Consider the following 115,343-nt stretch of genomic DNA (forward strand, 5'->3'; position numbering starts at 1 on the left):
AAACTCAAAGGAATTGACGGGGACCCGCACAAGCAGTGGAGTATGTGGTTTAATTCGAAGCAACGCGAAGAACCTTACCAGGTCTTGACATCTGGATGCAAGCGTTAGAGATAGCGCCCTCCTTCGGGACATCCAAGACAGGTGGTGCATGGTTGTCGTCAGCTCGTGTCGTGAGATGTTGGGTTAAGTCCCGCAACGAGCGCAACCCTTGATCTTAGTTGCCAGCATTAAGTTGGGCACTCTAGGATGACTGCCGGTGACAAACCGGAGGAAGGTGGGGATGACGTCAAATCATCATGCCCCTTATGACCTGGGCTACACACGTACTACAATGGCCGGTACAACGGGCTGCGAAACCGCGAGGTGGAGCGAATCCTAAAAAGCCGGTCTCAGTTCGGATTGCAGGCTGCAACTCGCCTGCATGAAGTCGGAATTGCTAGTAATCGCGGATCAGCATGCCGCGGTGAATACGTTCCCGGGTCTTGTACACACCGCCCGTCACACCACGAGAGTTTACAACACCCGAAGTCGGTGAGGTAACCGCAAGGAGCCAGCCGCCGAAGGTGGGGTAGATGATTGGGGTGAAGTCGTAACAAGGTAGCCGTATCGGAAGGTGCGGCTGGATCACCTCCTTTCTATGGAGATCATGATGGCTGTAGGCCGTCGGATCAATAAGCTGGTTTTACTCGCTCATGTTCAGTTTTGATGGAATTTTTAGTTCCATCCCTTTGGGGCCATAGCTCAGCTGGGAGAGCGCCTGCCTTGCAAGCAGGAGGTCAGCGGTTCGATCCCGCTTGGCTCCACCAAATAGACTCCAGAAAATGGTTGAAAAAAACCACTTGCAAAGAGTCGAAGAGATGTGTTACATTAGATCTCGCCGCTTTTGAGGCGGTAAGAAATAATGAAACGTTTGTTCCTTGAAAACTAGATAGCGAAGCAATGCAAAACATCCTTAGTTTTTTTGTAGCGATCTCGAGAGAGATCATTGGTTAAGCTACTAAGAGCACACGGAGGATGCCTAGGCGCTAGGAGCCGATGAAGGACGTGGCGAACAACGAAATGCCTCGGGGAGCCGTAAGCAGGCGTCGATCCGGGGATGTCCGAATGGGGGAACCCGCACGTGGTAATGCGCGTGTACCATACAGTGAATACATAGCTGTATCGGAGGCATACCCAGGGAACTGAAACATCTAAGTACCTGGAGGAAAAGAAAACAATAGTGATTCCGTCAGTAGCGGCGAGCGAACGCGGATTAGCCCAAACCAAGGAGCTTGCTCCTTGGGGTTGTGGGACGTCAATGTGGGAAAAGTTCGTTAGGTGAAGCGGTCTGGAAAGGCTCGCCATAGCAGGTAACAGCCCTGTAGCTCAAAACGAACGTATCCCTAGACGGATCCCGAGTAGTGCGGGGCACGTGAAACCCCGTATGAATCCGGCAGGACCATCTGCCAAGGCTAAATACTCCCTAGCGACCGATAGCGAAGCAGTACCGTGAGGGAAAGGTGAAAAGAACCGCGGGAGCGGAGTGAAATAGAACCTGAAACCGTGTGCTTACAAGAAGTCAGAGCCCGTTAATGGGTGATGGCGTGCCTTTTGTAGAATGAACCGGCGAGTTACGTTCACGTGCAAGGTTAAGCTGAAGAGGCGGAGCCGCAGCGAAAGCGAGTCTGAATAGGGCGAATGAGTACGTGGTCGTAGACCCGAAACCGTGTGATCTACCCCTGTCCAGGGTGAAGGTGCGGTAACACGCACTGGAGGCCCGAACCCACGAATGTTGAAAAATTCGGGGATGAGGTGGGGGTAGCGGAGAAATTCCAATCGAACTCGGAGATAGCTGGTTCTCCCCGAAATAGCTTTAGGGCTAGCCTCGGAATGAGAGTAGTGGAGGTAAAGCACTGATTGGGTGCGGGGCCCGCCAAGGGTTACCAAGTCCAGTCAAACTCTGAATGCCACATACTTCTGTCCGGGAGTCAGACAGTGAGTGCTAAGATCCATTGTCAAGAGGGAAACAGCCCAGACCATCAGCTAAGGTCCCCAAGTGTGTGTTAAGTGGGAAAGGATGTGGAGTTGCAAAGACAACCAGGATGTTGGCTTAGAAGCAGCCACCATTTAAAGAGTGCGTAATAGCTCACTGGTCGAGTGACTCTGCGCCGAAAATGTAACGGGGCTAAACACGCCACCGAAGCTATGGCTACAGCAGCAATGTTGTTGGGTAGGGGAGCGTTGTGTATAGGTTGAAGGTCGATCGTAAGGACGGCTGGACAGTACACAAGTGAGAATGCCGGTATGAGTAACGAAAAGACAAGTGAGAATCTTGTCCGCCGAAAGCCTAAGGGTTCCTGAGGAAGGCTCGTCCGCTCAGGGTAAGTCGGGACCTAAGGCGAGGCCGAAAGGCGTAGTCGAAGGACAACAGGTTGATATTCCTGTACCACCGTAGCCGTTTGAACGACGGGGTGACGCAGAAGGGCAAGGACGCAGACGGATGGAAGTGTCTGTCCAAGCAGTGAGGCTGATGTGTAGGCAAATCCGCACATCGTGAAGGCTGGGCTGTGATGGGGAGGGAAATTTCGAAAGTACCGAAGGTCTTGTACTCATGCTGCCAAGAAAAGCCTCTAGTGAGGCGAAGGTGCCCGTACCGCAAACCGACACAGGTAGGCGAGCAGAGCATGCTAAGGCGCGCGGAAGAACTCTCGTTAAGGAACTCGGCAAAATGACCCCGTAACTTCGGGAGAAGGGGTGCCTCGGTAGGGTGAATAGCCCGAGGGGGCCGCAGTGAAAAGGCCCAAGCGACTGTTTAGCAAAAACACAGGTCTGTGCGAAGCCGCAAGGCGAAGTATACGGGCTGACGCCTGCCCGGTGCTGGAAGGTTAAGGGGAGCGGTTAGGGGCAACCCGAAGCTGTGAACCGAAGCCCCAGTAAACGGCGGCCGTAACTATAACGGTCCTAAGGTAGCGAAATTCCTTGTCAGGTAAATTCTGACCCGCACGAATGGCGTAACGACTTGGGCGCTGTCTCAACGAGAGATCCGGTGAAATTTTAATACCTGTGAAGATGCAGGTTACCCGCGACAAGACGGAAAGACCCCATGGAGCTTTACTGCAGCTTGATATTGGACTTGGGTACGATCTGTACAGGATAGGTGGGAGCCTTAGAAGCATGAGCGCCAGCTTGTGTGGAGGCGACGTTGGGATACCACCCTGATCGTATCTAGGTTCTAACCTACTCCCGTGATCCGGGAGAGGGACCGTGTCAGGCGGGCAGTTTGACTGGGGCGGTCGCCTCCTAAAGCGTAACGGAGGCGCCCCAAGGTTCCCTCAGAATGGTTGGAAATCATTCGAAGAGTGCAAAGGCATAAGGGAGCTTGACTGCGAGACAGACAAGTCGAGCAGGGACGAAAGTCGGGCTTAGTGATCCGGTGGTACCGAATGGAAGGGCCATCGCTCAACGGATAAAAGCTACCCTGGGGATAACAGGCTTATCTCCCCCAAGAGTCCACATCGACGGGGAGGTTTGGCACCTCGATGTCGGCTCATCGCATCCTGGGGCTGAAGTAGGTCCCAAGGGTTGGGCTGTTCGCCCATTAAAGCGGTACGCGAGCTGGGTTCAGAACGTCGTGAGACAGTTCGGTCCCTATCTGTCGCGGGCGCAGGAAATTTGAGAGGAGCTGTCCTTAGTACGAGAGGACCGGGATGGACGTACCGCTGGTGTACCAGTTGTTCCGCCAGGAGCATCGCTGGGTAGCCAAGTACGGACGGGATAAGCGCTGAAAGCATCTAAGCGTGAAGCCCCCCTCAAGATGAGATTTCCCAGTATGTAAGACCCCTTGAAGACGACGAGGTAGATAGGTTCGAGGTGGAAGTGCAGCAATGCATGCAGCTGACGAATACTAATCGGTCGAGGGCTTATCCAACATCTTTGCATCGACAGGTGTAAGGACTACGAAGGAACAAGGATGAATGCAGAACTTCGCATCTAGTTTTCAGGGAGTAAACCCCCTGTATATGGGCAACATGTTTGGTGACGATGGCGGAGGGGAACCACGCGTACCCATCCCGAACACGACCGTTAAGCCCTCCAGCGCCGATTGTACTTGATCCGCAGGGATCTGGGAGAGTAGGACGTTGCCAAGCAGCTCGCAGCACCATCACTGGATAACCAGTGATGGTGCTGCTTTTTTGTTGTGAAGAACGATAGAAAATGGCTGGCACACTCGCAAACTGCTCTATATTCTGCTGTATGAACGGGCATTATTAAAGAAACCCCGAGCCGGAACGTGCTCGAGGTACGGACGTAACGATATTATGCGATGTAGAACGACGAATCGAGCGGATTGCATTTGATTAGACCGGTTTTGTTGAGCTTGCGGAATCTCCAAAGGTGGAGGAAACGGGGGAATAGCACCCAAGTATGCATGATCAGCAAACTGTAGAAATAGACGGGTTCCACCCAAAGGTATGTCATAGCGATAACCGCCGTACCGACGACGAATAGATGAAGATGCAGGCGCTTGAACAGAGAAGCGGCAATAAAGCCATCGGGCAAATAGCCGACGGACGGGAAGTCGAGCTTTATTTTCCATACGTTGCGGTTGTTCGCATGCGCGAGGGATAACAGCTGACGCAGCAGCAAAACGTGCAGAAGCTGGACGATCACATAGGCGATCAGAATAGAAACGACTGCGCGTATGCCGAATGTCGTAAACAGAAGGGTCGTTCCAAGCAGAAGCGCGCCGGCATACATGGTTTTGTAGTATTTGCTGTAAGGAATTTTCTTGAGCAGCGTGTAGTTGTAGATGGTGGATTGTTCGGATAAATGACGATCTTTCATGGTGCCTCCCGACGCAAAATGGACATGATTCCTATATTCATTATCGGCTAGAACAAGGCAGATTGGAAGAGCAGTACGGATTTCATTCTTTCGGAATGATTGGTACATACACGCGGCGCCCTTTTTTCTCATATGAATATACAAAGCAATGAAAGACGTTGCGGAAAATTAGTTTAAGAGGTTTGGTTATCGGTTATACTAATAGAAAAAGAATCGGGGTGACGCTTATGGAAGAGCCGAAGCAAAGCGTCTGTATCATATGCAACGAACCGAAGGCGGAGGGAATCGTTGTCGTATCGGAATTTATTTGTGAAGAATGTGAAGCGGAAATGGTCCGTACGGACGTGCAAGACGCGAAATATCCGTTTTTCATCAATCAGATGAAGCAGATTTGGTACAGTAAAAATGCATAAGCGAACGGATGACATCGCTACAGATTTATTTTATTATAGAGGTAAGGGGGATAAGCAGATTATCCTCCTTTTTGCTATGCGGAAAGCCGGTTGATGGGGGAATAGACATGGACAAGCATCGGGCGCCTATATATGAAAAAATGATTGCGCACCATTTTCAAAGTACGGCGAGTTTTCACGTACCGGGCCATAAGAACGGACGGGGCGTGTATCCGGAAGCCAACGCTTTTTTTGCCGGCGTAATGGGTATTGATTTCACGGAGATAAGCGGACTGGATGATCTGCATAGACCTTCGGGAGCCATAAAAGACGCGCAGGAGCTGGCGGCGGCATGCTTTGGCGCGGAGGAAACCCTGTTTCTCGTTGGCGGGAGCACGGTAGGCAATTTGGCGCTGATCACGGCGCTTTGCGGATCGGACGATATCCTGATCGTGCAGCGGAATGTACATAAGTCGGTGCTGCACGGGCTGATGCTGGCGGGAGCGAAAGCGGTATTCGTATCTCCGCGATGGGACGAGGATTCGCATCTGGCTACCGGCGCTTGTCCGGAAGATATTCGGAGAGCGATAGAAGCCTATCCCGAGGCGAAAGGCGTATTGCTGACGAATCCGAATTATTACGGCATGGGCATTGATCTGGCGCCAATAGCCGGGCTACTCCGCAGCCATGGAATACCGCTGATCGTCGACGAGGCGCATGGCGCGCATTTCGGGCTCCATCCCGGCGTGCCGGTTTCGGCATTATCATGCGGTGCGGATGCGGTCGTGCAATCCACGCATAAAATGCTCACGGCCATGACGATGGGCGCGATGCTTCATTTGCAGGGCGAGCTCGTAAACCGTGCCGAAGTGAAGCAGCGGCTTGCGATGCTGCAAAGTTCGAGCCCTTCTTACCCGATTATGGCTTCTCTTGATTTGGCTCGTCTGGACGCGGCCGTAAACGGACGGAGCAAAATCGGAACGGGGCTGGAACGTATCGCCCGGCTTCGCGAACGCATTTTGGCTTTAGGGTGCTACAAGCTGGTCGATCGCAAGGCGAGCACGACGGCCTTTGAAACGCTGGATCCTTTCAAGCTCACCGTTTCGGAACGCACGGGCACGTTGGACGGTTTTATGCTGCAGGAGGAGCTGGAGAAACGGGGCTGCTTTGCGGAATTGGCCGATGCCGAGCATGTGCTGCTTGTAGGTAGTCTGGCTTCGGCTTCCGAGGATTATGAACGTTTGTACGAAGCTTTGGCGGACATTGCGGAAAGCCGAGGCTTACTCTTCGCTTCCGAATCCGAAATCAAGGGCGGTAAACGGACTAGGCGGGATGGCAACGTGTGGGGAAGCGAATTCACGGGTAACCTATCGGAGCCCGTATCTTTTCGTATGTCCAAGCAGCGTGGAGAAGCCGTTGCGGTTCCGATCGAACGGGCTTTAGGCCTCATATCGGCTGAAATGATCATCCCTTATCCTCCGGGGATTCCCTTGCTGTATCCGGGAGAACGGCTTACGCAAGCATGCATCGAAGAGCTGGAGCGTCTAGCCGAATGCGGCGCGCGTTTTCAAGGAGCGACGGACGAAAAGCTCAAGTATGTCTATATTTTGGCGGAATGACTTCTTATCAAGGAAGCGGCTTAAACGGGAGCGTCAGGGCTGACAAGTAGAGACAAGGGACCGAAAGCAGACATATTGGCGTTAAATCCTCAGAAAACATGATTTTTCGCGATTTATCGCAGGTTTTCGGGCTGAAAAAGAGGAATTCCTACGAAAATAATAGAATATACCTATATACCGAATAAACGACGAATGGAGCATCTCCGATGAACAAAGGGCTATTTATCACAATAGAAGGCGGAGAAGGCGCCGGCAAGACGTCGATGATCGGGCGGATCCAAGCATTATTGTCGCAAAAGGGACGTACGGTAGTGGTCACGCGGGAGCCTGGCGGTATCGAAATCGCCGAGCAAATCCGCGAGGTGCTGCTTAATCCGAAGCATACCGCAATGGATGAACGTACGGAAGCGCTGCTATATGCGGCTGCCCGCAGGCAGCATCTGGTTGAAAAGGTCGCTCCTGCGCTGGAACGAGGAGACATCGTGCTGTGCGATCGATTTATCGACAGCAGTCTCGCATACCAAGGGTATGCGCGCAGGCTCGGTATCGATGAAGTGCTCTCGATCAATACATTTGCGATCGGGACGCTGATGCCCGACTTGACGTTTTATTTCGATCTGGATCCGGAAGTGGGGCTTGCCCGCATTCGTTCGAACGAAGGCCGCGAGGTGAACCGTCTGGATCTGGAGAAGCTTGATTTTCATCACCGGGTTCGCCAAGGCTATTTGGAGGTAGCGCTTCGCTTTCCGGAGCGTATCGTTAAGGTAAATGCCGACAGGCCGCAGGACGATGTGTTTGCCGACGTAAAAGCGGTATTGGACCGTCATCTGGAGTAGCCGAAGCGATTCGCGAACGCATGCGAACGTATTGGCGTATAGTGTATAATAGAACCTATACGCAAATGTTGTCTTTTGTCTGCTTTTACTAGCAGAACGGTTTGCTTTTTTGCTGTATAATTTTATAAGGAGGGATTGCCATGAAGCTGGTCATTGCCGTAGTGCAGGACAAAGATAGCAATCGTCTTTCCAATGCATTAATTAAAGCGGGGTTCCGTGCGACCAAGCTAGCGAGTACCGGCGGATTTTTGCGGGCGGGGAACACGACATTTATGATCGGTGTCGAGGATGACCGCGTACCCGAAGTGATGCAAGTCATCAAGTCCAACTGTAAAGTCAGGGAGCAGCTGGTTACGCCGGTATCGCCGATGGGCGGCACGACCGATTCATACATCCCGTTCCCTGTTGAGGTTCAAGTTGGCGGTGCGGCTGTATTCGTACTTCCGGTCGAGCGTTTCGAACACTACTGATCGATAGCGGATTCATCCGATTGCAATGCGATAGAAGGAAGGTAGGGCATTCCGATGAAAATCAATCCGGGTTGGCGCCCCTTCGGCAACGAAATAAAGCCGGCCGACAATCAGACCAGCCGGGACGTCCAGGCTAAAACGTTCTCCGACATGATGCGGCAAAACGGGGAGCAGGCGTCGACCCATGAGCTGAATCGGATGATCCAGCAAATTCAGCTGCAAAGCGAACGGCTGGCGAAGTCGATGACGGTACGCGAACTTCGCCAGTATAAGTCGTTGATCAAGCGGTTTCTTGAAGAAACCGCGAGAAGAGGCGTCCATCTCCGCGAGACGCGGGGCTGGGACCGGCGCGGCCGTACCAAGAGATATAAGCTGCTGGAGGAAATCGACGAGAAGCTGCTTTCCATGGCCGATGAGCTTCTTGAAGACGAACAGGGCAGAATCGAGCTGCTCCAGAAGATCGGCGAAATTCGCGGCATGCTGATCAACTTTTTATTTTAACGGGGACCTACTCATGTCATTTCAAACGATACCCGGCCAGGAGCGTGCCAAACGCATGCTGCAGAACGGGCTGCAGCAGGACACGTTATCGCATGCCTATATTTTTAGCGGTCCGGTCGGCTCCGGTCGAGAGCGGATGGCGCTCGCTCTGGCGAAAGCGGTTTTTTGTACGGAAAATCGCGAAGAAGCATGCGGGCAATGTCTGGCATGCCGCAAGGCAGAGCACGGCAACCATCCGGATTTATATGTGATCGAGCCGGACGGAGCTTCTATTAAAATAGACCAAATTCGCGACCTGCAGAAGCAGTTTGCCTACCGAACAGGCGCAGGACAACGGAAGATCGTCATCCTGAAGCAGGCGGAAAAAATGACGCTGCAGGCAGCGAACAGCCTGCTCAAATTTTTGGAGGAGCCGCAATCGGCTATGATCGCCATCATGATTGCGGAGAACGGACAAGCGCTGCTGCCGACGATTCGTTCGCGGGCGCAATGGATTCCGTTCACGCCGATGGCCAAAAGGGCTATGGAACAGCTGCTAGTCGGCGAAGGGAATTCCCATTCCATCGTTCGCGCAGCGGCGCAGTTGACCGCCGGTCTCGACGCAGCCCGCTCGCTAGTACAGGAGCCGTGGTTTGCAGAAGCTAGAAACGTAGTGATACAATTGGCTAAAGACACGCTTACCCGCTTGCCGGGAGCGGCTGTCGCGGCACAGCAGAAGGTGGTTAAGACGGAGCTTGCGGAACGTTTGCCTGTTCTGCTCGATCTGTGGCTGCTATGGCTGAAAGATATGATTCAACTGCAATCGGGAAACAAAGAGGATATCGTTTATATAGATCAAGCGGAGGCTATGATGCCGCTAGCGCTCTCTAAGGGACCGCAGTACTGGGTCGCTTGCATGGAGCACGTACTGGAAGCGCAAAAACGGCTTCGAACGAACGCCAATCCGCAGCTTGTGCTGGAACAGCTTATGATTGCCATGAATGACGCATAATCGTTAGGCGTTAACCGTCAGCTTGAACGCCGGCAACAGCGCGAAGGAGTTGCGGCGGCAGCAGCGCTATCCGCTTGATGAATGGACAAGTTACACACCTGGGGGTGATATTCGTGTATTCCGTAGTAGGCGTTCGCTTTAAGAAAGCGGGCAAAATATTTTACTTCGATCCGATCGATCTGCAAATACAGAAGGAAAGTCACGTCATTGTCGATACGGCCCGCGGCCTCGAATATGGGAAAGTGGTTATAGGCAAAAGGGATGTGCCGGAGAATGATGTCGTTCTGCCGCTCAAGAAAGTAATCCGTCAGGCCAATACTAATGACGAACAAATCGTCTCTTCTAATAAAATCGCTGCGCAGGAGGCTTTCGGGACTTGCCTCAATGCGTTTAAAGATTATAAAATGAAGCTGATCGACGTCGAATATACGTTCGACCGCAGCAAGCTGTTCTTCTACTACACGGCGGAAGGCCGCGTCGATTTCCGGGAATTGTTGAAACACCTGGTCAAGCTTTACCGTACGCGTGTCGAGCTGCGGCAAATCGGAGTCCGGGATGAGGCCAAACTGCTTGGCGGAATCGGTCCGTGCGGGCGGACGCTATGCTGCTCGACGTTCCTCGGCGATTTTGAGCCGGTCTCGATCAAGATGGCTAAGGATCAGAATTTGTCGCTCAATCCGACGAAAATATCGGGCCTTTGCGGCCGTCTCATGTGTTGCCTCAAATATGAGCATGATAACTATGAGAGTGCGAAGGACGAGTTGCCGCGTGTAGGCAGATTGGTGGTTACATCCCTCGGCAACGGCAAGGTTGTCGGGCTGAATACGGAAGAGCGCACGATAAAGGTTCAAATTTTTGACCTTGGCAAAGTGGTGGAGCTTCCGTCGGAGGATGTAGCCGAGCAGGAATAAATAGGGAACGATTATTCAAGGCGGCGGATTTCGTAGCACTGGGGTGAAACGGTGGATAATCAGGATCTTTTTGGACAAATGGAGCGGATGGAGGAGCAGTTCGCCCTTGCTTGCGCCGATATGACAGCATTGAAGGCGAAGTTTGTTCAACTGCTTGAGGAAAACAAGCGGCTAACGATCGAAAATCAGCAGCTGCGCAAACTGTTGAAGAAAGACCCTTCCCAAGAAGTTTCCGGCCGTTCCGGGAAGGAAGTCCCGGCTGTCGGGGAAGGGTATGACAATTTGGCGCGTCTCTATCATGAAGGCTTTCATATATGCAATGTGTATTATGGACATTTGCGGATGGAAGGCGACTGTCTCTTCTGTTTGTCCTTCCTAAATAAATAATGCCCGCCGTAGAGAGTGGATCTCTGCGGCTTTTTTTGAAATGCAGGAAAAGCGAGGCTACCGATGACAACCGTTACTTTACAGCCGAATGAACGGCTTGACGATTTATTGACGGAGCAATTGAAAATCATACAAAGCGATGAAGTATTCAGCTTCTCGATGGACGCCGTGCTGCTGGCACGATTCGCAACCGTTCCGCCCCGGGGGAAGGTCATTGACCTATGTACGGGCAACGGCGTCGTGCCTTTGCTGCTCTCGACCCGCACGAAGGCGTCGATTGTCGGCGTAGAGATTCAAGACCGGCTGGCGGACATGGCCCGGCGAAATGTCGTGCTAAACAAGCTGGAGGGACAAATCGAGATGCTGCACGGGGATCTTCGAACGATCCATGAGGAGCTTGGCCATGGCGTATATGATGCGGTGACGGTAAATCCGCCCTATTTGCCGGTACAAGCAGGCGAACAGAACGTAAACAATCACATTGCCGCCGCACGGCACGAAATTTATTGTACGCTTGAGGATGTCGTGTCCGCATCCAGCAGACTTGTCCGCACAGGAGGGCGTGTAACGATGGTGCACCGGCCTTCCCGGCTGATCGATATTGTCCTCTTGATGAGGCAGGCCAGATTGGAGCCGAAACGGATTCGCTTCGTCCACCCGAGAGAGGGAGCCGAGGCGAATATGGTACTTGTTGAAGCCCTTCGCGACGGGAAGCCGGATCTTCGGATGCTGCCGCCCCTCGTTGTCTATAATGAAGAAGGCCGCTATTGCGAAGAGTTGATGCGTATCTATTACGGAGAATCGCGGGAGCTGGGCGGTCAGCCTGCGGAAGGCGGCAAGGAGTAGGAAAAAGCGGCTCAAAATCGTAGACTGCGATGTATGACAGCGGCCGCAAACGGTGCAAACTGAAAGATAGATACCAAAAGAGACAGGAGAGTTTGGTGTGGACGTACAGCAAAGCTACCGCCAGGAGGGTGCGCAGGGAACGCTTTATCTGGTAGGAACCCCGATCGGCAATCTTGAGGATATGACGTTTCGCGCCATCCGCATTCTGAAGGAAGTCGCATGGATTGCAGCGGAGGATACGCGGCAGACGCGCAAGCTGCTTACGCATTATGACATTCAAACGAGAATGGTCAGCTATCATGAGCATAACAAGGAAGCCAGCGGCAAAGAGCTTGTCCGGCTGATGCAGGACGGACAGTCGGTGGCGCTGGTGAGCGATGCCGGCTTGCCGGCTATTTCCGATCCGGGGTATGAGCTGGTCAAGGCGGCTGTGGAGCAGGGAATTGCCGTCGTGCCGATACCGGGGGCCAATGCGGCTTTATCGGCGCTGATCGTATCGGGTCTGCCGACGGAACGATTTCTGTTTGCCGGCTTCCTGCCCCGGGACCGCAAAAGCATGCATGAGGAGCTGAAACGGCTGCAGCCGGCTGAAGCGACTCTCTTATTCTACGAATCGCCTCACCGGATCGCCAAGACCATCGATCATATGCTCGAGGTATGGGGAAATCGGGAAGCAGCTCTCGTTCGCGAGCTGACGAAGCGATACGAGGAGGTTGCTCGCGGGACGCTAGAGGAAGCGCAGGCTTTTTTACGAGAGAACGAGCCACTTGGAGAATACTGTCTGGTGGTGGCGGGAGTAAGCAAAGAAGAACGGACGCTGGCGGAAGCCGGATGGTGGAGCGGCTTTACGCCGGAGCAGCACGTGGAGCACTATACCCGGCAAGGGCTGGACAAAAAGGAAGCAATCAAAAAAACGGCAGCCGATAGAGGCGTGCCGAAGCGCGAGATTTATAATCTGTTTGTATAAGTTCCTACATAAAAAAAGGATCCTGAGCCAGCGGTGACAAGCACTCGCGACGCTCAGGAACTAGAGGAGATATGAAAAAGGTTAGAATTAACAAATGGGATAATTCTATTATAACCGATATTTCTTATTTTGTCACAGGTGTTGGCATTTCGGACAAACAAACATGACAAACTATTTTTCCTTTGAAATATGTAACGTTCTCGGCATTACCGCAGAAGATACATGCAGGCTCGTATTTTTTGAGCATGATGCGCTCGCCGTCTACATAAATCTCCAGCGCGTCTTTCTCCCCGATGCCCAGTGTGCGGCGCAATTCGATTGGAATAACAACCCGTCCCAGTTCGTCTACTTTTCTAACAATGCCCGTGGACTTCATCATAATATATTTTTCCCCTCTCTATCATAAATCGTCATTATTCGACAAAACTTTCGTCTTTTATGATACCAACCATTCCCAAAATAGTCAACCTATTTCGACGTGGTAGAATCATCCAAATGATGGAATGTAAGAATAGCTGTGAATAAGTGCGGAAAACGTTATGAAATCACGAAAAGTGTGATAAAAGCCACAAAATATCGGTGCCGATAAGGGATGCCGAAATGGAAATTGAATCAGACACGATTCGACAAATGTGAAAAATATATGTCGTCGGAATGTCGAAAAAGATTGTTTAAGGAGGGAATGTCATGAGAATGATGCTGTCGGAGGAAAAGGTATTTAAAGACCCTGTCCACAAATATATTTACGTGCAGGACGAGACCATCTGGAATTTGATCAATGCCAAGGAATTTCAGCGTTTGCGGCGCATCCGTCAGCTGGGTACCTCGTATTTGACGTTTCATGGCGCGGAGCATAGCCGGTTCTCCCATTCCTTAGGCGTTTACGAGATTACGCGCAAAATCATTTCGCAGTTCGAGCGAAACGAATATACGGACTGGCCGCACGAGGAAAGGCTGCTCTGTTTATGCGCCGCGCTCTTGCATGACGTCGGGCACGGGCCGTTCTCCCATTCGGTCGAAAAGACGTTCGGAACGCATCACGAAGAATGGTCGTGCCGAATCGTGCTGGAGGATACGGAAGTGAACCGGATTTTGCGGCGTGTCGATCCGACCTTCCCGGAAAGGGTGGCGGGCGTCATTTCCAAAACGTATCCGAATGACATCGTGATCGGTCTCGTTTCGAGCCAGCTGGACGCGGACCGGATGGATTATTTGCTACGCGACGCGTATTTTACCGGAGTGAATTACGGGACGTTCGATTTGGAACGCATTTTGCGCGTAGTCCGTCCGTATAAAGGGCATATTGTCGTCAAGGAAAGCGGCATGCATGCGGTGGAAGATTATTTAATGTCTCGGTATCAGATGTATTGGCAGGTATATTTTCATCCGGTGACGCGGAGCGCGGAGATTTTACTCGGGAAAATATTAGGCCGGGCGAAGGTGCTGGCGGAAGAAGGCTACGCCTTCTCGTTCATGCCGTATCCGCTGCAAAAGCTGATGGAGAAGAAGCTGACGGTGCAGGATTATTTTTGGCTCGACGAGGCGCTGATGCAAAGCGTGTTTATGCAGTGGACTGCCGAAAAGGACGACATTCTCGCGGATCTGTGCCGTCGGTTCCTGCACCGCAAGCTGTTCAAATATGTGGCGCTTGAGCATCTCGACGTCCCGTTCCTCGAGCGGATACGCGATCATATGACCAAGGCGGGTAAAGACAGCGCATATTACATGGAAATTGATTTTCCGTCCGACCTGCCGTACGATGTATATCGACCGGGGGATGCCGACGAAAAGCTGCCGATCATGCTGCTTGACCGTAAGGAAGAGCTCACGGAAATTTCGAGGCGCTCGGAAATCGTTCGTTCGATCAGCGGCATTCATATGGGACAGTACCATTTGTATTATCCGGAGGATTTTGTTTTGCATCCGTCGGTGCCGGAAGATATCAGACGGTTTTTGGGATAGACGAAGCGCTCACGTAAAAAGGAGAAGGACATGTTAACCGATACGCATACGCATCTGAACGCAGAGCAATTCGAAGAAGATCAAGAGGAAACGATAAAGCGGGCGCTGGAAGCCGGCGTTACGCGCATCGTCAATATCGGTATTAACCGCGAGTACATCCCCAGCTCGATTGCGCTTGCGGAGCGATACGATTTCATTTATTCGACGGTCGGCTGGCATCCTGTCGACGCCATCGATATGCAGCCTGGGGATCTCGAATGGATGGAGGAGCTGAGCAAGCACGAAAAGGTGGTGGCCATCGGGGAGATTGGGCTCGACTACCACTGGGACAAGTCGCCGAAGGATGTTCAGCAGCGCGTATTCCGCGAACAGATCAGATTGGCTCGCAGGGTCGGCCTGCCGATCGTCATCCATAACCGCGACGCGCATCACGACGTGCTGCAAATCTTGAAGGAAGAGCAGGCAGCCGAGGTCGGCGGCATCATGCACTGCTTCTCGGGAAGCTGGGAAACGGCCAAGGCGTGTCTCGATATGAACTTCCATATATCGTTCGGAGGCCCCGTCACGTTCAAAAACGCGAAGCAGCCGAAAGAAGTGCTTGCCCAGGTTCCGCTTGACCGGCTGCTGCTGGAGACCGATTCGCCTTATTTGACTCCGCACCCTTACAGAGGCAAACGGAACGAGACGGCGTACGTTCGGCTCGTTGCGGAGACGGCCGCGGAAATTCGCGGCATGAGCCTGGAGGAAATCGCCGCGATCACGACGGCGAATGCGGTTCGTTTATTTGGCTTGAAATAGCGAACAACTGCTTCAATGAAAGAATGCGATAAAAAAGCTGCTCCATCCGGTCAACAGGACCTGAAGGAGCAGCTTTTTTGCATAAAGATGAATTCAGCTTGCGCGCTGCTGCTTGCGCCGCAACCGCCGCGCGAGCAAAGCGCGGAATGCGGCTGCCCAGGCGACGCCGCCGGCAACCGCAAGTGCCGCAGGCCATGCCGGGCCGCCGGGCGAGCAAGCCCAAACGGCAGCAAGCACGGCGGCTTGGACGAGCAGCGCCGCGCCCGCGATGCCGGCGGCTGCCGGGATGCGCTGCGCTTCGCTGGCGGGGTACAGCTTCAGCCAGAACACATGGCGGTGGTATTCCGCAAGTGCGGTAAGCTGAACCCCGGTAATCGCGAGCGCGATCCCGAAGGCAACCGCCTTCGCGCCCGTTCCGGGCATCGCCGCCACGATGAGCGCCGCTACGGCGCTCAGCCGGCCGACGATGCCGAACAACTCCCCGCGGACGAAGGTGGCGGTGAACAGAAACAGATACGTATGTTGCTGTTTCATTGGCACGATCCGCGTGAGCGGCTTCATGAGCCAAGTGCGGTTTTTGGCTTGCGCGGGCAGATGCGGCACATCCGTGAACCAGCTGTAAAACCGGTAATGACGGGCCAGCTGGCGCTTTTCCAGCTCGATCAGATATGACCAAGCAATCCGGTGCTTGGGAGCGGCGGCTATAATCCCGCCCGTTACGATAACGGCGAGCAAAGCTGCAATCGCACCCGGCAGCATGCCGTAATGGAACAGGGCGGCCATGACGATGCCGTTAAGCCCCCAGCGAACGGAAGTATACACAATACGCGCCGGTTTGGCGGTCATTCTGCTTTCATGCCACGATGCCAGAAGGTTGCTCCATTTTAATAGAAGAATCATGATTGCAAGCCACCCGAAAGGTACGGCTTCAGAGCCTTTCACATGAGCGTAAAGCGGCCAAACGACGATCGTCGCAGCCATTGCCAGCCCCGCATTGATGAACAGGCTATAGCGGAAGCCCGCTTGAAAATAACCGCTTGTCCGGTACTCTGCAGGAAGCAGAAACATCGTATCCGCATCTTTCAGGAATGTTCTCGGACGACCGGACGCTAATGCAACCGTCAAAACCGGCACCGTGATCCAAGCCTGGGGGAAATCCGACGTAATTCCCTTCAAGATTTGTCCATACCCGATCGAAGCGACAATGGCAAACAGAAGAACGAAGCCGGGAAAACCGCTTCTTACAACATCGCGCAAATAAATATTCATTTCCCGCCAAAAGTCTGCACACCGCTTGCGCCAAAGTGCACGAATTTGCGGGTCGTTCCCGCCTGCTTTGACCCGTGCGTCAGTGGTTATTTTCCCGCTTTTTCTCTCGTTCGGCATCATGGTTGTTCCCCTTGCACAAGGGCGTAAAATAAATCGTCCAGCGACGCCTGTTCCAGTCCCGCCTTCCGGTTCATGTCCAAGAGTGTTCCGGATGCGACAATATCTCCGTGATGAAGCACGACAAAGCCGTCACAATACGATTCGATCGTCGACAAAATATGAGAGCTGATCAAAAAGCTCGCGCCTTTCCGTTTTTCCTCCACCATCAGCTCCAGCAGCGATCGGATCCCCAGCGGATCCAGCCCGAGGAACGGTTCGTCAATTACGTACAAGGCCGGCTCGACAAGAAACGCGCACATGATCATCGCTTTTTGGCGCATTCCTTTAGACAAAAAACGAGGTAAAGTGTCAGCCTTCGCTTCCATCCGAAATAGCTTCAACAGCTCTTCGCTTCGCCGGTCAAATACGTCGCTCGCGATGCCGTAAGCCATCGCTGTCATCCTCATATGATCGCGGACGGTCAGCTCCTCATACAGCTCTGGACTTTCCGGCACATAAGCGAACGACGAGCGGTACGCCTCCGGATTTTCGTCCAGCGTTCTGCCCGCTATGGTGATGCTGCCTTGCTGAGGCTTTAGCAAACCGAGTATATGCTTGATTGTCGTGCTTTTGCCCGCCCCGTTCAGTCCGATAAGCCCGATCATCTCGCCCTTGCCGACGGTAAACGTAATATTGCGCAGCACCGGCTTGCGTGCGAAATACCCCCCGAACACGTCATTCAGCCGTAAAATGGTTTCCATTTTGCCACCCCGTTTTCTTCCAGTCCGGATGCTCGTACACCCGCCCGATGTGGAAATTACTAGTATGTTTTTGCCCGTATTTATTATACCTCTTTGGTGCTTTTGTCACAATTTGTATCGAATGTATGCGAAATAGTGATTGTCAGTGAGATACAGCGAGTGTGGAGTGTATTATATTCAAAAAACGATAAAAACCAGCGAAATTTAGTTGAAATCTTCTCTTTTAGATAGTCTTTTCCCTCTTTACAGGATGATCCTGAGAGCGTAATATACATTTCATAATAACTTAATAACGATGCCAATTTTCCAATTCGCTGAGTTTCCGTAATGGGGAACGGGGGAACCAAAAGTAACTTTGCCGAAGTTTTTATGACGGCGGGTTATGGTTAAAGGGGTGAATCGCAGATTGCTTTATATCTGTGTAGGGCGACTCTCACGTCCGAATCCGTCAGCTAACCTCGTAAGCGTTGACGAGAGAGGTAACGATTGTCGTGCTGCAGCATAAGTCTATGCTTATAGAGCCACGAGAAGAGTTCCTCTTCTTGCGGCTTTTTTCGTTCCCTAAAAGTCCCATTCGACCAACACGGACAACTCAATAATCCTTATTTTGGAGGTGAAGCGGGAAGAAATCCGTCCGTTTCGATGTAAGGCAAGAACGGAAATTGGCTACGCACGACCCAAAAAAAACCTTAGTCACGTCACGATCATAATCATGCATAACAGTTGACGGCGGGGCTTTGAAGGAGGACCGAATGAAGTGGGCGATACCCAGCTGCTTGAGGACACCCATGTAAGACGATCATCCAGCATGACCTTCGCATTGCGTTGGAAGCATGAAAATGTGCGCACGGTAAGCATAATTGCATTAATCTCGATAGCACTGACTTTCATGTTTTTCATGTTGTTGTACGGTACGGCTACCAAAAGCGTATCTGTGGTGGTTGACGGGAAAGAGACCGTTGTGAAAACAAAGCAATGGACCCTGCAACGCCTACTGGATGAACAAGCCATTTCGATTGGCGAGCACGATCGGGTGTCTGCGACTCTTGATACGCGTATCAAGAGCGGAGATAAATTTACGATTGATTTTACCTCACCAATTGTTGTGACGGCCGATGGAGAGACGAAGACTTTGTACACAACCGGGAAAACGGTTGGAAGTGCATTGCAGGAGTTCAATATATCGCTCGGGGCGGAAGATAAAATATCCCCGGAATTGGATACGGGCGTTGCGGCAAGCATGCCGATCAAAATCGTCCGCGTCAAGAAGGAGATCGAGGAGCACGCGGTTCCGATCGCTTTCGAAACGGAGACGAAGAAGGATGCCAATCTGCTGAAGGGTAAGGAAGAAACCGTTCAGGAGGGCAAGGAAGGCACCAAGCTTGTACAGAAGCAAAAGGTTTACGAGGACGGCTCGCTTGTCGAGGAGAACGTCGTTGCGGAAACCGTGCAGGCGGCAAGCGTAAATAAAGTCGTCGCTATCGGTACGAAGGTTCCGGTCGTTCTGCCTCTTTCGGCATCTTCGCCGACGGTGGACGATGTCACAAAGAACGGCGTACAGTTCGGCTATAAGCAAATCATTAAGAACGTCACGTTAACGGCCTACTCGGCGGATAACGGCAATAAGACGTCCAAAGACCCGTATTACGGTATGACCTATACCGGCACGACAGCTACCGAAGGGCGCACGATTGCGGTCGATAAAAGCATCATCCCGCTCGGATGGTGGGTCTATATCGAAGGACTCGGTTTCCGCCGCGCGGAGGATATCGGTTCCGCCGTCAAAGGGAACAAGATCGACGTCTTCTTCGACAGCGAGGATTACGCGAACAAGTTCGGCATGAAACGGGGCTATACCATTTATGTTATAGGGCCGAAAAAACCTTCCACAGACTAGTTCGGATGGAAAAATCGCAAGCCTGTTTGCTGGCTATCTAATACGTTTATTGAAAGAAGAGGCGTGCATGCGTCTCTTCTTTTTGACGATTCGGGGGCTTTCAGGGCTACGGATTTCTTCGGTTTGCCGGTGAATCGGCGATTACTTATTAAACGCTGCTCGGCTTGTCTTTGTTGCAGGTTGGCCGATATGTCCGGGACATTATTTTACATATAGATGCTTTCGTGGTACGTTGATTGAAAAGCGAAACGCGGCTAGCGTCATACAGGAAAGGACAGGCTTTGTCATGATCAAAGAGGTTATTGTAGTAGAAGGCAAGGACGACACGACGGCCATCCGAAGAGCGGTCGATGCGGAGACGATCGAGACGGGCGGATCGGCCATCAATGAGGATGTGTACCGCCGCATCGAGCTTGCTCAGCAAAAGAGGGGCGTTATCATATTCACCGATCCGGATCATGCGGGGGAACGGCTGAGGCGGCTCATTACGGCACGGGTGCCGGGGTGCAAACATGCGTTCCTGTCCCAGGAGGAAGCAACGAAGAAAGGGGACATCGGCATCGAGAACGCTTCGCCGGATACGATCCGCAAGGCGCTTGCCGCGGTGAAGACGGACTTCACCCGGGAGCAATCCGAGATCGCTTGGGAGGACTTAATGGAAGCCGGGCTCATCGTTCATCCCCAAGCTTCCCAAAACCGGCTCGAAATGGGCAAACTGCTTGGGATCGGGTATGCTAACGGCAAACAGTTCTATAAACGGTGCCAAATGTTCCAAATCACCAAACGGCAGTTCGCCGAAGCGCTGGAACGGTTACGGGGAAGCAACGGCTAGGCAAGGGATAAGGTAGTGCTTTCTAGGTTTAGATATCGAAAAGGGAGCTTCGCGACGGGAGTCGCGATGCGGTTTATGGCACGTTGGGGATAATGAGAATAAACGTTACGGGATTTCGTCATTGGGCAAAAAGTGGGGGGAGAACGCGGAATGGGAGCGTGTTCTCATGGGTATCACCATGTGGGTGATGCGGATGAGGACGAAAGTGATGTTTGCATACAAGTGTCATCGAAGAAGGCCCCGTGGGTGCGAGTGTGAATTTCGGGGTCCAGGGGTGAAGCGACCTGGGGTCCTCTCCTTGGGAAGGGGAGGATTTAGGAGGGGTCGAAGCGCTTTTGAAGGGGTTTGGGGTTGAATCTCTTAGTGTTTAAGGGTTGGTTAAGCATAGAAATGAAAAGCCTCTTGGAGGCCGCAGGGAGGGCACTATGAACGTCGATATCGCGACACCGAGTCGCACGAAGGAAGTTATTCAAAAATACGGGTTTTCCCTCAAGAAGAGCCTCGGGCAAAATTTCTTGATCGATATGAATGTGCTTCGAAAAATCGTCGAGGCGGCCGGACTGGACGCGACGAAAGGCGCGCTGGAGATCGGTCCGGGCATCGGCGCCTTAACGCAGCAGCTGGCCAAAACGGCCGGGAAGGTTGTCGCCGTTGAAATCGATCAGCGGCTGCTGCCGATTCTGGCCGATACGCTCGGCGGCTACGAGCATGTCAGCGTCGTCCATGGCGACGTGCTGAAACTGTCGCTGGCGGAGTTGTTCCAGGAACAGTTCGGACAGGTCACGGGCGTCAGCGTCGTGGCAAATCTGCCTTATTACGTGACGACGCCGATCGTCATGAAGCTGCTGGAGGAACGGCTGCCGCTCGAGAATATCGTCGTCATGATCCAAAAGGAGGTCGCAGAAAGGATGGCGGCCGCGCCGGGCGGCAAGGAGTACGGCAGTCTGAGTATCGCCGTCCAATACTACTGCGAGCCGGAGCTGGTCGCCATCGTACCGCATACGGTGTTCATTCCGCAGCCGAATGTCGATTCCGCGGTCATTAAACTGAAGGTACGGCAATCGCCTCCCGTTCAGCTTGAGGACGAGTCGTTTTTCTTCGAGGTTGTGCAGGCGAGCTTTGCCCAGCGGCGCAAGACGATCGCGAACAACTTGTCCGCCAGGTTCTTCACCAAAGAAACGAAAGGGGCGCTTGAAGGCATTCTCCGCGGCTGCGGGATCGAACCGTCTCGCCGCGGCGAGACGCTGTCGATCGCGGAATATGCCGCCCTTAGCAACGCGCTTCGCGCAGCACTGAGCTGAGAGGGCGTACAAGCTGTTTGCGGTGGAATTTCCGAAGTGCATACACCAAACGCCTAAGGAGGCCATAGGATAAAGACTAGGAGGCGATTTTGCGATGCGGCAAGGTGACCTTGTAGTCAGAAAATCCTATAATGGGGATATCGTATTTCGGATCCAGCAGCTTATGCAGCAAAAGGCGCTGCTTAAAGGGACCGACTTCCGTTTGCTTGCGGATTCGCCCCTAACTGATCTATCCGCGCTCAGCGAATCGAGCCGTAATCGATATGAAGAAGCGATGAAAGCCAAGGTAGCGGAGTCGATGCGCCGCATGGAGCAGTTTCGCCGGGGACAGGCGGACAGGAATAGGGCGCTGCTAAAACAGGAGATGCGGGATGCGCACCCTTATTTTGAAGTGCCGGGAAAAGTGCTGCATTTGGATGGAGACCAATCCTACATGCGCAAGAGCATGGATTTATACAACGAGCTCGGCGTGCCCGCACAGGGCTTCTATGTGCCCGAATCCCAGATGGCGGATGCGCTTCAGCGGCTGCTGCCGCAGTTAAAGCCGGATATCGTTGTGCTGACCGGCCATGACGGCCTGATCCGGACGAGAAGTGCGGACGGCGCTCGCAATTTGGCCAGTTATAAGAACTCCCATCATTTCGTAAACGCCGTAAATGTTGCCCGGCAATACGAACGCAACCGCGATGCGCTCGTCATATTCGCCGGCGCCTGCCAGTCTTATTTCGAAGCGCTGCTGATGGCCGGCGCCAATTTTGCAAGCTCGCCTCGCCGTGTGTTGATCCATGCGCTTGACCCGTTGTACATCGCTTCCAAGGTATCGCTGACTCCCATTAAAGAAACGGTTCACATCGTCGATGTTATCCACCATACGATGAGCGGTCTTGACGGTCTGGGCGGCATCGAGACGAGAGGGAGCTACCGGATCGGGCTGCCGAGCCTGCAAACAGGCGTGGGAGCGCATCCGCAATCTACCAGCGCGACGTGAAGAGACGGCAAGGCGAGGTTATGTACACGGGCGAAAGTCCACGGTCGTTCTCAACTCCGTTCGCTTATCCGGCATGCGCCGACCCTTCAAACCGATCCGCGGAGAGGGTCAGGCGCATGTTTGACGTACATTCGGAGCGATACGAGACGGAATGGCGGTGGCCTCCGTATACCCGGCATGCAGCTTTGCGGTGCCGTAACCTCGTGTTGACAAAGTGAAAACGCTTTAAGTATGAACATTTTGTGAACGTAGCGATTCCTTTTTTTTAAAAAAAATAGGCAAATGTAGAAAAAATGCCGTTGACAATAGCTTTTGGTGGCTGATATAATATTTGTCTCAATTTGACATACTACCTCTAAATGGGTTATACTCAATTAGGAAAGAGGTGGTAGCTACATGGCGAAGAATGCCCTGTTGGAGATTAAACGCAGTATGGAGCCACACGTCGGACAGAAGATTGTACTACGAGCTAACGGGGGCCGCCGCAAGACGGTCGAACGCTCCGGTGTTTTGGAGGAAACCTACCCTTCCGTGTTCATCGTCAAGCTTGATCAGGAGCAAAGCGCATTTAAGCGCGTTTCCTACAGCTATGCCGATATATTGACGGAGTCCGTTGAAGTAACGGTATGCAACGATGACGGACAAGTCAGAATTACATGTATTCAGCATTAGAATGCCGATCATACACAGCAAAATCCGCTAAGGATTTTGCTGTTTTTATTTAAGTCTCAGAGTACATCCTCCGCTGATTGTTCGACTTCTCGGTAAACGTGCCATCAAAAAAGACGAAGACGTTTATCCTTGTATTTGGCTAGCGTAGACTTTTATTTTACGAATTTGGGAATTCATTCTTTTTGTTGCGGCGATATGTAATTCCTGCGGGGTTTTCGCATACTAAGCCTAATCTGCAGCAAAGGAGGGTGAATGCGAATGGCTCGAAGAAGACGCAGTGTCATGTCCGAGCAGTTCAAGTATGAGCTTGCCCAGGATCTCGGTTTCGCCGATACCGTTAAACGCGAAGGCTGGGGCGGCATAACGACGAAAGAAGCGGGCAATATGGTAAAAAGGGCGATCCAGCTGGCCGAACAATCGATTTCCAACCGAACGCCCCGTTAACGTGAAGTCAGCGAGGATCGAACCGGGCGGAAACAGCGCCACATGACCGTAGAAATGTGGGGTTAAGTTCGAGCGTACTATGGTTTTGCTGCGGTTTGTGTAAGAATTCGGCATCCCCGCTGAGCGGTAGCTTCCCGAAAAGACAGGCAGCCGAAGGCAAGAGGACTCGGCTGCCTTTTTGTAAATGGCCGTGGCGACCGCCCGTTTCCATGAAAAAAAACCCCCGAAGAGGAAGGGAACTGTCAAACCTGGCGTATAACACCCGGCAAAAAGACGCATGGCTGTGGGGGCCATTACGCGCCAAAGATGTTTTTCTCACGGGGGTCTGCTATAATGTGTTAAGTTATACATGGGTTCGCAGAGGCTTATTGTGCATGTTAATGTGCTGACAAAGGGTGTTTGCAATGAAAGTGTTGGAAAAAGCGGCGGCTAAAATTAATTTATCGCTAGATGTGCTCTATAAACGGGAAGACGGCTATCATGAAGTGGAAATGATGATGACAATGGTGGATCTTGCGGATCGGCTCGAAATGCAGGAGCTGCCCAGAGATACGATTATTATTTCCAGCCAAGCCGGCTATATCCCGCTGGACGAGAAAAACCTTGCTTTTCAAGCGGCCCGGCTTATCAAAGAACGGTACGGCGTGAAGCAAGGCGTTTATATTCATTTGGACAAAAAAATACCCGTAGCGGCCGGACTAGCAGGAGGCAGCAGCGATGCTGCAGCGACGCTGCGCGGCTTGAACCGTCTGTGGCGGCTGAACATCCCCACGGAGGAGCTGATGCGGCTAGGAGCCGAGCTCGGTTCGGATGTTCCCTTTTGCGTAACCGGAGGGACGGCGATTGCCCGGGGCCGCGGCGAGCTGCTCGAGCATATCGAAGCGCCCCCGCAGTGCTGGGTCATTTTGGCCAAGCCTCCGATTAACGTTTCGACAGCCGACGTGTACGGCAAGCTGAACGCGAAGGCGATCAAGCATCATCCCTCCACGGCGGAAGTGCGCGCCGCGATCGAGGACAAGCATTTCGAAAGACTCTGCGCTTCTCTTGGCAATGTGCTGGAGGAAGTGACGCTTGACCTGTATCCGGAGGTTAGACAGTTGAAGGAGTGCATGGTTAAGCTCGGAGCCGACGGTGTACTCATGTCGGGCAGCGGTCCTACCGTATTCGGCCTTGTGGCCAAAGAAAACAAAGCGGCGCGTATCTATAACGGCCTGCGCGGCTTTTGTAAAGAAGTGTATGCCGTTCGGCTGCTGACGTAACTGAAAACAGCCGAATCGCCGTCGTATCGGCATCTATTCTCCGGCCGGTCTTTGAAGTGCGTCACTTGCATCACATTCTCGTTATTTTCTTCGTCTTGCGTGGCATTTTCGCTTCTTTTTCATGGGAAACTTGAAAAAAGCCGTATAAAAATGCTATATTCTCAATATAATATTCGGATTTTGCTGAGAACGGTTAGGCTTACGAAGTGCGTTTCCTCGGAAACGCTTTAGGGAGGCGCCCATGAAAAAATTGAAACGAAGCGCAAGACTGGTCGAAATGACGCAATACTTATTGAGCCGCCCCCATACGCTAATTCCGCTAACGACCTTCGCGGAACGGTATGGCTCGGCGAAATCGTCGATCAGCGAAGATTTGGCGATTATTAAAGAAGTGAGCGAAGAAGAAGGACTCGGCGATTTGCTAACGCTCGCAGGGGCCGCCGGCGGCGTAAAGTTCGTCCCCAAGGTGCCTATGGAGCAGTCGCTTTCCTTCGTTCAGCACATTTGCAAGCTGCTTGAGCAGCCGGAACGCATCCTTCCGGGAGAGTTTATGTATATGTCCGACATTTTGGGTCAGCCCGGCATTTTGAACGAAATCGGGAAGACGTTTGCTTCCGCCTTCTATCGCCGCGACTTTGACGTTGTCATGACGGTGGAGACGAAGGGGATTCCTCTGGCTTACGCAACCGCATCGTATTTGAATTTACCGGTCGTGATCGTGCGCAGGGACAACCGGGTAACGGAAGGCTCCGCGGTAAGCATCAATTACGTATCCGGCTCGAATAAACGGATTCAGACCATGTCGCTTGCCCGCAGAGCGCTCAAAGAGGAGTCGAGGGTGCTCATCATCGACGACTTTATGCGAGCCGGCGGAACGATACGCGGCATGATGGATTTATTGCAGGAATTCCGCGCGAAGGTGGCTGGAGTCGGCGTGTTTATCGAATCCGGCGAAGTATCCGAGCATTTGGTGGACGACTACATATCGCTGGCCCGCTTGAAGGTCGTCGATTCGCGAAGCCGGCAGGCGACGGTCGTGCCTGGCAATTATTTTGACAAGAAGGATGGAGACAAATGATGAAACCGACACCGATTGCTACGAATCAAGCGCCCGCCGCTATCGGCCCATACTCGCAAGCTATCGCTCTGGGCAATCTCGTTTTCACGTCAGGCCAAATTCCGCTTGGACCGGACGGTCAGCTTGTCGAGGGCGGAATTGCGGAACAGACGCACCAAGTTTTCCGGAATCTGCAGGCGGTGCTTTCGGAGGCGGGAGCATCCTTCCAGGACGTCGTGAAAGCGACGGTTTTTTTGAAGGATATGAACCAGTTCGGAACGGTCAATGAGATCTATGCAACCTACTTCGGAGACCATAAGCCAGCACGCTCAACCGTTGAAGTGGCGCGGCTTCCGAGGGATGTTTTTGTCGAAATCGAGCTGATTGCATCGAGAAATGTCGAAACATTTTAAAAACAAAAAATAATTCGAAAATATTTCCGTTTTGCTCCAAAAAAAAGAAGGAATTAACGTAAATTTGTGGAATATTACCACCAAGTCCTTGATGGAAAAAGGTGGTGAACACAAGTGCAAATTACAGATGTACGACTCCGCCGCGTTAACTCCGAGGGGAGAATGAAGGCGATTGCATCGATTACGATTGATAACGAATTTGTCGTTCACGACATTCGCGTAATCGACGGCAACAACGGGATGTTCGTAGCGATGCCGAGCAAACGTACGCCGGACGGCGAGTTTAGAGACATCGCCCATCCTATTTCTTCTACCACCCGCGAGAAAATTCAAGCCGCCGTGCTGGCTGAATACGAGCGTGCTGCGACTGAGGAAGACGTGATTGAAGAAGGGGCATGATTGCAGCAACGCTGAGAGAGCCTACAGAGGCTCTCTTTTCTTTTGCCGCGGAGTGCGATATATTCATAGTGGCTATTTATATAGCAACGGACGTTGAATTTATTCATATGATGATTCTATATGCTCGAAAGAAACGGAGTGAGATTCGTTGAAATTATTTAGTATCGTTCTTGCCGCCGGGCAAGGGAAACGGATGAAAACCAAGAAGCATAAGGTGCTGCACGAGATTTGCGGAAAGCCGATGATTGAGCGTGTGGTCGGCATTATCGAACGGCTGCGGGCGAACCGCCAGATCGTCGTCGTCGGATACGGCGCGGAATCCGTTCAAGCCTATTTGGGGGACCGCGTTGAATTCGCCATGCAGAGCGAGCAGCTGGGGACCGGCCATGCGGTGTTGCAGGCGAAGGAGCAGCTGGAGAACGAGGAAGGCGTTACGATCGTCGCTTACGGCGATACGCCTTTGCTGCGGGAGGAGACGCTGTGCAGAATGCTTGAGATGCACCGCGAGCAAGGGGCTGCGGCAACGATCATGACAGCCGTCGTGAAGGACCCGACAGGTCTAGGGCGCATAATCCGTACAGAGGACGGCTATGTGACGGGGATTGTGGAGCAGAAGGACTGCACGCCGGAGCAGGCGCTCATCCCGGAAATCAATGCGGGAACCTATTGCTTCGACAATCGGAAGCTTTTTGCTGCGCTCGCGCAGGTAACCAATCATAACTCGCAAAAGGAATACTATCTAACTGACGTCATCGGTATCCTCAAAAATCAAGGCGATAAAATTATCGGCTGCATTTCCGACGACCCGACGGAAGCGATGGGGGTCAACGACCGGGTTCAATTGGCCGAAGCGGAACGCCTCTTGCGGGAGCGGATTGTGCGCGGGCATATGCTGAACGGCGTCACAATCGTCGATCCGGCGCAAACGTATATCGAGGACGGCGTAGAGATCGGCATCGATACGACGCTGCTGCCGGGCTGCGTGCTGAAGGGAGCTACGAAGATCGGAGAAGATTGCGTAATCGGTCCGTATACGGAGCTGGCCGATACGAAGGTTGCCGATCTGGTCGAGATTAAGCAATCGATTCTGCATCAAGCGACCGTAGGCAGCCACTCGTCCGTAGGGCCGTTTGCTTATTTGCGCCCGGGGGCGAAAATCGGCGAGCACGTCAAGATCGGCGATTTCGTGGAAATCAAAAATGCGACGATCGGCGAAGGCACGAAGGTGTCCCATCTGACTTATGTGGGCGATGCGGTCGTAGGCAAAAACGTCAATTTCGGCTGCGGATCGATTACGGTCAATTATGACGGCTTCAACAAACAGCTGACCGAAGTGGGTGACGATGCGTTCATCGGCAGCAACGTCAACTTGATCGCACCCGTGAAGATCGGGAATGCGGCTTATGTAGTGGCCGGATCGACGATCACCAATGACGTATCCGAGAACGATGTGGCAATCGCACGGGAGCGGCAGGTGAATAAAGCGGGCTACGCGGAGAAGCTGCGTGAGCGGTTTCGGGCGAAAAAAGCGCAAGATTGATAGAGGCGGCATTGCTGATGCGGTATATCGGTGTTTGGAAATTCCTCCATTTGGGTAAAGTATAGGGTAGCAATGTGCCTTAAACCGGTTTCGAGCGGGCTTGATGAGCCGCCGGAAGCCGGCGCGAGGAATTACGCCAAAGGAGGATCCAAACATGGGTATGACGTTGAAGGCGGAAGCCCGTTCGCTATCCACCAAATCGGAGATCAAGAAGCTGCGGGAAAGCGGTAAAATTCCCGGTTCGGTATACGGCAAGAAGATCGGCAGTTCCTCGATTGCGGTAGACGCAAAGGAACTGCTGACGCTGCTGCGGAGCAATCCGCATGCGATTGTGAGCTTGGATATTCCGAATGAGGGCGTTCAGCCTGTCATGATTCAGGACGTCCAGCGCGATAAGCTGAGCCGTTCGCTGCTGCACATCGATTTCCACCAGATCAACATGAATGAGCCGGTGCGCACGATGGTTGCCGTCGAGCTGACGGGCGAGCCGCAGGGCGTTAAAACCGGCGGTATTTTGCAGGTGCAAATGCATGAGGTGGAAATTAGAGGGCTGCCCGATCTGATCCCGGGAGCCATTACATTCGATGTGAGCGGTTTGGAGATGGGCGATCTGCTGCATGCCGGCGATTTGCCGATGCCGGAAGGCATTGAGCTCAAATCGGCCCCGGACGATGTGGTCGCCACGATCTTGGTGCCGCAGAAGGAAGAATCGGACCAAACGGAGCCGGTAGCACCGGAGAACAGAGGGAAGGCGGATCTGGAACCGGCGTCGCCGGTATAAGCGAAAGCTTCGCGTGTCTAGCAGTCCCGGAAGCTGAAGTAGACAAGGGGTATTTGCAAAAAAAGGATTGAGCAGCGTACGATTCCTGCTCAATCCTTTTCTTTTTGACCGTGAGGTTCGCCATTTGTGAAAGGTTCCGGGATTCCGCTACGATTTGGCATGAAGGCAAAAGTCTGAGCCCGAGATAGTGAACTCAGGTTCAGTAATAGTGAACTTGCGTTCACTATTACTACTCTGTTGACCCTCTTTCGAGCGAATAGTGAAGCAGACGGGACTATTTGGCCGTGAGGTTCACTATTTGTGAAGTTTGCTTCACTATTTTGCATGGAGTCGTGTTTTAGAGCTGGGATAGTGAAGATAGGTTCAGTAATAGTGAACTTGTGTTCACTATTTTGCTCGCTCGTACGTTCACTGCTTTGTGAGGGGACGTATCCAGTAGGTGGGGACTGCAGTCAGTGGGTGTGGTTAGTGGTGCAGTCAGTGGGAGTGGTTAGCGATGCAGTCAGTGGTGCAGTCAGTGGTACAGTCAGTAAATGCAGTCAGTAAGTGAGGCAGCAAGTGTAGCCAACAAATAAAGGTAGTAGTGTGTTCCGTAAGTACCAGTATATGCGGTCGGTTAGTGAAACCTGTTCGTGTCTGTTAGCGTGGTTTGTTGATAAATTTGTGAGCGATCGCATAAAACGGAGAGGCTGTCCCGTCGCCATTTTCATGGCTTTCGGGACAGCCTCTTGCTTTGCGTGTATGGAAAACGGAAGTGTGACCCTCCGCTCTACTTTATGCTTCCGATGCCAGCTTGACGGCTTCGCGCACAAACCCGTTGGAGCGGGTAAGAAGCTTGTCGGCGTTATGACGGTCGACATTTGCGAGCAGCATGACGATAGCCGTCTTCACATGCCCGTCCGCCTGCTGGTACGCCTCTTCGATTGCGGTATCCGTCGCATCCGTAGCCAGCCCAATGATCCTTTTGGCGCGGTGAACGAGTTTGGCATTCGACGGGTTCAAATCGACCATCAGGTTGTCGTAAACTTTGCCCATCCGAATCATGGCCGTTGTCGTCAGCATGTTTAGGATCAGCTTCTGCGCCGTACCCGCCTTCATCCGCGTCGAGCCGAGCACGACCTCCGGACCGACGACCGCTTCGATCATATGATCGGCGCAGTCGCGCATAGGCGTCCCGCTGTTGTTGCACAAGCCGATTACGGTAGCGCCCAGCTCCCGAGCGCGTTTCATCGCACCGATCACGTAGGGGGTTCTGCCGCTTGCCGCAATCCCTACCACGGTGTCGTCCGGCCCTACGCCAAGAGCGTCGATGTCGCCGGCGCCTTCTTTCGGATTGTCCTCCGCGCCTTCGACGGGATCTTTAATGGCGCGATCGCCGCCGGCGATGACGCCTTGGACCATAGACGGATCCGTACCGTAGGTAGGCGGGCATTCGCTTGCATCCAGGATGCCGAGACGGCCGCTTGTGCCAGCTCCGATATATAACAAGCGCCCGCCCTTTTGAAAGGACTGCAGAATAAAGTCCGCGGCTTTGGCGATTTCCGGCGCAAGCTCTTGAATTTTGACCGCAATTTGCCGGTCTTCCTCGTTGATGAGCCGGATGATTTCTTCGGTAGATAAACGGTCGATATTCCGGCTTCGAGGATTGACCTGCTCGGTCGTCAGTTCGTCTAACAAGTTGTACATTTCAGTCGACTCCTTTGAAGGGTGTTTCATAGGCTGTTATGCTCCCGGTATCGTTTTAGCGCGAGTAATGCGGCGCCGTATGCAGGCGGCTGGGTGGAAGCGTGAAGGGTTACCCCTGGATAAGTCCCCGCAACCTTTTCCCTGAACAATCCGGAGAACCGCGAAGAGTGAGTGAAAATGGATCCGGTCGTAACGAGATCGCATGCTTGGAACCATTCGTTTTTCCCGATCAGCGCAATGGCCGCATCCGCGAGCTCGCCGGCTGCATACAGGAGAATGTTTACCGCCGCCTTGTCGTCATCTTCGCTAGCACGGATGCAAATTTCGGCAAATTTGGCGATGTCGCTCTTCTGGATGGAATCGTTATAAATATAAGGCTTGAGTTCTGCAAGGGATGAGAAGCCGTAGGCTTCGAGGAGCAGATCCGTCATCCGGGTCGGCGGGATAATGCCGTCGAAGCTTCTCATGATCGTTCGTAAAGTGCGCAAGCCGATTTCGTAACCGCTGCCTTCATCCCCGAGGAGATGCCCCCAGCCTCCAACGCGATACCGCTCTCCCTCCGGCGATAGTCCGAAGACGATCGATCCCGTACCCGATATGGCGATAATGCCTTCCTCCCGGCCGAGAGTAGCCATCAGCGCAATTTGCGCATCATGCAGTAAGGAAACGTCGAACGTCATTTGGCGTTCCTTCTGATAGTCTTGCAAATAACGTTGGACCGCCCGCTGCTCCTCCTCCGTGCTCACCCCGGACAGCCCCAATGCGGCGGCCGTCAAGTCGAAGCCTTGTATGGCAGGAGAGGCTAACGCAGCATCGAGCAATTCACCGAGATTCCGCATGGCCTTGGGAAAGGTCACGGCGTGAGGATTCGTCGATTCGCCGGTAAGCCGCAGCAGCAAGTCTCCATTCTGATCGAGAGCGAGCGCTTCCGTCTTCGTGCCACCGCCATCGATTCCAAGGACAAGCTTCATCATGATCACCTGCTTCGTGGACGTAGTATCTTGAATTTAGTATAAGGGAATCCATTTTTGTTGTAAAATAAAAAATTGTCTTTTTAAAAATTTCTTGAAATAATATTTCAACGAGATTATAATAAGATAGTGAAAGCGGTCCCATCCGATTTTCAAAAATGCGGCTCTGCTTTCCGATCTTCAGTCCGTATGTGTTCGTACAAGGAGGGGGTAACCCGTAGTATTCCCAATAATGCGAATAACTTATCTCACTTCCATGCAAACTGAAGTCATACGTACTAACCATCACTTACTTAGGGGGAACGAAACAAGATGAAGATGAGTAAATGGTTTGCCCTGCCTATGAGCCTTGTACTTGTCGCGGGCATTGCAGCATGCGGCAAGAAAGAAGAAACGACCGAACCGGGTAAAGCCGATACGACGCCGGATACGGTTAAAGTTTGGACTTATCCCGTACATGGCACCTATGAGAATGATATGAAGGATTTGGTTGCCGAATTCAACAAGCAATACCCGCACATCAAAGTGGAATACGAAGTGCTTTCTTGGGCTGAAGGTCCGAAGAAATTCGACGTTGCCCTCAACGCAGGCGACCCGCCGGACTTGTATTTCAGCGCTGTGAACGGGCAATATGTGGATACGGGCCTCTTGCTTCCGCTGGATTCGCACATGACGAAAGAAATCAAGGCCGACTTCGTCCCGGGCGCACTGGAAACGATGCAGCTCGGCGGCAAGCAGTACGGCATTCCGTTGTACCAAGCGCTGTGGGGATGGGGAGCGAACAAGCGCATCCTGACCGAGGCTGGAGTGGACTACAAAAAGATCCAAGAGCAAGGCTGGACTTGGAGCGAGTTTACGGAAATCGCCAAAAAGCTGAACAAGAAGCTTCCTGACGGATCGCAGCAATATGCGCTTGTTACGGACGGCACTTCCCTTGACTTCCTCGACATGCTGAGCCGCTCTAATGGTTTGGTGGATTCCGTCGACGAGAAGGGCGCCTTCATCTGGAACGACGCCAAAATTCTCGATACGCTCAAATTTATCGATTCGTTGCGCAAAGACGGCTTGATGCCGAAGGAAACGGCGGCAATCGCGCCTGCTAAACGTTCCGAAATGTTCTACGCCGGACAAGCCGCGATTATCAGCAAAGCTATTCCTTACTACGACATCATGATCGCAAACCGCAATAAAGATATCGATGCAGGCAAAGTAAAAGGCGAGAAAATCGAGTACGTCCAATTGCCGGTGCCGCATGGCAACTCGATTCAAGGCTACGGTAAAACGCTCGGTAACGGAGAAGGCTACGTCATGTTCCGCCAGAAAAACGATAAAGGCGCGCAACATGCCAAGAACACGTTCCTAGTCATGCAAGCTCTTACGGGGGCAAAAGCGGGCAACTCCGCGAACGAGTTGGCTCTGCCGTTCCTCAGCCAATCCCAAGCCAAAATGTACGAAGGCAAGAGCATGGCGAAGGCGGAAAATCAGGCAACGGCGCAAAAAATGCGCTCCAACGCGTCGCCTAACGTTTCCCTGAGCATTACGACTGAAAAAGCGGCAAGCTTGAAGCAATACCGCGAGCAAGTCGTTAAGCCTCAATTGCAAGCTTTGTTTGCCGGAGAGAAAACGCCGGAGCAAGTAGCGGACGAATTCAAATCCAAAGGCCAACAAATGTTGAAATAGTCTTTCTGCAGTATAATGATTTGGTAAGGCGACTAAACAAACGTTACATGCAAGGCAAAGAGCCCTATATGGTTTCATATGGGGCCTCTTTTTTCCGAGAATGGAGGAACATGGGTGGATAATCGTATCGTTCAACCTAAACCGGCCGCATTTTCTTTCACCCGCTTTTGGAAAGAGTACGGCTGGGCCTATTTGTTTATTTTGATTCCCATATTGTTGTTTTTGGTGTTCACGCTGTACCCTGTCATTTCGGCGTTTATTATGAGCTTTCAAAAATATAACGTATTGAAATCGAGATGGATCGGTCTGGACAACTACTCCTATATGCTTAAGGACGACGTTTTCTGGAAATCCGTTAAAAATACAGTTATCTTCACCATCGGAACCGTTCCGATCAATATCGCCATTACGTTTATTCTTTCGTTCTTCATCTTCCAAATGAAAAATACTTGGCAGACGTTCTTCAAGGCGACGCTTTATTTGCCTGCGGTCGCTTCAGGCGTCACCATTTCGGTTGTATGGCTCGCTATTTTCGATCCGACCTCCTCAGGGTTGATGAACAAAATATTAGGCACCTTCGGCATCGATCCGGTCGTTTGGCTGGGGCAATCCAGTACGGCGCTATTCTCGCTCATGCTGATGAACTATTTGGGCGCGCACGGTGCCGGGATCATCTTGTACTTGGCGGCGATGGGCGGCATTCCGAAATCGCTCTACGAAGCGGCCGATATCGACCATGCCAGCGGCTGGGCGAAATTCAGCAAAATCACTTGGCCTCTTCTGAAGCCTACGACTCTATACCTTACCGTTACAGGCGTGATTACTTCGTTCCAGGTGTTTATCAGCGTTTATATGATGACCTCCGGCGGACCGAACTTCGCTACGACGACCATTGCTTATTTGATTTACCAAACGGCGTTCAACTTTTCCAATTTCGGACTGGCTTCCGCTCAGTCATTCGTTTTGGCGGCCATGATCATTCTCGTTTCCGTCGTCCAATTCAAATATTTCTCCTCCGATATCGAATATTAGGGTGGTGTGCTCGTTGCATTCAAAATCCAAAACCATTTTCATAACGATTGCCGCAGCGGTGCTGCTCCTGTGGGTGTTAATCTCGATCGTGCCGCTCTATTGGATGATTATCGGCTCGTTTCAGGACTCGAAAGCCTCGGCGTCGTTTCAGCCGCAATGGCTTCCTGACGTATGGTCGATCGCGCCTTACGAACGGTTTTTCGGCAAAACGCTGGCGCTTCGGTGGCTCGGCAACTCCTTGTTCATTTCGGCCGTGCTGACGGTAACGAACGTATTTTTCGCTTCGCTGGCGGGCTACGCCTTCGCGAAATTGAATTTCCCGGGCCGCAACTCGATCTTTTGGGTGCTGCTCAGTACGATGATGATTCCCGCACAGGTTACGCTGATCCCGCTGTACGTACTTATGATCAACGTGTTCGACCTCGGCAATACGTACACAGCTATTTTGCTGCCGTCGATCGCTAGCGTAGGGAACATCTTCTTGATGAAGCAATATATGTCCAGCTTGCCTACGTCGCTTATCCATGCGGCGCGAATCGACGCGTGCAGCGAGTTCGGCATCTTCTGGAAGGTTATATTGCCGATTGCCAAGCCGGGTCTCGCCGTGCTTGCGATTTTCACCTTCGTCGCCAGCTGGAACGACTTCTTCTGGCCTTTGCTCGTCACGAGCACGAATGACATGCGTACCATTCAGGTCGGCTTGTCCACGTTCCGCTTCGCGGAAGAGACGGACTTCGGGGCGATCATGGCCGGCGCTACAATAGGCGCGCTGCCGATGTTCATTCTATTCTTCTCGCTGCAAAAGTATTTCCTGCAAGGCATTACGATCGGCGCCGTTAAAGGCTAGACGATTACGGCGATGCGTATAGATTACGCGCATTCTGTTCTTTGGGCCCCCTCCGGAAAGCGATAGGATGACCGTCGCAGGTACGCTTAGCTTTTTGGGGGATGAGTTTGGGACTATTCAAGGAGGAATCCAAGTGGCAAAAGTCGAGTTTAGAAACGTTGTCAAAGAATACGTGGACGAAAAGAGGGGCAATTTTACTGCGGTAACCGGCTCCGACTTCGTCATTAACGATAAAGAGTTTGTCGTATTTGTCGGCCCTTCGGGCTGCGGAAAATCTACATCCTTGCGGATGATGGCGGGTCTTGAGCGCCAAACGAGCGGGGATATCGTCATCGGCGACCGCATCGTCAACGACATGCATCCGAAGGATCGCGATATTGCTATGGTGTTTCAGGACTATGCGCTGTATCCCCACATGACGATCCGGGAGAACCTGTCGTTCGGACTGAAAAACCTGAAGCGTCCGAAGGACGAAATCGAGCGTAAGGTGGCGGATGCCGCTACTATTTTGGGATTGACGGACATGCTGGAGCGCAAGCCCCGCGAACTGTCGGGCGGTCAAAGACAGCGCGTTGCGGTAGGCCGCGCAATCGTGCGCGATCCGCAGGTGTTCTTGTTCGACGAGCCGCTCTCCAACCTGGACGCTAAGCTTCGCGTTCAAGTTCGCGTGGAGCTGGCTGAGCTGCACAAGCGTCTCGGCGCGACCATCGTATACGTAACGCATGACCAGGTAGAGGCGATGACGCTGGGCGAGCGGATCGTCGTCATGAACAAGGGGGCCATCCAACAAATCGCATCCCCGACCGAGCTGTACAACAAGCCGAACAACATGTTCGTCGCAGGCTTTATCGGTTCGCCGGCGATGAATTTTATCGATGCGAAAATCGAAGGCGGGAAAGCCGTGTTCGAGGGGGGCTCTATCGTATTGGAAGATGCGATGGTGGCCGGTCTGAAAGCTTACGAAGGCAAAGCTGTCGTCATGGGCATTCGTCCCGAGCATATTTACGGCGAAGATTTCGTTCATATCGCATCGAAAGAGCATACGATAACGGCGCAAATCCAGGTTATCGAGAATTTGGGCGCGGAGAACCTGCTCTATTTCCGCATCGGCAGCAGAATGGTGACGGCACGCGTCAATCCGGAAACGGAAGGGCGCAACGGCCAAACGAAGGTGTTCGTCCTTGACCGCAGCAAGCTAACGTTCTTCGACCCGGCTACAGAGGCGCGTATTGCTCTATAATCCGGTTCACGGCAGTCCGATTCAGGAGGGGATATTGGCATGAAGAAGCTTAATCAGATCGTCGCTCAATCCGGGGCGCAAGTTTTCCGGGAGATCGTCCCGGTAGCTTTATTCAGCATCGTCAGTTCGTTGGTGCTGCTGCCCTTTATCTTTTTCCTGCCAATCGGGATGGCGGTATTCTTGGCGGTGCTGCTGTATGTGCCGATTTGCACGGGCGTGCTTTATGCAACCCACCGCATGCTGGAGGGCGGCAAAGGCAAGCTCCGCTTGATGTGGGCGGGAGCGCTCAAGTTTTACGGGGCTTCTCTTGTTTACGGGATCATGCTTGCCGTGATGGGGCTCATTTTGGGTTCGTCCTGGTGGTATTACGGGGGCAAAAGCGGAGCGTTTTATTTCGTTATCGCGGTGTTTCAAACGTATTTCGTCGCCATGGTGCTAGTCTCGCAGGTTTATACGCTTCCCTTGGTCGTGCAGGAACGAATGGGCATCTTTGCGGCGATCGGCCGCAGCTTTAAGTTATTTATAACGAATCCGTTATACACGATCGGCGCTTTTATTCAAATTGTTTGCCTTACCGTTATTTTAAGCATCACGATTGTCGGATTCGGCTTCCTGTATGTGGGGATGATGGGCGTTTATTTGAATATGCTGACCGCTAACCTCATACGCAAGGAAGGAGCCGATAATGGCTCGGGCATCGTAAACCCGATTGACGAAGCGGCCTATGCCAAGGAGCTTGGCGGCGAACCGCAGGTAGCTGCTTTTCGGTAACCGCCGGCGGTTCGGCAATGGTTCCGGCGCATATTCGGCCGAATAAAGCGAGGAGTGTTTCCAAGATGAATACAGCGGAAAAGAAACCGGCGGTTCTAACGGGAGCCGACCGGCTGGTGAATTGGGCTGAGCGCAACCTGCAGGGGGCCCGCATCGGACTTCTGACCAATCCCACGGGCGTGAACCGGCAATTCCGTTCGACTGTGGACGTATGCGCCGACTTGACTTCGGTCAAGCTGACGGCGTTGTATGCTTGCGAGCACGGCATTCGCGGAGAACGGCAGGCGGGTGTATTATTTGAGGACGAAACGGATGACCGCCTGGGCATTCCGGTATACAGCTTGTACGGCAAGAGCAAGAAGCCGACTGCTGAGATGCTGGAGCATGTCGACGCGGTCTTATTTGACATTCAGGATCTGGGCGTACGCTTTTATACGTACATGACGACGATGCTGTATATGATGGAGGCTTGCGCGCAAGCAGGCAAAACCTTCGTACTGCTCGACCGTCCTAATCCGCTGGGCGGGAACGTCAGCGAGGGAGGCATGCTGGTTCCCGGATTCGAATCGATGGTCGGCGGCTTTGCCGTTCCGTTCCGTACGGGGCTTACGCTCGGCGAGTTCGCCGGGTATGTGAACAGCCGGATCGAGCCGGCGTGCGATCTGCGGGTCGTGCCGCTGGAAGGCTGGAGCCGGGACATGGAGTTTCCGGATACGGGGCTTCCTTGGATCATGCCTTCCCCGAACATGCCGACGATGGATACCGTCCGAGTCTATACGGGCAACTGCTTGTTCGAAGGGGCGAATTTGTCGGAGGGACGCGGTACGACGAAGCCGTTCGAACAGGTCGGAGCGCCATGGATCGACGGCGCCGAGCTGAGCCGCGTCATGAACGGATACGGACTTCCGGGCGTTCATTTTCACCCGGTTACGTTTACGCCGATGTTCTCAAAGCATCAGGGAGCCTTATGCGGGGGCGTACAAACGTTCGTTACGGATAAGACGACGTACAGATCCCTGGAAAGCGGACTTACGCTGCTGCATACGATAGCCCGAATGTACGGCGAAAACTTTGAATGGATCGCACCTTTTAAGGAGGGGCGAAAGCATTTCATCGATTATTTGACGGGAAGCGACCTCGTTCGAACGTCCATCGGGGAAGAGGCCGGCTTGCAAAACATCGTGAAGCGGTGGTCCGTTGAAGCGGAAGCTTGGATGCAAGAGCGGAAGCCGTTCTTATTATATGAAGAGGGCGAGCGTCAAGCTTAGCCCACACAGCCGGATCGGTCCGGAAGCGGGAGGGGAGAGTCCCATGTTAGCAGCACTTATCAATAAAGATAGCCGGCTTATAGCCGGACTTATGTCGGGAACTTCGCTCGACGGCGTCGATGTGGCGATCGTCCGTATAACGGGCAGCGGGCAAGACTCGAAGGTGGATCTGGTCCACTACGGAGCGACTACGTATGACGATACTCTGCGAGAGCGGCTCAAAGAGTTGTGCAGCATCGAGCATTCCGACGTGGCGCAGGTGTGCGGCATGAATTTCTATATGGGCCGAGTGCTGGCGGATGCGACGAAGAAGGTTGTCGCGGAAGCCGGCTTGACGATGGAGGATATCGACCTGATCAGCTCTCACGGGCAAACGGTATGGCACATTCCCGAAAACGATCCGAAGGATGAAATCCTTGTCCGGTCGACGCTGCAGATCGGCGATCTGTCCGTGATCGCCAAGGAAACTGGCAAGCCCGTTATCGGAGACTACCGGACCGCGGATATGGCGGTCGGCGGTCAAGGGGCGCCGCTCGTGCCTTACAGTGATTATATTTTGCTTCGTCATGAGACCAAAGGGCGTATCGCGCAAAATATCGGGGGGATCGGCAACTGTACGGCGATTCCCGCCTCCGGACGGCCGGAGCAAGTCATTGCCTTCGATACCGGCCCCGGCAATATGCTGATCGACCAGGCCGTATATACGCTTTCGGGCGGTGCGCAGAGCTATGATGCGGGCGGCGAATGGGCGGCTCGCGGAAGCGCGGACGTCGGCTTTGTCGAGCAAATGATGAGCCATCCCTACTTCGCACGGCCGCCGGTAAAGACTACCGGACGCGAGCTGTTCGGCAAAGCATACGCGCTTGACTGGATCGGCCGCATGCAACGCGAAGGCCTTTCGGACGCTGATATCGTCGCCACGTTTACCGCATTTACGGCCCGCTCGATCGCCCAGAGCTACCGCGATTTCGTCCTGCCGGTCATGGCGGTCGAAGAGGTTTTCGTTTCCGGCGGCGGCGCGCACAACAAGACGCTGCTCCGGATGCTAGGCGATCTGCTTCGTCAGCAGCGGATTACGACATCCGACGAGCTTGGCATCTCCGGCGACGCCAAGGAGGCGGTGGCGTTCGCGATTTTCGCCAACAACGTGCTGTTCGGCATCCCGAACAATCTTCCTTCCGCTACGGGGGCTGCTAAGTCTACCGTGATGGGTAAGCTCGCTTTTCCGTTCTAAAAAATAGATTCCCTTGCAACAAATCAAAACGATGCGCTGCGGGCAACAGAACCGCAACCCGACAACCGACAAAGGAGTTGTACGCCGCATGGTCACTTACCGCACTTATCAATCGGGCGATGAAATTCAGCTCGTTCCATTATGGAACCGCTGCTTGACGAAGGACCCCGTTACGCCGATTCGCTTTCGCAACCTGGTTCTGCTTGATGCGAACTTCGATCCGCAGGGGCTGCGGATAGCCGTAGACGGTGAGAATCGCGTGATCGGCTGCGTCTACGCGGTTCGCCGCCTGCTTCCGATGCACGGGACGGAGCTGGAGCCGGAGAACGGCTGGATTCCTTTCTTCTTCGTCTCGCCTGCGTATCGCCGCCAAGGCGTCGCTTCCCGGCTCATGCAGGAAGCAGTCGCTTTTCTGCGGGAGCAGGGGCGGACGAACATTTTCTTCTCGTCGTATGCCCCGAATTATATTACGCCGGGCATCGACGAAACGAGCTATCCGGAAGGCTACGCCTTTCTGCAAAGCCAAGGCTTCGCCCGGTTGTACTCCCCGATCGCGATGGACTACTCGCTGGTCGATTACGAAGCGCCGGCGGAAATCGAGGAGCTGAAGCGGCAGCGCGCTGCCGAAGGCTACGAGTTCCGGCAAGCGGCGGACGGCGACTTGTACGAGGTCATTCAGTTCGCGAACGACGTGTTTAACCCGGATTGGGGCCGCGCGATCCGCGAAGGCGTTCTGCAAGGCTTGCCGCTGGAGAGCATCCTGATCGTCAGAGACAACGGGAAGCTCGTCGGCTTCTGCTTGCATGGGGGCTATGAGGGCGTCAAGGAGCGTTTCGGGCCGTTCGGCGTCGACCCGGGGCAGCAGGGCAAGGGGCTGGGCAAAATTTTGCTGTACGACTGCCTCACCAACATGCGTGCCCAAGGGCTGCACGGCGCATGGTTTCTTTGGACGGGCGAAACGACGTCCGCCGGTTATTTGTACAAGAAGGTCGGGTTCTCGATTACCCGCCATTTCCACGTCATGAAGCTCAGCAACCCGTCGTAACTCAAGCAAACCAACGGATAGAGGAGACGAACGCCATGACTACAGAGAAAAAATCTCATATTTTGGCAATTGGCGCCCATGCGGGCGATATGGAGCTTTGTGCGGGCTGCGTAATCGCGAAATACGTGCAAGAAGGGCATAAAGCGACGATGCTTCACTTGACCCCGGGCGAGAAGGGACATCCCCGTCTGACACCGGAGGAATACGCGAAGCAAAAAATCGAAGAGGCGCACAAGTTCGGCGAAATCGTCGGCTGCGACGTGAAGTTCCTGAATTACAAAGACGCTGAGATTCCCGTAAACGACGAGATCAAGTATCAAGTCGCGGACGTGATCCGCGAGGTGAAGCCTGACATCATCATCACCCACTGGAAGAACAGTATGCACAAGGACCATATGAACACCCACTACATCGTACAGGATGCGCATTTCTACGCGGCGCTCAAAAATATCGAACGGCCTCTGCCGAGCCATTTTGCCCGTAAAATGTATTTCACCGACAACTGGGAGGACGCCGACGACTTCGTGCCGGAAGTATTTATCGACATTCCGGACGCAGCCTTCGACACCTGGGTGAAAGGCTTGACCCAATACGCTCTCGGACGCGGCGAGACGGGCTTCCCGTATCTCGATTACTATAGCGCCCTGAAAGTCGTCCGCGGCGCTCCGGTATACATGAAGCGTGCGGAAGCGTTCGGCGTTCCACGCGGCGCCCATAACAAACGGCTTCAAATGTTCGAATAGGCGCAACCCTATTCTTTTATACAGGTTTGCATTAAAATGGGAGAAAGGGGGGATGGCGTGATGAACGGCGGTTTAGTGAGACTTCGGGAGATTATTGATCATATCACCGCTTCCGAGCGTAAAGTAGCCGAATTCATATTGAACGATCCTGCCAAAATGATCGGGCTGTCCGTCGCCCAGCTCTCCCAGCTTAGCGGAGGCAGTCAGGCGGCGATCATCCGGCTGTGCAAGTCGATGGGGCTCAAAGGCTATCAGGAGCTTATGCTGAAGGTCGCAGGCGATTTGCAGCAGGGGATCAACGAAGAGGCGCAAGGCTATCAGGAGATTCGGCCGCACGATTCGATCGAAACGATCGTGCAGAGCGTCTCAAACAACAACATTCAGTCCATCAGGGATACGCTCAAAATTTTGGATGTGGCGATGGTGGGCAAGGCGATCGATGCGATGTGTCAGGCGGAACGGGTGTTTTTTTACGGCCTCGGCGCTTCCAATCTGATCGCGCAGGATGCGCAGCACAAATTTTTGCGGATCAACAAGACAAGCTTCTCCTTCACGGATCCGCATCTTCAGCTGACTTCGGCCGTCATGCTGAAGAAAGGAGACGTGGCGGTGGCGATTTCGTATTCCGGAGAAACCGACCATGTGATCGGGGCGCTGCAAACGGCGAAGGAAGCGGGTGCTACCGCGATCAGCATTACCAAGTACGGCAATTCGACCTTGAGTACGATTGCGGACATCCCGCTGTTTACGTGCTCGACAGAAAATGAAATACGAAGCGGCGCGACGTCGTCGAGGATCACCCAGCTGAATGTCATCGACATTCTGTACCTTGGGGTGGCAAGCCGGAGCTATGAACATTCGGTCACGTATCTTGAGAAAAGCAGAGCGGTCATTAAACAGCTGGGCTGACCTGCGTGAGGTAAAGCTCTCCCTATCCAGAGCGAGGAAACGCGTTTCATTTCCGGAGCTGCTGTATGGGCGGGGGCTTTTTTGCCTATTCGTTCGGCTGAGAAGGGCGGCGGGTTTGCGGGCGCTGTATGGGCGGCGTGCAGGAAAACGTGCAGGGGAAAGCGAAGATATGGCGGAAGGTTGGGATGTTCCCAACCTTCCTGCTGTACCGTCATCCTCAGTCGTCAGTAACCGGGACGGGATATATACGTGTACATATTCCGATTGTAAGCGGTATTATTAATTTTGATGAAGTGCTCCGAGTAGCTCTCGACCATGCCGATATCAATATGCTGACGGCCGTCGTAAACCTGCACCGGAATTTCATGCTGGACATGATCTCGGAAATGGGTATCCTGAGTAAGCTTTTGTCCGAACACATATCGGCATGTTAGACGCAAGTAAAGGAATTCGACGATTTTCCACATGGTCATCTCCTGTGACTGTGATGAATTTTAGGTTACAATTATTAAGACATGACTACACGTTTGACAGTTGCAGGAAGCGCAAAAAATGTGTCATGGACCACATTTTCGGCAGCGAATGCTCTTAAACGGTTCAGCAGGCTAAACAATATTTGCCGGTAAGGCGGAGGTAACGCGATGAAATGGTTTGTCGGCTTGGGAAATCCCGGCCCGCAGTATGAAACGACGAGACATAATATCGGCTTTATGGCAATCGACACGTTCGCGGCCAAGTGGGGGATTGCGATGAAGCCGCAAGGCAAATGCAAGGCGTTGATCGGCGAAGGCAATGTGCTTGGCGCGAAGGTGTCGCTGATCAAGCCGATGACGTACATGAATTTATCCGGAGAATCCGTACGGGCGTTTCTCGATTATTACAAGGCGGAGCTGCCGAATATGACGGTGCTCTATGACGATCTGGATACGGCGTTCGGGCAAGTCCGGCTGCGCTACCAAGGCAGTGCGGGAGGGCATAACGGGATCAAATCGATTATCCAGCATACGGGTACGCAGACGTTTGACCGGATCCGCATGGGCATCTCGAGACCTGCACCGGGGGCGGATATCGCCGATTATGTGCTGGCCCGGTTCGCGAAAGCGGAGATGCAGCAGCTGCCGCCCGTGCTGGAGCGGGTATGCGACGCGATGGAATACAGGCTTGCGCATACGTTCGAGCAAACGATGGCGAAGTTTAACGGGTAAATTTCCGTGTAAAGCCGACATACTTTCCGGACCGCCTCCGCGTGCTGCGGGAATTATACCTGCCTGAAATGGGCATACTGGCAGGTATACGACCCGTGAAGGAGGCATATAGATGTCTGTGAATTATATTTGCCGTCACTGCCAGACGCAGATCGGCACGATCGACAGTCAAACGGTCAGCGAGTTTCAGCTCGGCTTCCATTCCTTGACCCCCGCAGAGCGCAGAGATATAATATCATATAGTCAGAATGGGGATGTTACGGTAAAGGTCGTGTGCGATTATTGCAAAGAGGCGCTCGAAACGAATCCAGAGCTGACGCTCGTCGGCAGCCCGCTGCAGTAGCCTGCGCATGTCGTTTTTGCCCCTAGGTGAAACGTTCCCGCCGTTTCGGAAGAAACGCGCGTTTCCGGGATGGAACAATCCGCTGAGATTATACATTCCGGTGAGGGGCGGAAGCCGAACGGAGCAGGCATTCCCGCAGATAGATTGCGATATATGGCCTTGGCAAGCACGCCCAGGCTTCTTTTGGTTATGGGAGAAAAACGTTCTGTCAGTTGAATGAGGTGGTAGGTTTGCAGACATTAATTCGCGCCTTTGCTGAGGATAGCGAGTTTCAATCGATTGTTTCGGGCATTCGCGGCGGCATGAAGGAGCAGCTCATTTCCGGATTGGCCGGATCGTCCAAGCAGGTGCTGATGGCTGCGCTTGCGGAGGATCTGCAGCAGCCGGTGCTTGTTATTACCCACAATATGTTTTCCGCGCAAAAAATTGCCGAGGATCTGGTCGAATGCTTGTCGCCCGAGCAAGTGCTGCTCTATCCGGCACAAGAGCTCATGGTGACGGAGACGATGGCCTCAAGCACGGAGGTGCTTGCCCAGAGGATCGACGTGCTGACGAAGATGGCTACCGGTTTCCGAGGCGTCGTCATTGCGCCGTTCGCGGGGCTGCGCAAGCTGCTGCCGAAGAAAGAAGTGTTTGCGGAGTCGCAAATTACGGTTCGCGTCGGCCAAGAGCTGGAGCTGGAAGCTTTCCTCGCGAGCATGACGGCGATCGGCTATGAACGTGTGGAACGGGTCGAGAAGAAAGGCGAGATGAGCGTACGCGGTGGCATTATCGATTTTTACCCGCTTACGTCCGAATTGCCTTACCGGATCGAACTGTTCGACGTCGAAGTCGATTCGATCCGTACGTTCGATGTTTCGGACCAGCGTTCGGTAAATAAAGCAGACGGAGTGATCATACCTCCGTGCAAAGAGATTATTGCCGACAGTAAGCGTTTGCAAAGTGCGGCGCAAACCGCCTTCGAGCTGCTGGAGGAACAGCTCTCGAAGATGACCGACCGTCAAACGAAGCAGAAGCTCAAGGAAGAAATCGGACATGAGCTGGAGATGCTTCGCGAACAGCAGTTTTTCCCGGGCATTTATAAATACATTTCGCTGCTCTATCCGGAGCGGCAGACGTTGTTCGACTACGTGGAGAAGGATACGCTGCTCGTCATCGACGAACCGGCGCGGCTGCTGGAAACGGCCCGTCAGCTGGAACGGGACGAGGCGGAGTGGATTACCTCTACGCTTGCGGACGGTAAAACGCTGCCGGCTTTTGTGCTGGCCAAATCGTATGATTCGCTTCTGCACCGGAAGCCGTTCCCTACGTTGTATTTGTCGTTGTTCCTGCGCCAAGTGCCGCAGACGGCGCCGCAGAACATTATCAATTTCATGTGCCGCGCCATGCAAAATTTCCATGGTCAAATGAACGTGCTGAAGGCGGAGATGGACCGCTGGAAGAAGACCGGAGCCAACGTGATGCTGCTGACGGGCGGAGCCGAGCGCAAAGAGCGGGTAAAGCGCGTACTGAGCGATTACCATATCGACGAACCGAAGCTGCTGGAGTGCAACCTGCAGTCCGGCTTCGAGTTGCCTTCCATCCGCCTTGTCGTCATCACGGAAGGCGAGATGTTCTCGCAGAAGCAGCGCAAGGCGCGCAAGGTCGACAAGAAGCTGGAGAACGCCGAACGCATCAAAAGCTACCAGGAGCTCAAGGTCGGCGATTACGTTGTCCATGTCAATCACGGCATCGGCAAGTACGTCGGCATCGGCACCCTGGAAGTCGGCGGCATCCATAAGGATTACATGCATGTTTTGTACGCGGGCGGCGACAAGCTGTCCGTGCCGATCGATCAAATCGATCTGATCCAGAAATACGTAGGCGCCGAAGAGAAGGAGCCGAAGGTGTATAAGCTGGGCGGGGCGGACTGGAACCGGGTCAAAAGCAAGGTTCGTTCCTCCGTCAAGGATATCGCCGACGACCTGGTGAAGCTGTATGCCGAGCGCCAGGCGACGCAAGGGTTTCCGTTCAGCCAGGACTCTCCGTATCAGAATGAGTTCGAGAGCATGTTCCCTTACGACGAAACCCGCGACCAGCTTCGGGCTATCGAGGAAATCAAGCAGGATATGGAGAAATCCCGGCCGATGGACCGGCTTCTTTGCGGCGACGTCGGCTACGGCAAAACCGAGGTGGCCATCCGCGCGGCGTTCAAGGCCGCCATCGACGGCAAGCAGGTTGCGGTGCTCGTGCCGACGACGATTTTGGCGCAGCAGCATTACGAGACGTTCCGCGAGCGCTTTGCCGGCTATCCTTTCAATATTCAGGTCATGAGCCGGTTCCGCTCGAAGAAGGAGCAGACGGAAACGACGAAGGGCGTCAAGAACGGAACGGTCGATGTCGTCATCGGGACGCACCGGCTTCTTTCGTCCGACCTCGTATTCAAAGACTTGGGACTTCTGATTGTGGACGAGGAGCAGCGTTTCGGCGTTACGCATAAAGAGAAGCTGAAGCGGCTCAAAACGAACGTGGACGTGCTAACGCTCACGGCGACGCCGATTCCGCGGACGCTGCACATGTCGATGCTCGGGGTACGCGACTTGTCGGTTATCGAGACGCCGCCGGAAAACCGTTTCCCGGTGCAGACGTACGTTGTCGAGCATAGCAACGCTCTGATCCGCGAAGCGGTGGAACGCGAACTGGCGCGCGAAGGACAGGTGTATTATTTGTACAACCGCGTTCAGGGGATTCAGCAAATGGCCGATCAGATCTCGATGCTTGTTCCCGACGCTAGAGTCGTCGTCGCTCACGGGCAAATGTCCGAGCAGGAGCTGGAGAAAACGATTCTCGATTTCCTTGACGGGGAATACGATGTGCTCGTGAGCACGAGCATTATCGAGACGGGCGTGGATATTCCGAATGTGAATACGCTCCTCGTCCACGATGCCGATAAAATGGGTTTGTCCCAGCTTTATCAGCTGCGCGGCCGCGTCGGGCGTTCGAATCGGATCGCTTATGCTTACTTCACCTACCAGCGCGACAAAGTGCTGACGGAGGTTGCGGAGAAAAGGCTGCAGGCGATCAAAGAGTTCACGGAGCTCGGCTCCGGCTTCAAAATCGCGATGCGCGATCTTGCGATCCGCGGCGCAGGCAATTTGCTGGGCGCGGAGCAGCATGGCTTTATTGCGTCCGTGGGCTTCGATCTCTACTCCCAAATGCTGTCAGAGGAAATAGCGAAGAAGAAGGTGGAGCTTGGGGAAACCGAGGCGGTTCCAGCCAAAACGTGGAGCACGCAGCTTGACCTTCATCTCGATGCCTATTTACCATCCGACTATATTTATGATAGTATGCAGAAGATTGAGATCTATAAAAAAGTGGCTAATTTGTCTACGCTAGAGGAAGTAGACGATCTGCACGAAGAGCTTGTCGACAGGTTCGGCGATCTGCCGAAGGCGGTGCTCAATCTGCTCACGGTTGCCCGGCTTAAGGTATACGGGGCCATGTATGCGATCGAACAGCTGTCGCACAAAGGGGATGATTTCCACATCCGTATCCACGACGACCAGAATGCCAATCTGGACGGCCGCAAGCTGATCGCGATCGCATCGAAGTTCGAAAATCGGATAAAATTGCAGCCCGGACCGCATATTCTCATCGAAATCAAGTGCAAAGGCTTGAATCCGGAGCAATCGCTCGAAATGGTAGAAGCATTTCTGGTACAATATAAAGAAGCGCTTAAAACGAAAGGGGAATTGCACAATGTTGCTAAATAAATCGACGCGCAAGCGGCTTCTTACGGCCGGCCTTGCGTTAACGTTGGTAGCTGGCCTGCTTGCAGGCTGCGGCAGCAAGAAGAAGGACGAGGAAACGCCGGCCGCAAACGGCTCCACAGGCGATCCGAAAGAGGTTGTGGCGACTTACAAGGACGGGAAAATTACGCGGGGCGAAATGGACAAATTCATTAGCACGACGTATTTCTTCTATCCGCAATACTCGATGTTCGGACAAGACCCGAGCTTCCAGGAGTATATGCTGAAGCAAATGACGACGATGCGTCTGCTCAGCGGACAAGCTACCGACGCCAGCAAGAAGGAAGCGGCGGACAAGACGAAGACGCAAATCGACGAAATGAAGAAAATGGCCGAAACCCAGGAAAAAGGCGCGTGGGACAAGGCTCTGAAGGAAGTCAATGTCGCGGAGAAAGACATTGAAGCTTATATGAAGGAAACGCTGACCGTCATTACCGATATGAACGGTAAGGTAACCGACGAGCAGGCTAAGGGAGTCTACGATCAAAAGCTGAAAGATGACGCTCACGCGTTCGATATCGCTACGGTCAGCCATATTCTTGTTATGACCAAAGACCCTGCCGACCAAACCGGTCAGAAGGAACTGCGCAGCAAGGAAGACGCGCTGAAGCGCGCGAAGGAAGTCAAAGCGAAGCTTGACGCCGGCGGCGATTTCGCAGCGCTTGCGAAGGAGTATTCCGATGACGGCGGTTCCAAGGACACCGGCGGCAAGTACGAGAACGAGCGCTTGGCGACGACGCAATGGGTTGCGGAGTTCAAGCAAGCCGCGATCGATCAGCCGGTCGGCAAAATCGGCGAGCCTGTCGAAACTAGCTTCGGCTACCATGTCATCAAGGTCGATGCGCGCTCGACGGAAACGTTCGACAAAGTGAAAGAAGAAATGCGTTCGGAAGTGGCCGGCAATATGGTGAACGATTATGTGGAGAAAGAGCTGCCGAAGCTGGACTTCAAAATCACCCTGCCGCAGCCTTCGCCATCTCCGTCGGAATCGCCAGCGGCGTCTCCGGCAGCGAGCGTATCGCCATCCCCGTCGGCTTCGCCGGCGAGCAAATAAGGAATCTGCAGAACGCCCCCCTAGGGCGTTCTTTTTATTTCTCCTGCGCCGTGTTTCCAATATTTTTTTGAATGGAGTACGGACGGAATACCCGAATGCGGTGCGAATCTTGTGGTATGGGCGCCGCTGCTTTGGAAGGCACCCCTATCGCGAGTTCGCCTTTCCTTGAGAATGGGGAAATGCATAACAAACTGGCAATCGATGAATACTATGCCTAGAATTAAACAAACCTCAATATTCGAATACATGACATTAGCATCCCAGTGAAGCAGCCAGTTATGAAACCAACATCGAAAGTGAGGCATCAAGAGCAATGAAAGCAACAGGAATTGTTCGTCGGATCGATGATTTGGGCCGGGTCGTCATCCCTAAAGAAATTCGTCGTACACTGCGCATACGTGAAGGCGATCCTTTGGAGATTTTCGTGGATCGCGACGGTGAAGTCATTTTGAAGAAATATTCCCCGATCGGAGAGCTCGGCGACTTTGCGAAGGAATACGCGGAATCGCTGTTCGAAAGCACCAACCACATTACGATGATCTCCGATCGAGATAATATTATTGCCGTAGCGGGAGCCTCTAAGAAGGAGTATTTGGAGAAGCAGATCGGCGCGCTCGTCGAGCAGTGCATGGAGAACCGGAAAGCGGCGATGGAAAGCAGTACGGGTCAATACGATATCGTGAAGGATATGAGCGAAACGTACAGCTCCTATGCGATCGCTCCGATCGTGGCGGGCGGCGATCCGATCGGTTCGGTTATTTTGGTCAACAAGGACGAGAATGTGAAGATGGGGCAAATGGAAGTGAAGATGGCGGAAACGGCTGCCGGATTTCTGGCCAAGCAGATGGAGCAGTAGTCCGCGGCAGGATAGGATACGATGGAAAGCAAGCTGACTTCCCGGTTCAGGGCGAACGCCTCGGATACGGGAAGTTTTTGCATGCGGCCGTTTTGCGATATAATAAGGGCAGCGTGCGGATAAGAAAGCCTGCGCGAAAGTCGTTGAAGCGGGAAGTAGGTTTGGTTGCAAAGCATGGATGTGCAGGTGCGTGAAAATAAAGCGGCGACGGCCCTATGGAAAGGGGCGGCGGTGCTCGGACTGGCGACGATCGTCTCGAAGCTGCTCGGAACGCTGCAAAAAATACCGCTGCAAAACATTGCGGGCGATGGCGTTTTCGGAATCTATAACGCCGTTCAGCCGATATATTTGCTGATTTTGACCCTCGCGACCGCCGGTTTCCCGGTAGCCGTATCCAAGTTCGTTTCGGAGCATATGGCCCTCGGCCAGCGGGCGGAGGCGAAGCGGATAACGGCTATAGCGGCTGGGGCGCTCGCTGTGTCGGGATTCGCCGGCTTCTGCTTGCTGTTCTTCGGAGCGGGCGGCATTGCTGCGCTTATGCGCGTCCAGCAAAGCGAACGGGCGATTCAGAGCGTGGCGTTCGCGCTCTTGCTCGTTCCGCTGATGTCCGTGATCAGAGGCTATTATCAGGGGCTTCACAATATGGTGCCGACGGCCGTTTCCCAAGTGGCCGAGCAATTGATTCGCGTGGCGGTCATGCTCGGTTTGCTGTTCTATATGCTCGGCGGGGCTTACGGAGACGATTGGGTTGCCGCAGGAGCCACCTTCGGCGCTGCCGCGGGGGCTGCGGCGGGACTTGCCGTCATGCTGCTGTATTTGCGCAGCAGCCGCAGGAGCGCTCTGCGGGCGGCCGGGAAGACGAGGGTGCCCGGACGGGACGAGCCGCAGCGGGCGCCGGACGGGGACGGGATGCTTTCGCAGAGCGGAAAAGCGGCGTACGAGCCGGCGGCCGTCCTGCTGCGCCGGTTTCTTGCCTATGCGCTGCCTGTGGGCTTCGGCTCTCTAGTCGTCCCGCTGCTGGCGCTTGTCGATTCGTTCACGATTCCCCGGCTGCTTATCGAAGCGGGGAGCGGCGAGGAGGCGGCGATCGCGTCGTTCGGCCTCTACAATCACGGCCAGCCGCTCGTGCAGCTGGTCGTTATGATCGCGGGCTCGATGTCGGCCGCGCTCATCCCTGCCGTCGCCGAAGCGAAGCTCAAGCGGCGCAAGGATTTGATCGAGAGCCGCGCCGCGCTGACGATGAGGCTGACCTGGCTGCTGGGGCTGGCTTCGGCATTCGGTCTTGCCGTTGCCGCACCGCAGCTTAACGTCATGTTCTTCGCCTCCGCGGACGGATCGCTGACGATGGCGATCATCGCCTTCACGGCGCTGTTCGGTACCGTCAGCGTCGTATCGGGCAGCCTTCTCCAGGGGCTTGGCCTGGCCGGCGTGCCCGCGCGCAATCTGCTGCTCGCCGCGATTGCCAAAATCGCGCTAAACGCGCTGCTGGTGCCGGCCTACGGCATCGCCGGCGCGGCGTACGCAGCCGTTCTCGCATACGCGCTGGCGGCTGCGCTCAACGTCGCGCGGCTGCGCCGCTGCGCTGGCACCACGGCCACGGGCGGCGCCGGCTTCGCCCGCCCGCTGGCGGCCGTCGCGGCCATGTGCGCCGCCGTGTGGGCGACGGCCGCGGGCGCCGAGGCGCTGCTCGCCGCGCTGCCGCACGCGCCATCGCACCGCATCGCGCAGACGGCCGCGGCTCTGGCCGCGATCGGCGCGGGTGCGCTCGTGTACGCCGCTGCGCTGCTGCGGGCGGGCGCGCTCACCCGGCGGGAGCTGGCGCAGGTGCCGGGCTTCGCCAAGGCGGAGCCGCTGCTTGAGCGGCTCCGGCTGCTGCGGTAACGGAACGATGAAAGTTCCGGCAGGTTTGTGGAAATGATGGATACGGAGCGAATGAAGGAGGACGACCGCATGCCCGGACATATTTCGGTAGTAGGACTGGGTACGGGAGACGAATCGCAGCTGACGCTCGGCATATGGCGCAAGCTGCAGCAGGCGTCTCCGCATATTTATGCAAGAACTGAGCGGCATCCCGTGCTCGGGTGGCTGAAGGAGAACGGAATCGAATACACGCCGTTCGACCGCTTATACGAAAGCCATGACGCTTTCGAGGACGTTTACGACGCCATCGCAGACGAATTGCTTGCGCTCGCAAAGGCCAATCCGGAGCGTGAGATCGTATATGCCGTTCCGGGGCATCCGATGGTGGCCGAGCAGACGACGCAGCTTTTGCGGAGCCGGTGTCCGGAGGCGGGTGTCGAGCTTACCGTGCTGGGCGGCGAAAGCTTCCTCGACCAGTCGTTCCTGCGCCTGGGGTTCGATCCGATCGAAGGTTTTCAGCTGCTCGACGCTTCACAGCTCAGCGCGAAGCTGCTTAACCCGCAGCTGCATACCGTTATCGGCCAAGTGTATGATGCTTACACGGCCTCTGACGCGAAGCTGGCGCTGATGGACGTGTATCCGGACGATTACCCCGTCGTAGTCGGCCATGCCCTTGGCGTCGCCGGCGAGGAGCGCATACTGCGCGTGCCGTTGTACGAGCTCGACCGGGTCGACGGTTACGGCAACCTTTCGCTCGTCTGGGTGCCGAGGAGCGGCGAGGAGTCGCTGCAGAACCGGTCCTTCCACCGGCTGCATGAGATCGTGGAAATTCTCCGCAGTCCGGAAGGGTGTCCGTGGGATCGCGAGCAAACGCATGCGAGCATCCGCAAAAACTTTATCGAGGAAACGTACGAGGTGCTGGAGACGATCGACGACGACGACCCGGATGCCATGTGCGAGGAGCTTGGCGACGTGCTGCTGCAAATTATGCTGCATGCCCAGATGGAGCAGGAAACCGGCGCGTTCACCGTGTATGACGTCATTCAGGGATTGAACGAGAAGCTGATTCGGCGTCATCCCCATGTATTCGGCACCCTCGGCGCCGATAACGCCGACGAGGCGCTTGCCAACTGGCAGGCGATCAAGCAGGAGGAAAAAGCGAGCAAGGGCGTGGATACGGCCCGCATCTCTCAACTTTCCGGCGTTCCGCGCGATCTGCCCGGCCTAATGAAGGCTTGGAAGCTGCAAAAAAAAGCGGCCGAGGTAGGCTTCGATTGGGATCGCATCGAGGACGTGTACGCGAAGATCGAGGAAGAGCTTCAGGAGCTGAAGGACGCGGCGCACGGACCGGGCGCTGATCCGGAGGAGGCCAAGGCGGAGCTTGGCGACTTGCTGTTCGCCGTCGTCAACGCGGCGCGGTTCTTAAAGGCGGATCCGGAGGAAGCTTTGGCGCAAACAAACAAGAAATTTGTCGCCAGATTTTCGTATATCGAACAAAAGCTCCGTGAAAACGGCAAAACCTTCGAGCAAACGAACCTAACAGAAATGGAATATTTTTGGCAAGAAGCAAAAAAAGTTTTGAAAAATTCCTTGCAGTAGAAGGATTTTCCTAGTAGACAAAGAATACATATGAGCGTATCCTATTTTCCGAATGAAACCTGTAGGAGGTAATGAAGCAAATGAACAAGACAGATCTGATCAACAACATTGCAGAAAAAAGCGGTTTGACGAAGAAAGATGTCGAAACCGTTCTTAACGGTTTCCTTGGTGAAATTACTGATGCGTTGTCGACTGGCGACAAAGTGCAATTGATCGGCTTTGGCACATTCGAAACTCGCAAACGTTCCGGACGTACGGGCCGCAACCCGCAAACGGGCAAAGCGATCTCCATTCCGGAATCGAAAGTGCCTGCGTTCAAAGCCGGCAACAAGCTTAAAGAAGCTGTAAAATAATGCGGCTCGATAAGTTTTTGAAGGTTTCCCGTCTGATCAAGCGCAGGACCGTTGCGAAGGATGTTTCCGAGCAAGGACGCGTCTGGATAAACGGAAAGGAAGCCAAACCGAGCAGCACGGTGAAGGTGGGCGACGAGCTTGCCGTGCAGTTCGGCCAGAAGCGCGTTACGGTGCGGGTGGAGCGCATTGCGGAAACAAGCCGCAAGGACGAAGCCGCCGAGATGTATACGCTGCTGAAGGAAGAATCGAACACGACGTCATAGCGCAAGGAGGCCGGGCGATTGCCCGGTCTCTTTTATTGTTCAGGAACCATTCGTCTGCAGCCGGCAGGGGCGCGTCCTTTTTTTTCGTCGCAGGCGGATGCGGCCCTTGTTCTAATTCGGGACATCCCTCCATATGGTAGAAGTAAGGGAGGGGTACATGCCATGATCGATCAAGGAAAAGTGAAGCGCCAGGAAGTGCGCATGCTGAACCGCAAGCTGCTGGAGATATCCGGCGTTATGAACGTGGAAAGCTTCGATAACGAGGAGTTTTTGCTGGAAACGGAATGCGGCTTTCTGACCATTAAAGGACAAAATTTACATATCAAAAACCTCAATCTGGAGCAAGGCCTAGTCGCTATCGAGGGACTGGTGCATGCGCTCGCGTATTTGGATGCGAACACCCAGGGCAAATCCAAAGGCCTGCTCGGCAAGCTGTTCAAGTGACGCTGAACGAACAGTTTTTAACGCTGGGGTTGATGTTTGGCTGCGGATGGGCGCTCGGCATTTTGTTCGATACATACCGCGTGCTGACTGGGCAGCTGCGTCTGCCGCGTTTGCTCATCCACCTGCTGGATCTCATCTTTTGGCTGACGGCGACGCTGTTGGTGTTTCGGGTGCTCTTCTACAGCAACTACGGACAAGTCCGGCTGTTCGTATTTATCGGTCTGGTGGCCGGGGGCTCGTTCCACTATTGCTTCACGACGGGGATCACCGTCAAGCTCGTCATGGGAATCATCCGGGTTGTCAAATGGCTGTACAAGCTGCTGCTGCGTACGATCGACTTGTTTATCGTAACGCCGATCATTTGGATTTATAAATTGGTCATCGCGATACTCGGGTTTTTGGCGGCTGCCGCTATGTTCCTCGGAAAAATTGTGTTACAATTACTGTACCCGTTCAAGGCAGCGGGAGCCGCCATCTTACGGTTCATCGTAAAACGTCTCGGATTGTCCGGAATGGCTGCGCGTTGGGCGAATGGAGCGAAGCGGGGCTGGAGCCGCTTGAAGGGCTGGCTTTTTGACAAAAAGGAATGACACCCGATTCGGTCTTGCGCGGAACGGACGGGCTTATATGGTCTTTGCCGCCGCAGACAGCAGTACAAGCATAATTCGCACACATTTCGCATACATGCGCTTCGGGCGTTCGCTCGAGGCGATTGTTATATGTCCGATAAGGCTCCTGGTTTGCTTGCGTCAGGGGGAAGTAAGGTTCCGGAAGCGGCTAGCTTCATTTTGCAGGGATCAATTAGGAGGTTTTTCAGCTTGATGACGCCGCAAGAATTATCGCATACGACGCAACCAAGCAAATCGCCCAACCGGTTGATGAAGCTCATTTCGTTCATTATGGTAAGCTTGCTGATTTGGGCTTGCGTTACCTTATGGGAGCAAATGGGCCAGTTTTCTGCAAAAGGGGAGCAACTGGAGCAGTTGGAGGCGAAGCTTGCCGAAACGAATAAGGTGCACGACGATCTCAAACGGGAAATTACCCGGCTGAACGATCCGGAATACAAGGAAGAAAAAGCGCGCAAGGAACTGCGGGTCGCAAAGCCCGGGGAAACGATCTTCGAGTTGCCCAAATAGCTTTGACGTCAGAGCGGAATAAGCGCTTTACGGAACATCGCAGCGACTGGCACGACGGGGCCTGATCGGATACGGCAGCCGCAGCCTTATAGGCGAAGTCGGCTAAGCCCTTATCCTGCTAGGTGTTTGGTCGGTTGACCAGTTAGTATGCATCAGTTATAATCTTCGTAGCCAGGTTTTTTCAAAATTTTAAGGGAGGCACATTTACCTTTATGGCAATTGAAGTAGGCAGCAAGCTGGAAGGGAAAGTTACCGGCATCACCCATTTTGGAGCGTTCGTTGAACTTCCGGAGGGCGGTACCGGCCTTGTCCACATCTCGGAAATCGCCGATAATTATGTGAAAGACGTCAACGATCATTTGAAGCTGGAGGACAAAGTCCTCGTAAAAGTGATTAACGTTGACAAGGACGGCAAAATTGGTTTGTCCATCAAGCAAGCGGTCGACAAGCCTGAAGGAACTCCTGAACGTGGAGGCAGAGAAGGCGGATTTAACCGGGGTGGCGGTGACCGTGGCGGATTCAATCGTGGTGGCGGCGGTGGCGGCGACCGTGGTGGATTCAATCGTGGTGACCGTGGCGGACGTCCTTTCAAATCAGCTGCCAACAAGCCATCGTTTGAGGATAAAATGTCCCGCTTCCTGAAAGACAGCGAAGAACGCATGTCCTCCCTCAAGAAGAACACGGAAGGCAAACGCGGAGGCAGAGGCGCTCGTCGCGACTAATTCCTTGATCATCAACCGCACGGCATTGCGCCGCTGCGGTTTTTTTGGCCTTGCTGCGGAAGGGCGTCTGCCGGATACAAGCTAAATCGGCGAGTAAAGAGGGGGGGAAGGCGGCGGACCCTGCCCCGGCTTGACAGGTGAGGGAGGGCTGGTATATACTTTGATTTGTCGTGGCGGCGTAGCTCAGCTGGCTAGAGCGTACGGTTCATACCCGTAAGGTCGGGGGTTCGATCCCCTCTGCCGCTACCATACTTATAAACCTAACGAACTTTCGCGAATGCGGAGGTTCTTTTTTTATTTTTCAGAAAGTATATCGTGGAAGTCGCTCTAAATTTCGGTAAACGCGTTTGTCCCTAATAGGACGGCGAAGCCGTTTATCCTTGAAATGTCAGAAAGTATATCCTCCGCTGATTGTTCCATTTCTCGGCAAACGTCTGGCTTCAAAGACGCCGAATGGCATTTATCCTTGTATTCTGCGATAGCAATATTGTTGTAGGGATGTGAAATATAATGTTATTTCTAGACGCATCGCCCCCCGATATAATGACAGTATCACGGCAGAGGGCAGGCGATCTTTCTGGAGAAGCATTTAAGACTGTGGTATGAACGGCCGGCGAGCGTATGGACGGAAGCGCTTCCGCTTGGCAACGGACGGCTCGGAGCGATGGTATTCGGCTGCATGGAGCAGGAACGCATCTCGCTGAACGAGGATACGCTTTGGGCGGGTTACCCTGCTCAGGAGCATAACCCGGACGCTTATGCGTATTTGCAGGAGGCCCGCAAGCTGCTTGCCGAGGGGCGCTATGCGGAGGCTCAGAAGCTGGTGCAGGAAAGAATGTTGGGGGCGGAGGGAAACGGCGTACAGCCCTATCAGCCGCTGGGCGATCTTTACTTGCGATTCGGCGGAGAGCAGTCCGAGCGCGGTTACAGGCGCGAGCTTGATTTGGAAACGGCCGTAACGGAAGTCGCCTATGAAGGACACCGGCGGACGGTCTTCATCTCGGCGGTCGATCAGGTCATGGTCGTTCGTTTGGAAAGCGACGGCCCGAATGACGTACAGGTCGAAGTGACGCTGGATTCCCAACTTCGGCATACGGCATCCATAACGGAAGAGGGGGCGCTTCTCCTGGCCGGCCGCTGCCCGAAGCGCGTGAGGAACCATAATAACGGACTCGAACCGGCCGTCGTGTACGACGAGGAAGAGCCTGGGCTGGCCATGAGCTTTGCGGCCGCCGTCCGCGTGTCGGAATGCCAGGGAGGCCGGATATCGGCCGAGGGAGATCGGATCATCGTTTCAGGCGCTTCGGCCGTCACGTTGATCTATGCCGCTGCTACGAGCTTCGACGGATTCGATAAAGCGCCGGGCTTGTCGGATGTGCAGCCCGCGGAGGTTTGCGCCGCCGTGCTGGACAAGGCGATCCGCAAAACGTACGGCGAGCTGCTGGAGGCGCATGTGCGGGATTACCGGTCGCTGTTCGGACGTGTCCGCCTTGAGCTGGGCGGTCCTGCGGAAACGGCCTTGCTGCCTACCGACGAACGGCTGCGGCGTATTGCCGCAGGCTCGCAGGATCCGGCGATGACGGCACTGGTGTTTCAATTCGGCCGGTACCTGCTCGTCTCGAGCTCGCGCCCGGGAACGCAGGCCGCCAATTTGCAGGGGATATGGAACGATAGGGTGCAGCCGCCGTGGAATTGCGACTACCATCTCAACATTAATTTGCAGATGAATTACTGGCTGGCGGAAACGTGCAACTTGGCGGAGTGCCACGAACCGCTTTTGGCGCTAATCGAGGAGCAGGCGCAGACCGGAGCGGCTACCGCCCGTATTCAATATGGCTGCGGGGGCTGGACCGCGCATACGATGTCGGATATTTGGCGGACGAACAACGTCGGCAGCAGGGGGGACGCCGTTTGGGCGTACTGGCCGATGGCAGGTGCGTGGCTGTGCCAGCATCTATGGGAGAGGTATTCGTTCGGAGGCGACCGCGGCTTTCTGGAGAACCGGGCTTGGCCGATTATCAAAGGGGCGGCTCGATTCGTGCTCGATTGGCTGGTGGAGGACGAGGACGGCAGGAGGATAACGAGTCCATCCGTGTCGCCGGAGAATTGGTTCCGGAGCGGCGATGGTACGGCATGCGGCGTGACGCAAGCGAGCGCGATGGATATGCAGCTTGCTTGGGAGCTGCTGCAGATTGCGGCGAACGTCCATGCGGAGCTGGGCATCGATGAAGCCTTTGCGCTCGAATGCGAGGAGGCTAGCGCGAAGCTGAAGCGGCCGCAAATCGGATCGCAAGGCCAGCTGCTGGAGTGGAATCGCGAGTTCGCCGAGGAAGATCCGCAGCACCGCCATCTTTCGCATCTGTTCGGCTTGTTCCCCGGCCGGCAATTTACGTTCGAAGATACGCCGGACATCATCCGGGCGATCGAGCGGACGATGGAGCTGCGCGGCGATGAGGCGACGGGCTGGAGCATGGGCTGGAAGCTTGCGGTCTGGGCCCGGCTCCGCGACGGCGATCATGCGCTGCGTATTGTTCGCAACTTCCTGAACGTGCTGGAGCCGGGCGATACGAACTATCGGAAGGGCGGTATTTACGCCAATCTGTTCTGTGCGCATCCGCCCTTCCAGATCGACGGCAATTTCGGCGTAGCTGCCGGCATTGCCGAGCTGCTGCTGCAGAGCCACCGGCATTGCGTTCATTTGCTGCCGGCGCTGCCCGGCGAGTGGGCGGACGGCCGCGTGAGCGGACTGCGCGCGCGGGGCGGCTGCACGGTGTCGATCGTCTGGGCCGGCGGCGAGCTGGCGCAAGCGACGCTTGTGGCGGACCGCGACGGGGTGTATCCGGTCCGGTACGGCGATGCGCTTCTTCACGCCGACTGCCGGGCGGGCGTCCCTGTCGGCATCCGCTTCACAAACGGCAAGCTCGCCATCGCCTAATATAAACAAGACGGTCCCATTGAGCGGGGACCGTCTTTTTATTGATGATTAGGCACTGGCGGGCAGAGGCTTCTTCGTCCCGGCATTCGACAGCATCGCCTGGCCCGCCGACACGGAAGCTTCTCTTCCTTAAATGCCGAGCTGCCGGCCGGTGTTTTTATGTGAATCGTGTATGGTCCTGCTCGTGCGGACCGGAAAGGCTCGCACGATCATTCTTCGCGTCGGCTATATCGCCAAGCAGGAATCGGCCGGCCCAGAATGACGCTGCGCCGCCGCGGCCAAAGTTTGCGTATCAGCATAAACCAAGTGCCCCTTCCCCGTGAGAGCGCTCGCGATTCTTCATCGTATCCTTCGGATTCCGTTATAGTCCATGAAATGCGGGGCGTTCGCGTATGACGGACGTACATGGGACTTCGGTACTTGACGGGGAGGCTTCCCGGATAAAACGGTTTTTTGTCGGAAAGTTTTATGAATCTACCACCGGATTGTGACAAACTTCATGATAGATTGTTCATATAATAGGGGGACACGAAAACGGTAAGGTGGTGTCCTGAGGTATGCAGAAGACGAATGAAGCGGTGAAGATCAATCGGCAGCAGAGGTGGCTTTCCGTGTTCCAGGGACCGGGCGGATGGTGGCGTTCGCTGCTGGAGAACCGCTTGGTGCAGGCGTGGATGGTCAAAAAGTGGACGATTCTCATGGTTGTAATGGCTTTCCTGCTCGGACGGGCAACGATACTGGACGAGCTGGCCCCGTTCGGCATCGCCTATTTTGCCGTCATCTATTATGTGCGCAAGGATTTGCTGGCATGGACGGGCGCCGCTTTATTGGCAGGGACGTTTTTCTCAATGGATCCTCATGTCCTCTTCACGGCTATGGAAATGATCGTCTTTCTGCTGATCCAGAAGGCGCTGGAGAAATTCGAGCGGGCCGAAACCTCGTATGTGCCCGTATTGGTCTTCGTCTCGACCGCGTTCGTTCAACTGCTTGCCATCGCCGTGTCCGGCGAGATTACGTGGTATTCGCTTATGATGACGGCTGTGCAGGCCGTGCTCAGTTTTATTTTGACGCTCATCTTCCTGCAGGCGCTTCCCGTTTTTACCGTCGCCCGCAAATACAGTCTGAAGCACGAGGAAATCATCTGTCTGATCATTTTGCTCGCATCGGTCATGACGGGGACGGTCGGATGGCTGGTCGGGCCGGTTACGGTGGAGCATGTGCTTTCCCGTTATTTGATTCTGTTGTTCGCGCTTGTAGGCGGAGCTCCGCTAGGGGCGTCGGTCGGCGTAATCACGGGGCTGATTCTGAGTCTGGCGGACGTGAACGCGGTGTACCAAATGAGCCTGCTGGCGTTTGCCGGCATGCTGGCGGGGCTGCTGCGTGAGGGCAAGCGATTGGCGGTAGCGCTCGGCATGCTGCTCGGTTCCTCTATCCTATCCATTTATGTAGGCGATCAGGCGGCGGTCGTTACCTCGACATACGAGTCGCTAGCAGCGGCTCTGTTGTTCCTGCTTACGCCACGAAGCATGATCAAGACGCTGGCGAAGTTCGTCCCCGGCACGCAGGAAAATATGAAAACGCATTACGAGTATGCCAAAAGAGTGCGGGATATTACGGCAAGCCGGGTGGAGCAGTTCTCGGAGGTGTTCCGCCAGCTGTCGAAGAGCTTCAAGCAGCTTACGGGCGAAGTCGAACCGCAGAAGAAGAGGGACGAGGAAATCGGCCACTTCATGACGAACGTCGAGCAGAAAGTATGCAATACCTGTTCGAGGCGAAATCAATGCTGGGACGATCAATTTTACCGGACCTACAAGATGATGACCGGCATGATGACGGGCATCGAAGGAAACGAGCGGTTTGCGCGCAAGGATTTCCCGTTCGAATGGGGCCGCGCGTGCGTGCGCACGGATCAGGTGCTCGACGTGATGAAGCGGCAGTACGAGCTGCATAAGAACGACTTGCGCTGGAAGAAACAAATCGCCGAGAGCCGCCAGCTCGTCGCGGACCAGCTGACCGGCGTATCGCAGATCATGGAGGACTTGGCGAAGGAAATCAAGCGCGAAGGACAGGCCCTTCATTTGCAGGAGGAACAGGTGCGGCATGCGCTCGAGGAGCTTGGCTTGTCGATTCACAGCATCGATATCGTATCGCTGGAGGAGGGCAATGTCGAAATTGAAATCGTCCATCAGTTTTCCCGGGGCTTCGACGAATGCCGCAAAATTATCGCGCCGCTGCTGTCCGACATTCTCGGCGAGAACATCGCGGTCAAGCGCGAGGAGTACGAGAAGAAGGAAGGCTTCTGCACCGTGGCGTTCGGCTCGGCCAAGGAGTACGAGATCGAGACGGGCGTGGCGGGGGCCGCCAAGGGCGGGGCGCTGCTGTCGGGCGACAGCTTCAGTACGATGGAGCTCGGCAACGGCAAATTCGCCGTAGCGCTAAGCGACGGCATGGGCAACGGCGAGCGGGCGCGCGCGGAGAGCAGCACGGCGCTGGCGATCTTGCAGCAGCTGCTGCAGTCGGGGATGGACGAGCGGCTCGCAATCAAGTCGGTCAATTCGGTGCTGATGCTGCGCTCGCCCGATGAAATGTTCGCCACTGTCGACATGGCGCTGATCGATCTGTACAACGCGCACACGACATTTATGAAAATCGGCTCGACGCCGAGCTTCATAAAGCGGGGCTCGGAGGTCATTCAGATTACGGCGAACAATTTGCCGGTCGGCATTCTGCACGATATCGAGGTCGATCTCGTATCGGTGCAGCTGCAGCCTGGCGATGTGCTGATCATGATGACGGACGGCATTTTCGATGCGCCGGGCTATGCGGTCAACAAGGAGATGTGGGTGCGAAGGGTCATTCAGGAAATCGACGCGGAGACGCCGCAGGATTTCGCGGATTGCTTGCTGGAACGGGTGTTCCGCCAACTGAAGGGGGATATCGGCGACGACATGACGGTCATCGTCGCGCGCATCGAGCGGTACCAGCCGGAATGGGCTACGTTCCGCTGGCCGGGGCTGTCGCGCTTCGAGCGTCCGAAGACGGTGAGCTAGAGAGGCTTGTTGGTTGATCGAGCAAACAGGTAAGGCTGCCATAGGGCAGCCTTTTTGGCATATTGGCTTCGGGAATGCGAAGCGGATTCCTGATTGGCGGCTGCCATGGGACGGGGGGATGTTGACTCTGTTGGCCGAGGCACGCGAGAAGGACAGTTAAGTAGACGAATCGAACAAGTCTATGAACGGATGCTGCACAATTTGCAGCATTTTCCCCTATATTCCGGCTTTCAGCGGATGGAAGTTGTATCAAATACAATGTTTTTACCGAATGGCCGGTCAAAAGCTGCTTTCCACACTGAACATGTTGTAAAACGTGCAGCATCGTATAGCCGAGCATCGTTTTGGAGCCTGACATGCTGCAAAACATACAACATGAGGGGGCGTATGAAATCGTAATGCCGGTTGAAAGCCTCAATGTGCTGGGCGATAATGCCGACGGATAACCGGTCAGGTGTCAAAGAAAGTTCCCGTTTGATAAGAAACGGGCCTTGTTTTACACTGAAACTTGTAGAAATTCCCTATACCATAAGGACGGTCAGTTTATGAAAAATAAATTTTCAATCGGCGAAATGTCCAAGCTTCATAATACGCCGGTTAAAACGCTCCGGTACTACGACGAGATCGATTTGTTCAGACCGATCGAAACCGATCCCAACAGCGGGTACCGCTATTATTCGACCGAGCAGTTCGAACACCTGAATACGATCAATTATTTAAAGGCGCTCGGCGTGCCCCTTAAGGATATTCGGCTGCAGTTGGAATCGAGGGATATGCAGGCTTTTATCGACCTGCTGAAGCGGGAGAAGGAGAATACCGAGCGGAAAATCAAAGATCTAGAAGGGATCCGCAGCCGTTTCGACAATCGGATAGCCGAGCTGGAGCGGGCGAAGCGGATCGACGACTTGGAGGTTGTCCATGTCCGGCATATCGAGGAGCGGAAAATCGTCAGCCTGCGCACCAGCATCGGTTCGGAGCCGGAGCTGGAATTATCGCTGCGCCGGCTGGAAAATTTGACGCGCCGCACATCCTCGATTTTTATCGGGGGCGTCGGTCTGACGATCTGCAAGGAAGATGTGCTGCGGTATAAGGTCGACCGGTACAACTCGATTTTCATTCTGACGGAGCAGGAGGTCCATGACGAGACGTTTGTGTCGGCACTACCCAAAGGCGACTATGCATGCATTTACTTTAGGGGCAACCACACGGACGCGCTCCGCTACTACCGGCTTCTTCTCCGGTTTATGGGCGATAACCGCCTGTCCATAGCAGGCGACGCGATCGAGCGAACGATCATCGATCCGTTTATTTCGCGCAATAAAGAGGACCATCTGACGGAAATTCAAATTCCCGTAACGAGTTGACTCTCCAGCTGCTGGAGGGTTTATGCTGAGGCAGGATGATGCATCCTGCTTTTTTGTATGACTGGCAGGGTTTCAATGAAGGAAACCGATTTTTGGGTGTGCGTCAGGATACGTTTTGTCGTAAAGGGGTTTATAAGAATGATGGATGAACAAAAACAGGCGGGGGTTCGTACCCGTCTTTTGTGGATGGTTATGATATTGGGCGGGCTTTCCGCATTCGGGCCGTTATCGCTGGATATGTACTTGCCGGCTCTGCCGCTGCTGGCGGACGATCTGCATACTAGCGCATCGCTTGCCCAGCTTAGCCTGACCTCCTGCATGCTCGGGCTTTCCTTGGGGCAACTGCTGGCGGGCCCGCTCAGCGACGTGCGCGGTCGCCGGATGCCGCTGCTCGCGGGACTGTTCGCCTATGCCGCGGCTTCGTTCGTATGCGTCGTTTCTCCTTCGATCGGCTCCTTCGTCGCGCTGCGCTTCGTTCAAGGGCTGGCGGGGGCGGCCGGCATCGTCATTTCGCGCGCTATCGTTCGCGATCTGTACGCAGGCTCGGAGCTGACGAAGTTCTATTCGCTGCTGATGCTGGTTAACGGCGCCGCACCGATCCTTTCGCCGATTGTCGGCGGACAGCTGCTGAAGGTGACTTCTTGGCGAGGCGTGTTTGTGGTGCTCGGCGTCATAGGCGTGATCATGCTGTTCGCCGTATTTGCGGGGCTCCGCGAAACGCTGCCCGAGCAGCGCCGCTCGAAAGGAGGCTTCCGCAATACGCTGTCGACCTTCCGCAGTCTCATCGGCGACCGTGTTTTCATGGGATTCGCCTTGTCGCAGGGGCTCGTCTCAGCCGCGATGTTTGCCTATATCGCCGGTTCTCCGTTCGTGCTCCAGGACATTTTCGGCGTTTCTCCGCAAATATTCAGCGTCATATTCGCCGTCAACGGTCTCGGCATCATTATCGCGGGGCAAATTACGGGGCGGCTGGCCGGCAAGGTCGGTGAAACGAAGCTGCTCGTTGCGGGGCTCGTCATTGCAGCCGCAGGCGGGGCATCGCTGCTTGCCGTCATAACGGCGGACGCAGGGCTTTACGCGATATTGCCTCCGCTGTTCCTGGTCGTGTCCAGCGTGGGCATCGTTTCGACGGCAGGCTTCTCGCTGGCCATGCAAAACAACGGCAGCGCCGCCGGCAGCGCTTCAGCGCTGTTGGGCTTGCTGTCGTTCGTCATGGGCGGCCTGGTCGCGCCGCTCGTCGGCCTCGGCGGGGGAGATTCGCCCCTGCCGATGGGCATCGTCATCGCGGCGGCCGACATCGGAGCGGTCGTGTGCTACTTCGGGCTTGCGCGGCGCGGCGAGAAGAGGCGCAGCGCGAATATCGCGGCGTAGCTATAAGCATGGACATTTCCTTGCAGGCCCGGTTTAACCGCTCTATGAAATGGCAAAACTAGAGACATAGAGTGATCAAGAGAAACGCCGGGAGGGAATGGACATGAAACAAATCATACTGGTGACGGACGGCTGCTCGAACGTAGGCGTCAGTCCTATCGTGGCCGCGGCTCAAGCGCTTGCGGAAGGCATTGTCGTAAATGTGGTCGGCATAGTGGATGCGGGCGACATCGGAGAGCTCGGGGCGGCAGAGATCGGTGAAATCGCCAAAGCGGGCGGCGGCCTCAGCCGGCTGGCGGATACGCATACGCTATCGCAAACGGTACAAATGATGACCCGCCGTACGGTTACCCATACGATTCAGCAGGCGGTGGGCAAGGAGCTGCGGCATCTGCTCGGGGACAGCCGGATCGAAGCGCTGCCTCCTGACAAGCGAGCGCAGGTCGTTCAGGTCATGGAAGACATGACGGAGAACTCCGACCTCCGCATCGTGCTGCTGATTGACGCGAGCGCCAGTATGAAACCCAAAATTCCGGCGGTCCGGGAAGCGATTCAAGATCTGATGCTGAGCCTGCAAGCCCGCCAGGGGACGAGCGAGCTGGCCGTCTTTCATTTTCCCGGAAAGAACAACGAGGATGCGGAACAGGACCTGGAATGGACCCGCGACCTTGCCAAAACCAAAAACTTATTTTATAAATTAAACATGAAGGGAACAACCCCGACAGGTCCTGCCATTCTCCATGTCGTCCGATTCATGATGGACAATCGGTTCAGGGAGGGCGAGGATGCCCCGCTGCATCGTCAGGACCGGTATGAGAGCAAGGACGGGATGCTGAGTGACTATATCGTATAAGACCGCCTTCCCGGCAGGGATGACGGTAACCGGTAAATGGAACAAAGCCCAGTACCGGATTGAACGGCTCATCGGCGAAGGCGCCAACGGCAAAGTATATCTGGTCAGCCGGGGTAGCACGCAGTATGCCATGAAGATGGGGTTCGACGCGGTCGACCATCAATCGGAAATCAATGTGCTCACGCATCTGTCGACGAAGCCGGGCTCGTTTCAGCGCTATTTGGTGGATGCCGACGATTTTCACTGGCAGGGCGGAGACACGTCGTTCTATGTAATGAAATACTTCAAGGGACAGCGGTTGTCGGCTTTTTTGAAGCAGCATGGACGAGAATGGCTCGGGCTGGTGGGGCTGAATTTGCTGCGCAAGCTGAAGGAACTGCATACGCACGGCTGGATTTTCGGCGATCTGAAAATGGAAAACATCTTGGTGTCGGGCTACGGCGAAGTGGAGCTGGTCGATTTCGGAGGCGTAACGGCAAAGGGCCGTTCGGTCAAGCAATTTACGGAGATGTATGACCGCGGCTACTGGGGAGCCGGGACGCGGACCGCCGACGAGGCTTACGATTTGTTTTCGTTTGCGGTGCTTTTTATGCAGGCGGGCGGTGCAAAAGACAGTTTGCCGAAGCCTCACGCCCATGAGGCCCGCACGCCGGAGCTGCTCCTTGCTGAGCTCAGCAACGATCCCGAGCTCAGCTGGCTGTCGGCATTTTTGCGCAAAGCGCTTAGCCAGCAATTCCGTTCTTCCCAGGAGGCATACGCGGAATGGAAACGGCTGGTGTACGATCCCGAGGCCGGCAAAAGCCGCAGCCGCTCCGTTAAGAAAACGCGCGGCGGTTGGCTGAAGGTTGGCTTTTTCGGGTCGGTGCTGCTTTTTCTGGGAGCGGTTTACGTATATTGGCAGCAGTCTCCGTGACTTTCGGCTTTTACGGATGCGTGATAAAATGGGACTCTAACGAATAAGCCGGATGTTTGCGCCGGCATTCGGTACCGCGATATGCACGGGCTGAAAGGATGAACGGCAGTGGAGCTAGTTCGCAAAATCGAGCAGGAAATTGTCTTTCAGCGTTTATTGGAGCCGGAGGATAGCGTAGTGGTGGCCGTTTCGGGTGGACCCGATTCGGTGGCGCTGCTGCATATCCTCTTTTTGCTGTCCGGGGAGTGGCGGTTCAGGCTGGTCGTTGCGCACGTCAATCATCAATTCCGCGGCGAGGAATCCGACCGGGAGGCCGAGCAAGTGCGCGAGCTTTCGCAGCAGCTTGGTTTGCCTTGCGAGATCGGGGTCGTCGATGTCCCGGCCTACATTCGCGAAACCGGAGACAACCCTCAGAATGCCGCCCGGGAAAAGCGATACGAGTTTTTACGTCAAGTCGCCGAGCGGTATAACGCGAGCAGGATCGCGCTTGCCCATCACGCGGACGACCAGGCGGAAACCGTCCTCATGCGCATCCTAAGAGGAAGCGGGCTTTCCGGACTTTCCGGTATTCACCAGCGAAGAATCGTGAAAAATGTGGAACTGATTCGCCCTTTACTTCGTATATACAAGTCAGAGGTATTAAAGCATTGCGAGCTTTACGGGCTCGCCTATAGCGAAGACAGCAGCAATGCCGAGCGCAAATACATGCGCAACCGGGTGCGGCTGGACCTGATGCCTCAGCTCATGCAGTACAATCCTCAACTGCCCCAAGCGCTCAATCGGATGGCCGATTTGGCCGGCACCGAGGACGATTATATGGAAGGCGAGGCGAAGCGGGCGTTCGACCGTTTGGCGACGGCTGAAGCAGGCGGTTTTCACTTTCTCCGTGAGGCTTTTGCCGAGCTTCATGTCGCTTTACAAAGGCGATTGATTAAACTAATATTAAGTTATCTCGCGAAAGATCAGGGTTTGTCCGATTTTATCACGATGGAGTGGATCCGTTCGGCGATCATGCAGGCGGAACCGACGACGATGACGCATCAAATCGGCGAGCGTATTTTTTTTGTCCGGGAATATGAGGTTATCCGTTTCACCGTGAACGAGGCGCCTGCGGAAGGCTTCCATTATATAGTGCGTCCCGAAGGGGGCGAATGGGTGCTGCCTGGCACGGGGTGGCGGGTGTCCGCCATTTCGGACGAATATGCTTGCGAAGCGGCGCCGTTGCGCGATGAACGCAGGCTCGGTCCTGAAAAAGATGAAATCCGGTTCGATCTTGACGAGCTTCAATTTCCGCTTACGGTGCGCAACCGGAACGCCGGAGACCGAATGGAGCTTTCGGGTTTAAACGGCACCAAAAAAGTAAAAGATATCTTCATTGACGATAAAGTGCCTCCCCGGCTGCGGGACCGACTTCCGCTTGTTGTGGACGTTCTTGGCCGCGTGCTTTGGATGCCCGGGCGTCGCTCGGCGCATGCGAAGCCTTCGGCAGGAACCTCCCGCATTTTTCGGATTAGGCTCGACCGGGGCGACCGTTCGTAACCGCATGCCGCATGCGGCGGGGGTACTCCAATGTGAGGATAGACGCAACAAATTTTGCCGGAAGGACGGTGAACGGCAGCTATGCCGTTTGAAGCCGCTCAGCCTGCGTAAGCAACTCGTTGGACGCCGCCAGCGTTTCCGTGTGGCCGGGACAATCGCAATCCGATCATACAGGGTAGTATCGAAGCGGCTTTTGGTTCATAGAATATGGTAGGAGGGTGTCTCGTTGCACAACGACATACAAGAGGTACTTTACAGCGAAGAACAGATTATGCAGAAGGTAAAAGAGCTTGGGCAACAAATCAGCCGGGATTTCGAGGGACGCAACCTGCTCGTCATCTGCGTGCTGAAAGGCGCGTTTATTTTTATGTCCGATTTAGTCAAGTCGATCTCGGTTCCGCTTGAAGTCGATTTTATGGCGGTGTCCAGTTACGGCCAGTCTACGAAGTCGTCCGGCGTCGTGAAGATCATCAAGGATCTGGACGTTCCGGTCGAAGGACGAAACGTTATTATTGTAGAAGACATTATCGACAGCGGTCTGACGCTCAGCTATTTGATCGATGTGCTCGAGAGACGCAATGCCCTTTCGGTTTCGGTTGTAGCGCTCTTTGACAAGCCTGCCCGCAGAACGGTTGATCTTGAGCCGGATTACAAAGGCTATACGCTGCCGGACGCTTTTGTCGTCGGCTACGGCCTCGATTATGCGGAAAAATACCGTAACCTCCCGTATATAGGCGTCCTGAAGGAAGCCGTATACGCCGGGAAGTAATGCTGCCGGAATCACCGCGGCGCACGCGAAACGCTCTCATTGATTCATCGTACCTTCATATTGTGAAGCCGAGACTTGCTGTGGTAAAATAAAACAAGTGTGCCCTTGAGAGGAGGTTGGGGATGAATCGAATCCTCCGAAATACCGGATTTTATTTGCTAATCATTTTGGTTGTCATTGGGATTGTACGATTTATCAGCGCCCAGAACGATCTGGAAGATCAGATTACCTACAACCAGTTTCGTGACTATTTGAAAGCACAAACAGGGGACAACAAAATCCAGGAAGTATCGGTTAAACCTGAGGGCTATACCTATATTATTAAAGGGAAATACGCCTCGGGCAAGAGCTTCAAGACTCGCGCGCCGATCGACGATCGGGTCCTTGAGCTAATCGAGAACAGCAAAGTACAGAAGGAAGTCTATGAGAAGATGGACGGGGATAGTATTTGGATCTCCTTTCTAACCTCCATCATTCCTTTTGTGATTATATTCGTCCTGTTTTTCTTCCTGTTGAACCAAGCCCAAGGCGGCGGCGGCAAGGTGATGAATTTCGGCAAGAGCCGAGCCCGCTTGTACAACGAAGAGAAGAAGCGCGTCACGTTCGAAGACGTGGCCGGTGCGGACGAAGAGAAGCAAGAACTTGTCGAAGTCGTCGAGTTTCTGAAAGACCCGCGTAAATTCGCGGCTGTCGGCGCACGCATTCCGAAGGGCGTATTGCTTGTGGGTCCTCCGGGTACCGGTAAAACGTTGCTAGCGCGCGCAGTTGCCGGCGAAGCCGGCGTACCGTTCTTCAGTATTTCCGGTTCCGATTTCGTGGAAATGTTCGTCGGCGTCGGCGCATCCCGCGTTCGCGACCTGTTCGAAAATGCGAAGAAAAACGCGCCTTGTATCATCTTTATCGACGAGATCGACGCAGTCGGCCGTCAGCGCGGCGCCGGTCTCGGCGGCGGGCATGACGAGCGCGAGCAAACGCTCAACCAGTTGCTCGTCGAAATGGACGGCTTCGGCGCCAACGAAGGCATCATCATCGTTGCCGCTACCAACCGTCCGGATATTCTCGACCCTGCGCTTCTGCGTCCAGGCCGTTTTGACCGTCAAATTACGGTTGACCGTCCGGACGTCAAAGGCCGTGAAGCGGTGCTCAAAGTCCATGCGCGCAACAAGCCGCTGGGCAAAGACGTCAAGCTGGATTCCCTTGCACGCTATACGACCGGCTTTACCGGCGCGGACTTGGAGAATTTGCTTAACGAAGCGGCGCTGATTGCCGCAAGACGGAACCGCAAAGACATCTCGATGAGCGAGATCGAAGAAGCTTTCGACCGCGTCATCGTGGGTACGCAGAAGAAAAGCCGCATTATCCGCGATCGCGACAAGAAGACGATCGCTTACCACGAAGCGGGTCATGCGATCATCGGTTACCATGCGCGCGATGCCCATATGATTCACCGCGTTACGATCGTACCGCGCGGACGCGCCGGAGGCTATGTCATTACGCTGCCGAAGGAAGCGGAGGATCCGCTTGTAACCACCAAGAACGAGCTCCTCGATCAAGTTACCGGTTTGCTTGGCGGACGGGTATCGGAGGAAGTGTTTATCGGTGAAATCGGGACGGGTGCCTATGACGACTTCCGTAAGGCAACTGCAATCGTGCGTAGCATGATTGTCGATTACGGCATGAGCGATAAGCTTGGACCGCTTCAGTTCGGTACTGCGCAAGGCGGTCAAGTTTTCCTGGGACGCGATTTCGGTCACGAGCAAAATTACAGCGATGCTATCGCGTATGAGATCGATCAAGAGATGCAAAGCCTGATTCGTACTTGCTACGAGCGGGCGCGCAAAATTCTCGAGACGCACAGCGATCAGGTACATTTGATTGCGAAGACGTTGATCGAACGCGAAACGTTGGACAAAGACCAAATCGTCGATCTGATCGAAAAAGGCGGCATTGCCGGCTCCGACAGCGACGATGTGAAAGTAAATATCCTTGGCCAAGACTTCCAAAGCGACTCGAATAAGCTTGATTTCGAGCGCGATAAGAAGGATGACAAGGAAGAATAAAGGGATCGAGAGAAATCCGGAGCAGCCTGATCGGCGGCGCCGGATTTTTCCCTTTTTGGCGGGAAAACAAGATTGACACCCGCATTAAGAATGTGTAAATTAGGTTTAAACTAAACATAAGGTACGAGAAGCGGCTTAGCTTGTGCGTTTTATCACAAGCGACGGTATCGGTGCGGTACGAAGCCTTTTCTGTTCTTACTAAATTGCATGGAAGGGGAGAGCCTGCATGGAGGCTTTAGCTCTAGAGAGAAAGGCAGAGCAAAACCGGGAACTGAAAGAGCGGATTCTACAGCTAAAGAAGGAACGAAACGCGATCATTTTGGCTCATTATTACCAGCGGGATGAGATTCAGGAGGTCGCGGATTTCCGCGGCGATTCGTTCTTGCTTGCCCAGAAGGCCGCATCGACCGATGCAGACGTCATCGTTTTCTGCGGCGTTCATTTCATGGGGGAAAGCGCCAAAATTTTGGCTCCGAACAAAACGGTTATTATCCCCGACGAGCGGGCCGGTTGTCCGATGGCGGACATGGTAAACGTCGACGGTTTGCGGGCGCTAAAGAAACAGCATCCTAACGCCAAAGTCGTCGCTTACATTAATACGTCGGCAGATGTGAAGTCCGAAACGGACATTTGCTGTACGTCCGCCAATGCCATCAAGGTAATCGAATCCGTGGATGCGGAGGAAATTATTTGGGTGCCGGATAAAAACCTGGGCGACTATGTGTCTAAATTCACGAACAAGAAAATGATCATCTGGGAAGGCTACTGCAACACCCACGACATGCTAACTGTCAAGGACGTTGAAGAAATGAAGGCCCAGTATCCGAACGCGCAATTCGTCGTTCATCCCGAGTGCCGGCCCGAGGTTGTTAAGCTGGGGGATTTCGTAGGCAGCACGACCGCAATCATCAAATATTGCCGCGAATCGGATTGCCAGGAGTTTATCGTCGGAACGGAAGACGGAACGGGCTATCAGCTGCGGATGGACAGCCCGAATAAGACGTTCCATTTTGCTACGAAATATTTGGTCTGTCCTAACATGAAAGTGAACAACCTGAAGAAGGTCGTCAAATGCCTGGAGACGATGTCTCCGCAAATTTATGTACCGCCGCAAGTCGCCGATAAGGCGAGGGCTTCCTTAGAGCGCATGCTGCAGGTGAAGTAGCATGCGCTGCTTCCTTTTGAGGAGCGGCGGTTATTCGAAACCGGCGTAACCGCTTCCTCTTCCCCTCAGCATCGTTTCTATTCCTTGGATGTTTATAAAGGGCGAGCTCTTGACAGTCTCGCGCTTCCGAAAGGTGAAATGACACAATGATACCGCGATACCTGGTCGATATCGATCATCGTCAACTGCCGAAGGTGCAGACCGACGTCATGGTAATTGGCGCCGGCATTGCCGGCCTGTTTACGGCGATTAAAGCGGCGGAAACCCGCAAAGTGCTCATGATAACGAAGAAATCGCTGATGGAGAGCAATACGAGGTATGCGCAGGGAGGTATTGCGGCGGTCATTTCCGACGAGGATTCGCCGGATTATCACTTGAAGGACACGCTGTTTGCCGGTGCCGGCTTATGTTCGATGAATGCGGTAGAAGTCCTTGTTTACGAAGGGCCGGAAGGCGTTAAGGACTTAATTCAGATGGGCACGCAGTTTGATGTCGAGAACGGCGAGCTGGCGCTGACCAAGGAAGGCGCGCATAGCCAGCGCCGCATTTTGCATGCGAACGGCGACGCGACAGGCTTTGAAATCGTTCGGGCTCTCTCCGAGAAGGCCATGCAGCATCCGAATATTGAAGTATGGGACGAGCACTTCGTTATCGACCTGGTGACCGATAAAGGCGAGTGCTTCGGCGCGATCGTCCAAAAGCCGGACGGGCAGCGCGTCTACGTCCAGGGCAACGCAACGGTTCTTTGTACGGGAGGAGCCGGTCAGTTGTTCCGTTATACGACCAATCCGGAGATCGCTACCGCGGACGGCATAGCGATCGCGTACCGCGCGGGAGCCGAAATTCGCGATGTCGAGTTCGTGCAATTTCATCCGACCGTGCTGTGCTATCCGGGCGCGCCGCGCTTTCTTATCTCGGAGGCGGTGCGGGGCGAAGGCGCGTATTTGCGCAACATTAACGGGGAACGCTTTATGGAGCGTTATCACGAGCAGCTGGAGCTCGCGCCGCGCGACGTTGTCGCCCGCGCTATCGTAAGCGAAATGGAACTGACGAAGTCGACCTTCGTATATATCGATGTAACCCACGAACCTTCCGACATGGTAAAACACCGGTTTCCGACCATCTACGAAACATGCATGAAATACGGCTTGGACTTGACGACGGATTGGATCCCGGTCGCTCCTGCTGCGCACTATATGATGGGAGGCGTCAAGACGGACCTTTACGGGGAAACGAACGTAAAGCGGCTTTTCGCTTGCGGCGAAGCTTCCTCTACGGGCGTTCACGGCGCAAATCGGCTGGCAAGCAATTCGCTTTCCGAAGCGATCGTCTTCGGGCGGCGCATCATTGAACGGATCGGCCAGCTGGAGCCGGTTGCGGGCGCTTGTCCGGAGCTCCGGCCTTCGCTTTCGCGCACGGAACCGCTTAGTCAACCGTTCGTAGAGAAGCGGCTCAAGCTGCAGAAAATTATGCTGCGCTATGTAGGACTCTTCCGTTCCGGCAAGATGCTGGAAAAGGGATACGAAGAGCTGCAGCGTCAGCTAAACGTTTTTACGTCCCTGCTCAGCAAACGCGAGGAATACGAATTCGCCAACCTATTAACGTGCGCACTGCTCACGACGCGTGCGGCGTTAATGCGCGAAGAAAGCCGAGGAGGCCACTGCAGGGAGGATTTCCCGCAGCGCGATGATGAGCGTTGGCATAAGCATTTGGTGTTCAGCCGTGATAACGGCGTCATCGAGGAGCAAGTGTAGAGCTTGCGCCCTGCGTAACAATTGGGGTTTCGGGTGAAACGGTTAAGAAGCAGCTCCTCAGGACTGCTTCTTACGGCGCTTTTTTACTGATGAAACGCTATTCTTACCGAACTGCCGCTTACGATGCTGCGTTTCTTGCGAAACGCTTGAGGAGTGAATTTCAATGCTGGAACTACATAACGAAACGCTGCGGAGACAAATACGGGTTTGGCTGGATGAAGATATCGGTTCAGGCGACATGACGACGATGACGACAATACCTTTAGACCATCAATCTAAAGGTATTCTTCATGTCAAGGAGGACGGCGTCATATGCGGCATCCCGGTCGCTGAGGCCGTCTTCCGCGAGGTCGATCCGAGCCTCCGCTTTAAGGCGGTGGCCGCAGAAGGCAGTCCGGCGGTCAAAGGGACGGTGCTGATCGAGGTGGAAGGGAGCACGCGAAGCATTTTGCTTGGAGAACGGCTTGCTCTGAACTTGATGCAGAGGCTTTCCGGAATCGCTACAAGAACAAGGCAGTTCGTAGAAGCGCTCGAAGGCCTGCCGGTTAGGCTGGTCGACACGCGCAAAACAACGCCTGGCCACCGCATGCTGGAAAAGTACGCCGTACGCGTCGGCGGCGGGCATAACCACCGGTTCGGACTGTACGATGCCGTGATGATCAAGGACAATCACATCAAGGGAGCGGGAGGCGTCGCCAAAGCGATACGTTCCGCGCGCTCGCTGATTCCGCACACGATGAAAATCGAGGTCGAAGTGGAGAACTTCGAGCAGCTTGAGGAAGCGCTGATCGCACAGCCGGATATCATCATGCTCGACAACATGAAGCCGGCCAAGATGGCCGAAGCGGTGAAGCTCATAAAGGATCGGGCACCGCATATCATGGTAGAAGCCTCCGGCTCGGTAACTCTGCAAACCGTTAAGGATATCGCGCTTAGCGGCGTGGACGTCATTTCCGTCGGCCGGCTCACCTATTCGGTACAGGCGCTCGACATCAGCTTGGATTTGGGGGAGCGGAAGGAGATAAACGAATGATTTTGGTTGTGGACGTCGGGAATACGAATATCGTTCTCGGCCTTTACGAGAAAGAGCAGCTGCTTCACAACTGGCGGCTCAGCACGAATCGTTCCGCTACGGCTGACGAGTACGGCGTTATGTTCTACAATCTGTTTCAGCTTGCCGGAATACGGATGGAAGATATTGATGGCGTCATTATTTCTTCTGTCGTTCCCCCGCTTATGTTTGTTTTGGAGCAGCTTTGCTCAAAATATATTAAGAAAACGGCGTATATCGTCGGCCCGGGCATTAAGACCGGACTGAACATACGGATTGAGAATCCGCGCGAAGTCGGCGCAGACCGAATCGTCAACGCGGTGGCGGGCTTGGAGCTCTACGGCTCTCCGCTCATCATCGTCGATTTCGGCACGGCGACTACATACGATTACTTGGATCAGCACGGACAACTGCTCGGATGCGCCATCGCGCCGGGCATCGGGATTTCCACGGAAGCGTTGTATCAACGAGCCGCCAAGCTGCCGCGCATCGAGCTGGTCAGGCCCAAGAGCACGGTCGGCCGCAATACGATCGCCGCGATGCAAGCGGGCATCATATTCGGCTTCGCCGGGCAAGTGGACGGCATCGTGGAGCGGATTCGCGAGGAGTTCGGCACCGACCCGAAGGTCGTGGCCACCGGCGGCTTAGCGCAGCTGATTGCGAGCGAATCTAAGACCATACAACTGGTAGACCCACTTTTAACGCTTCAAGGTTTGCGAATTATTTATGAGCGAAATGCGCAATAACCGTTCACAAAAGGCTTTGAGCAACCGATATTTATTCTGTGATTTCAAGAGGTGACTTCATGACAACAGACTACATGATACGCGCTACCGCGTTTAACGGAAAGGTTCGCGCTTTTGCAGCGCACACGACCGCACTTGTCGGGGAGCTGCAGCGCAGACACCGGACAACGCCGACGGCGACTGCCGCACTAGGACGTACGGCTTCGGCGGGAGCAATGTTAGGAGCCATGCTGAAGGGCAATGAAAAACTGACCGTTCAAGTGAAAGGCGGGGGCCCGATCGGACAGATCGTCGTCGACGCCAATGCGGTGGGGGAAGTCAGGGGCTATGTGGACAATCCCGATATCGATTTGCCGCTGAATGCGGTTGGGAAATTGGACGTGGCGGGAGCGGTCGGCACCGACGGTTTTCTATTTATCATTAAGGATCTCGGCTTAAAGGAGCCTTACCGCGGCAGCACGCCGATCGTCTCGGGAGAGCTGGGCGAAGACTTCACGTATTACTTCACGAAATCGGAGCAGACGCCTTCCGCCGTGGCACTAGGCGTATTGGTCGATGTGGACTATTCCGTCAAAGCGTCGGGCGGCTTTATCATTCAATTGCTGCCGGGACTATCGGACGAAGAAATCGCTCTGATGGAGAAACGGCTGAACGAGCTGCCTCCGATCACCCGTCTTCTGGATGAAGGAGCTACGCTTGAACATATTTTGGAAACCGTGCTCGAGGATGTGCGCATTCTGGACCGGATGGACGTCGTGTTCAAATGCAAGTGCTCCCGCGAACGTGTGGAGCAGACACTGATCAGCTTAGGTGCGGAAGAGCTTACTTCTATTCTGGAGGAAGACGGCAAGGCGGAAGTGGTCTGTCATTTCTGTAATGAAGCTTATTCGTTTGAAAAGGATGCTTTAGAGGCAGTTATGGAAAAAATAAAAGCATAACGCCTTAGAGTTGTTCGGGCCGATCGTCCCGAATAAAGCTCGGACGCTCATTTGCGGTAAGAGGAGAGTAGGATGAGAAACGTTAAACTGCTGTGGGGGGCCGTCGTGTTTTTGCTGGTGGTAACGGTCGGGTTGACCGGAATCGTGGCGCGGCTGCTGGGAACCCCCCGTGCCGAAGGAGAGGCTGTCCAACAGGAAGAGCAGAAAGAGCCGGAGAACAAAGTCGTCATCGCACGTATCGGCGACCGTGAAATCAAGGAAGAAGATTTGACGCATTACTTGAAGAGCCGCCATGGGGCGGAGCTGCTTAACCAGATGATCGACCGCGAAGCGATTCAGCAGAAAGCCGATGCGACGGGATTAAAGCTGGAGCGGGAAGAGCTGGACCGCGAACTGAAAAGGATGCAGCAAGGGTATGATAGCGAAGAGCAGTTCTACCGGGCGATGAAGGATCAGATCGGCTTGAGCAAGGATGATCTTCGCGAAGACGTATATTTTAAGCTGCTGCTTGAAAAAATTGCGACGAACGGCATTGAAGTGAGCGATAAGGAAGTAGACGCCTACATGCAGGCGCATCCGGAAGAGTTTCGCAGTATGGTACAGGTCCGCTTTCAACAAATCATATCGGCTACGCTGGAGCAGGCGAACAAGACGATCGAGCTTGCCAAAGGCGGCCGCGATTTTGCGGACTTGGCCAAGGAACGGTCGCTGGATACGGCGACGGCAAGCGACGGCGGGGATATGGGCTGGGTGGACGAGAACGATCCCTTTGTGGCGGCGTCCATATTGAAGGCCATCCATTCGCTCAAAGTCGGGGAAATCAGCAAGCCCGTTCAAATGGCGGACGGTTATGCCGTCGTGAAGCTGACCGACCGGAAAGAACTGAATAAAGGAAGTCAGGCCGAGATCCGCGAAACGCTTCGCAAACAGCTCGCCTTGCAGAAGGCGAAGCCGCTCAAGGAAGTGACTCAGGAGCTGCGGAACGAACGCAATGTCATCATTTTTGACGCCGAGCTGCGAAAATGAGTATTGACACAATTGGTTTGAGTTGGTAATATGAAAACATAAAACCAACTAATTTACTCGGAAATATAGTAGAGGAGGACTTCACATGGCAAAGCTTGTGCAATCCATTACCGATCTTATTGGCGATACTCCGCTTGTCCGTTTGAATCGCGTCGTACCGGAGGACAGCGCTGAAATCTACCTGAAGCTGGAATTCCAGAACCCGGGCGCGAGCGTGAAAGACCGTATCGCGATCAGCATGATTGAAGTAGCCGAGCAAGAAGGGAAATTGAAGCCGGGCGATACGATTGTCGAGCCGACAAGCGGCAACACGGGCATCGGACTTGCGATGGTTGCTGCAGCGAAAGGCTACAAAGCTATTCTCGTCATGCCGGAAACGATGAGTATGGAACGCCGCAACCTGCTTCGCGCATATGGAGCCCAGCTTGTTCTGACGCCCGGAGCGGAAGGCATGAAAGGCGCTATTCGCCGCGCGGAAGAGCTTCAAGCCGAAAACCCTAGCTATTTCATTCCGCAGCAGTTCAAAAACACGGCAAATCCGAAAGTTCACCGCGAAACGACCGGACCGGAAATCGTTGAAGCGATCAACTCGCATGACGGCAAGCTTGATGCCTTCATTTCGGGTATCGGTACGGGCGGTACGATCACCGGAGCGGGTCAAATCCTGAAAGAAAACTTCCCTAACATTAAAATATACGCCGTTGAACCTGCCGCTTCCCCGGTTCTGTCCGGAGGAAAGCCGGGTCCGCATAAAATTCAAGGGATCGGCGCAGGCTTCGTGCCGGATATCTTGAACACGGGTATTTACGACGGCATCATTCCTGTCGAGAATGAAGATGCTTTCGAAATCGCCCGCCGCGTTGCCAAAGAAGAAGGAATCCTCGGCGGTATTTCTTCCGGCGCAGCCATTTTCGCTGCTCTGAAAGTGGCGAAGGAGCTTGGCAAAGGCAAGCGTGTCGTGGCCATCATCCCGAGCAACGGGGAACGTTACCTCAGCACCCCGCTGTATCAATTCGAAGATTAATCTTACGCATAGCGCCAATAGCGAGCCCCTCTATCCGGAGGGGTTTTCGCGTTTTGCTTGCTTTGAGGGCGAGAGGACGGTTTGCTGCAATGGCGCGGCTTTTTATTTTCACCGCTTTCCATTATACTAAATGAAATTATAAGCCTCGTGTGGAAGCTCATGCTTCCGGAGCCGTTTTCGCCGAAAACGTTAGGGAGGAACTGTTGTGATTGTCACGTCGCTCGAACAATGGAAGGAATGGTCCGGCGAGTACTCCGTACTTCCGTTGATTATGCAAACTCCGCTGCCGGATAGCCGGCTGCTGTCATGGGGGCGGGCTTGGCAGCTCGCCTCCGAGTCGTCCGTCCTGCTGGAAAGCGGGAAAGGCGGCCGTTACTCCTTTCTCGGCTTGTCGCCGGTATCGGTCATTAGCGGTAAAGGCCGCGAAGCGGTCGTTACTTATGCGGACGGCAAGCTCCCGGAACGTCTGGAGGGCGATCCGCTGCCGCTTATTAAGAAATGGATGGCGCCGTTTCGCTCGCCGCGTATCCCCCAAATGCCGAAATTTGTCGGCGGCTGCGTAGGATTTTTGGGCTACGATATCGTCCGTTCGATCGAAAAGCTGCCGCAGTCGGCCGCGGACGATTTGCCGCTGCCGGACTATTTGATGATGCGGTTTGACGAGCTATACGTAATCGATCACGAGGAGAGCGTCCTTTATTGTGCCGTAAACCACCATGTGCGCGGAGGGATAGAGGCTGCCGCGCTGCACGCAGGCTATGAAGAGGCGTGTGCCCGTGCGGAACGCATGGCTCGGGTATGGCTTGATATAGCCGCAGTCAACGGCGATCCGGCAGCGAAGGACGAACGGCGGCTGCGAGAACGGACGATGGCGGGCGATCTTCTGCATATCGACGTGGAGGCCCTTGCCGGCGTGGAACGCGCATTCGGCAAAGCGGAGTATATGGATGCGGTGCGGCGTATTCAGCGGTATATCGAAGCGGGCGACGTCTTTCAAGTCAACCTGTCCGTGCGGCAAAGCATAGAGCTTTCAAGCGAGCCGGAAGCGATTTACGAATGGCTGAGGCTCTTAAACCCGTCTCCTTACATGGGGCTTATGCGGACACCGGGCTTCCAGCTCGTCTCGGGTTCCCCCGAGCTCCTCGTGCAGGTGGAGGGCGAAACGGTGCGTACGCGTCCCATTGCCGGAACGAGACCGCGCGGCGCGAACGAAGCGGAAGACCGCCGACTGGCGGATGAGCTGATCTGGAATGAAAAAGAACGGGCCGAGCACATTATGCTTGTCGATCTGGAGCGGAACGATGTCGGGAAAATCGCCCGATACGGGTCGGTGCGAGTCGACGATCTTATGGTGATCGAGTATTACTCCCACGTTATGCATATCGTTTCCGAGGTTCGGGGCGAACGGATGTCGGACAAGGACGCATACGATATTATCGCGGCCACGTTCCCTGGAGGTACGATTACCGGAGCGCCTAAAGTGCGTACCATGCAAATTATCGAAGAGCTCGAGCCGGTGCGCCGCGGGCCGTACACGGGATCGATGGGCTGGATTGACTATAACGGCAATATGGAATTAAATATACTTATACGAACGCTCGTGACCGCCGAAGGCAAAGGCTACGTACAGGCCGGAGCGGGCATCGTGATCGACTCCGTGCCGGAGAAGGAATATATCGAGTCGCTGAACAAAGCGAAAGCGCTATGGAAGGCGATCCAGTACAGCGCAAACGGCAGTGCGGCAACGGAAGAGGCAGTTGCTTCGGCTATCACAAAGGGGGATAACCTATGATTCTGGTCATCGACAATTATGACTCGTTTACGTATAACCTGGTTCAATATTTAGGGGAAATTGGAGAAACGGTCGTCGTTCGCCGCAATGACGAAATCGATTTGGACGGTATTGAAGCGTTGAACCCGGATCATATTCTGATTTCTCCTGGTCCTTGCACGCCTAACGAAGCGGGGATCAGCCTGGCGCTTATCGACCGCTTTAAAGGTAAAGTGCCGATTCTCGGCGTGTGCCTCGGACATCAATCGATCGGACAAGCGTTCGGGGGCGACGTCATCCGCGCGGAACGGCTCATGCACGGCAAAACGTCGGAAATTCACCATGACGGCAAAACGATTTTCAGCGGCATTCCAAGTCCTTATACAGCGACCCGTTACCATTCGCTTATCGTCAAGAGCGAAACGCTGCCGGATTGCCTTGAGGTTAGCGCCCGTACGGAGGAAGGCGAAATTATGGCCCTTCGCCATAAGGAATATCCGATCGAAGGCGTCCAATTCCACCCGGAATCGGTTATTTCTGAGCATGGGCTTACGCTGCTTCGCAACTTCATCGCGCTGAAAGCGGGAAGCGGAACGAAAGCATGATCATTTCCGTTAACGGACAATTCATAGAAGAAGGAAAAGCCGTGATCTCCGCGTACGATCACGGTTTTCTTTACGGTCTCGGACTTTTTGAAACGTTTCGCACCTATGCCGGAAGCCCGTTCATGCTGAACGAGCATTTGTCCCGAATGGAGGAGTCCTTAAGCGAGCTGTGGATCGACTATCGGCCGGATGCCGATCATATTCGGCGGTTGGTCAAGCGGCTATTGGCGGAAAACGGACTGGCGGACGGCTATTTCCGGCTGTCGGTATCGGCTGGCGAGGAAGCGCTGGGCCTGCCGGCAGGCAGGTATTCGAAGCCGGCCGAGATCTTGTACGTGAAGGCGCTGCCGCCTGCGGATGAAACCCTCTACGATCGTGGGAAGCCACTCCAGCTTCTGGAGACGACGCGAAACACACCGGAAGGAGCCATACGAGGCAAGTCGTTTCACTATATGAACAATGTGCTGGCTAAGCGGGAAATGTCGCGTTATCCTTGGGCGGCCGGCTGCGAAGGCCTTTTTTTGACGGCGGGCGGCCATGTTGCGGAAGGGATTGTGAGCAACGTGTTTTTTATTCGCGGCAGCGTTTGTTTCACGCCCTCGATTGAAACGGGCATTTTGCCGGGGATTGCGCGCGGCTGCGTAATAAAGCTTGCGAAACAGTGCGGGCTGCGCGTGGAGGAAGGTCTTTACACACAGGAGCGGCTGCTTGACGCCGAGGAGTGCTTTATCACGAACTCGATTCAAGAAATCGTGCCGATTACGTCGGTATTCGATCGCGAAGGCGGGAAGCGGATCATAGGGAGCGGAAGCGCCGGACCTGCGACGCGCCTGCTCTTGCGGGAGTATCGCTCTCTGTGCGGCAAGTAACCCCATTCCATCCAGACGGAGGAGAAGATCATGACAACCAGAACGATGGCTTGCAGGGAGCTGTCCCTTACATTAGGTGAAAAAACGCTGATCATGGGCATTTTAAACGTAACGCCGGATTCCTTCTCGGATGGCGGTAATTACTCGTCCGTCGAAACGGCGATCGAACGGGCTCGGCAGATGGTTGCGGAAGGCGCCGACATCATCGATATCGGCGGCGAGTCGACCCGGCCCGGTGCGGATAAAGTATCGCTTGAGGAAGAGCTGGAAAGGGTTGTGCCGATTATAGGGGCGCTTAAGGAAGCCGTATCGGTACCGATCTCCGTCGATACGTACAAACCGGAGGTGGCGAGGCAGGCGCTTGCGGCCGGGGCCCATATCATTAACGATATTTGGGGCTTTAAAGCCGATCCGGCCATGGCTCAAGTTGCGGCTGATTACGATTGCCCCGTCATTTTGATGCATAACCGTACGGATACGGATTACAGGGACTTTTTGCCTGACGTACTTGCGGATTTGCGCGAAAGCGTGGAGCTTGCTCTGGAGGCGGGGGTTCTTGCGGAACGGATCATCCTTGATCCCGGCATCGGATTTGTCAAAAACTACGATCAAAATCTGTACCTCATGAATCATTTGAGAGAAATCGCCGGTCTGGGATACCCGGTTCTGCTGGGCACGTCGCGTAAAAGCTTCATTCAGAGAACCTTACAGCTGCCTGCAGACGATGTCGTGGAGGGAACGGGCGCAACGGTAGCCATGGGGATTGCGCAGGGCTGTCAGATCGTCCGGGTCCATGACGTGAAACAAATGAAACGGGTAGCCGCGATGACGGAAGCGATCGTGTACGCGAGAAATCCGATATCTTAGAACGCAAAGGAAGAGCGAAGATGGACAAAATGATCTTGTCGCGCATGGAGTTTTTTGGCTACCATGGCGTTTTTGCGGAAGAAAACAAGCTGGGCCAGCGGTATTACGTCGATGTCGAAATGTTTATGCCGCTTGCTGCGGCCGGAATTCATGACGATTTGGAGCAAACCGTCAATTATGCGGACGTTTTTGAAATTGTCAAATCGATCGTGGAAGGAAAGCCGTTCAAACTGATCGAGGCGGTAGCCGAGCGGGTTGCATCGGTGCTTTTGCAAACTTATACTAGTATCAACGAAATTACGGTGCGGGTGATTAAGCCTCATCCGCCGTTTGCCGTTCTATTTGAGGGCGTCACCGTAGAAATCCACAGAAAGCGGGCATGATGAATGAGCGTAGACGGAAACAGCGGGGTTCTCGCTTTCATCGGACTCGGGTCTAATCTTGGCGATCGCGAGCGGTATTTGCTGGATGCGGTCCGGATGCTTGACGAGCATCCTCATATTCGCGTTGTCCGGCAGTCGTTTTTATATGAAACCGATCCGGTCGGCTACGTAGACCAGCCTGCCTTTCTCAATGCGGTAGCCGCCGTTCAAACGGAATTGCCTGCCGGCGAGCTGCTGGGCGTTATGCAGAACATCGAGCGGGAGCTTGGGCGTACCAGAGACATCCGCTTTGGCCCTCGCACGGTCGACCTCGATCTGCTGCTGTTCGGAAACGAAACTAGGACGGAACCGGAATTGATTTTGCCGCATCCGCGTATGCTGGAGCGTGCTTTTGTGCTTGTGCCTCTGCTCGACGTGCTGGAAGGAGCGGACGTGCCGGGTATGGAGGGGCCGCTTTCCGCTTATCTGAACCGGTTGGAAGGAAAGGAAGGCGTGACCAGATGGAAATGCAGTTGAACGAACAACTAGCCCAGCGCATAAGGGCCTTCCGTAAGCTTAAGGGCTATACCCAGACGGAGCTGGCCGAGAAGATCGGCGTCTCGGTTGCCATAGTCGGCTCTATCGAACGGGGAACCCGCAAGGCGGACGTAAGAACGGTCAAGCTGATCGCGGAAACGCTGGGCATTGCAATCGAAGAGCTGTCTGCCGGAGATGAGCGTCGTTAAGTTGATATACATTCAAACCATAGCAAGGAGCGTAAGTCATGCTTAAAATCGGAAACATCGTTGCCAAAAATAAAGTCGTTCTTGCCCCGATGGCAGGCGTTTGCAACCCGGCGTTCCGGCTCATTGCCAAGGAGTTCGGCACAGGGCTGGTTTGTGCGGAGATGGTAAGCGATAAAGCGATCGTGCACGGCAATGCCCGTACGAAGGAAATGCTGTTCGTCGACGAGCGCGAAAAACCGCTCAGCCTGCAAATTTTCGGCGGCGATACGGAAACGCTGGTGGAAGCGGCCAAAGTCGTGGATCAGCAAACGAATGCGGACATTATCGACATCAACATGGGTTGTCCCGTTCCCAAAATCACCAAGTGCGACGCCGGCGCCCGCTGGCTGCTCGACCCCGGCAAAATCGAAAGCATGATTTCGACGGTCGTCAAAGCCGTCAGCAAACCCGTAACCGTCAAAATGCGGATCGGCTGGGATGACGAGCACGTTTACGCGGTTCAGAATGCCAAGGCTGTCGAAAACGGCGGAGGCTCTGCCGTATCGGTTCACGGGCGGACGCGTGTACAAATGTATACCGGGACCGCGAATTGGGATATTATTAAAGAAGTTAAAGAGTCCGTTTCCATTCCGGTTATCGGGAACGGGGACGTCTTTACGCCCGAGGATGCCAAAAGGCTGCTCGATCATACCGGCTGCGACGGCGTGATGATCGGCCGCGGCGCGCTCGGCAACCCTTGGATGCTGTACCGAACGGTACAGTATTTGACGGGCGGAGAGCTGCCGTCGGATCCTACGCCGGAGGAAAAAATCCGTATCGCCGTGCTGCATATGGACCGGTTGATCGCACTTAAAGGCGAGCACGTCGCCGTCAAGGAAATGCGCAAGCATATGGCGTGGTACCTCAAGGGGTTGCCTGGTGCGGCTCGGGTCAAAGACGCCATTATGGAGCTGACGAAGCGGGACATTATGGTCGAGCTGCTCGAGCAATACGTTAACCAGCTGGCGTCGTCCCCCGTTGACGCATCGACGGAAGGAGCCTCCGAGGAAACGGCGGTTCATTGAAGTGGTGCGGGATTTGGGCATTTTGCAGGCAAAATCCCGAGCAATTCCCTGCGATTGACATTTAGAAGTCGTTGCAATATAATCAGTCAATAAACCGAGCAGGCAAACCATGAAGTCATCTTGCTTCGTGTGAGTAATATATTGAAATATGGCGAAGTGAATCGCGGTTCGTTTTAGCCTATTGTGAGTTTGCGATCCGAGCCGTCCCGGCGGTATTCACCGCGAACAATCTATCACATGACAGGGGATATGAAGCAATGTCAGAAAAAGAAGTGATCCTGACGCAGGAAGGCCTGAAGAGGCTGGAGGAAGAGCTCGAAAATCTTAAATCGGTGAAGCGCCGCGAGGTGGCCGAGCGGATCAAAGTGGCTATCGGATACGGAGATATCAGCGAAAACTCGGAATATGAAGACGCGAAGAATGAACAGGCGTTTATTGAAGGCCGTATTATTACGCTTGAGAAAATGCTGCGCAACGCGCGGATTATCAATAACGACGAAGTGGATACGAATACGGTGAGCGTGGGATCGATCGTAACGCTTAAAGATATGGAGTTCGGGGATACCGTGGAATACAACATCGTCGGAACGGCCGAATCGGATCCGCTGCATAATAAAATATCGAACGAAAGCCCGGTCGGAAAAGCCATTCTCGGCAAGCAAAAAGGCTCGACGGTAGATGTTAACGTTCCAGCGGGTATTATCCAATATCAGATTATCGATATTAAGAAATAAACTTGCCGGAGCGGAATCGCTCCTCGAAACCATGAAAAGCTTCCGACGGAAGCTTTTTCTTGTTCACAGCCGCCATTTTACGGTATGCTTGCCTATTTCAGAATCGAGTTAAAGCCGCAGCAGCGCGTATTGATCCCAACCGGTGGCGGTATTTGGTTAGCCCGAGCTTGTTCGGATATGGTATGCTTATATAGCCGTATATAAGATCGTGTATAGTGGTTATGCAACACTTTAGGAGATGAGAACATGAGTCAAGAATTGGAACTAAACGAACTGTTGGTCATTCGCCGCAACAAGCTGGACGAGCTTCGGGCTCTCGGCATCGATCCGTTCGGCCAGAAGTTCGAGCGTACGCACACCGCGCAGCAAGTGCTTGAAGCCTATGACGAGAAATCCAAAGAAGAACTGGAATCGATCGGAGCGGAAGTCCGTCTTGCCGGCCGCATTATGCAAAAACGGGGAATGGGCAAAGCGTCATTCGCGCACATTCAGGATATTTCCGGCAAAATCCAGCTATACGTTCGTAAAGATGCCCTGGAGGAAACCGAATATCAAGCATTCGACCTTCTCGATATAGGCGATATCGTCGGCGTTGCGGGATCCGTGTTCAAAACCCAAACCGGCGAAACTTCCGTGAAAGTGAAATCGATCGCGGTATTGTCGAAGTCGCTCTATCCGCTTCCGGACAAATTTCACGGCTTGAAGGACGTCGAGATGCGCTACCGCCAGCGCTATGTCGATTTGATCATGAGCCAGGACGTGAAAGAGTCGTTTATTTTGCGTTCCAAAATCATTCAGTCGATGCGCCGCTATTTGGATTCCCAAGGCTATCTGGAAGTGGAAACGCCGACGCTGCACGCGATTGCGGGCGGTGCTGCCGCGCGTCCATTTATTACGCATCACAATGCGCTTGATATGCAGCTGTACATGAGGATCGCGATCGAGCTGCACTTGAAGCGTCTGATTGTCGGCGGCCTGGAGAAAGTATACGAGATCGGCCGCGTTTACCGGAACGAGGGGATTTCGACTCGCCATAATCCGGAGTTTACGATGATCGAGCTGTACGAGGCGTACGCCGACTACAAAGATATTATGTCCTTGACGGAACAGCTGATTGCGCATATCGCTCGGGAAGTGCTGGGGACGACGGTGATTACGTACGGAGAGCATCAGGTCGATCTGACTCCGGAATGGCGCCGCGTTTCGATGGTCGACGCAGTCCAAGAAGTGACGGGCGTCGATTTCAGCAAGCAAATGACCGACGAAGAAGCCCATCAACTGGCCAAAGAGCATAAAGTACAGGTTGAGCCGCACTGGACGTTCGGGCATATTTTGAATGCGTTCTTCGAGGAGTTCGTTGAGAGCACGCTTATTCAGCCTACTTTCATTACGGGCCACCCGGTTGCGATTTCGCCGCTTGCCAAAAAGAACGACCAAGATCCGCGCTTCACGGATCGCTTCGAGCTGTTTATCGTGGCTCGCGAGCATGCGAACGCCTTTACCGAACTTAACGATCCCATCGATCAACGCGAGCGTTTCGAAGCTCAGCTTCTGGAGAAGGAACAGGGCAATGATGAAGCGCATGAGATGGACGACGATTTTATTCGTGCGCTTGAATACGGCATGCCGCCGACAGGCGGTCTCGGAATCGGGATCGACCGCTTGGTCATGCTGCTTACGAATGCGCCGTCGATTCGCGACGTTCTGCTGTTCCCGCTTATGCGCGACAAGCAGATCGATTAAGAGATGGACATTAAGGAGCGTCGCACCTGCTGCGGCGCTCTTTTTCGATTTATCAGACAGCATGTCGCGGAAGTCGCTCTAAATTTCGGTAAACGCGCTTGTCCCTAAAAGGACGGCGAAGCCGTTTATCCTTGTATGTTTTTAACAGTCCGTCGCTTTGTGTATAATGATGCGTATTAATTATTTTTCAAAAAAGCTTGCAATCGGCAGGCGGTATGTGATACATTACTTCTTGCCGCTTCTGAGGCGGACAAGTAACAGAGCAAACGCAAGAAGCCGTGAGGCCGCTGCCGCAAGGCGACGAACGAAACGGTCGAAAAAAAGTGCTTGCAATGTGAAAGTCGAATGTGTTATAGTATAAAAGTCGCTTTTGAGGCGATAGACAAGCTAGCTTACTTAGAAAGCTTGACTGTAACCATCGAAATTGTCCTTTGAAAACTGAACAATGAGCGAATAAAGCCAGCAAAACAAAGCAACAAATCGCATGAGCATGTCAATATCGAAATAAAACGAAGCCTCGGCTTCAACTTTTATGGAGAGTTTGATCCTGGCTCAGGACGAACGCTGGCGGCGTGCCTAATACATGCAAGTCGAGCGGATCTTTCCTTCGGGAAAGGTTAGCGGCGGACGGGTGAGTAACACGTAGGCAACCTGCCTGTAAGACCGGGATAACTCACGGAAACGTGTGCTAAGACCGGATAGTTGGTTTCTCCACCTGGAGAGATCAGGAAAGACGGTGCAAGCTGTCACTTACAGATGGGCCTGCGGCGCATTAGCTAGTTGGTGAGGTAACGGCTCACCAAGGCGACGATGCGTAGCCGACCTGAGAGGGTGAACGGCCACACTGGGACTGAGACACGGCCCAGACTCCTACGGGAGGCAGCAGTAGGGAATCTTCGGCAATGGACGAAAGTCTGACCGAGCAACGCCGCGTGAGTGATGAAGGTTTTCGGATCGTAAAACTCTGTTGCCAGGGAAGAAGGGTGAGGAGAGTAACTGCTCTTCATTTGACGGTACCTGAGAAGAAAGCCCCGGCTAACTACGTGCCAGCAGCCGCGGTAATACGTAGGGGGCAAGCGTTGTCCGGAATTATTGGGCGTAAAGCGCGCGCAGGCGGTTGTTTAAGTCTGATGTTTAAACCCAGGGCTCAACCTTGGGTCGCATTGGAAACTGGGCAACTGGAGTGTAGGAGAGGAAAGTGGAATTCCACGTGTAGCGGTGAAATGCGTAGAGATGTGGAGGAACACCAGTGGCGAAGGCGACTTTCTGGCCTATAACTGACGCTGAGGCGCGAAAGCGTGGGGAGCAAACAGGATTAGATACCCTGGTAGTCCACGCCGTAAACGATGCATGCTAGGTGTTAGGGGTTTCGATACCCTTGGTGCCGAAGTAAACACATTAAGCATGCCGCCTGGGGAGTACGCTCGCAAGAGTGAAACTCAAAGGAATTGACGGGGACCCGCACAAGCAGTGGAGTATGTGGTTTAATTCGAAGCAACGCGAAGAACCTTACCAGGTCTTGACATCTGGATGCAAGCGTTAGAGATAGCGCCCTCCTTCGGGACATCCAAGACAGGTGGTGCATGGTTGTCGTCAGCTCGTGTCGTGAGATGTTGGGTTAAGTCCCGCAACGAGCGCAACCCTTGATCTTAGTTGCCAGCATTAAGTTGGGCACTCTAGGATGACTGCCGGTGACAAACCGGAGGAAGGTGGGGATGACGTCAAATCATCATGCCCCTTATGACCTGGGCTACACACGTACTACAATGGCCGGTACAACGGGCTGCGAAACCGCGAGGTGGAGCGAATCCTAAAAAGCCGGTCTCAGTTCGGATTGCAGGCTGCAACTCGCCTGCATGAAGTCGGAATTGCTAGTAATCGCGGATCAGCATGCCGCGGTGAATACGTTCCCGGGTCTTGTACACACCGCCCGTCACACCACGAGAGTTTACAACACCCGAAGTCGGTGAGGTAACCGCAAGGAGCCAGCCGCCGAAGGTGGGGTAGATGATTGGGGTGAAGTCGTAACAAGGTAGCCGTATCGGAAGGTGCGGCTGGATCACCTCCTTTCTATGGAGATCATGATGGCTGTAGGCTGTCGGATCAATAAGCTGGTTTTACTCGCTCATGTTCAGTTTTGAAAGGGCAATGCTCTTTCTTTGGTAAACGCAAATCGTTTGGTGACGATGGCGGAGGGGAACCACGCGTACCCATCCCGAACACGACCGTTAAGCCCTCCAGCGCCAAGGGTACTTGATCCGCAGGGATCTGGGAGAGTAGGACGTTGCCAAGCGAGCCCACTATTGTGGGCTTTTTTCGGGCCCTTAGCTCAGCTGGTTAGAGCGCACCCCTGATAAGGGTGAGGTCGGTGGTTCGAGTCCACTAGGGCCCACCAATTACCTTTTATAAAGTGATCGTTTGGGGCTCCCCGGAAAGTACTCGGAATAAGCTTCGAAGGATAACGTCACTTTGTGGGGAATTTGGGGCCATAGCTCAGCTGGGAGAGCGCCTGCCTTGCAAGCAGGAGGTCAGCGGTTCGATCCCGCTTGGCTCCACCAAACAGACTCCAGAAAATGGTTAAAAAAAACCACTTGCAAAGAGTCGAAGAGATGTGTTACATTAGATCTCGCCGCTTTTGAGGCGGTGACGTTTGTTCCTTGAAAACTAGATAGCGAAGCAATGCAAAACATCCTTAGTTTTTTTGTAGCGATCTCGAGAGAGATCATTGGTTAAGCTACTAAGAGCACACGGAGGATGCCTAGGCGCTAGGAGCCGATGAAGGACGTGGCGAACAACGAAATGCCTCGGGGAGCCGTAAGCAGGCGTCGATCCGGGGATGTCCGAATGGGGGAACCCGCACGTGGTAATGCGCGTGTACCATACAGTGAATACATAGCTGTATCGGAGGCATACCCAGGGAACTGAAACATCTAAGTACCTGGAGGAAAAGAAAACAATAGTGATTCCGTCAGTAGCGGCGAGCGAACGCGGATTAGCCCAAACCAAGGAGCTTGCTCCTTGGGGTTGTGGGACGTCAATGTGGGAAAAGTTCGTTAGGTGAAGCGGTCTGGAAAGGCTCGCCATAGCAGGTAACAGCCCTGTAGCTCAAAACGAACGTATCCCTAGACGGATCCCGAGTAGTGCGGGGCACGTGAAACCCCGTATGAATCCGGCAGGACCATCTGCCAAGGCTAAATACTCCCTAGCGACCGATAGCGAAGCAGTACCGTGAGGGAAAGGTGAAAAGAACCGCGGGAGCGGAGTGAAATAGAACCTGAAACCGTGTGCTTACAAGAAGTCAGAGCCCGTTAATGGGTGATGGCGTGCCTTTTGTAGAATGAACCGGCGAGTTACGTTCACGTGCAAGGTTAAGCTGAAGAGGCGGAGCCGCAGCGAAAGCGAGTCTGAATAGGGCGAATGAGTACGTGGTCGTAGACCCGAAACCGTGTGATCTACCCCTGTCCAGGGTGAAGGTGCGGTAACACGCACTGGAGGCCCGAACCCACGAATGTTGAAAAATTCGGGGATGAGGTGGGGGTAGCGGAGAAATTCCAATCGAACTCGGAGATAGCTGGTTCTCCCCGAAATAGCTTTAGGGCTAGCCTCGGAATGAGAGTAGTGGAGGTAAAGCACTGATTGGGTGCGGGGCCCGCCAAGGGTTACCAAGTCCAGTCAAACTCTGAATGCCACATACTTCTGTCCGGGAGTCAGACAGTGAGTGCTAAGATCCATTGTCAAGAGGGAAACAGCCCAGACCATCAGCTAAGGTCCCCAAGTGTGTGTTAAGTGGGAAAGGATGTGGAGTTGCAAAGACAACCAGGATGTTGGCTTAGAAGCAGCCACCATTTAAAGAGTGCGTAATAGCTCACTGGTCGAGTGACTCTGCGCCGAAAATGTAACGGGGCTAAACACGCCACCGAAGCTATGGCTACAGCAGCAATGTTGTTGGGTAGGGGAGCGTTGTGTATAGGTTGAAGGTCGATCGTAAGGACGGCTGGACAGTACACAAGTGAGAATGCCGGTATGAGTAACGAAAAGACAAGTGAGAATCTTGTCCGCCGAAAGCCTAAGGGTTCCTGAGGAAGGCTCGTCCGCTCAGGGTAAGTCGGGACCTAAGGCGAGGCCGAAAGGCGTAGTCGAAGGACAACAGGTTGATATTCCTGTACCACCGTAGCCGTTTGAACGACGGGGTGACGCAGAAGGGCAAGGACGCAGACGGATGGAAGTGTCTGTCCAAGCAGTGAGGCTGATGTGTAGGCAAATCCGCACATCGTGAAGGCTGGGCTGTGATGGGGAGGGAAATTTCGAAAGTACCGAAGGTCTTGTACTCATGCTGCCAAGAAAAGCCTCTAGTGAGGCGAAGGTGCCCGTACCGCAAACCGACACAGGTAGGCGAGCAGAGCATGCTAAGGCGCGCGGAAGAACTCTCGTTAAGGAACTCGGCAAAATGACCCCGTAACTTCGGGAGAAGGGGTGCCTCGGTAGGGTGAATAGCCCGAGGGGGCCGCAGTGAAAAGGCCCAAGCGACTGTTTAGCAAAAACACAGGTCTGTGCGAAGCCGCAAGGCGAAGTATACGGGCTGACGCCTGCCCGGTGCTGGAAGGTTAAGGGGAGCGGTTAGGGGTAACCCGAAGCTGTGAACCGAAGCCCCAGTAAACGGCGGCCGTAACTATAACGGTCCTAAGGTAGCGAAATTCCTTGTCAGGTAAATTCTGACCCGCACGAATGGCGTAACGACTTGGGCGCTGTCTCAACGAGAGATCCGGTGAAATTTTAATACCTGTGAAGATGCAGGTTACCCGCGACAAGACGGAAAGACCCCATGGAGCTTTACTGCAGCTTGATATTGGACTTGGGTACGATCTGTACAGGATAGGTGGGAGCCTTTGAAGCATGAGCGCCAGCTTGTGTGGAGGCGACGTTGGGATACCACCCTGATCGTATCTAGGTTCTAACCTACTCCCGTGATCCGGGAGAGGGACCGTGTCAGGCGGGCAGTTTGACTGGGGCGGTCGCCTCCTAAAGCGTAACGGAGGCGCCCCAAGGTTCCCTCAGAATGGTTGGAAATCATTCGAAGAGTGCAAAGGCATAAGGGAGCTTGACTGCGAGACAGACAAGTCGAGCAGGGACGAAAGTCGGGCTTAGTGATCCGGTGGTACCGAATGGAAGGGCCATCGCTCAACGGATAAAAGCTACCCTGGGGATAACAGGCTTATCTCCCCCAAGAGTCCACATCGACGGGGAGGTTTGGCACCTCGATGTCGGCTCATCGCATCCTGGGGCTGAAGTAGGTCCCAAGGGTTGGGCTGTTCGCCCATTAAAGCGGTACGCGAGCTGGGTTCAGAACGTCGTGAGACAGTTCGGTCCCTATCTGTCGCGGGCGCAGGAAATTTGAGAGGAGCTGTCCTTAGTACGAGAGGACCGGGATGGACGTACCGCTGGTGTACCAGTTGTTCCGCCAGGAGCATCGCTGGGTAGCCAAGTACGGACGGGATAAGCGCTGAAAGCATCTAAGCGTGAAGCCCCCCTCAAGATGAGATTTCCCAGTATGTAAGACCCCTTGAAGACGACGAGGTAGATAGGTTCGAGGTGGAAGTGCAGCAATGCATGCAGCTGACGAATACTAATCGGTCGAGGGCTTATCCAACATCTTTACATCGACAGGTGTAAGGACTACGAAAGGAACAAGGATGAATGCAGAACTTCGCATCTAGTTTTCAGGGAGTAAACCTATGCTTGAATGTGACTAGTGCACGGTAGAGCGTAGCAAGACCGCATTTGGCGATGCGGACAACCCTGTTGATAAACACGTTAACAATGAGCTTGGAGAGATACCCAAGAGGCTCAAGGGGACCCTCTGCTAAGGGGTTAGACTGCGTAAGTGGTGCGAGGGTTCGAATCCCTCTCTCTCCGCCATCTTTACTGAATGTGGCGGCGTAGCTCAGCTGGCTAGAGCGTACGGTTCATACCCGTAAGGTCGGGGGTTCGATCCCCTCTGCCGCTACCATTTTTCTTTTCAACATCCGGATTTATTCTCGTTAACACGGGCGCTTAGCTCAGCTGGGAGAGCATCTGCCTTACAAGCAGAGGGTCGGCGGTTCGATCCCGTCAGCGCCCACCATCTTTACTTGATATACAATATGCCGTTGTAGCTCAACTGGTAGAGCAACTGACTTGTAATCAGTAGGTTGGGGGTTCAAGTCCTCTCGACGGCACCAGTAACAACCTCATATGGAGCTGTGGTGTAGAGGCCTAACATGCCTGCCTGTCACGCAGGAGACCGCGGGTTCGAATCCCGTCAGCTCCGCCATTTTCTTTTTTTTGCTTGTTAATGTATTTACGGCTCGGTAGCTCAGTCGGTAGAGCAGAGGACTGAAAATCCTCGTGTCGGCGGTTCGATTCCGTCCCGAGCCACCATTTACCTTTTGATTTTCCTCATAAGGACTAGGTTCTTAGAGAAACTAAGGTAAGTTATCTTGGAGGATTAGTGAAGTGGCTAAACACGGCAGACTGTAAATCTGCTCTCTTCGAGTTCGGTGGTTCGAATCCATCATCCTCCACCATTTCCATGAGGCATTAGCTCAGTTGGTAGAGCACCTGACTTTTAATCAGGGTGTCGTAGGTTCGAGTCCTACATGCCTCACCAGTTTTTAGACATAACCGAGCCCTTGAGGGCTCTTTTTTTATTATATCTAGCGAAGCGGTGTTACAAGTGTAATGTAAAAGAGCCCTCCTTGAAATCCAAGGAGGGCTTTTTGTCGTTATTTGGCGGCTGTGGTCAGCTCCATTCGTTTGGCTTTGCTTTTGATGAAGTCGGCCGTTCGGGCTGCCAGCGCCATAACGGTATTCGTCGGATTGGCTCCGCCTGAAGTGACGAAAACGCTGGCGTCGCATATATACAGATTCGGAATGTCATGCGACTGGCAGTATGCGTTCACGACGGATTCTTGAGGATCGGAGCCCATCCGGCATCCTCCCATCAGATGGCCGGTATCTTCGGTGACGTATTCCACTTTACCTTCTGCAGCACGCAGAATGGAACTCATCATCTCCACGGCATGCGTTATCAGCTTACGGTCGTTATCCCCATAACTGAAGGTTACCTTGGCGCGAGGCAAGCCATTGGCATCTTTGTCTTCCGCCAATGCGACACGGTTTGCGGCTTGGGGCAGCACCTCGCCTACCATAGTGACCCTTCCGTAAAAGTTGTAGTCGAGTGCGGTTTCCCGAAGCCGTTTCCCCCATACCGGCGTACCTGTCATAAGGGATATGCCCTGTGCAAACCCGACAGGTCGGGCTCCGTGCGCATGAAGCGTGTAGCCGCGAACAAACCCTCTGGCGTTGTCCGTTTCATAAAACTGCTGGGTACTGGCAAGCACGGGTGTTCCTTTATAAATACGAATTTCTTCTTCGAACTTGGCGTACACGTCATTGCTGCTATGGGGCATGATGGCTTTGCCTACCCATCCGCTGCCGTTGGCGAGCCCGTCCGGAAACTGAGCGTTGGCGGAGTGAAGCAGGAGACGAGGATTCTCGATGACGAAAGCCGATAAAATGACGATTTTGGCGCGCTGTTCATAGGTCGTTCCGTCGTGCACGAAGGTTACCCCTTTGGCAAGACCGTCTTTGCCCGTCAATATTTGCGTAACCGTGCAGTCAGGCAGCACTTCCGCTCCGGCCCGGATAGCCTTTGGGATATGAACGATCAAGGTGCTGAATTTTGCGTTCGGCATGCAGCCTTGATTGCAAAAACCTCTGTTGATGCATGGCGGCCGATCCTCGAAGGGGGCGGATAAGATCGCGAGCGGCGTTACGGCGGTCTCAATCTGCAGCTTGCTGCATCCGTTCTGGAACATGTAAGCATTCGGGCTGAGCGGATCCCGTTCGGGGTAAGGATAAGGACCGCGGAATGGACCCCAGGGGAAATGCCGGGGGCCGGATATGGCCAGCTCTTTTTCAATTTTATCGTAATAGGGCTCCAAGTCGCGGTAACGGATCGGCCAGTCTTCGGCAACCCCGTCATAGGTACGAACGGCGAAATCGGATTCGTGAAAACGAAGAAATACGCCTGTAAAATGAACGGTTCCACCGCCGATGCCGCGGCCGGAATTGTTGTGACCGAGAGTAAGCGGGTCAGTACCGTCGACGATCCGCGTATCCTGCCAAGAGAGGCTTTTCATCGAAAGCTCGGCGCTGGCGAACTCTTTTTGCGGATCGCGCATCGGACCGGCATCCAGTACGACGACACGCATACCGGCTTCGCTCAGTTCCTTAGCGATTACCCCGCCGGCTGCACCGGCTCCTACGATAACGGCGTCGACTTCCTCGTTCGCGTATTTGCGGTTTAACAAACGGACTCCCGCCTTTCGTTCAAAATGGACGTATGTGCATTCATTTCATTCTGACCGCTTCCCAAGGATCGGTTTGTCCGATTGCGGTTCGAACGTACCCCCTCGGGTAGGCCGGACCGCCATAGCCGATTTCCGACCATATTTGTGGATGCGAATAATAGGCCTCGACCGTCAACGACAGCAGTTTAAGAAAAAGCGCCTTCGGCGGCACGCTCCAAAACGTACCCGTTTCCGTCCCGCCTTCGCTCCAGTCCGCCATGTACTGCAGTTGGACGTTTTCCTCCAGGGCATAAAAGTGATTCGCGTAGGTTGCTAGCGTGTAATCTTCGATCGACTTCAAGCCAAGACGGACAAGCGATCTCTCGTCCGGTACGCCGGCTTTGCGCTGGCCTTCGCCAATGGAGCGAAACAAGGTGTCGTCAATATGATCGATCACATTCTGTATGATGTCGCCACGCGTATCGTCGACAAGCAGCGTACAGATCGAGCGAAGCAGCTCGGCTTCTTCCAGAGTAAGAAACGGATGTTCGCTTTCCCGCAGGAGACGGCTTGAAACGATCGTTTGCGTATGCGAATCCCAGTTCGGTTTCTCCTTCATGACGTCGTAATCCATGTAGTGCGTCGATTGGGCCATCCTCATCACCCCCAGTAGACGGCCGCAAGCCCAAGCGCGCCGATAGCGGAGAACAGCAGCGGCAGTATGACAGGCGGGCCGATGAGAAAATTCCGCGGCGCCCAGCCCCCTACGCGCACTCCGACACCGTGGAAATGATAATAAAACCCGACGGCTCCGGCTCCGATCGCTATCCACATAAGCAGAGCGAATAAGGTGAGCAGCCATTCGCTTTTGGATAAGGCGAGCAGAAGTCCGGCTATCGTGAAAATAGGGGAAGCGACGACCGGGGCCCACATCGCTTTATGGTGGAAGTTTTGCCGGTAATGCGACATGGTGACCTGAACGCCTATCATGAGATAGGCGGCCGCAACGAACAAAACGAGGAACCGCTCTATGGTCCAGCCATTCCAATTCATGGATATCCTGCCTTTCTATTGGGAAGGGTAGACTTTCCTGCACCCATTATCCCCTTTCTTGCCGGAAACCATCCGCCGGAACCGTACGCTGCTGCGGGCAACCATAATTTTCATATTTATTTGCATGATCTTGGAGAGAACGGGGGAATCTAGTCATGGTTTGGACGAGAAAACCAAGCGACATACCATCTAAACGATTATGGAGGGAATCAAGCGTTTCTATGAAGAAATGGAGAAAAAGCCATGCGGTTTGCGCAACCGCTGCACTGGCGCTCGCGTCAGGGTTGTTTGGGCATGACCAAACGGCTCGTGCGGCTGCAGAACCGCAGCATGCGTCAACGGCGGGAGTAGGCAAAGCAGCGAATGCTTCGTTAAACCAAAGGCAGGGAGCGCATGCGGAAAGCTACATTTTGGACGCTTATGAGACGCTTCAATATGAATTGCCGAAGCGGCCGGATAGTCCGGAAGCGATAAACAAACTCGCCGTGCAGACGATAGAGGAGCTTGAGGCCGGAGATATCGTGTATTTCGGCATTGGCGCGCAAGTAGAAGGAAGAGGCATCTATATCGGCAACGGTCAATACGTATGCGATGCCGACAACCGGCAGGAACGTACCGTCCGAAGCGTGAGCGGAGAGCTAAAGTCGCAGTTTCTCGGAGGAAGGCGTATTTTATCCGAACAGGACCGTCTACGAATCCAACTTATTCTCGATGCCAGCAAATACATAGGAACGCCATACGTTTTCGGAGCGGCTTACGGGCAAACCGGGACCTTCGACTGTTCCTCCTTTACGAAGACGGTGTATCACCAGAACGGCATCGCCCTGCCGCGCGTTTCGAGGGATCAAGCGAAGCTTGGTACTCGCGTAAATAAGAGCGAACTGAAGGCAGGCGATCTTGTCTTTTTTGCGGATAAACAGCCGAAAGGGCGGATCGGCCATGTAGGCATTTATGCCGGTGACGGAATGATGATTCATACGTACCAGAACAAGGGCGTAACCTATTCGAGCATTCAAAACAACTGGTGGGCCAATCATTACGTGACGGCGCGCCGCATTATCGACTAGTCCCGCCTAGCTGCGGGCAACCCGGAAACCCTTGGGCCGTTATTGAAACGGCTTAGGGGTTTCTTTCGTAATGCAGAGGGGGTATCATAATACGTACAGGCAGTCGAATATGCTGATGTATAGGGATGCTCGAAATGGAGCCGGTCACGCCGTTTTGGCAAACCTTGGAGGTATCGCTTATGGAATGGGAACGGATTAGAGGTCAACTGGGGGCCATTTTACAAGCGCCGGTACAGGTTGGCAAAATGCCGCAGCAAGAGTGGAGCCGCTTAGCGCAAGAACAAACGGCCGGGAACAAACCGGGGGCAAGCGTTACCGATCGCGGGCAGCTGTCGTTCATGCTGGAAGCCGCGGGAAGGGAGGTAAGCGTGCTTACCGTCGAGGAGGTGCTGCTGACTTCTGCGGAAAGGCAGCTCGTGGAACTGATGATCGAGACTTGCCGCCTGCACGAAAAGCCGAGAATGACCGCTGCCGGCGAGGATGAGCGGAGAGCGAATCTCGTCAAGGACTGGTTTTATCGCCAGCTTGAGCTTGCCGATCCGTACGGGGAGATGCCAGATTCGCTGGCCGCCCAATTGTCGATGTACTCCACGAAAATTCCGCTGCTTCTTTACGGCGATTACTCGGATAACCGGAACGCGCAGTATCAGGATTTAAAAAAACTGCTCGATTCGTTCTTCGACGCCGAAATCGTACTTATCCCGCTTATGGATAAAGAGTGGCTGATTCTCGGCTCCGAGCAGCTGCTTGCGGAAAGCAGCGAGGACAGGGATGACGGGGGCGAAAGCCTCGAAGAATCGCTTGCATCGATCTGCTCGGGGTTATATGAAATGCTTTCCAGCGAGTGGGTCGGCGAATGTCATTTGTCCGTCCATTTTCCGATCATACCAGCCAAGTCTCTGATGGGGACGATTCTCCAAATGCGCGAAACGATGGCGCTCGGAAGAACCTACGAGCTGGGCAGCAGCATCCATTTGCCGTGGAAGCTGCACTTGGAGAAGCTGCTGATCGCGGTGCCGGAGACCGAGAAGCAGCGGTTTGTGGAACGGGTGCTGAAGCATGTGGACCATATGCTCGATTCCGAGACGCAATCGACGCTGGAGCAGTTTTTTGCGCTCGATTGCAACGTCAGCGAGACGGCCAAAAAGCTGTATATTCACCGTAATACGCTGTTATACCGGCTCGATAAGTTCAAACAGGAGACCGGTCTTGACGTTCGAAACTTTACGGATGCGGTTTTAGTCAAGGTAGCGATGCTTTTGTATAAAGTGACGAAAAGGAAGTAAATTTTTTGTACAGATTGTGCATAGCCATTTGGGCGTCGGTCAGTTAAGATAAGGGTATACTTTTTGATAAACGATATGTGGGAGGAATAGACATGGCAGGCGTACGCTTACACCATATTGTGAAGAAATATCCGGGCAACGATGAAGCAACGGTTAAAGACTTCCATCTCGACATTAAGGACAAGGAATTTGTCGTTCTCGTCGGAGGATCCGGTTGCGGTAAATCGACAACGCTGCGGATGATTGCCGGTCTCGAAGAAATTACAGCAGGTGAATTGTACATCGGCGACCGTCTTGTAAACGATGTGGCTCCGAAAGACCGCGATATCGCGATGGTATTCCAATCGTACGCTTTGTATCCGCATATGAACGTTTATCAAAACATGGCGTTCGGATTGAAACTTCGTAAGTTCAAAAAAGCCGACATCGACGCGCGCGTTCGCGAAGCGGCTAAAATTCTCGATATCGAGCACTTGCTCGACCGTAAACCGAAAGCATTGTCCGGCGGACAACGTCAACGTGTCGCCCTCGGCCGTGCGATCGTCCGTGAGCCTCAAGTGTTCCTGATGGACGAACCGTTGTCCAACCTTGACGCTAAGCTTCGTGTAGCGATGCGTGCGGAAATCAGCAAGCTGCACAAACGTTTGGGTACAACCGTTATCTACGTAACGCATGACCAAACGGAAGCAATGACGATGGGCGAGCGGATCGTCGTAATGGAAAGCGGCGTAATTCAACAAGCGGCTACTCCTGAAGAAATCTACAACCACCCGGTTAATATGTTCGTTGCAGGCTTTATCGGATCGCCTTCGATGAACTTCATCACGGGCAACCTTGCTGAACAAGGCGGATCCGTTCTATTCAAAGCAAACGGCGTTAGCGTAGAGCTTCCGGAAGGCAAAGCAAAAGTTCTTCGCGACAAAGGCTACATCGGCAAAGAAGTCGTACTCGGCGTTCGTCCGGAAGACATCCACGAAGAGCCAATCTTCCTGGAAGGATCCCCGAACACGATCGTGAATGCGTTCATCGAAGTTGCTGAGAACCTTGGTCACGAAATGTACCTGTACCTGAACGGCATGGGCAAAGACAGCGTCATTGCTCGCGTAGACGGCCGTGCAGGTTTCAAAGAAGGTACGAACGTTAAGCTTGCGCTCGACATGAACAAAGCGCACTTCTTCGACAAAGATTCGTCGCTTTCGATCTTCTCGAACTAATCGAAACGGCGTGCCAAGAGGCCAGCTCATCAGAGCTGGTCTTTTTTGTTGCTTACCTGGGGCGGATTCCCGGCTGCCGATAACGGCATGCAAGGATCAAGTTTGGCTGTACGTCCGCCCGGCTAAAATCCTCAATCGGACTAAGCGGGTTTGCGGGCCAATTTTACTAACGATCGGTTGCTTTCATCTTCCAATTGAATTACGATGGAACTATCTTTGAAAAATCGGGTTCGATTTCATAATGGTTCCTGACAACAAGTTACTGCAGGCTGGCGTTTATGTTTAGAGTTGAGAGGAGTCTGGGACGATGCCGAAAAAAATAAAGGTGTCCGACCTTGTGCAGCGATTTTCGATGGAGGTCGTATGCGGCGAGGCGGGATTAAAACGGATTATTACGGTTTCCGATTTGTACCGTCCGGGACTGGAGTTAGCCGGATATTTTAACTATCATCCGCGTGAGCGGGTTCAAATTCTTGGCCGTACGGAGCTTGCCTTTTTCGAAACGCTGGACGAGGCGGAGCGCAAAGATCGGATGAGCCAGCTATGCTCGGAGGAAACGCCGTGCATTTGCGTCACGCGCGGACTAACGGTACCGGAAGAGCTGATCGAGATCGCGTCGGAGCGAGGATTTGCCGTTCTGCGCAGCAATCATCCTACGACAACGCTGTCCGGCAATATCACCGACTTTTTGGAAAGCCGGCTGGCGCCATCCACGACGATACACGGCGTTCTTGTCGATGTATACGGGATCGGAATGCTTATTTCGGGAACGAGCGGAATCGGCAAAAGCGAAACCGCGCTTGAACTCGTCAAACGCGGACATCGGCTTATCGCCGACGATGCGGTCGAAATTCGGCAAACGGCTGAAAATATACTGATCGGGAATGCGCCGGAGCTGATTAAGCACCTCCTGGAAATTCGTGGCGTCGGTATCATTAATGTGATGACTTTGTTCGGCGCCGGCGCAATCCGGACGAACATGAAAATCAACGTTGTCGTGAAACTGGAGACGTGGCAGCAAGATAAGCAGTACGATCGGCTGGGACTCGATGAGGAGTTGACGCGCATAATCGATACCGATCTGCCGCTTGTCACCATACCTGTACGTCCGGGACGGAACTTGGCGGTTATTATTGAAGTGGCGGCTATGAACTACCGGCTGAAACGGATGGGCTACAACGCCGCGCTGCAGTTCACGAACCGTCTGACGGAGACGCTGAACAACGAAGACGTGTACGATAACGAGTCGTAATAGGACGTAAGGGGAGGTTACCCATGGCTTTGATTATTAATCCGATCGCCTTTCGGCTAGGCCCGATTCCCGTTCACTGGTACGGGATCATTTTAGGATCGGCTGCGCTTTTCGGTTTATTTTTGGCAATACGGGAAGGCAAGCGGTTCGGCATATCCTCCGACTTTTTCATGGACTTGCTGCTCATCGGCGTTCCGTCTGCTATTATTGGAGCGCGGATTTACTATGTGGCATTCAAATGGGATTACTACAGTGAGCATCCCTCGGAGATTATCCAAATATGGCAGGGCGGGATCGCGATTTACGGCGCTTTGATCGGCGCGATTGTCGCCGCTTTCTTCTTCGTTCGGTCCAAAGGCTATAATTTCTGGCGGATTGTCGATATTTGCGCGCCGGGCCTAATCGCAGGCCAAATGATCGGACGCTGGGGCAACTTTATGAACCAAGAGGCGCACGGCGGAGAAGTGACCGAATCGTTTTTGCGTCAGACGCTGCATCTGCCGGACTTTATCGTGAATCAGATGTACATCGACGGGGCATATTACCACCCGACTTTCTTGTATGAATCGATATGGAATTTAGCCGGTCTTCTGCTTCTGTTCGTGCTGCGCCGGAGGCCGTTCCTGCGTGCGGGCGAGCAGTTTATGAGCTATTTTATCTGGTATGCGATCGGACGCTTCTTTATCGAGGCGCTGCGGACGGACAGCCTCGCATTTGCGGGACCGGAATGGCTGGCTTCTCTGGTTCGCGGTCTTTGGTCGCCGATGACGCTGTTGTTCGAAGAAGGCAATATGTCGTACGGCAATGTCCGGATTTCGCAGATGCTCAGCGTGCTTATTTTAATCGGCGCGATCGCGTTTATCGTCATTAGACGGGTGAAAGGCTATGCGGAAGTGCGCTATGCCGACCCTATCGTGTCGAGCAAGGCGCCTGTCGGCGCAGGGTCCGAAGAGGGACCGTCCAGAAAGGACGACAAGCCTGGACGCAACGACGGAAACGCCGGCGTGGAAGACGGGACGGCCGAACGGACGTAACGCGGAATGAAGTCACCAAGGGAGTTGCCATAATGATAAAGACCATATTGTTTGACTTGGACGGGACGATCGTCAACACGAATGAGCTTATTATCGCAAGCTTTTTGCATGCGTTGGAGGGGCAAACGCCGCAGCCTGTGGGTCGGGAGCATATCGTGCCGAACATGGGCCGGCCGCTGGTCGAGCAGATGCGGTATTTTAGCGGGCGGGAGCAGGTCGACGATCTGGTAAACGTCTACCGGGAGTATAATGTCCGCAGACATGACGAGCTGGTCGAAGAGTTTCCTTACGTCCGAGAAGTGCTGGCCGGTTTGCATGCTTCGGGCATCCGGATGGGTGTGGTGACGAGCAAAATCCGGCTGACGACGGAAATGGGACTGAAGCTGCTCGGATTGAACGAGTATTTGGACACGATCGTTACGGTCGAGGATGTTGCGGAGCCCAAGCCGAGTCCGGAAGGGATTTTGCGGGCGATGGGAGAGCTCGGCGCGGAACGGACGTCGACGCTTATGGTCGGAGACAGCCAATATGATATTTTAGCGGCGCAGAATGCGGGCGTGAAAGCGGCCGGCGTGGCGTGGACGTTGAAAGGCGAGGCTTTCCTGCAAGGGTACAAGCCTGATTATATGCTGCACGATATGCGCGAGCTGCTAGCGATTGCCGGCGTGAAGGCAGATGGGGTCTGAAGATCGGATCGGATGCAGTAAGTCTGCTTTCCTGCGGGGGACGGCATACCGGACGCTTTTCGGATGGGCGATAGCATGTTGACGTGAAGAGGGATGACCAGTGAGAAATGTCGAGCGTTATCCGACGAAAGGGCCTAACGCGCTCTGGCAAGTATACACGACCGTGAACAAATGGAAGGTAGTGCGCAATTTCGTGTTTATCCAATTAACGCGATACTCGCCATCCTTGCGCTTCAAAAATTGGGTTTACCGGAACGTGCTCGGCATGAAGGTCGGCGAACATACATCGTTTGCGCTAATGGTGATGGTCGACGTCTTTTTCCCTGAAAAAATCACTGTCGGCCGGAACTCGATCATCGGCTACAACACGACGATACTTACCCACGAATATTTGATCAGCGAGTACCGGCTCGGCGAGGTGCGGATCGGCTCGAACGTGATGGTCGGCGCCAATACGACGATATTGCCCGGTGTCACGATCGGCGACAATGCCGTTGTCGGGGCCGGCTCGGTCGTGCACAAGGACGTTGCGCCTGGGAGCTTCGTGGCGGGGAATCCGCTGCGGGTCATTCGCGAAAGCGATTAGTTTATGAGAGAGAGGCGAATACCGTGCCTCTCTCTTGTTTTGCCTATGTGCAGCCGTAAGGGGCTTGTTTGACGCTCCGTAGCATCCGTGGTAAACTAGCGATTACATTTCATTTCCTTTAATTTGTTAGCATATTAGCATGGTCACATGGTAGCGCGCTAAAGCGTCTTGTGATATACTGTTTGTAAATGGAAAACGTGCCGAGGTGATTGCAATGTCAAAGCCAAAAGTGTTTGAAAAACCGACCGGTGTGAAAGATTATTTGCCGGAAGCCGTCGCCAAGCTTCGCAGCATCGAGTTTCGGGTGCTGGGCTGCATGGAGCGCTGGGGCTACAGCCAGATCGTGACGCCTACGCTTGAGTTTTACGATACGGTCGGCGCAGCCAGCTCGACGTCGGACAACAAACTGTTCAAGCTGCTGGACCAGAACGGACGCACACTCGTTCTGCGGTCCGATATTACTGCGCCGATCGCCCGCGTGGTGGCGTCGCTGCTCAAGACGGAGCCGCTGCCGGTTCGGCTATCCTATCATGCGAATGTGTTCCGCACGTTCGAGGAGGAAGCCGGGCGGGAATCGGAGTTTTACCAAACCGGCGTAGAGCTGGTAGGTGACGCTTCGTCGGAAGCGGATGCGGAAGTGATTGCGCTCGCGATTGCTTCGCTGCAGGCGGCAGGCGTACAGCGGTTCAAAATCGCGCTCGGCCATGTCGGGTTTCTGAACGGATTGTTTAACGACACGCTGGAAGGTCGTGCCGAAGAGCAGACGGCGCTCAAGGAACGTCTCTTGAATCGCGATTACGTCGGGTACCGGAAGCTGATTCGCGATTTTGCACTTGAGGATGCGAAGCGGGCGGAACTGGAAAACATTTTGCGCTTGCGCGGGGGAGACGAGATCTGCGAGCAGGCGCGCTTGGTAACGAGAGATCCGCAGGCGCAGCAGTCGCTGACGCATTTGTGCGAGATCTGGGACGTACTGAAGGCTTACGGAGTTAGCGAGCATGTTGTGATCGATTTGACGATGATCGGCAATTTTTCCTATTATACGGGCATGACGTTCGAAGGCTATGCCGCCGATCACGGCTTTCCGGTATGCAGCGGCGGGCGCTATGACAACCTGCTGGCCCAATTCGGCCGTCCGGCGCCGGCGACCGGCTTCGCGCTCAAAACGAACCGGATCATGGAAGTGGCCGGCGGGCAGGTCGAGGAACCGTACAAGGTACTGATCTTGTACGATGCCGACCATCGCGAGGAAGCGTTCCGATGCGCCAAGGACATGCGCAGCCGCGAAGGCGTGAAGGTGGAAACGCGGCGTATCGCAAGCGAAAGCGAAGGCGACCGGATGACGCTGATCGCCGAAGGCGAGTATGAGTACGACGGGCAAAGGTACGGCGATATCATTTCGTTTTTCTAGAGGCAGGGCTCGCTTTGCGGGCGGCATCGGCGATGGCCGGCAAACGCGAGGCTCCGAGCGGGGAGGCCAGAGGACAGCGCCAACTCGGGAGCTGCGGGCTAAGAGCTAAGAGCTAAGAGCTAAGAGCTAAGAGCTAAGAGCTAAGAGCTAAGAGCTAAGAGCTAAGAGCTAAGAGCTAAGAGCTAAGAGCTAAGAGCTAAGAGCTAAGAGCTAAGAGCTAAGAGCTAAGAGCTAAGAGCTAAGAGCTAAGAGCTAAGAGCTAAGAGCTAAGAGCTAAGAGCTAAGAGCTAAGAGCTAAGAGCTAAGAGCTAAGAGCTAAGAGCTAAGAGCTAAGAGCTAAGAGCTAAGAGCTAAGAGCTAAGAGCTAAGAGCTAAGAGCTAAGAGCTAAGAGCTAAGTGCTAAGAGCTAAGAGCTAAGAGCTAAGAGCTAAGTGCCAAGTGCCAAGTGCCAAGTGCCAGTGCCAAGTGCCAAACACCCAGTACCCAATTTACGTGCCACTTTCGAAAATAGCGAATTAAAGTTCACTATTAGTGAAGGTAAATTCACTATTTCGTTAGCAGATGATAGCAAACAGATCAATAGTGAACTAAAATTCACTATTAGTGAACGTTAGAGCCAAATAGCGAAGTTTGCTTCACTATTGTCGTAAATGAAGGGTTTTCACTGCAATATAGTGAACTTTGCTTCACTAATAGTGAACTTATGTTCATTATCGGCAAGTTGTAACGCATAAGCCGGTTGTAATTGGCCCAAAAGACAGCCAAACACTTGCCAAAGCGCAGATTCTGCTCGGTTAGCATACGGCTTTTGATCAGAAATGCCGTAGTAGCTAAGCTCAGCTTCCGAAGCGGCTTTGGCTAGAAATTGATAAGCCAAAGTAGCTTAACGCAGTTTTGGAGTGGTTTTTGGCCGGAGCACGGCAGGCCACAGTAGCCAAGCGAAGCTAACAAAGCGGGCTTTGGGCTAGAACAAGTCGGCACAAACGGATTTGCGTACTACTATAAGCGAAGAGTCTTAGGTCTTTGGACAGGATGATACAGCCGGCTAAACCAAAGTCGTTTTGCCCTAAGCTAATCGCGGCTCAACATGTTGACGAAGTAACTTTCTCTGCAGAAAGTTTTTAGGAGGTGCACCCCTTGCAACAACTATTGAAGGTTGCCATGCCGAAAGGCCGGATTAATAAGTCGGCGATCAAGCTTCTGCAGGATGCCGGGTATGCGATACCGGACGATCTGGAAGATTCCCGCAAGCTGATCATTTCGGCGCCCGAAGTGGGCATGGAGTTTATTATGGCGAAGCCGGTCGACGTGGCGACTTATGTCGAATATGGCGTCACGGACATCGGGATCGTCGGCAAAGACGTGCTGATGGAGGAAGACCGCGACGTTTACGAGCTGCTCGATCTCGGCATCGCGCGCTGCCGGATGTCGGTCATCGGACTTCCGGACTGGACGCCCGTCATGAATCCCCGCGTAGCGACGAAATATCCGAATGTCGCTTCGCGTTATTTCCGCGAACGCGGCCAGCAGGTGGACGTCATTAAGCTGAACGGCTCGATCGAGCTTGCGCCGCTGATCGGCCTGGCCGACCGGATCGTCGATATGGTCGAGACCGGCCGCACGCTGCAGGAAAACGGACTGGTCGAGCTGGAGCAAATTTTTCCGATCACCAGCCGCTTGATCGCCAACCGGGTCAGCTACCGGATGAAAAACGACGCGATCCAGCAGCTTTGCGACAGGCTGCAGACGGTCATCGGCGAGCCTGTGTTGTAAATGTTTCTCTCGTCGAGTCTTGGATTAACAACGGCATAATGACGACGAGAGCGGCGCAAGCCCTTCGAGCGTATGCCGATCTATAGTTACAGGAAGGAGGCCGGACCGATGCGCAAAATGCCGGCTCAACAGTTTTCGATTACGAGAGAAGTGGAATACGGTTCCCCCCAGCAGAACGAATCGGTACAAAGGATTATCAAGCGGGTGCGCGAAGAGGGCGATGCGGCGCTGCGGGCATATGCGAAGGAGTTTGACGGCGTCGAAGTCGGCGAGCTGCGCCTAAGCGAGGAAGAGCTGAAGGCGGCGTATGCTCAGGTTGACGATACTTTTCTTGAAGCGATTCGCGAAGCGGCGGCGAACATTCGTTCGTTTCACGAGAGGCAGAAACGGAACTCCTGGATGGATATGCAGCCGGACGGCACCATACTCGGGCAAGTGATCCGGCCGCTCAAGCGGATCGGCATCTACGTACCCGGCGGAAAAGCGGCTTATCCGTCCTCCGTGCTGATGAACGCGATTCCGGCGCAGGTGGCGGGAGTTCCGGAAATCGTCATGGTGACGCCTCCGGCAACGGCTGGAGAAGAAGGCGTCAATCCCTACATTCTTGTGGCCGCAGCGGAAGTCGGCATTCGCGAAATTTACCGCGTCGGCGGTGCGCAGGCGGTTGCGGCGCTGGCGTACGGCACGGAGTCGATCGCGCCGGTCGATAAAATCGTCGGACCCGGCAACATCTACGTAGCGCTTGCGAAGCGCAGCGTTTTCGGCGCCGTCGACATCGACAGTATCGCCGGCCCTAGCGAGATCGTCGTGCTGGCCGACGAGACGGCCGATCCGGCATACGTAGCCGCCGATCTGCTGTCGCAGGCGGAGCATGACGAGATGGCCTCGGCGGTGCTCGTTACGACGTCGGAGAAGCTTGCCGGCGAGGTGCAGGACGAGGTGGCCCGCCAGCTCGAAGCGCTGCCCCGCAAGGCTATTGCGGCGCAGTCGATCCGCGACTACGGCGCTATTCTTACAGTCGGCAGCCTGAGCGAAGGGATCGATGTGGTCAACCGGCTCGCGCCGGAGCATCTGGAGCTGATGATTGCGGAGCCGTGGAATTCGATCGGCTTGATTGAGAACGCCGGCGCCATTTTCCTCGGACCGTACAGCTCGGAGCCGGTCGGCGATTATTTTGCCGGTCCGAACCACATTTTGCCTACGAATGGAACGGCCCGGTTCTCGTCTCCGCTTAATGTGGACGATTTCTTGAAGAAATCGAGCGTTATCTCATACAGTAAGCAGGCGCTGCTGGCGAACGGACGCAAAATCGTGGCGCTCGCCGAGCACGAAGGTTTGCAAGGCCATGCACGGGCGATTCAGGTGCGACTTGATAAGGAGGGCAACTAAAGATGGCGGAAAGAAAAGGCGGCATTTCGCGCAAAACGAACGAAACGGATATTCAGCTTAGCTTGAACGTGGACGGCACCGGAATTTCGGAGCTCGAAACGGACGTGCCGTTTCTGAACCATATGCTTGACTTGTTTACGAAGCACGGGCAATTCGATTTGCAGGTGAAGGCGCAGGGAGATATCGATATCGACGACCATCATACGGTCGAAGACATCGGAATTTGCCTGGGGCATGCGCTGCGCGAAGCGCTTGGCGACAAGAAGGGGATCAAAAGGTACGCGAGCGTGTTCATCCCGATGGACGAGGCGCTTGCTCAGGTCGTCATCGACGTCAGCAACCGGCCGCATTTCGAATACCGGGCCCAATATCCGTCGGCGCAGGTAGGCAGCTTCACTACGGAGCTCGTTCACGAGTTTCTTTGGAAGCTTGCTCTGGAAGCGCGGATTACCTTGCATGTCATCGTGCACTATGGGCACAACACGCATCATATGATCGAGGCGGTGTTCAAGGCGCTAGGGCGCGCCATCGACGAGGCGACAAGCATCGATCCCCGGGTGAAGGGCGTTCCGTCGACGAAGGGAGTGCTATAACGCGTGATAGCGATTATCGACTACGGGATGGGCAACCTGCACAGCGTCAGCAAGGCGGTCGAGCGTCTCGGCGCCCATGCGGTCGTTACGTCCGACGAACGGGAAATCCTGTCGGCGGACGGGGCGATTTTGCCGGGAGTCGGCGCTTTCGGCGATGCGATGGACAACTTGGAGCAGACGGGCCTTCGCGACACGGTGCTTCATTATGCCGCGACGGGCAAGCCGCTGCTCGGCATTTGCCTCGGCATGCAGCTATTGTTCACCGAGAGCGAGGAGCACGGGAAGCATAAAGGGCTGAATTTGCTGCCAGGCAGCGTCGTTCGTTTTCAAGGAGACTACAAGGTGCCGCATATGGGCTGGAACCGGCTTGAATTCCGCCAGGAAAGCCCGCTGTTCACGGGGCTGGAGCAGGGGCATGTTTATTTCGTGCACTCCTATCACGTGAAGCCGGAGCGGGAGTCGGATTTGCTTGCAACCACCGATTATCATCAGCAGGTGACGGCGATCGTCGGGCGGAACAACGTATACGGCATGCAGTTTCATCCGGAAAAAAGCGGTGCGCTCGGCATCGAGCTGCTCGGTAATTTTCTGAAAATCTCGGGGATCGCAACCTCCGCGGATAGCCCGGTTTCCCTTTAAATCGCATGCCTAAAATGCCTGGTGAGCCATCCCTGACGAAATACAACAAACGAATATTTATGCAGAATTTCCTGTTTTGTGCGCCTGCGAGCATGGTTTTACTCGGTCGCAACGGATAAATATTCGTCGGACGGACTCTGAAGGCATACTCAAGATCGTCAGGTTCTAGGCGAACGTTTCGCATTCATACGCGATTGACACCTAGTTTTGCATAGCGGCTCTACAAACTTCAATAGAAAAAAGGAATGTGCCGTGAAATGAAATTCAGGCCGTGTATCGATATCCACCAAGGCAAAGTGAAGCAGATTGTCGGCGAAACCTTGCAGCAGGATGCCAGCCAAGTCGTGGAAAACTTCGTTTCCCGGCATACGCCGGACTATTATGCGTCCATGTACCGGGAGGACAGCTTAACCGGAGGACACATCATCATGCTCGGCGGCGGCAACGAAGAGGCGGCGGAGCAGGCGCTGCGCGCTTACCCCGGCGGGTTGCAAATAGGCGGAGGCATTAATGCCGGCAACGCGGAGCGCTATTTGGAGCTCGGCGCCTCGCATGTCATTGTCACTTCTTACATTTTTCAGGACGGCAAGCTCCAAATGGACCATTTGAACGCTATCGCGGGCAAGGTCGGCAAAGAGCGGCTCGTGATCGATTTGAGCTGCAAGGAGCGGGACGGCAAATACTATGTGGTTACGAATCAATGGCGGACGTTCAGCGATTTTGAAGTAAACGCCGCAAACATGGCGATGCTGGAATCGTACTGCGACGAGTTTCTGATTCATGCCGTCGACGTGGAAGGAAAGCGGGAAGGCGTGCAGGAACGGCTCGCGGCGCAGCTGGCGCAGTGGACGACGATTCCGACAACGTATGCCGGAGGCGCCAGATCGATCGCGGATCTCGAACGGTTCCGCCACATTACGGACGGCAGGCTGGACATTACGATCGGCAGCGCGCTGGATATATTCGGTGGGCAGCTGCCATACCGCGATGTCATTGATTATTGCCGCACCGTAACGGAGTAACCAAGGGCTCGCAAGCCCGGAAGGGAGAATCCCATGCTAGCAAAAAGAATTATTCCATGCTTGGACGTGAAGGACGGTCGCGTCGTGAAGGGCGTCAATTTCGTCAATCTGCGCGATGCGGGAGATCCGGTTGAGCTTGCGGCGATCTACGACCGCGAGGGCGCCGACGAGCTTGTCTTTCTTGATATTTCCGCTTCCGTCGAAGGGCGGGCGACCATGGTGGAGGTCGTGAAGCAGACTGCGGGCGAAATCACGATTCCGTTCACCGTTGGCGGAGGCATTTCTTCCGTCGACGACATGAAAAGACTGCTTCGCGCAGGCGCGGACAAAATCGGGATCAACACGGCGGCCATCCGCAATCCGCAGCTTGTTTCGGACGGAGCGCGCAAGTTCGGCTCGCAGTGCATCGTTGTGGCGATCGACGCCAAGTATAACGAAGCATGGGGCGAGTGGGAAGTATTCACCCATGGCGGCCGCAATGCGACGGGCATCAAGGCGCTCGAATGGGCGAAGCGGGTCGAGTCGCTCGGCGCCGGCGAAATTTTGCTCACGAGCATGGATGCGGACGGCACGAAGGACGGCTTCGATCTGAAGCTGACCCGTGCGGTTTCGGAGTCGCTCGGCATTCCGGTTATCGCGTCGGGCGGAGCGGGATCGAAGGACCATTTTTACGACGTGTTTGCCGAAGGCAAGGCGGACGCCGGGCTGGCGGCAACCATTTTCCACTATAAAGAGCTGACGATCGAAGGGGTCAAGGACCACCTGAAACATAAAGGAGTTGAAATCAGATGACGGAACAAAACGGAAACGGTCAAACGGTAACGGGCGAACAGGTGCTGGCGAACATTCGCTGGAACGCGGACGGACTCGTTCCTGCTATCGTGCAGGATGCGGCAAGCAAGGATGTGCTCATGATGGCCTACATGAACCGGGAGTCGCTGGAGCGCACGCTGAAATCGGGCGAAACGTGGTTCTGGAGCCGTTCGCGCGGCGAATACTGGCATAAGGGCGCTACGTCAGGCAACACCCAGAAGGTCAAGTCGATCGCCTACGATTGCGACGCCGACACGCTTCTGGTCAAAGTTACGCCTAACGGTCCCGCTTGCCATACGGGCGCGTATTCTTGCTTCTTTAATGAAATTGCTCTTGGCGATAACGCTGAGCAAACCGCACAAGCTTCCGGCGGTTCGGATCGCTTCGCGATGCTGTCCAAGCTGGAGTCGGTCATTGCGCAGCGCTATGTAGAGCGTCCGGAAGGCGCCTATACGACGTATCTGTTCGAGAAGGGCGTCGACAAAATTTTGAAAAAGGTCGGCGAAGAGTCGGCGGAAGTCATCATCGCGGCCAAAAACAACGATAACGACGAGCTGCGCTACGAAGCAAGCGACCTCATTTTCCATCTGATGGTGCTGCTTCGCAATCAGCAGCTGCCGCTGGACGACGTGCTGCGGGAGCTGGACAGCCGGCACAACAAGAAGAAAAACGGGTAACGTTAGAATGCGGTATGGAAATCGAATTCGGCCTGGGGGCCGATTCGGGCCATACCGTTTTGCGTTGCTCCGATAATAGAGGGAAACTGTTCCTGCGGTGGAAGAATCTTTTACCGAAATCGTTGTCGAATTAAGGGGCAGAGCCCGCGCGGTTCCTGGCGCACATTATGCCGTATCCGCCCGATAGGACGGATTAGCGGGGGCAGGAAGAAGCACGGACGCGGACAGGATGCAATATTGCCGAATTTGCCACATTTTCGCTGTCTAATATGCGAACGTTCCCTTTTGAAAATCGGTCTCGAGAAGGTATAATAGAAGCTAGTGATTGAAACACGCCGACTCGTCCGGAACGCTTGGCGAAGCGGAATGGCAGTACGCTTTTTGCGTTGCTGCCGCTGCTGCCATGCACGGTTACGGCTTGTATGCTATAAGCGGCTGTTCCGAACACGCTTGCGGTTTAGGGAAGCGGCGTTTTTTGACGAAAGACTCTAGGAGGGTACCATGATTACTGGTCAATGCAAAATCTTTTCCGGCTCGTCGAATCCGAAGCTGGCGGAACGTATATGCAAAGAGATCGGAGTGCCGCTGGGCAAAATCAAGCTTTCCCGATTTAAGAGCGGCGAGCATTACTGCTTGTTCGAGGAAACGATCCGTAACTGCGACGTATTCCTTGTTCAAACGTTCTCCAATCCGATCAATGAGCATCTCGTCGAGCTTCTCGTCATGATGGATGCGGCGAAACGGGCGTCCGCGCGCACGATCAACCTGGTCATTCCGTATTACGGCTATTCCAGGCAAGAACGCAAGGCGGCTCCGCGTGAACCGATTTCTGCGAAAATGTTTGCCGATGTTCTGACTGCCGTTGGCGCGCACCGGGTGATTACGCTCGATTTGCATGCTCCTGCGATTCAAGGATTTTTCGACATTCCGGTTGATCACCTGACCGCACTGGACTTGATCAGCGATTATATTAAAAAGCAAAACATTCCGAATCCCGTTGTCGTCGCTCCCGATGCCGGCGGCGTGACGCGCGCCGAGAATTTGGCCAACATTCTGCAAGCGCCGATCGCCATCATGTTCAAAAAGCGCTACGCCCATAACGAAGCGACGGTTACGCACGTTGTAGGCGATGTAGAAGGACGGACGCCGATCATTTTCGAGGATTTGATCGATACCGGCACGACGATCGTCAATGTCGTCGAGAGCTTGAAGGAACGCGGCGCGAACGACGTTTACATCTGCGCGACGCATCCCGTATTTTCGGGTCCTGCGCTGCAGCGTCTCGACCACCCGAACATTAAGGAAGCGATCATTACGGACTCGCTTGCGATCCCGGAAGACCGTTCCGAGCGGTTTACTGTGCTTTCGGTTGCGCCTCTGTTGTCGAATGCCATCCGGATCATCATGGACGGCGGCTCGATCAGCTCGCTGTTTAAATATGGCGGCGTGTAATCGGTAGATAACTGTGTTATACTGGGGCTGACAATGAAAGGAAGCGGCGCAGAACGCCCGTCTTTAAGCGACGGGTGCTGCAGCTTTCTTCGATTGACGCGAGGTGCCGCAGGTCATGCGGCGCCTAAGGCGTCTATCCGGCTACCGGAGGTGCCAAACAGATGGAAAAGAAAAAGCATGTGGCGAAGCAGCCCAAGCAAAAAGTCGTATCTCTACAAATGGACGCCACGTTCTTTTTCGAAAGGGCCGTCCGGTCACTGGATCGGTTGCACTACGAAAAGGCGTTAAAATATTTTAAGCTTGCCGCGGAGTTCGAGCCTTCAAACCCGGTAAATCATTGCAACCTGGCCGGGATCTTGTCCGAAATGGGCAATTACGGAGAGTCCAACCGCATCCTGCAGCAAATTCTCGATGAAGTCGATCCGACGATGACGGAATGTCATTTCTACATGGCGAACAATTTTGCCAATATGGAAGATTTTGAGTCGGCCGAGAAAGCGATCATCACCTACTTGGAACAGGATGAGCAAGGACAATTCCTGGACGAAGCGGAAGAGATGGTCGAACTGCTCAGCTTTGAACTGGAGCGCCCTGTGACGGTTACGTTCATTAAAAGCCGCGAAGGGCTGTTTGAGCATGACAAAGCAAGAGCGATGCTAGAGGAAGGCCGGTTTGTAGAAGCGGTTCGCATTTTGCAGCGGCTGATTAAGAAGCACCCTGAATTTACGGCTGCGCGCAACAATTTGGCGCTTGCTTATTATTATATGGGCCAATTCGACAAAGCGCTGGAAACGATCCATCAGGTGCTGGAGATGGATAGCGGCAACCTGCATGCGCTTTGCAATTTGGCTATTTTTTATCAGCATAACGGTTCCCGCGAGCAGTTGAACGAATTGCTCGATTTGCTGCGCAAGACCTATCCGTTCCATACGGATCATTTGTTTAAGCTGGCGACGACGCTCGGGATTCTTGGCGAGCACGAGGCTGCGCACCGTTTGTTCCGCAGGCTGCTCAAGGCCGGCGGCGAATCGAGCGGAGATCCTTGTTTACACCATTATACGGCGGTTTCGGCGTACAATACAGGCAGGCTGGAAACGGCGGAGAAGCTGTGGCGCCAAACGGAAAAGCTCGATCCGGCGTCCGAAATACCGAAGTTCTACTTAAGCACGCTTGGCAAGAAAGAAACGTCCGACCCGAAGTCTTCGATCAGTTATCATTATCACTTGCCTTTTGAGGAACAAATCCGGATGATCGAGCGGACGTCAGGGGCTATTCCCGAGCACATGCAAAGGGATCCTCTTGTACGGTCTTCGTTCTTCTGGGCGCTTCGGCACGGCGATACCGAAACCAAGCTTCAGGTCATTCAAGCGTTCGGCATCATTGCCGACAGCGAGGTGGAGGCCGCACTGCGCGAGTTCGTGCAGGAACCCGGAGAAGACGACTACTTGAAAAAGGTCGCTTTCTTCGTTCTCCGCAGCATGG

100 protein-coding genes, 12 tRNA genes, 6 rRNA genes and 1 riboswitch (2 of these 119 running past the window's edge) are annotated in these 115,343 nt (G+C 54.1%); of the genes, 108 read left to right on the forward strand and 10 right to left on the reverse strand.

Going from position 1 to position 115,343, the window contains the following annotated elements; all coding sequences use genetic code 11:
* From ACKGJP_RS00940 to rrf (ACKGJP_RS00955), 4 genes are all read left to right on the forward strand, one after another.
* Positions 1–635: ribosomal RNA gene (locus tag ACKGJP_RS00940) — 16S ribosomal RNA — on the forward strand (it extends 906 nt beyond the left edge of the window).
* 95 nt (positions 636–730) lie between these two features.
* A tRNA-Ala gene (locus ACKGJP_RS00945) sits at positions 731–806 on the forward strand.
* A 181-nt stretch (positions 807–987) separates the two neighbouring features.
* A 23S ribosomal RNA gene (locus ACKGJP_RS00950) occupies positions 988–3,907 on the forward strand.
* Between the two features lie 103 nt (positions 3,908–4,010).
* A 5S ribosomal RNA gene (gene rrf / locus ACKGJP_RS00955) occupies positions 4,011–4,127 on the forward strand.
* Together the 16S, 23S and 5S rRNA genes with 1 tRNA gene alongside form the textbook arrangement of a ribosomal RNA operon.
* A 169-nt stretch (positions 4,128–4,296) precedes the next feature.
* On the opposite strand, the gene ACKGJP_RS00960 is transcribed toward rrf (ACKGJP_RS00955), so the two are convergent.
* On the reverse strand, positions 4,297–4,824 hold the full coding sequence (locus ACKGJP_RS00960) for a hypothetical protein (RefSeq protein ID WP_409343851.1): 528 nt from the start codon (positions 4,822–4,824) through the stop codon (positions 4,297–4,299).
* 227 nt (positions 4,825–5,051) lie between these two features.
* On the opposite strand from ACKGJP_RS00960, the gene ACKGJP_RS00965 reads away from it, so the two are divergent.
* From ACKGJP_RS00965 to rsmI, 10 genes are all read left to right on the forward strand, one after another.
* Positions 5,052–5,237 carry a sigma factor G inhibitor Gin gene (locus ACKGJP_RS00965; RefSeq protein ID WP_409343852.1) on the forward strand — a complete coding sequence of 62 codons (186 nt, stop codon included), beginning with the start codon at positions 5,052–5,054 and terminating at the stop codon, positions 5,235–5,237.
* A 107-nt stretch (positions 5,238–5,344) separates the two neighbouring features.
* On the forward strand, positions 5,345–6,835 hold the full coding sequence (locus ACKGJP_RS00970) for an aminotransferase class I/II-fold pyridoxal phosphate-dependent enzyme (RefSeq protein WP_409343853.1): 1,491 nt from the start codon (positions 5,345–5,347) through the stop codon (positions 6,833–6,835).
* Between the two features lie 206 nt (positions 6,836–7,041).
* A complete protein-coding gene (gene tmk, locus ACKGJP_RS00975; RefSeq protein WP_409343854.1) occupies positions 7,042–7,671 on the forward strand; it encodes a dTMP kinase in 630 nt (209 codons plus the stop codon).
* Positions 7,672–7,811: 140 nt separating this feature from the next.
* On the forward strand, positions 7,812–8,141 hold the full coding sequence (locus ACKGJP_RS00980; RefSeq protein ID WP_409343855.1) for a cyclic-di-AMP receptor: 330 nt from the start codon (positions 7,812–7,814) through the stop codon (positions 8,139–8,141).
* A 54-nt stretch (positions 8,142–8,195) separates the two neighbouring features.
* On the forward strand, positions 8,196–8,642 hold the full coding sequence (locus ACKGJP_RS00985) for a YaaR family protein (RefSeq protein ID WP_409343856.1): 447 nt from the start codon (positions 8,196–8,198) through the stop codon (positions 8,640–8,642).
* 13 nt (positions 8,643–8,655) lie between these two features.
* On the forward strand, positions 8,656–9,633 hold the full coding sequence (holB, locus tag ACKGJP_RS00990; protein WP_409343857.1) for a DNA polymerase III subunit delta': 978 nt from the start codon (positions 8,656–8,658) through the stop codon (positions 9,631–9,633).
* Between the two features lie 113 nt (positions 9,634–9,746).
* Positions 9,747–10,544 carry a stage 0 sporulation family protein gene (locus ACKGJP_RS00995; protein ID WP_409343858.1) on the forward strand — a complete coding sequence of 266 codons (798 nt, stop codon included), beginning with the start codon at positions 9,747–9,749 and terminating at the stop codon, positions 10,542–10,544.
* Positions 10,545–10,595: 51 nt separating this feature from the next.
* Complete coding sequence (locus tag ACKGJP_RS01000) at positions 10,596–10,931, forward strand: initiation-control protein YabA (protein ID WP_409343859.1); 336 nt, start codon at positions 10,596–10,598, stop codon at positions 10,929–10,931.
* Between the two features lie 63 nt (positions 10,932–10,994).
* Entirely contained in the window at positions 10,995–11,777 is a 783-nt protein-coding gene (locus tag ACKGJP_RS01005) for a tRNA1(Val) (adenine(37)-N6)-methyltransferase (protein WP_409343860.1), read from the forward strand.
* A 97-nt stretch (positions 11,778–11,874) separates the two neighbouring features.
* Positions 11,875–12,744, forward strand: a complete 870-nt coding sequence (rsmI, locus tag ACKGJP_RS01010; protein ID WP_409343861.1) for a 16S rRNA (cytidine(1402)-2'-O)-methyltransferase — start codon at positions 11,875–11,877, stop codon at positions 12,742–12,744.
* 124 nt (positions 12,745–12,868) lie between these two features.
* Here rsmI and ACKGJP_RS01015 read toward each other — a convergent pair whose 3' ends face one another.
* Entirely contained in the window at positions 12,869–13,123 is a 255-nt protein-coding gene (locus ACKGJP_RS01015; protein WP_409343862.1) for an AbrB/MazE/SpoVT family DNA-binding domain-containing protein, read from the reverse strand.
* Between the two features lie 308 nt (positions 13,124–13,431).
* On the opposite strand from ACKGJP_RS01015, the gene ACKGJP_RS01020 reads away from it, so the two are divergent.
* Together ACKGJP_RS01020 and ACKGJP_RS01025 are read left to right on the forward strand one after the other, a co-directional pair.
* Positions 13,432–14,706 (forward strand): HD domain-containing protein, encoded by a 1,275-nt coding sequence (locus ACKGJP_RS01020; protein ID WP_409343863.1) that lies wholly within the window; start codon positions 13,432–13,434, stop codon positions 14,704–14,706.
* A gap of 30 nt (positions 14,707–14,736) precedes the next feature.
* Entirely contained in the window at positions 14,737–15,504 is a 768-nt protein-coding gene (locus ACKGJP_RS01025) for a TatD family hydrolase (protein WP_409343864.1), read from the forward strand.
* A gap of 93 nt (positions 15,505–15,597) precedes the next feature.
* Here ACKGJP_RS01025 and ACKGJP_RS01030 read toward each other — a convergent pair whose 3' ends face one another.
* Positions 15,598–16,893: an ABC transporter permease gene (locus tag ACKGJP_RS01030; RefSeq protein WP_409343865.1), complete on the reverse strand. Its 1,296-nt coding sequence runs from the start codon at positions 16,891–16,893 to the stop codon at positions 15,598–15,600.
* Positions 16,890–17,633 (reverse strand): ABC transporter ATP-binding protein, encoded by a 744-nt coding sequence (locus ACKGJP_RS01035; RefSeq protein WP_409343866.1) that lies wholly within the window; start codon positions 17,631–17,633, stop codon positions 16,890–16,892. Before ACKGJP_RS01035 ends, ACKGJP_RS01030 begins: the two co-directional genes overlap by 4 nt.
* Positions 17,634–17,935: 302 nt before the next feature.
* Positions 17,936–18,115, forward strand: a riboswitch (cyclic di-AMP (ydaO/yuaA leader).
* 326 nt (positions 18,116–18,441) lie between these two features.
* Here ACKGJP_RS01035 and ACKGJP_RS01040 point away from each other — a divergent pair.
* From ACKGJP_RS01040 to ACKGJP_RS01095, 12 genes are all read left to right on the forward strand, one after another.
* On the forward strand, positions 18,442–19,530 hold the full coding sequence (locus tag ACKGJP_RS01040) for a ubiquitin-like domain-containing protein (RefSeq protein WP_409347042.1): 1,089 nt from the start codon (positions 18,442–18,444) through the stop codon (positions 19,528–19,530).
* 286 nt (positions 19,531–19,816) lie between these two features.
* Positions 19,817–20,362, forward strand: a complete 546-nt coding sequence (gene rnmV, locus ACKGJP_RS01045; RefSeq protein WP_409343867.1) for a ribonuclease M5 — start codon at positions 19,817–19,819, stop codon at positions 20,360–20,362.
* A 425-nt stretch (positions 20,363–20,787) separates the two neighbouring features.
* Complete coding sequence (gene rsmA, locus ACKGJP_RS01050; RefSeq protein WP_409343868.1) at positions 20,788–21,663, forward strand: 16S rRNA (adenine(1518)-N(6)/adenine(1519)-N(6))-dimethyltransferase RsmA; 876 nt, start codon at positions 20,788–20,790, stop codon at positions 21,661–21,663.
* A gap of 94 nt (positions 21,664–21,757) precedes the next feature.
* Positions 21,758–22,651: a sporulation peptidase YabG gene (gene yabG / locus ACKGJP_RS01055; RefSeq protein ID WP_409343869.1), complete on the forward strand. Its 894-nt coding sequence runs from the start codon at positions 21,758–21,760 to the stop codon at positions 22,649–22,651.
* A 396-nt stretch (positions 22,652–23,047) separates the two neighbouring features.
* The gene (gene veg / locus ACKGJP_RS01060) at positions 23,048–23,323 is read left to right on the forward strand and encodes a biofilm formation stimulator Veg (RefSeq protein WP_113036818.1); all 276 of its coding nucleotides are present in this window, start codon (positions 23,048–23,050) and stop codon (positions 23,321–23,323) included.
* Between the two features lie 258 nt (positions 23,324–23,581).
* Positions 23,582–23,767, forward strand: coding sequence for a small, acid-soluble spore protein, alpha/beta type (locus ACKGJP_RS01065; RefSeq protein ID WP_409343870.1), 186 nt, complete (start codon positions 23,582–23,584; stop codon positions 23,765–23,767).
* A gap of 404 nt (positions 23,768–24,171) precedes the next feature.
* On the forward strand, positions 24,172–25,026 hold the full coding sequence (gene ispE, locus ACKGJP_RS01070; RefSeq protein WP_409343871.1) for a 4-(cytidine 5'-diphospho)-2-C-methyl-D-erythritol kinase: 855 nt from the start codon (positions 24,172–24,174) through the stop codon (positions 25,024–25,026).
* A 241-nt stretch (positions 25,027–25,267) separates the two neighbouring features.
* A complete protein-coding gene (gene purR / locus ACKGJP_RS01075; RefSeq protein WP_409343872.1) occupies positions 25,268–26,104 on the forward strand; it encodes a pur operon repressor in 837 nt (278 codons plus the stop codon).
* The gene (locus tag ACKGJP_RS01080; protein ID WP_409343873.1) at positions 26,101–26,496 is read left to right on the forward strand and encodes a RidA family protein; all 396 of its coding nucleotides are present in this window, start codon (positions 26,101–26,103) and stop codon (positions 26,494–26,496) included. The genes purR and ACKGJP_RS01080 overlap by 4 nt, the downstream gene beginning before the upstream one ends.
* Before the next feature lie 114 nt (positions 26,497–26,610).
* Positions 26,611–26,895, forward strand: a complete 285-nt coding sequence (gene spoVG / locus ACKGJP_RS01085) for a septation regulator SpoVG (protein ID WP_116192233.1) — start codon at positions 26,611–26,613, stop codon at positions 26,893–26,895.
* Between the two features lie 148 nt (positions 26,896–27,043).
* Entirely contained in the window at positions 27,044–28,435 is a 1,392-nt protein-coding gene (glmU, locus tag ACKGJP_RS01090) for a bifunctional UDP-N-acetylglucosamine diphosphorylase/glucosamine-1-phosphate N-acetyltransferase GlmU (protein WP_409343874.1), read from the forward strand.
* A gap of 154 nt (positions 28,436–28,589) precedes the next feature.
* Positions 28,590–29,216, forward strand: coding sequence for a 50S ribosomal protein L25 (locus tag ACKGJP_RS01095; protein WP_409343875.1), 627 nt, complete (start codon positions 28,590–28,592; stop codon positions 29,214–29,216).
* Positions 29,217–29,990: 774 nt separating this feature from the next.
* Here ACKGJP_RS01095 and murQ read toward each other — a convergent pair.
* A complete protein-coding gene (gene murQ, locus ACKGJP_RS01100; RefSeq protein ID WP_409343876.1) occupies positions 29,991–30,902 on the reverse strand; it encodes an N-acetylmuramic acid 6-phosphate etherase in 912 nt (303 codons plus the stop codon).
* A gap of 26 nt (positions 30,903–30,928) precedes the next feature.
* Complete coding sequence (locus ACKGJP_RS01105) at positions 30,929–31,876, reverse strand: N-acetylglucosamine kinase (RefSeq protein ID WP_409343877.1); 948 nt, start codon at positions 31,874–31,876, stop codon at positions 30,929–30,931.
* Positions 31,877–32,185: 309 nt separating this feature from the next.
* On the opposite strand from ACKGJP_RS01105, the gene ACKGJP_RS01110 reads away from it, so the two are divergent.
* The 10 genes from ACKGJP_RS01110 (at position 32,186) to ACKGJP_RS01155 (ending at position 42,642) form a co-directional block, all read left to right on the forward strand.
* The gene (locus tag ACKGJP_RS01110; protein WP_409343878.1) at positions 32,186–33,553 is read left to right on the forward strand and encodes an ABC transporter substrate-binding protein; all 1,368 of its coding nucleotides are present in this window, start codon (positions 32,186–32,188) and stop codon (positions 33,551–33,553) included.
* A 114-nt stretch (positions 33,554–33,667) separates the two neighbouring features.
* Entirely contained in the window at positions 33,668–34,585 is a 918-nt protein-coding gene (locus ACKGJP_RS01115) for a carbohydrate ABC transporter permease (protein ID WP_409343879.1), read from the forward strand.
* Positions 34,586–34,598: 13 nt separating this feature from the next.
* Entirely contained in the window at positions 34,599–35,432 is an 834-nt protein-coding gene (locus tag ACKGJP_RS01120; RefSeq protein WP_409343880.1) for a carbohydrate ABC transporter permease, read from the forward strand.
* A gap of 133 nt (positions 35,433–35,565) precedes the next feature.
* Positions 35,566–36,672, forward strand: a complete 1,107-nt coding sequence (locus ACKGJP_RS01125) for an ABC transporter ATP-binding protein (RefSeq protein ID WP_409343881.1) — start codon at positions 35,566–35,568, stop codon at positions 36,670–36,672.
* A 39-nt stretch (positions 36,673–36,711) separates the two neighbouring features.
* On the forward strand, positions 36,712–37,443 hold the full coding sequence (locus tag ACKGJP_RS01130) for a hypothetical protein (RefSeq protein ID WP_409343882.1): 732 nt from the start codon (positions 36,712–36,714) through the stop codon (positions 37,441–37,443).
* A 65-nt stretch (positions 37,444–37,508) separates the two neighbouring features.
* Complete coding sequence (locus ACKGJP_RS01135; RefSeq protein WP_409343883.1) at positions 37,509–38,711, forward strand: exo-beta-N-acetylmuramidase NamZ domain-containing protein; 1,203 nt, start codon at positions 37,509–37,511, stop codon at positions 38,709–38,711.
* 43 nt (positions 38,712–38,754) lie between these two features.
* The gene (locus ACKGJP_RS01140) at positions 38,755–39,945 is read left to right on the forward strand and encodes an anhydro-N-acetylmuramic acid kinase (RefSeq protein WP_409343884.1); all 1,191 of its coding nucleotides are present in this window, start codon (positions 38,755–38,757) and stop codon (positions 39,943–39,945) included.
* A gap of 88 nt (positions 39,946–40,033) precedes the next feature.
* The gene (locus tag ACKGJP_RS01145) at positions 40,034–40,990 is read left to right on the forward strand and encodes a GNAT family N-acetyltransferase (RefSeq protein ID WP_409343885.1); all 957 of its coding nucleotides are present in this window, start codon (positions 40,034–40,036) and stop codon (positions 40,988–40,990) included.
* 35 nt (positions 40,991–41,025) lie between these two features.
* Positions 41,026–41,733 (forward strand): PIG-L deacetylase family protein, encoded by a 708-nt coding sequence (locus tag ACKGJP_RS01150; RefSeq protein WP_409343886.1) that lies wholly within the window; start codon positions 41,026–41,028, stop codon positions 41,731–41,733.
* Between the two features lie 60 nt (positions 41,734–41,793).
* A complete protein-coding gene (locus ACKGJP_RS01155; RefSeq protein ID WP_409343887.1) occupies positions 41,794–42,642 on the forward strand; it encodes a MurR/RpiR family transcriptional regulator in 849 nt (282 codons plus the stop codon).
* A 224-nt stretch (positions 42,643–42,866) separates the two neighbouring features.
* Here ACKGJP_RS01155 and ACKGJP_RS01160 read toward each other — a convergent pair whose 3' ends face one another.
* Positions 42,867–43,109 carry a hypothetical protein gene (locus ACKGJP_RS01160; protein ID WP_409343888.1) on the reverse strand — a complete coding sequence of 81 codons (243 nt, stop codon included), beginning with the start codon at positions 43,107–43,109 and terminating at the stop codon, positions 42,867–42,869.
* Between the two features lie 174 nt (positions 43,110–43,283).
* On the opposite strand from ACKGJP_RS01160, the gene pth reads away from it, so the two are divergent.
* The 53 genes from pth (at position 43,284) to ACKGJP_RS01425 (ending at position 94,230) form a co-directional block, all read left to right on the forward strand.
* Positions 43,284–43,847, forward strand: coding sequence for an aminoacyl-tRNA hydrolase (gene pth / locus ACKGJP_RS01165; RefSeq protein ID WP_409343889.1), 564 nt, complete (start codon positions 43,284–43,286; stop codon positions 43,845–43,847).
* Positions 43,848–43,959: 112 nt separating this feature from the next.
* Positions 43,960–44,190, forward strand: coding sequence for an anti-sigma-F factor Fin (locus ACKGJP_RS01170; RefSeq protein WP_409343890.1), 231 nt, complete (start codon positions 43,960–43,962; stop codon positions 44,188–44,190).
* A gap of 230 nt (positions 44,191–44,420) precedes the next feature.
* The gene (mfd, locus tag ACKGJP_RS01175; RefSeq protein ID WP_409343891.1) at positions 44,421–47,942 is read left to right on the forward strand and encodes a transcription-repair coupling factor; all 3,522 of its coding nucleotides are present in this window, start codon (positions 44,421–44,423) and stop codon (positions 47,940–47,942) included.
* Positions 47,929–49,032, forward strand: a complete 1,104-nt coding sequence (locus ACKGJP_RS01180) for a peptidylprolyl isomerase (RefSeq protein WP_409343892.1) — start codon at positions 47,929–47,931, stop codon at positions 49,030–49,032. Before mfd ends, ACKGJP_RS01180 begins: the two co-directional genes overlap by 14 nt.
* Positions 49,033–49,345: 313 nt before the next feature.
* The gene (spoVT, locus tag ACKGJP_RS01185) at positions 49,346–49,888 is read left to right on the forward strand and encodes a stage V sporulation protein T (RefSeq protein ID WP_409343893.1); all 543 of its coding nucleotides are present in this window, start codon (positions 49,346–49,348) and stop codon (positions 49,886–49,888) included.
* A gap of 174 nt (positions 49,889–50,062) precedes the next feature.
* Positions 50,063–51,769: an oligosaccharide flippase family protein gene (locus ACKGJP_RS01190; protein WP_409347043.1), complete on the forward strand. Its 1,707-nt coding sequence runs from the start codon at positions 50,063–50,065 to the stop codon at positions 51,767–51,769.
* A 69-nt stretch (positions 51,770–51,838) separates the two neighbouring features.
* Positions 51,839–53,347: a nucleoside triphosphate pyrophosphohydrolase gene (gene mazG / locus ACKGJP_RS01195; protein ID WP_409347044.1), complete on the forward strand. Its 1,509-nt coding sequence runs from the start codon at positions 51,839–51,841 to the stop codon at positions 53,345–53,347.
* Between the two features lie 80 nt (positions 53,348–53,427).
* A complete protein-coding gene (locus ACKGJP_RS01200) occupies positions 53,428–53,700 on the forward strand; it encodes an HU family DNA-binding protein (RefSeq protein WP_409343894.1) in 273 nt (90 codons plus the stop codon).
* Positions 53,700–53,963: an RNA-binding S4 domain-containing protein gene (locus ACKGJP_RS01205; protein WP_409343895.1), complete on the forward strand. Its 264-nt coding sequence runs from the start codon at positions 53,700–53,702 to the stop codon at positions 53,961–53,963. The genes ACKGJP_RS01200 and ACKGJP_RS01205 overlap by 1 nt, the downstream gene beginning before the upstream one ends.
* Before the next feature lie 162 nt (positions 53,964–54,125).
* Positions 54,126–54,407 (forward strand): sporulation protein YabP, encoded by a 282-nt coding sequence (yabP, locus tag ACKGJP_RS01210; RefSeq protein WP_113036486.1) that lies wholly within the window; start codon positions 54,126–54,128, stop codon positions 54,405–54,407.
* Positions 54,404–54,997, forward strand: coding sequence for a spore cortex biosynthesis protein YabQ (gene yabQ / locus ACKGJP_RS01215; RefSeq protein WP_409343896.1), 594 nt, complete (start codon positions 54,404–54,406; stop codon positions 54,995–54,997). Before yabP ends, yabQ begins: the two co-directional genes overlap by 4 nt.
* A gap of 231 nt (positions 54,998–55,228) precedes the next feature.
* Positions 55,229–55,543 carry an FtsB family cell division protein gene (locus tag ACKGJP_RS01220; RefSeq protein WP_409347045.1) on the forward strand — a complete coding sequence of 105 codons (315 nt, stop codon included), beginning with the start codon at positions 55,229–55,231 and terminating at the stop codon, positions 55,541–55,543.
* A gap of 212 nt (positions 55,544–55,755) precedes the next feature.
* Entirely contained in the window at positions 55,756–56,265 is a 510-nt protein-coding gene (locus tag ACKGJP_RS01225; RefSeq protein ID WP_409343897.1) for a S1 domain-containing RNA-binding protein, read from the forward strand.
* Between the two features lie 172 nt (positions 56,266–56,437).
* Positions 56,438–56,514, forward strand: a tRNA-Met gene (locus ACKGJP_RS01230).
* 346 nt (positions 56,515–56,860) lie between these two features.
* Positions 56,861–59,200 carry a glycosyl hydrolase family 95 catalytic domain-containing protein gene (locus tag ACKGJP_RS01235; RefSeq protein WP_409347046.1) on the forward strand — a complete coding sequence of 780 codons (2,340 nt, stop codon included), beginning with the start codon at positions 56,861–56,863 and terminating at the stop codon, positions 59,198–59,200.
* A 557-nt stretch (positions 59,201–59,757) separates the two neighbouring features.
* Entirely contained in the window at positions 59,758–62,250 is a 2,493-nt protein-coding gene (gene spoIIE, locus ACKGJP_RS01240; RefSeq protein WP_409343898.1) for a stage II sporulation protein E, read from the forward strand.
* A gap of 545 nt (positions 62,251–62,795) precedes the next feature.
* Positions 62,796–63,614: a MerR family transcriptional regulator gene (locus ACKGJP_RS01245; protein WP_409343899.1), complete on the forward strand. Its 819-nt coding sequence runs from the start codon at positions 62,796–62,798 to the stop codon at positions 63,612–63,614.
* A gap of 138 nt (positions 63,615–63,752) precedes the next feature.
* Positions 63,753–64,985 (forward strand): multidrug effflux MFS transporter, encoded by a 1,233-nt coding sequence (locus ACKGJP_RS01250; protein WP_409343900.1) that lies wholly within the window; start codon positions 63,753–63,755, stop codon positions 64,983–64,985.
* 103 nt (positions 64,986–65,088) lie between these two features.
* Positions 65,089–65,838, forward strand: coding sequence for a vWA domain-containing protein (locus ACKGJP_RS01255; protein WP_409343901.1), 750 nt, complete (start codon positions 65,089–65,091; stop codon positions 65,836–65,838).
* Complete coding sequence (locus ACKGJP_RS01260; RefSeq protein WP_409343902.1) at positions 65,822–66,751, forward strand: serine/threonine protein kinase; 930 nt, start codon at positions 65,822–65,824, stop codon at positions 66,749–66,751. Before ACKGJP_RS01255 ends, ACKGJP_RS01260 begins: the two co-directional genes overlap by 17 nt.
* A gap of 108 nt (positions 66,752–66,859) precedes the next feature.
* The gene (gene tilS / locus ACKGJP_RS01265; protein WP_409343903.1) at positions 66,860–68,290 is read left to right on the forward strand and encodes a tRNA lysidine(34) synthetase TilS; all 1,431 of its coding nucleotides are present in this window, start codon (positions 66,860–66,862) and stop codon (positions 68,288–68,290) included.
* 226 nt (positions 68,291–68,516) lie between these two features.
* Positions 68,517–69,059 carry a hypoxanthine phosphoribosyltransferase gene (gene hpt, locus ACKGJP_RS01270; RefSeq protein ID WP_409343904.1) on the forward strand — a complete coding sequence of 181 codons (543 nt, stop codon included), beginning with the start codon at positions 68,517–68,519 and terminating at the stop codon, positions 69,057–69,059.
* Between the two features lie 122 nt (positions 69,060–69,181).
* Positions 69,182–71,119, forward strand: a complete 1,938-nt coding sequence (gene ftsH, locus ACKGJP_RS01275; RefSeq protein ID WP_409343905.1) for an ATP-dependent zinc metalloprotease FtsH — start codon at positions 69,182–69,184, stop codon at positions 71,117–71,119.
* A gap of 226 nt (positions 71,120–71,345) precedes the next feature.
* Entirely contained in the window at positions 71,346–72,284 is a 939-nt protein-coding gene (gene nadA, locus ACKGJP_RS01280) for a quinolinate synthase NadA (protein WP_409343906.1), read from the forward strand.
* Positions 72,285–72,430: 146 nt separating this feature from the next.
* Positions 72,431–74,038 carry an L-aspartate oxidase gene (nadB, locus tag ACKGJP_RS01285; protein ID WP_409343907.1) on the forward strand — a complete coding sequence of 536 codons (1,608 nt, stop codon included), beginning with the start codon at positions 72,431–72,433 and terminating at the stop codon, positions 74,036–74,038.
* Between the two features lie 163 nt (positions 74,039–74,201).
* Positions 74,202–75,071 carry a carboxylating nicotinate-nucleotide diphosphorylase gene (gene nadC, locus ACKGJP_RS01290; protein ID WP_409343908.1) on the forward strand — a complete coding sequence of 290 codons (870 nt, stop codon included), beginning with the start codon at positions 74,202–74,204 and terminating at the stop codon, positions 75,069–75,071.
* Positions 75,068–75,835, forward strand: a complete 768-nt coding sequence (locus ACKGJP_RS01295) for a type III pantothenate kinase (RefSeq protein WP_409343909.1) — start codon at positions 75,068–75,070, stop codon at positions 75,833–75,835. The genes nadC and ACKGJP_RS01295 overlap by 4 nt, the downstream gene beginning before the upstream one ends.
* Positions 75,836–75,894: 59 nt before the next feature.
* Positions 75,895–76,773 carry an Hsp33 family molecular chaperone HslO gene (hslO, locus tag ACKGJP_RS01300; protein WP_409343910.1) on the forward strand — a complete coding sequence of 293 codons (879 nt, stop codon included), beginning with the start codon at positions 75,895–75,897 and terminating at the stop codon, positions 76,771–76,773.
* Positions 76,774–76,845: 72 nt separating this feature from the next.
* Complete coding sequence (locus ACKGJP_RS01305) at positions 76,846–77,799, forward strand: peptidyl-prolyl cis-trans isomerase (protein ID WP_409343911.1); 954 nt, start codon at positions 76,846–76,848, stop codon at positions 77,797–77,799.
* An 85-nt stretch (positions 77,800–77,884) separates the two neighbouring features.
* Positions 77,885–78,823 (forward strand): cysteine synthase A, encoded by a 939-nt coding sequence (cysK, locus tag ACKGJP_RS01310; protein ID WP_409343912.1) that lies wholly within the window; start codon positions 77,885–77,887, stop codon positions 78,821–78,823.
* Between the two features lie 205 nt (positions 78,824–79,028).
* Positions 79,029–80,615 carry an anthranilate synthase component I family protein gene (locus tag ACKGJP_RS01315; RefSeq protein WP_409343913.1) on the forward strand — a complete coding sequence of 529 codons (1,587 nt, stop codon included), beginning with the start codon at positions 79,029–79,031 and terminating at the stop codon, positions 80,613–80,615.
* On the forward strand, positions 80,612–81,199 hold the full coding sequence (pabA, locus tag ACKGJP_RS01320) for an aminodeoxychorismate/anthranilate synthase component II (protein ID WP_409343914.1): 588 nt from the start codon (positions 80,612–80,614) through the stop codon (positions 81,197–81,199). The genes ACKGJP_RS01315 and pabA overlap by 4 nt, the downstream gene beginning before the upstream one ends.
* Entirely contained in the window at positions 81,196–82,068 is an 873-nt protein-coding gene (pabC, locus tag ACKGJP_RS01325) for an aminodeoxychorismate lyase (protein ID WP_409343915.1), read from the forward strand. Before pabA ends, pabC begins: the two co-directional genes overlap by 4 nt.
* A gap of 30 nt (positions 82,069–82,098) precedes the next feature.
* Positions 82,099–82,935: a dihydropteroate synthase gene (folP, locus tag ACKGJP_RS01330; RefSeq protein ID WP_409343916.1), complete on the forward strand. Its 837-nt coding sequence runs from the start codon at positions 82,099–82,101 to the stop codon at positions 82,933–82,935.
* 20 nt (positions 82,936–82,955) lie between these two features.
* Entirely contained in the window at positions 82,956–83,318 is a 363-nt protein-coding gene (gene folB / locus ACKGJP_RS01335) for a dihydroneopterin aldolase (protein ID WP_409343917.1), read from the forward strand.
* A gap of 3 nt (positions 83,319–83,321) precedes the next feature.
* Positions 83,322–83,834 carry a 2-amino-4-hydroxy-6-hydroxymethyldihydropteridine diphosphokinase gene (folK, locus tag ACKGJP_RS01340; RefSeq protein WP_409343918.1) on the forward strand — a complete coding sequence of 171 codons (513 nt, stop codon included), beginning with the start codon at positions 83,322–83,324 and terminating at the stop codon, positions 83,832–83,834.
* Positions 83,825–84,043, forward strand: a complete 219-nt coding sequence (locus tag ACKGJP_RS01345; RefSeq protein WP_409347047.1) for a helix-turn-helix domain-containing protein — start codon at positions 83,825–83,827, stop codon at positions 84,041–84,043. The genes folK and ACKGJP_RS01345 overlap by 10 nt, the downstream gene beginning before the upstream one ends.
* A 38-nt stretch (positions 84,044–84,081) precedes the next feature.
* Complete coding sequence (dusB, locus tag ACKGJP_RS01350) at positions 84,082–85,107, forward strand: tRNA dihydrouridine synthase DusB (RefSeq protein WP_409343919.1); 1,026 nt, start codon at positions 84,082–84,084, stop codon at positions 85,105–85,107.
* A 257-nt stretch (positions 85,108–85,364) separates the two neighbouring features.
* The gene (greA, locus tag ACKGJP_RS01355; RefSeq protein WP_409343920.1) at positions 85,365–85,841 is read left to right on the forward strand and encodes a transcription elongation factor GreA; all 477 of its coding nucleotides are present in this window, start codon (positions 85,365–85,367) and stop codon (positions 85,839–85,841) included.
* A 246-nt stretch (positions 85,842–86,087) separates the two neighbouring features.
* Complete coding sequence (gene lysS, locus ACKGJP_RS01360) at positions 86,088–87,584, forward strand: lysine--tRNA ligase (RefSeq protein ID WP_409343921.1); 1,497 nt, start codon at positions 86,088–86,090, stop codon at positions 87,582–87,584.
* Between the two features lie 529 nt (positions 87,585–88,113).
* A 16S ribosomal RNA gene (locus tag ACKGJP_RS01365) occupies positions 88,114–89,654 on the forward strand.
* 106 nt (positions 89,655–89,760) lie between these two features.
* Positions 89,761–89,877, forward strand: a 5S ribosomal RNA gene (gene rrf, locus ACKGJP_RS01370).
* Between the two features lie 25 nt (positions 89,878–89,902).
* Positions 89,903–89,979: transfer RNA gene (locus tag ACKGJP_RS01375), tRNA-Ile, on the forward strand.
* An 87-nt stretch (positions 89,980–90,066) separates the two neighbouring features.
* Positions 90,067–90,142 (forward strand) — tRNA-Ala (locus ACKGJP_RS01380).
* Positions 90,143–90,311: 169 nt separating this feature from the next.
* Positions 90,312–93,231 (forward strand): 23S ribosomal RNA (locus ACKGJP_RS01385).
* A 178-nt stretch (positions 93,232–93,409) separates the two neighbouring features.
* Positions 93,410–93,500: transfer RNA gene (locus tag ACKGJP_RS01390), tRNA-Ser, on the forward strand.
* 14 nt (positions 93,501–93,514) lie between these two features.
* Positions 93,515–93,591: transfer RNA gene (locus tag ACKGJP_RS01395), tRNA-Met, on the forward strand.
* Positions 93,592–93,629: 38 nt separating this feature from the next.
* Positions 93,630–93,705: transfer RNA gene (locus tag ACKGJP_RS01400), tRNA-Val, on the forward strand.
* Positions 93,706–93,726: 21 nt separating this feature from the next.
* Positions 93,727–93,802 (forward strand) — tRNA-Thr (locus ACKGJP_RS01405).
* Positions 93,803–93,817: 15 nt separating this feature from the next.
* Positions 93,818–93,894, forward strand: a tRNA-Asp gene (locus ACKGJP_RS01410).
* A 31-nt stretch (positions 93,895–93,925) separates the two neighbouring features.
* Positions 93,926–94,001: transfer RNA gene (locus ACKGJP_RS01415), tRNA-Phe, on the forward strand.
* Between the two features lie 61 nt (positions 94,002–94,062).
* Positions 94,063–94,147 (forward strand) — tRNA-Tyr (locus ACKGJP_RS01420).
* A 7-nt stretch (positions 94,148–94,154) separates the two neighbouring features.
* Positions 94,155–94,230 (forward strand) — tRNA-Lys (locus ACKGJP_RS01425).
* A 115-nt stretch (positions 94,231–94,345) separates the two neighbouring features.
* Here ACKGJP_RS01425 and ACKGJP_RS01430 read toward each other — a convergent pair.
* The 3 genes from ACKGJP_RS01430 to ACKGJP_RS01440 are packed head-to-tail and all read right to left on the reverse strand — an operon-like array spanning position 94,346 to position 96,967.
* Positions 94,346–95,935, reverse strand: coding sequence for a GMC family oxidoreductase (locus ACKGJP_RS01430; protein ID WP_409343922.1), 1,590 nt, complete (start codon positions 95,933–95,935; stop codon positions 94,346–94,348).
* Between the two features lie 40 nt (positions 95,936–95,975).
* On the reverse strand, positions 95,976–96,569 hold the full coding sequence (locus ACKGJP_RS01435) for a gluconate 2-dehydrogenase subunit 3 family protein (protein ID WP_409343923.1): 594 nt from the start codon (positions 96,567–96,569) through the stop codon (positions 95,976–95,978).
* A 5-nt stretch (positions 96,570–96,574) separates the two neighbouring features.
* Positions 96,575–96,967, reverse strand: coding sequence for a hypothetical protein (locus ACKGJP_RS01440; RefSeq protein ID WP_409343924.1), 393 nt, complete (start codon positions 96,965–96,967; stop codon positions 96,575–96,577).
* Between the two features lie 221 nt (positions 96,968–97,188).
* Between ACKGJP_RS01440 and ACKGJP_RS01445 the strand changes: the two genes are divergently transcribed.
* The 17 genes from ACKGJP_RS01445 to ACKGJP_RS01525 all read left to right on the forward strand — a co-directional run.
* On the forward strand, positions 97,189–98,034 hold the full coding sequence (locus tag ACKGJP_RS01445; RefSeq protein ID WP_409343925.1) for an NlpC/P60 family protein: 846 nt from the start codon (positions 97,189–97,191) through the stop codon (positions 98,032–98,034).
* 179 nt (positions 98,035–98,213) lie between these two features.
* Complete coding sequence (locus tag ACKGJP_RS01450; RefSeq protein WP_409343926.1) at positions 98,214–99,320, forward strand: PucR family transcriptional regulator; 1,107 nt, start codon at positions 98,214–98,216, stop codon at positions 99,318–99,320.
* A 92-nt stretch (positions 99,321–99,412) separates the two neighbouring features.
* On the forward strand, positions 99,413–100,534 hold the full coding sequence (locus tag ACKGJP_RS01455) for an ABC transporter ATP-binding protein (RefSeq protein ID WP_409343927.1): 1,122 nt from the start codon (positions 99,413–99,415) through the stop codon (positions 100,532–100,534).
* A 307-nt stretch (positions 100,535–100,841) separates the two neighbouring features.
* On the forward strand, positions 100,842–101,786 hold the full coding sequence (hprK, locus tag ACKGJP_RS01460) for an HPr(Ser) kinase/phosphatase (protein ID WP_409343928.1): 945 nt from the start codon (positions 100,842–100,844) through the stop codon (positions 101,784–101,786).
* Between the two features lie 23 nt (positions 101,787–101,809).
* Positions 101,810–102,820, forward strand: a complete 1,011-nt coding sequence (lgt, locus tag ACKGJP_RS01465) for a prolipoprotein diacylglyceryl transferase (RefSeq protein WP_409343929.1) — start codon at positions 101,810–101,812, stop codon at positions 102,818–102,820.
* A 32-nt stretch (positions 102,821–102,852) separates the two neighbouring features.
* Complete coding sequence (gene ppaX / locus ACKGJP_RS01470) at positions 102,853–103,506, forward strand: pyrophosphatase PpaX (RefSeq protein ID WP_409343930.1); 654 nt, start codon at positions 102,853–102,855, stop codon at positions 103,504–103,506.
* 100 nt (positions 103,507–103,606) lie between these two features.
* Positions 103,607–104,092 (forward strand): acyltransferase, encoded by a 486-nt coding sequence (locus ACKGJP_RS01475; protein WP_409343931.1) that lies wholly within the window; start codon positions 103,607–103,609, stop codon positions 104,090–104,092.
* Between the two features lie 214 nt (positions 104,093–104,306).
* Positions 104,307–105,503 (forward strand): ATP phosphoribosyltransferase regulatory subunit, encoded by a 1,197-nt coding sequence (locus tag ACKGJP_RS01480; RefSeq protein WP_409343932.1) that lies wholly within the window; start codon positions 104,307–104,309, stop codon positions 105,501–105,503.
* A gap of 1,137 nt (positions 105,504–106,640) precedes the next feature.
* Positions 106,641–107,276, forward strand: coding sequence for an ATP phosphoribosyltransferase (gene hisG, locus ACKGJP_RS01485; RefSeq protein WP_409343933.1), 636 nt, complete (start codon positions 106,641–106,643; stop codon positions 107,274–107,276).
* 108 nt (positions 107,277–107,384) lie between these two features.
* Positions 107,385–108,665, forward strand: coding sequence for a histidinol dehydrogenase (gene hisD, locus ACKGJP_RS01490; RefSeq protein WP_409343934.1), 1,281 nt, complete (start codon positions 107,385–107,387; stop codon positions 108,663–108,665).
* A 2-nt stretch (positions 108,666–108,667) separates the two neighbouring features.
* On the forward strand, positions 108,668–109,258 hold the full coding sequence (hisB, locus tag ACKGJP_RS01495) for an imidazoleglycerol-phosphate dehydratase HisB (RefSeq protein WP_409343935.1): 591 nt from the start codon (positions 108,668–108,670) through the stop codon (positions 109,256–109,258).
* A gap of 3 nt (positions 109,259–109,261) precedes the next feature.
* A complete protein-coding gene (gene hisH / locus ACKGJP_RS01500) occupies positions 109,262–109,897 on the forward strand; it encodes an imidazole glycerol phosphate synthase subunit HisH (protein ID WP_409343936.1) in 636 nt (211 codons plus the stop codon).
* A gap of 257 nt (positions 109,898–110,154) precedes the next feature.
* Complete coding sequence (gene hisA, locus ACKGJP_RS01505) at positions 110,155–110,919, forward strand: phosphoribosylformimino-5-aminoimidazole carboxamide ribotide isomerase (protein ID WP_409343937.1); 765 nt, start codon at positions 110,155–110,157, stop codon at positions 110,917–110,919.
* Between the two features lie 33 nt (positions 110,920–110,952).
* Positions 110,953–111,711 (forward strand): imidazole glycerol phosphate synthase subunit HisF, encoded by a 759-nt coding sequence (hisF, locus tag ACKGJP_RS01510; RefSeq protein WP_409343938.1) that lies wholly within the window; start codon positions 110,953–110,955, stop codon positions 111,709–111,711.
* Positions 111,708–112,409, forward strand: coding sequence for a bifunctional phosphoribosyl-AMP cyclohydrolase/phosphoribosyl-ATP diphosphatase HisIE (gene hisIE, locus ACKGJP_RS01515; RefSeq protein WP_409343939.1), 702 nt, complete (start codon positions 111,708–111,710; stop codon positions 112,407–112,409). Before hisF ends, hisIE begins: the two co-directional genes overlap by 4 nt.
* A 501-nt stretch (positions 112,410–112,910) precedes the next feature.
* The gene (locus ACKGJP_RS01520) at positions 112,911–113,861 is read left to right on the forward strand and encodes a ribose-phosphate diphosphokinase (protein ID WP_409343940.1); all 951 of its coding nucleotides are present in this window, start codon (positions 112,911–112,913) and stop codon (positions 113,859–113,861) included.
* A 161-nt stretch (positions 113,862–114,022) separates the two neighbouring features.
* Positions 114,023–115,343, forward strand: partial view of a tetratricopeptide repeat protein gene (locus ACKGJP_RS01525; protein ID WP_409343941.1) — the 5' portion only. The gene runs 443 nt beyond the window's last position; 1,321 of the gene's 1,764 nt are visible here — the first part of the coding sequence; it begins with the start codon at positions 114,023–114,025; its stop codon lies off the right edge, out of view.

It is taken from the genome of Paenibacillus litoralis, assembly GCF_046244365.1.
Classification (GTDB): domain Bacteria; phylum Bacillota; class Bacilli; order Paenibacillales; family NBRC-103111; genus Paenibacillus_V.

What these genes read in the sequence shown, in the direction of transcription:
- ACKGJP_RS00960 (WP_409343851.1), bottom strand. Translation starts at nt 4,824, where the DNA reads ATGAAAGATCGTCATTTATCCGAACAATCCACCATCTACAACTACACG.
- ACKGJP_RS00965 (WP_409343852.1), top strand. Translation starts at nt 5,052, where the DNA reads ATGGAAGAGCCGAAGCAAAGCGTCTGTATCATATGCAACGAACCGAAG.
- ACKGJP_RS00970 (WP_409343853.1), top strand. Translation starts at nt 5,345, where the DNA reads ATGGACAAGCATCGGGCGCCTATATATGAAAAAATGATTGCGCACCAT.
- tmk (WP_409343854.1), top strand. Translation starts at nt 7,042, where the DNA reads ATGAACAAAGGGCTATTTATCACAATAGAAGGCGGAGAAGGCGCCGGC.
- ACKGJP_RS00980 (WP_409343855.1), top strand. Translation starts at nt 7,812, where the DNA reads ATGAAGCTGGTCATTGCCGTAGTGCAGGACAAAGATAGCAATCGTCTT.
- ACKGJP_RS00985 (WP_409343856.1), top strand. Translation starts at nt 8,196, where the DNA reads ATGAAAATCAATCCGGGTTGGCGCCCCTTCGGCAACGAAATAAAGCCG.
- holB (WP_409343857.1), top strand. Translation starts at nt 8,656, where the DNA reads ATGTCATTTCAAACGATACCCGGCCAGGAGCGTGCCAAACGCATGCTG.
- ACKGJP_RS01005 (WP_409343860.1), top strand. Translation starts at nt 10,995, where the DNA reads ATGACAACCGTTACTTTACAGCCGAATGAACGGCTTGACGATTTATTG.
- ACKGJP_RS01015 (WP_409343862.1), bottom strand. Translation starts at nt 13,123, where the DNA reads ATGATGAAGTCCACGGGCATTGTTAGAAAAGTAGACGAACTGGGACGG.
- ACKGJP_RS01020 (WP_409343863.1), top strand. Translation starts at nt 13,432, where the DNA reads ATGAGAATGATGCTGTCGGAGGAAAAGGTATTTAAAGACCCTGTCCAC.
- ACKGJP_RS01025 (WP_409343864.1), top strand. Translation starts at nt 14,737, where the DNA reads ATGTTAACCGATACGCATACGCATCTGAACGCAGAGCAATTCGAAGAA.
- ACKGJP_RS01030 (WP_409343865.1), bottom strand. Translation starts at nt 16,893, where the DNA reads ATGATGCCGAACGAGAGAAAAAGCGGGAAAATAACCACTGACGCACGG.
- ACKGJP_RS01035 (WP_409343866.1), bottom strand. Translation starts at nt 17,633, where the DNA reads ATGGAAACCATTTTACGGCTGAATGACGTGTTCGGGGGGTATTTCGCA.
- ACKGJP_RS01040 (WP_409347042.1), top strand. Translation starts at nt 18,442, where the DNA reads ATGACCTTCGCATTGCGTTGGAAGCATGAAAATGTGCGCACGGTAAGC.
- rnmV (WP_409343867.1), top strand. Translation starts at nt 19,817, where the DNA reads ATGATCAAAGAGGTTATTGTAGTAGAAGGCAAGGACGACACGACGGCC.
- rsmA (WP_409343868.1), top strand. Translation starts at nt 20,788, where the DNA reads ATGAACGTCGATATCGCGACACCGAGTCGCACGAAGGAAGTTATTCAA.
- yabG (WP_409343869.1), top strand. Translation starts at nt 21,758, where the DNA reads ATGCGGCAAGGTGACCTTGTAGTCAGAAAATCCTATAATGGGGATATC.
- veg (WP_113036818.1), top strand. Translation starts at nt 23,048, where the DNA reads ATGGCGAAGAATGCCCTGTTGGAGATTAAACGCAGTATGGAGCCACAC.
- ACKGJP_RS01065 (WP_409343870.1), top strand. Translation starts at nt 23,582, where the DNA reads ATGGCTCGAAGAAGACGCAGTGTCATGTCCGAGCAGTTCAAGTATGAG.
- ispE (WP_409343871.1), top strand. Translation starts at nt 24,172, where the DNA reads ATGAAAGTGTTGGAAAAAGCGGCGGCTAAAATTAATTTATCGCTAGAT.
- purR (WP_409343872.1), top strand. Translation starts at nt 25,268, where the DNA reads ATGAAAAAATTGAAACGAAGCGCAAGACTGGTCGAAATGACGCAATAC.
- ACKGJP_RS01080 (WP_409343873.1), top strand. Translation starts at nt 26,101, where the DNA reads ATGATGAAACCGACACCGATTGCTACGAATCAAGCGCCCGCCGCTATC.
- ACKGJP_RS01095 (WP_409343875.1), top strand. Translation starts at nt 28,590, where the DNA reads ATGGGTATGACGTTGAAGGCGGAAGCCCGTTCGCTATCCACCAAATCG.
- murQ (WP_409343876.1), bottom strand. Translation starts at nt 30,902, where the DNA reads ATGTACAACTTGTTAGACGAACTGACGACCGAGCAGGTCAATCCTCGA.
- ACKGJP_RS01105 (WP_409343877.1), bottom strand. Translation starts at nt 31,876, where the DNA reads ATGATGAAGCTTGTCCTTGGAATCGATGGCGGTGGCACGAAGACGGAA.
- ACKGJP_RS01110 (WP_409343878.1), top strand. Translation starts at nt 32,186, where the DNA reads ATGAAGATGAGTAAATGGTTTGCCCTGCCTATGAGCCTTGTACTTGTC.
- ACKGJP_RS01130 (WP_409343882.1), top strand. Translation starts at nt 36,712, where the DNA reads ATGAAGAAGCTTAATCAGATCGTCGCTCAATCCGGGGCGCAAGTTTTC.
- ACKGJP_RS01135 (WP_409343883.1), top strand. Translation starts at nt 37,509, where the DNA reads ATGAATACAGCGGAAAAGAAACCGGCGGTTCTAACGGGAGCCGACCGG.
- ACKGJP_RS01140 (WP_409343884.1), top strand. Translation starts at nt 38,755, where the DNA reads ATGTTAGCAGCACTTATCAATAAAGATAGCCGGCTTATAGCCGGACTT.
- ACKGJP_RS01145 (WP_409343885.1), top strand. Translation starts at nt 40,034, where the DNA reads ATGGTCACTTACCGCACTTATCAATCGGGCGATGAAATTCAGCTCGTT.
- ACKGJP_RS01150 (WP_409343886.1), top strand. Translation starts at nt 41,026, where the DNA reads ATGACTACAGAGAAAAAATCTCATATTTTGGCAATTGGCGCCCATGCG.
- ACKGJP_RS01155 (WP_409343887.1), top strand. Translation starts at nt 41,794, where the DNA reads ATGAACGGCGGTTTAGTGAGACTTCGGGAGATTATTGATCATATCACC.
- ACKGJP_RS01160 (WP_409343888.1), bottom strand. Translation starts at nt 43,109, where the DNA reads ATGTGGAAAATCGTCGAATTCCTTTACTTGCGTCTAACATGCCGATAT.
- pth (WP_409343889.1), top strand. Translation starts at nt 43,284, where the DNA reads ATGAAATGGTTTGTCGGCTTGGGAAATCCCGGCCCGCAGTATGAAACG.
- ACKGJP_RS01170 (WP_409343890.1), top strand. Translation starts at nt 43,960, where the DNA reads ATGTCTGTGAATTATATTTGCCGTCACTGCCAGACGCAGATCGGCACG.
- ACKGJP_RS01180 (WP_409343892.1), top strand. Translation starts at nt 47,929, where the DNA reads ATGTTGCTAAATAAATCGACGCGCAAGCGGCTTCTTACGGCCGGCCTT.
- spoVT (WP_409343893.1), top strand. Translation starts at nt 49,346, where the DNA reads ATGAAAGCAACAGGAATTGTTCGTCGGATCGATGATTTGGGCCGGGTC.
- ACKGJP_RS01190 (WP_409347043.1), top strand. Translation starts at nt 50,063, where the DNA reads ATGGATGTGCAGGTGCGTGAAAATAAAGCGGCGACGGCCCTATGGAAA.
- mazG (WP_409347044.1), top strand. Translation starts at nt 51,839, where the DNA reads ATGCCCGGACATATTTCGGTAGTAGGACTGGGTACGGGAGACGAATCG.
- ACKGJP_RS01200 (WP_409343894.1), top strand. Translation starts at nt 53,428, where the DNA reads ATGAACAAGACAGATCTGATCAACAACATTGCAGAAAAAAGCGGTTTG.
- ACKGJP_RS01205 (WP_409343895.1), top strand. Translation starts at nt 53,700, where the DNA reads ATGCGGCTCGATAAGTTTTTGAAGGTTTCCCGTCTGATCAAGCGCAGG.
- yabP (WP_113036486.1), top strand. Translation starts at nt 54,126, where the DNA reads ATGATCGATCAAGGAAAAGTGAAGCGCCAGGAAGTGCGCATGCTGAAC.
- ACKGJP_RS01220 (WP_409347045.1), top strand. Translation starts at nt 55,229, where the DNA reads ATGACGCCGCAAGAATTATCGCATACGACGCAACCAAGCAAATCGCCC.
- ACKGJP_RS01225 (WP_409343897.1), top strand. Translation starts at nt 55,756, where the DNA reads ATGGCAATTGAAGTAGGCAGCAAGCTGGAAGGGAAAGTTACCGGCATC.
- spoIIE (WP_409343898.1), top strand. Translation starts at nt 59,758, where the DNA reads ATGCAGAAGACGAATGAAGCGGTGAAGATCAATCGGCAGCAGAGGTGG.
- ACKGJP_RS01245 (WP_409343899.1), top strand. Translation starts at nt 62,796, where the DNA reads ATGAAAAATAAATTTTCAATCGGCGAAATGTCCAAGCTTCATAATACG.
- ACKGJP_RS01250 (WP_409343900.1), top strand. Translation starts at nt 63,753, where the DNA reads ATGATGGATGAACAAAAACAGGCGGGGGTTCGTACCCGTCTTTTGTGG.
- ACKGJP_RS01255 (WP_409343901.1), top strand. Translation starts at nt 65,089, where the DNA reads ATGAAACAAATCATACTGGTGACGGACGGCTGCTCGAACGTAGGCGTC.
- ftsH (WP_409343905.1), top strand. Translation starts at nt 69,182, where the DNA reads ATGAATCGAATCCTCCGAAATACCGGATTTTATTTGCTAATCATTTTG.
- nadA (WP_409343906.1), top strand. Translation starts at nt 71,346, where the DNA reads ATGGAGGCTTTAGCTCTAGAGAGAAAGGCAGAGCAAAACCGGGAACTG.
- nadB (WP_409343907.1), top strand. Translation starts at nt 72,431, where the DNA reads ATGATACCGCGATACCTGGTCGATATCGATCATCGTCAACTGCCGAAG.
- nadC (WP_409343908.1), top strand. Translation starts at nt 74,202, where the DNA reads ATGCTGGAACTACATAACGAAACGCTGCGGAGACAAATACGGGTTTGG.
- ACKGJP_RS01295 (WP_409343909.1), top strand. Translation starts at nt 75,068, where the DNA reads ATGATTTTGGTTGTGGACGTCGGGAATACGAATATCGTTCTCGGCCTT.
- hslO (WP_409343910.1), top strand. Translation starts at nt 75,895, where the DNA reads ATGACAACAGACTACATGATACGCGCTACCGCGTTTAACGGAAAGGTT.
- ACKGJP_RS01305 (WP_409343911.1), top strand. Translation starts at nt 76,846, where the DNA reads ATGAGAAACGTTAAACTGCTGTGGGGGGCCGTCGTGTTTTTGCTGGTG.
- cysK (WP_409343912.1), top strand. Translation starts at nt 77,885, where the DNA reads ATGGCAAAGCTTGTGCAATCCATTACCGATCTTATTGGCGATACTCCG.
- pabA (WP_409343914.1), top strand. Translation starts at nt 80,612, where the DNA reads ATGATTCTGGTCATCGACAATTATGACTCGTTTACGTATAACCTGGTT.
- pabC (WP_409343915.1), top strand. Translation starts at nt 81,196, where the DNA reads ATGATCATTTCCGTTAACGGACAATTCATAGAAGAAGGAAAAGCCGTG.
- folP (WP_409343916.1), top strand. Translation starts at nt 82,099, where the DNA reads ATGACAACCAGAACGATGGCTTGCAGGGAGCTGTCCCTTACATTAGGT.
- folB (WP_409343917.1), top strand. Translation starts at nt 82,956, where the DNA reads ATGGACAAAATGATCTTGTCGCGCATGGAGTTTTTTGGCTACCATGGC.
- folK (WP_409343918.1), top strand. Translation starts at nt 83,322, where the DNA reads ATGAGCGTAGACGGAAACAGCGGGGTTCTCGCTTTCATCGGACTCGGG.
- ACKGJP_RS01345 (WP_409347047.1), top strand. Translation starts at nt 83,825, where the DNA reads ATGCAGTTGAACGAACAACTAGCCCAGCGCATAAGGGCCTTCCGTAAG.
- dusB (WP_409343919.1), top strand. Translation starts at nt 84,082, where the DNA reads ATGCTTAAAATCGGAAACATCGTTGCCAAAAATAAAGTCGTTCTTGCC.
- greA (WP_409343920.1), top strand. Translation starts at nt 85,365, where the DNA reads ATGTCAGAAAAAGAAGTGATCCTGACGCAGGAAGGCCTGAAGAGGCTG.
- lysS (WP_409343921.1), top strand. Translation starts at nt 86,088, where the DNA reads ATGAGTCAAGAATTGGAACTAAACGAACTGTTGGTCATTCGCCGCAAC.
- ACKGJP_RS01435 (WP_409343923.1), bottom strand. Translation starts at nt 96,569, where the DNA reads ATGGCCCAATCGACGCACTACATGGATTACGACGTCATGAAGGAGAAA.
- ACKGJP_RS01440 (WP_409343924.1), bottom strand. Translation starts at nt 96,967, where the DNA reads ATGAATTGGAATGGCTGGACCATAGAGCGGTTCCTCGTTTTGTTCGTT.
- ACKGJP_RS01445 (WP_409343925.1), top strand. Translation starts at nt 97,189, where the DNA reads ATGAAGAAATGGAGAAAAAGCCATGCGGTTTGCGCAACCGCTGCACTG.
- ACKGJP_RS01450 (WP_409343926.1), top strand. Translation starts at nt 98,214, where the DNA reads ATGGAATGGGAACGGATTAGAGGTCAACTGGGGGCCATTTTACAAGCG.
- ACKGJP_RS01455 (WP_409343927.1), top strand. Translation starts at nt 99,413, where the DNA reads ATGGCAGGCGTACGCTTACACCATATTGTGAAGAAATATCCGGGCAAC.
- hprK (WP_409343928.1), top strand. Translation starts at nt 100,842, where the DNA reads ATGCCGAAAAAAATAAAGGTGTCCGACCTTGTGCAGCGATTTTCGATG.
- lgt (WP_409343929.1), top strand. Translation starts at nt 101,810, where the DNA reads ATGGCTTTGATTATTAATCCGATCGCCTTTCGGCTAGGCCCGATTCCC.
- ppaX (WP_409343930.1), top strand. Translation starts at nt 102,853, where the DNA reads ATGATAAAGACCATATTGTTTGACTTGGACGGGACGATCGTCAACACG.
- ACKGJP_RS01480 (WP_409343932.1), top strand. Translation starts at nt 104,307, where the DNA reads ATGTCAAAGCCAAAAGTGTTTGAAAAACCGACCGGTGTGAAAGATTAT.
- hisD (WP_409343934.1), top strand. Translation starts at nt 107,385, where the DNA reads ATGCGCAAAATGCCGGCTCAACAGTTTTCGATTACGAGAGAAGTGGAA.
- hisB (WP_409343935.1), top strand. Translation starts at nt 108,668, where the DNA reads ATGGCGGAAAGAAAAGGCGGCATTTCGCGCAAAACGAACGAAACGGAT.
- hisA (WP_409343937.1), top strand. Translation starts at nt 110,155, where the DNA reads ATGAAATTCAGGCCGTGTATCGATATCCACCAAGGCAAAGTGAAGCAG.
- hisF (WP_409343938.1), top strand. Translation starts at nt 110,953, where the DNA reads ATGCTAGCAAAAAGAATTATTCCATGCTTGGACGTGAAGGACGGTCGC.
- hisIE (WP_409343939.1), top strand. Translation starts at nt 111,708, where the DNA reads ATGACGGAACAAAACGGAAACGGTCAAACGGTAACGGGCGAACAGGTG.
- ACKGJP_RS01520 (WP_409343940.1), top strand. Translation starts at nt 112,911, where the DNA reads ATGATTACTGGTCAATGCAAAATCTTTTCCGGCTCGTCGAATCCGAAG.